The 110,201-nt window shown below is 69.6% G+C and carries 119 protein-coding genes, 2 tRNA genes, 1 other RNA gene and 1 pseudogene (1 of these 123 running past the window's edge); 62 read left to right on the forward strand and 61 right to left on the reverse strand.

What is annotated here, in order from left to right:
* A pseudogene (locus AB0C30_RS00005) lies at positions 1-371 on the reverse strand (hypothetical protein); the annotation flags it as partial.
* A 59-nt stretch (positions 372-430) separates the two neighbouring features.
* A complete protein-coding gene (locus tag AB0C30_RS00010; RefSeq protein ID WP_357937802.1) occupies positions 431-1,411 on the reverse strand; it encodes an LLM class flavin-dependent oxidoreductase in 981 nt (326 codons plus the stop codon).
* Between the two features lie 202 nt (positions 1,412-1,613).
* Between AB0C30_RS00010 and AB0C30_RS00015 the strand changes: the two genes are divergently transcribed.
* Together AB0C30_RS00015 and AB0C30_RS00020 are read left to right on the forward strand one after the other, a co-directional pair.
* Positions 1,614-2,165, forward strand: a complete 552-nt coding sequence (locus AB0C30_RS00015) for an RNA polymerase sigma factor (RefSeq protein WP_357937805.1) — start codon at positions 1,614-1,616, stop codon at positions 2,163-2,165.
* Between the two features lies 1 nt (position 2,166).
* On the forward strand, positions 2,167-3,183 hold the full coding sequence (locus AB0C30_RS00020) for a CU044_5270 family protein (RefSeq protein WP_357937808.1): 1,017 nt from the start codon (positions 2,167-2,169) through the stop codon (positions 3,181-3,183).
* Positions 3,184-3,299: 116 nt separating this feature from the next.
* On the opposite strand, the gene AB0C30_RS00025 is transcribed toward AB0C30_RS00020, so the two are convergent.
* Positions 3,300-3,971, reverse strand: a complete 672-nt coding sequence (locus AB0C30_RS00025) for a ribonuclease HII (RefSeq protein ID WP_357937811.1) — start codon at positions 3,969-3,971, stop codon at positions 3,300-3,302.
* Between the two features lie 12 nt (positions 3,972-3,983).
* Positions 3,984-4,919, reverse strand: coding sequence for a LysR family transcriptional regulator (locus AB0C30_RS00030; protein WP_357937814.1), 936 nt, complete (start codon positions 4,917-4,919; stop codon positions 3,984-3,986).
* 79 nt (positions 4,920-4,998) lie between these two features.
* On the opposite strand from AB0C30_RS00030, the gene AB0C30_RS00035 reads away from it, so the two are divergent.
* The 3 genes from AB0C30_RS00035 (at position 4,999) to AB0C30_RS00045 (ending at position 10,350) form a co-directional block, all read left to right on the forward strand.
* The gene (locus tag AB0C30_RS00035) at positions 4,999-6,285 is read left to right on the forward strand and encodes a pyridoxal phosphate-dependent aminotransferase (protein WP_357937817.1); all 1,287 of its coding nucleotides are present in this window, start codon (positions 4,999-5,001) and stop codon (positions 6,283-6,285) included.
* Between the two features lie 141 nt (positions 6,286-6,426).
* Positions 6,427-7,074 (forward strand): GNAT family protein, encoded by a 648-nt coding sequence (locus tag AB0C30_RS00040; protein ID WP_225302219.1) that lies wholly within the window; start codon positions 6,427-6,429, stop codon positions 7,072-7,074.
* Between the two features lie 252 nt (positions 7,075-7,326).
* Positions 7,327-10,350, forward strand: coding sequence for a BTAD domain-containing putative transcriptional regulator (locus AB0C30_RS00045; RefSeq protein ID WP_357937820.1), 3,024 nt, complete (start codon positions 7,327-7,329; stop codon positions 10,348-10,350).
* A 285-nt stretch (positions 10,351-10,635) separates the two neighbouring features.
* Here AB0C30_RS00045 and AB0C30_RS00050 read toward each other — a convergent pair whose 3' ends face one another.
* A complete protein-coding gene (locus AB0C30_RS00050; protein ID WP_357937823.1) occupies positions 10,636-12,045 on the reverse strand; it encodes a methyltransferase in 1,410 nt (469 codons plus the stop codon).
* A 144-nt stretch (positions 12,046-12,189) separates the two neighbouring features.
* Here AB0C30_RS00050 and AB0C30_RS00055 point away from each other — a divergent pair, with 144 nt between their 5' ends.
* On the forward strand, positions 12,190-12,534 hold the full coding sequence (locus AB0C30_RS00055) for a hypothetical protein (protein ID WP_357937826.1): 345 nt from the start codon (positions 12,190-12,192) through the stop codon (positions 12,532-12,534).
* Here the strand turns inward: AB0C30_RS00055 and AB0C30_RS00060 are convergent.
* Together AB0C30_RS00060 and AB0C30_RS00065 are read right to left on the reverse strand one after the other, a co-directional pair.
* Positions 12,488-13,078: a TetR/AcrR family transcriptional regulator gene (locus tag AB0C30_RS00060; protein ID WP_225302223.1), complete on the reverse strand. Its 591-nt coding sequence runs from the start codon at positions 13,076-13,078 to the stop codon at positions 12,488-12,490. The two genes, AB0C30_RS00055 and AB0C30_RS00060, sit on opposite strands and share 47 nt — an antisense overlap.
* A 26-nt stretch (positions 13,079-13,104) precedes the next feature.
* Complete coding sequence (locus AB0C30_RS00065) at positions 13,105-13,587, reverse strand: GNAT family N-acetyltransferase (RefSeq protein WP_357937829.1); 483 nt, start codon at positions 13,585-13,587, stop codon at positions 13,105-13,107.
* 60 nt (positions 13,588-13,647) lie between these two features.
* On the opposite strand from AB0C30_RS00065, the gene AB0C30_RS00070 reads away from it, so the two are divergent.
* Complete coding sequence (locus tag AB0C30_RS00070; RefSeq protein WP_357937832.1) at positions 13,648-14,115, forward strand: helix-turn-helix domain-containing protein; 468 nt, start codon at positions 13,648-13,650, stop codon at positions 14,113-14,115.
* Here the strand turns inward: AB0C30_RS00070 and AB0C30_RS00075 are convergent.
* Entirely contained in the window at positions 14,112-14,771 is a 660-nt protein-coding gene (locus tag AB0C30_RS00075) for a VC0807 family protein (protein ID WP_357937835.1), read from the reverse strand. The two genes, AB0C30_RS00070 and AB0C30_RS00075, sit on opposite strands and share 4 nt — an antisense overlap.
* 164 nt (positions 14,772-14,935) lie before the next feature.
* Between AB0C30_RS00075 and AB0C30_RS00080 the strand changes: the two genes are divergently transcribed.
* The 3 genes from AB0C30_RS00080 to AB0C30_RS00090 all read left to right on the forward strand — a co-directional run bounded on the left by AB0C30_RS00080 (position 14,936) and on the right by AB0C30_RS00090 (position 17,840).
* Positions 14,936-15,721 (forward strand): SURF1 family protein, encoded by a 786-nt coding sequence (locus AB0C30_RS00080; RefSeq protein WP_357937838.1) that lies wholly within the window; start codon positions 14,936-14,938, stop codon positions 15,719-15,721.
* A 10-nt stretch (positions 15,722-15,731) separates the two neighbouring features.
* A complete protein-coding gene (locus AB0C30_RS00085) occupies positions 15,732-16,481 on the forward strand; it encodes a tyrosine-protein phosphatase (RefSeq protein ID WP_357937841.1) in 750 nt (249 codons plus the stop codon).
* Positions 16,482-16,643: 162 nt separating this feature from the next.
* Complete coding sequence (locus AB0C30_RS00090; protein ID WP_357937844.1) at positions 16,644-17,840, forward strand: amidohydrolase family protein; 1,197 nt, start codon at positions 16,644-16,646, stop codon at positions 17,838-17,840.
* On the opposite strand, the gene AB0C30_RS00095 is transcribed toward AB0C30_RS00090, so the two are convergent.
* The 4 genes from AB0C30_RS00095 to AB0C30_RS00110 all read right to left on the reverse strand — a co-directional run bounded on the left by AB0C30_RS00095 (position 17,837) and on the right by AB0C30_RS00110 (position 21,583).
* Positions 17,837-18,223, reverse strand: coding sequence for a YkvA family protein (locus AB0C30_RS00095; RefSeq protein ID WP_357937847.1), 387 nt, complete (start codon positions 18,221-18,223; stop codon positions 17,837-17,839). The genes AB0C30_RS00090 and AB0C30_RS00095 overlap by 4 nt on opposite strands.
* An 80-nt stretch (positions 18,224-18,303) precedes the next feature.
* A complete protein-coding gene (locus AB0C30_RS00100; RefSeq protein ID WP_357937850.1) occupies positions 18,304-19,722 on the reverse strand; it encodes an amidase in 1,419 nt (472 codons plus the stop codon).
* Positions 19,723-19,785: 63 nt separating this feature from the next.
* On the reverse strand, positions 19,786-20,742 hold the full coding sequence (locus tag AB0C30_RS00105; protein WP_357937854.1) for an LLM class F420-dependent oxidoreductase: 957 nt from the start codon (positions 20,740-20,742) through the stop codon (positions 19,786-19,788).
* Between the two features lie 172 nt (positions 20,743-20,914).
* A complete protein-coding gene (locus tag AB0C30_RS00110; RefSeq protein WP_357937857.1) occupies positions 20,915-21,583 on the reverse strand; it encodes a TetR family transcriptional regulator in 669 nt (222 codons plus the stop codon).
* Between the two features lie 380 nt (positions 21,584-21,963).
* Here AB0C30_RS00110 and AB0C30_RS00115 point away from each other — a divergent pair, with 380 nt between their 5' ends.
* Positions 21,964-23,067, forward strand: a complete 1,104-nt coding sequence (locus AB0C30_RS00115; RefSeq protein WP_357937860.1) for a hypothetical protein — start codon at positions 21,964-21,966, stop codon at positions 23,065-23,067.
* 104 nt (positions 23,068-23,171) lie between these two features.
* Here AB0C30_RS00115 and AB0C30_RS00120 read toward each other — a convergent pair whose 3' ends face one another.
* The 5 genes from AB0C30_RS00120 to AB0C30_RS00140 all read right to left on the reverse strand — a co-directional run bounded on the left by AB0C30_RS00120 (position 23,172) and on the right by AB0C30_RS00140 (position 27,062).
* Positions 23,172-24,230, reverse strand: a complete 1,059-nt coding sequence (locus tag AB0C30_RS00120) for an aspartate-semialdehyde dehydrogenase (protein ID WP_357937863.1) — start codon at positions 24,228-24,230, stop codon at positions 23,172-23,174.
* Entirely contained in the window at positions 24,227-25,501 is a 1,275-nt protein-coding gene (locus AB0C30_RS00125) for an aspartate kinase (protein ID WP_357937866.1), read from the reverse strand. The genes AB0C30_RS00120 and AB0C30_RS00125 overlap by 4 nt, the downstream gene beginning before the upstream one ends.
* Positions 25,502-25,585: 84 nt before the next feature.
* The gene (locus AB0C30_RS00130; RefSeq protein WP_357937869.1) at positions 25,586-26,116 is read right to left on the reverse strand and encodes a DUF5063 domain-containing protein; all 531 of its coding nucleotides are present in this window, start codon (positions 26,114-26,116) and stop codon (positions 25,586-25,588) included.
* Positions 26,109-26,708 carry a recombination mediator RecR gene (recR, locus tag AB0C30_RS00135; RefSeq protein WP_225302238.1) on the reverse strand — a complete coding sequence of 200 codons (600 nt, stop codon included), beginning with the start codon at positions 26,706-26,708 and terminating at the stop codon, positions 26,109-26,111. Before recR ends, AB0C30_RS00130 begins: the two co-directional genes overlap by 8 nt.
* A 3-nt stretch (positions 26,709-26,711) precedes the next feature.
* Complete coding sequence (locus tag AB0C30_RS00140) at positions 26,712-27,062, reverse strand: YbaB/EbfC family nucleoid-associated protein (protein ID WP_225302239.1); 351 nt, start codon at positions 27,060-27,062, stop codon at positions 26,712-26,714.
* A gap of 398 nt (positions 27,063-27,460) precedes the next feature.
* Between AB0C30_RS00140 and AB0C30_RS00145 the strand changes: the two genes are divergently transcribed.
* Positions 27,461-28,759 carry a helix-turn-helix domain-containing protein gene (locus tag AB0C30_RS00145; RefSeq protein ID WP_357937872.1) on the forward strand — a complete coding sequence of 433 codons (1,299 nt, stop codon included), beginning with the start codon at positions 27,461-27,463 and terminating at the stop codon, positions 28,757-28,759.
* Positions 28,760-28,853: 94 nt separating this feature from the next.
* On the opposite strand, the gene AB0C30_RS00150 is transcribed toward AB0C30_RS00145, so the two are convergent.
* The gene (locus AB0C30_RS00150) at positions 28,854-31,448 is read right to left on the reverse strand and encodes a DNA polymerase III subunit gamma and tau (RefSeq protein ID WP_357937875.1); all 2,595 of its coding nucleotides are present in this window, start codon (positions 31,446-31,448) and stop codon (positions 28,854-28,856) included.
* 31 nt (positions 31,449-31,479) lie between these two features.
* Positions 31,480-31,575, reverse strand: an RNA gene (gene ffs, locus AB0C30_RS00155) — signal recognition particle sRNA small type.
* Between the two features lie 105 nt (positions 31,576-31,680).
* Between ffs and AB0C30_RS00160 the strand changes: the two genes are divergently transcribed.
* The 3 genes from AB0C30_RS00160 (at position 31,681) to AB0C30_RS00170 (ending at position 34,310) form a co-directional block, all read left to right on the forward strand.
* Positions 31,681-31,765: transfer RNA gene (locus tag AB0C30_RS00160), tRNA-Ser, on the forward strand.
* A gap of 692 nt (positions 31,766-32,457) precedes the next feature.
* A complete protein-coding gene (locus AB0C30_RS00165) occupies positions 32,458-32,685 on the forward strand; it encodes a hypothetical protein (RefSeq protein ID WP_357937878.1) in 228 nt (75 codons plus the stop codon).
* 554 nt (positions 32,686-33,239) lie between these two features.
* Positions 33,240-34,310: a hypothetical protein gene (locus tag AB0C30_RS00170; RefSeq protein ID WP_357937881.1), complete on the forward strand. Its 1,071-nt coding sequence runs from the start codon at positions 33,240-33,242 to the stop codon at positions 34,308-34,310.
* Between the two features lie 256 nt (positions 34,311-34,566).
* Here the strand turns inward: AB0C30_RS00170 and AB0C30_RS00175 are convergent, their stop codons facing one another.
* Positions 34,567-35,412, reverse strand: a complete 846-nt coding sequence (locus AB0C30_RS00175; protein ID WP_357937884.1) for a TIGR02452 family protein — start codon at positions 35,410-35,412, stop codon at positions 34,567-34,569.
* A gap of 513 nt (positions 35,413-35,925) precedes the next feature.
* Here AB0C30_RS00175 and AB0C30_RS00180 point away from each other — a divergent pair.
* Positions 35,926-36,696 carry a GNAT family N-acetyltransferase gene (locus tag AB0C30_RS00180; RefSeq protein WP_357937887.1) on the forward strand — a complete coding sequence of 257 codons (771 nt, stop codon included), beginning with the start codon at positions 35,926-35,928 and terminating at the stop codon, positions 36,694-36,696.
* A 137-nt stretch (positions 36,697-36,833) separates the two neighbouring features.
* Entirely contained in the window at positions 36,834-37,055 is a 222-nt protein-coding gene (gene infA, locus AB0C30_RS00185) for a translation initiation factor IF-1 (RefSeq protein ID WP_357937889.1), read from the forward strand.
* 118 nt (positions 37,056-37,173) lie between these two features.
* On the opposite strand, the gene AB0C30_RS00190 is transcribed toward infA, so the two are convergent.
* From AB0C30_RS00190 to AB0C30_RS00210, 5 genes are all read right to left on the reverse strand, one after another.
* Entirely contained in the window at positions 37,174-37,926 is a 753-nt protein-coding gene (locus tag AB0C30_RS00190) for a methyltransferase domain-containing protein (RefSeq protein WP_357937892.1), read from the reverse strand.
* Positions 37,919-38,278, reverse strand: coding sequence for a metalloregulator ArsR/SmtB family transcription factor (locus AB0C30_RS00195; protein ID WP_357937895.1), 360 nt, complete (start codon positions 38,276-38,278; stop codon positions 37,919-37,921). Before AB0C30_RS00195 ends, AB0C30_RS00190 begins: the two co-directional genes overlap by 8 nt.
* Positions 38,279-38,459: 181 nt before the next feature.
* Positions 38,460-38,888 (reverse strand): arsenate reductase ArsC, encoded by a 429-nt coding sequence (locus tag AB0C30_RS00200; protein WP_357937898.1) that lies wholly within the window; start codon positions 38,886-38,888, stop codon positions 38,460-38,462.
* Positions 38,889-38,897: 9 nt separating this feature from the next.
* The gene (locus tag AB0C30_RS00205; protein WP_357937901.1) at positions 38,898-39,620 is read right to left on the reverse strand and encodes an aquaporin; all 723 of its coding nucleotides are present in this window, start codon (positions 39,618-39,620) and stop codon (positions 38,898-38,900) included.
* On the reverse strand, positions 39,617-40,000 hold the full coding sequence (locus AB0C30_RS00210; protein WP_357937904.1) for a metalloregulator ArsR/SmtB family transcription factor: 384 nt from the start codon (positions 39,998-40,000) through the stop codon (positions 39,617-39,619). Before AB0C30_RS00210 ends, AB0C30_RS00205 begins: the two co-directional genes overlap by 4 nt.
* An 83-nt stretch (positions 40,001-40,083) precedes the next feature.
* On the opposite strand from AB0C30_RS00210, the gene AB0C30_RS00215 reads away from it, so the two are divergent.
* Entirely contained in the window at positions 40,084-40,542 is a 459-nt protein-coding gene (locus AB0C30_RS00215) for an ArsI/CadI family heavy metal resistance metalloenzyme (protein WP_357937907.1), read from the forward strand.
* Here the strand turns inward: AB0C30_RS00215 and AB0C30_RS00220 are convergent.
* Entirely contained in the window at positions 40,517-41,413 is an 897-nt protein-coding gene (locus tag AB0C30_RS00220) for a helix-turn-helix domain-containing protein (RefSeq protein ID WP_357937910.1), read from the reverse strand. The genes AB0C30_RS00215 and AB0C30_RS00220 overlap by 26 nt on opposite strands.
* 76 nt (positions 41,414-41,489) lie before the next feature.
* Between AB0C30_RS00220 and AB0C30_RS00225 the strand changes: the two genes are divergently transcribed.
* Positions 41,490-42,311: an alpha/beta hydrolase gene (locus AB0C30_RS00225; RefSeq protein WP_357937913.1), complete on the forward strand. Its 822-nt coding sequence runs from the start codon at positions 41,490-41,492 to the stop codon at positions 42,309-42,311.
* Here AB0C30_RS00225 and AB0C30_RS00230 read toward each other — a convergent pair whose 3' ends face one another.
* Entirely contained in the window at positions 42,312-43,244 is a 933-nt protein-coding gene (locus AB0C30_RS00230; protein ID WP_357937916.1) for a LysR family transcriptional regulator, read from the reverse strand. It abuts the gene before it with no gap.
* A gap of 132 nt (positions 43,245-43,376) precedes the next feature.
* On the opposite strand from AB0C30_RS00230, the gene AB0C30_RS00235 reads away from it, so the two are divergent.
* From AB0C30_RS00235 to AB0C30_RS00275, 9 genes are all read left to right on the forward strand, one after another.
* Entirely contained in the window at positions 43,377-44,633 is a 1,257-nt protein-coding gene (locus AB0C30_RS00235; protein ID WP_357937919.1) for an MFS transporter, read from the forward strand.
* Positions 44,634-44,786: 153 nt separating this feature from the next.
* Entirely contained in the window at positions 44,787-45,308 is a 522-nt protein-coding gene (locus tag AB0C30_RS00240) for a hypothetical protein (protein ID WP_357937922.1), read from the forward strand.
* A 411-nt stretch (positions 45,309-45,719) separates the two neighbouring features.
* The gene (locus tag AB0C30_RS00245; RefSeq protein WP_357937925.1) at positions 45,720-45,953 is read left to right on the forward strand and encodes a DUF6289 family protein; all 234 of its coding nucleotides are present in this window, start codon (positions 45,720-45,722) and stop codon (positions 45,951-45,953) included.
* 235 nt (positions 45,954-46,188) lie between these two features.
* Complete coding sequence (locus tag AB0C30_RS00250) at positions 46,189-46,434, forward strand: DUF6289 family protein (protein WP_357937928.1); 246 nt, start codon at positions 46,189-46,191, stop codon at positions 46,432-46,434.
* Positions 46,410-47,315 carry an SDR family oxidoreductase gene (locus tag AB0C30_RS00255; RefSeq protein ID WP_357937931.1) on the forward strand — a complete coding sequence of 302 codons (906 nt, stop codon included), beginning with the start codon at positions 46,410-46,412 and terminating at the stop codon, positions 47,313-47,315. Before AB0C30_RS00250 ends, AB0C30_RS00255 begins: the two co-directional genes overlap by 25 nt.
* 92 nt (positions 47,316-47,407) lie before the next feature.
* A complete protein-coding gene (sigJ, locus tag AB0C30_RS00260; protein WP_357937933.1) occupies positions 47,408-48,370 on the forward strand; it encodes an RNA polymerase sigma factor SigJ in 963 nt (320 codons plus the stop codon).
* A gap of 268 nt (positions 48,371-48,638) precedes the next feature.
* Positions 48,639-49,091 carry a hypothetical protein gene (locus AB0C30_RS00265; RefSeq protein ID WP_357937936.1) on the forward strand — a complete coding sequence of 151 codons (453 nt, stop codon included), beginning with the start codon at positions 48,639-48,641 and terminating at the stop codon, positions 49,089-49,091.
* Positions 49,092-49,101: 10 nt separating this feature from the next.
* Positions 49,102-49,701 carry a cell wall protein gene (locus AB0C30_RS00270; protein ID WP_357937939.1) on the forward strand — a complete coding sequence of 200 codons (600 nt, stop codon included), beginning with the start codon at positions 49,102-49,104 and terminating at the stop codon, positions 49,699-49,701.
* A gap of 9 nt (positions 49,702-49,710) precedes the next feature.
* Entirely contained in the window at positions 49,711-50,469 is a 759-nt protein-coding gene (locus AB0C30_RS00275; protein WP_357937942.1) for a MauE/DoxX family redox-associated membrane protein, read from the forward strand.
* Between the two features lie 81 nt (positions 50,470-50,550).
* Here AB0C30_RS00275 and AB0C30_RS00280 read toward each other — a convergent pair whose 3' ends face one another.
* Positions 50,551-51,192: a LysE family translocator gene (locus AB0C30_RS00280; protein ID WP_357937945.1), complete on the reverse strand. Its 642-nt coding sequence runs from the start codon at positions 51,190-51,192 to the stop codon at positions 50,551-50,553.
* Between the two features lie 142 nt (positions 51,193-51,334).
* Here AB0C30_RS00280 and AB0C30_RS00285 point away from each other — a divergent pair, with 142 nt between their 5' ends.
* From AB0C30_RS00285 to AB0C30_RS00305, 5 genes are read left to right on the forward strand one after another with little or no spacing between them, the layout of a single operon-like run.
* Positions 51,335-52,177, forward strand: coding sequence for a neutral zinc metallopeptidase (locus tag AB0C30_RS00285; RefSeq protein WP_357937948.1), 843 nt, complete (start codon positions 51,335-51,337; stop codon positions 52,175-52,177).
* A 48-nt stretch (positions 52,178-52,225) separates the two neighbouring features.
* On the forward strand, positions 52,226-52,522 hold the full coding sequence (locus AB0C30_RS00290; protein WP_357937951.1) for a type II toxin-antitoxin system VapB family antitoxin: 297 nt from the start codon (positions 52,226-52,228) through the stop codon (positions 52,520-52,522).
* A 36-nt stretch (positions 52,523-52,558) separates the two neighbouring features.
* Positions 52,559-53,008: a VOC family protein gene (locus AB0C30_RS00295; RefSeq protein WP_357937954.1), complete on the forward strand. Its 450-nt coding sequence runs from the start codon at positions 52,559-52,561 to the stop codon at positions 53,006-53,008.
* A gap of 51 nt (positions 53,009-53,059) precedes the next feature.
* On the forward strand, positions 53,060-53,473 hold the full coding sequence (locus tag AB0C30_RS00300; RefSeq protein ID WP_357937957.1) for a TIGR03668 family PPOX class F420-dependent oxidoreductase: 414 nt from the start codon (positions 53,060-53,062) through the stop codon (positions 53,471-53,473).
* Between the two features lie 8 nt (positions 53,474-53,481).
* Complete coding sequence (locus AB0C30_RS00305; protein ID WP_357937960.1) at positions 53,482-54,567, forward strand: ABC transporter substrate-binding protein; 1,086 nt, start codon at positions 53,482-53,484, stop codon at positions 54,565-54,567.
* A gap of 90 nt (positions 54,568-54,657) precedes the next feature.
* Here AB0C30_RS00305 and AB0C30_RS00310 read toward each other — a convergent pair whose 3' ends face one another.
* The 3 genes from AB0C30_RS00310 to AB0C30_RS00320 form a co-directional block, all read right to left on the reverse strand.
* A complete protein-coding gene (locus AB0C30_RS00310; RefSeq protein WP_357937963.1) occupies positions 54,658-55,755 on the reverse strand; it encodes a CU044_5270 family protein in 1,098 nt (365 codons plus the stop codon).
* Entirely contained in the window at positions 55,752-56,249 is a 498-nt protein-coding gene (locus AB0C30_RS00315; RefSeq protein ID WP_357937966.1) for a SigE family RNA polymerase sigma factor, read from the reverse strand. Before AB0C30_RS00315 ends, AB0C30_RS00310 begins: the two co-directional genes overlap by 4 nt.
* Before the next feature lie 84 nt (positions 56,250-56,333).
* Complete coding sequence (locus tag AB0C30_RS00320) at positions 56,334-57,374, reverse strand: LLM class F420-dependent oxidoreductase (RefSeq protein ID WP_357937969.1); 1,041 nt, start codon at positions 57,372-57,374, stop codon at positions 56,334-56,336.
* A gap of 239 nt (positions 57,375-57,613) precedes the next feature.
* Here AB0C30_RS00320 and AB0C30_RS00325 point away from each other — a divergent pair, with 239 nt between their 5' ends.
* From AB0C30_RS00325 to AB0C30_RS00360, 8 genes are all read left to right on the forward strand, one after another.
* The gene (locus tag AB0C30_RS00325) at positions 57,614-58,405 is read left to right on the forward strand and encodes an ABC transporter ATP-binding protein (RefSeq protein WP_357937972.1); all 792 of its coding nucleotides are present in this window, start codon (positions 57,614-57,616) and stop codon (positions 58,403-58,405) included.
* The gene (locus AB0C30_RS00330) at positions 58,402-59,250 is read left to right on the forward strand and encodes an ABC transporter ATP-binding protein (RefSeq protein ID WP_357937975.1); all 849 of its coding nucleotides are present in this window, start codon (positions 58,402-58,404) and stop codon (positions 59,248-59,250) included. The genes AB0C30_RS00325 and AB0C30_RS00330 overlap by 4 nt, the downstream gene beginning before the upstream one ends.
* Positions 59,247-60,137 (forward strand): branched-chain amino acid ABC transporter permease, encoded by an 891-nt coding sequence (locus AB0C30_RS00335; protein WP_357937978.1) that lies wholly within the window; start codon positions 59,247-59,249, stop codon positions 60,135-60,137. Before AB0C30_RS00330 ends, AB0C30_RS00335 begins: the two co-directional genes overlap by 4 nt.
* Positions 60,130-61,248: a branched-chain amino acid ABC transporter permease gene (locus AB0C30_RS00340; RefSeq protein ID WP_357937981.1), complete on the forward strand. Its 1,119-nt coding sequence runs from the start codon at positions 60,130-60,132 to the stop codon at positions 61,246-61,248. Before AB0C30_RS00335 ends, AB0C30_RS00340 begins: the two co-directional genes overlap by 8 nt.
* Positions 61,249-61,288: 40 nt before the next feature.
* On the forward strand, positions 61,289-62,530 hold the full coding sequence (locus tag AB0C30_RS00345) for an ABC transporter substrate-binding protein (RefSeq protein ID WP_357937984.1): 1,242 nt from the start codon (positions 61,289-61,291) through the stop codon (positions 62,528-62,530).
* Between the two features lie 55 nt (positions 62,531-62,585).
* On the forward strand, positions 62,586-63,245 hold the full coding sequence (locus AB0C30_RS00350) for a TetR/AcrR family transcriptional regulator (RefSeq protein WP_357937987.1): 660 nt from the start codon (positions 62,586-62,588) through the stop codon (positions 63,243-63,245).
* 92 nt (positions 63,246-63,337) lie between these two features.
* Complete coding sequence (locus tag AB0C30_RS00355; RefSeq protein ID WP_357937990.1) at positions 63,338-64,486, forward strand: acyl-CoA dehydrogenase family protein; 1,149 nt, start codon at positions 63,338-63,340, stop codon at positions 64,484-64,486.
* Positions 64,487-64,502: 16 nt separating this feature from the next.
* Positions 64,503-65,261, forward strand: a complete 759-nt coding sequence (locus tag AB0C30_RS00360) for a crotonase/enoyl-CoA hydratase family protein (RefSeq protein ID WP_357937993.1) — start codon at positions 64,503-64,505, stop codon at positions 65,259-65,261.
* 74 nt (positions 65,262-65,335) lie between these two features.
* On the opposite strand, the gene AB0C30_RS00365 is transcribed toward AB0C30_RS00360, so the two are convergent.
* From AB0C30_RS00365 to AB0C30_RS00400, 8 genes are all read right to left on the reverse strand, one after another.
* Positions 65,336-65,797 carry a MaoC family dehydratase gene (locus AB0C30_RS00365; RefSeq protein WP_357937996.1) on the reverse strand — a complete coding sequence of 154 codons (462 nt, stop codon included), beginning with the start codon at positions 65,795-65,797 and terminating at the stop codon, positions 65,336-65,338.
* Positions 65,794-67,005, reverse strand: coding sequence for an acetyl-CoA C-acetyltransferase (locus AB0C30_RS00370; RefSeq protein WP_357937999.1), 1,212 nt, complete (start codon positions 67,003-67,005; stop codon positions 65,794-65,796). Before AB0C30_RS00370 ends, AB0C30_RS00365 begins: the two co-directional genes overlap by 4 nt.
* Positions 66,998-67,888: a MaoC family dehydratase N-terminal domain-containing protein gene (locus AB0C30_RS00375; RefSeq protein ID WP_357938002.1), complete on the reverse strand. Its 891-nt coding sequence runs from the start codon at positions 67,886-67,888 to the stop codon at positions 66,998-67,000. The genes AB0C30_RS00370 and AB0C30_RS00375 overlap by 8 nt, the downstream gene beginning before the upstream one ends.
* Positions 67,885-68,625: a 3-oxoacyl-ACP reductase FabG gene (fabG, locus tag AB0C30_RS00380; RefSeq protein ID WP_357938005.1), complete on the reverse strand. Its 741-nt coding sequence runs from the start codon at positions 68,623-68,625 to the stop codon at positions 67,885-67,887. Before fabG ends, AB0C30_RS00375 begins: the two co-directional genes overlap by 4 nt.
* A 6-nt stretch (positions 68,626-68,631) precedes the next feature.
* Positions 68,632-69,786: an acyl-CoA dehydrogenase family protein gene (locus AB0C30_RS00385; protein ID WP_357938008.1), complete on the reverse strand. Its 1,155-nt coding sequence runs from the start codon at positions 69,784-69,786 to the stop codon at positions 68,632-68,634.
* Entirely contained in the window at positions 69,783-70,946 is a 1,164-nt protein-coding gene (locus tag AB0C30_RS00390) for an acyl-CoA dehydrogenase family protein (protein ID WP_357938011.1), read from the reverse strand. The genes AB0C30_RS00385 and AB0C30_RS00390 overlap by 4 nt, the downstream gene beginning before the upstream one ends.
* Positions 70,947-71,047: 101 nt before the next feature.
* Complete coding sequence (locus AB0C30_RS00395) at positions 71,048-72,190, reverse strand: CaiB/BaiF CoA-transferase family protein (protein ID WP_357938014.1); 1,143 nt, start codon at positions 72,188-72,190, stop codon at positions 71,048-71,050.
* On the reverse strand, positions 72,187-72,978 hold the full coding sequence (locus AB0C30_RS00400; protein WP_357938017.1) for a crotonase/enoyl-CoA hydratase family protein: 792 nt from the start codon (positions 72,976-72,978) through the stop codon (positions 72,187-72,189). Before AB0C30_RS00400 ends, AB0C30_RS00395 begins: the two co-directional genes overlap by 4 nt.
* A 135-nt stretch (positions 72,979-73,113) precedes the next feature.
* On the opposite strand from AB0C30_RS00400, the gene AB0C30_RS00405 reads away from it, so the two are divergent.
* A complete protein-coding gene (locus AB0C30_RS00405; RefSeq protein WP_357938021.1) occupies positions 73,114-73,995 on the forward strand; it encodes a LysR substrate-binding domain-containing protein in 882 nt (293 codons plus the stop codon).
* Between the two features lie 138 nt (positions 73,996-74,133).
* A complete protein-coding gene (locus AB0C30_RS00410; protein WP_357938024.1) occupies positions 74,134-75,750 on the forward strand; it encodes a long-chain-fatty-acid--CoA ligase in 1,617 nt (538 codons plus the stop codon).
* Here AB0C30_RS00410 and AB0C30_RS00415 read toward each other — a convergent pair.
* From AB0C30_RS00415 to AB0C30_RS00455, 9 genes are all read right to left on the reverse strand, one after another.
* The gene (locus tag AB0C30_RS00415) at positions 75,684-76,562 is read right to left on the reverse strand and encodes a LysR family transcriptional regulator (RefSeq protein WP_357938027.1); all 879 of its coding nucleotides are present in this window, start codon (positions 76,560-76,562) and stop codon (positions 75,684-75,686) included. The two genes, AB0C30_RS00410 and AB0C30_RS00415, sit on opposite strands and share 67 nt — an antisense overlap.
* 36 nt (positions 76,563-76,598) lie before the next feature.
* On the reverse strand, positions 76,599-77,363 hold the full coding sequence (locus tag AB0C30_RS00420) for an SDR family NAD(P)-dependent oxidoreductase (protein WP_357938030.1): 765 nt from the start codon (positions 77,361-77,363) through the stop codon (positions 76,599-76,601).
* A gap of 16 nt (positions 77,364-77,379) precedes the next feature.
* Positions 77,380-78,513: a thiolase family protein gene (locus tag AB0C30_RS00425; RefSeq protein WP_357938033.1), complete on the reverse strand. Its 1,134-nt coding sequence runs from the start codon at positions 78,511-78,513 to the stop codon at positions 77,380-77,382.
* Between the two features lie 136 nt (positions 78,514-78,649).
* On the reverse strand, positions 78,650-80,857 hold the full coding sequence (locus AB0C30_RS00430; protein WP_357938036.1) for a peptidase domain-containing ABC transporter: 2,208 nt from the start codon (positions 80,855-80,857) through the stop codon (positions 78,650-78,652).
* The gene (locus AB0C30_RS00435) at positions 80,854-81,036 is read right to left on the reverse strand and encodes a hypothetical protein (protein ID WP_357938039.1); all 183 of its coding nucleotides are present in this window, start codon (positions 81,034-81,036) and stop codon (positions 80,854-80,856) included. Before AB0C30_RS00435 ends, AB0C30_RS00430 begins: the two co-directional genes overlap by 4 nt.
* Entirely contained in the window at positions 81,033-81,992 is a 960-nt protein-coding gene (locus tag AB0C30_RS00440) for a TIGR04500 family putative peptide maturation system protein (protein WP_357938042.1), read from the reverse strand. The genes AB0C30_RS00435 and AB0C30_RS00440 overlap by 4 nt, the downstream gene beginning before the upstream one ends.
* Before the next feature lie 67 nt (positions 81,993-82,059).
* The gene (locus AB0C30_RS00445) at positions 82,060-82,221 is read right to left on the reverse strand and encodes a hypothetical protein (protein ID WP_357938045.1); all 162 of its coding nucleotides are present in this window, start codon (positions 82,219-82,221) and stop codon (positions 82,060-82,062) included.
* A 26-nt stretch (positions 82,222-82,247) separates the two neighbouring features.
* Positions 82,248-83,264, reverse strand: coding sequence for an MvdC/MvdD family ATP grasp protein (locus tag AB0C30_RS00450; RefSeq protein ID WP_357938048.1), 1,017 nt, complete (start codon positions 83,262-83,264; stop codon positions 82,248-82,250).
* A 61-nt stretch (positions 83,265-83,325) separates the two neighbouring features.
* On the reverse strand, positions 83,326-83,478 hold the full coding sequence (locus AB0C30_RS00455; protein WP_357938051.1) for a putative ATP-grasp target RiPP: 153 nt from the start codon (positions 83,476-83,478) through the stop codon (positions 83,326-83,328).
* A gap of 192 nt (positions 83,479-83,670) precedes the next feature.
* On the opposite strand from AB0C30_RS00455, the gene AB0C30_RS00460 reads away from it, so the two are divergent.
* Together AB0C30_RS00460 and AB0C30_RS00465 are read left to right on the forward strand one after the other, a co-directional pair.
* Positions 83,671-85,404 carry a hypothetical protein gene (locus AB0C30_RS00460; RefSeq protein ID WP_357938054.1) on the forward strand — a complete coding sequence of 578 codons (1,734 nt, stop codon included), beginning with the start codon at positions 83,671-83,673 and terminating at the stop codon, positions 85,402-85,404.
* A gap of 12 nt (positions 85,405-85,416) precedes the next feature.
* Complete coding sequence (locus AB0C30_RS00465; RefSeq protein ID WP_357938057.1) at positions 85,417-86,328, forward strand: GNAT family N-acetyltransferase; 912 nt, start codon at positions 85,417-85,419, stop codon at positions 86,326-86,328.
* Between the two features lie 9 nt (positions 86,329-86,337).
* Here the strand turns inward: AB0C30_RS00465 and AB0C30_RS00470 are convergent, their stop codons facing one another.
* Positions 86,338-87,273, reverse strand: a complete 936-nt coding sequence (locus tag AB0C30_RS00470; protein WP_357938060.1) for a pyridoxamine 5'-phosphate oxidase family protein — start codon at positions 87,271-87,273, stop codon at positions 86,338-86,340.
* 116 nt (positions 87,274-87,389) lie between these two features.
* Here AB0C30_RS00470 and AB0C30_RS00475 point away from each other — a divergent pair, with 116 nt between their 5' ends.
* Positions 87,390-88,091, forward strand: coding sequence for a hemerythrin domain-containing protein (locus AB0C30_RS00475; protein WP_357938063.1), 702 nt, complete (start codon positions 87,390-87,392; stop codon positions 88,089-88,091).
* On the opposite strand, the gene AB0C30_RS00480 is transcribed toward AB0C30_RS00475, so the two are convergent.
* The 5 genes from AB0C30_RS00480 to AB0C30_RS00500 form a co-directional block, all read right to left on the reverse strand.
* Positions 88,076-91,321 (reverse strand): BREX system ATP-binding domain-containing protein, encoded by a 3,246-nt coding sequence (locus AB0C30_RS00480; protein WP_357938066.1) that lies wholly within the window; start codon positions 91,319-91,321, stop codon positions 88,076-88,078. The genes AB0C30_RS00475 and AB0C30_RS00480 overlap by 16 nt on opposite strands.
* A gap of 173 nt (positions 91,322-91,494) precedes the next feature.
* A tRNA-Ser gene (locus tag AB0C30_RS00485) sits at positions 91,495-91,584 on the reverse strand.
* A gap of 10 nt (positions 91,585-91,594) precedes the next feature.
* Positions 91,595-92,050 (reverse strand): tRNA adenosine(34) deaminase TadA, encoded by a 456-nt coding sequence (gene tadA, locus AB0C30_RS00490; RefSeq protein ID WP_357938069.1) that lies wholly within the window; start codon positions 92,048-92,050, stop codon positions 91,595-91,597.
* On the reverse strand, positions 92,047-92,523 hold the full coding sequence (locus tag AB0C30_RS00495; protein WP_357938072.1) for a tRNA adenosine deaminase-associated protein: 477 nt from the start codon (positions 92,521-92,523) through the stop codon (positions 92,047-92,049). The genes tadA and AB0C30_RS00495 overlap by 4 nt, the downstream gene beginning before the upstream one ends.
* Before the next feature lie 16 nt (positions 92,524-92,539).
* Positions 92,540-93,049, reverse strand: a complete 510-nt coding sequence (locus AB0C30_RS00500) for a tRNA adenosine deaminase-associated protein (protein WP_357655246.1) — start codon at positions 93,047-93,049, stop codon at positions 92,540-92,542.
* A gap of 140 nt (positions 93,050-93,189) precedes the next feature.
* Here AB0C30_RS00500 and upp point away from each other — a divergent pair, with 140 nt between their 5' ends.
* The 6 genes from upp (at position 93,190) to AB0C30_RS00530 (ending at position 97,180) form a co-directional block, all read left to right on the forward strand.
* Entirely contained in the window at positions 93,190-93,828 is a 639-nt protein-coding gene (gene upp, locus AB0C30_RS00505) for a uracil phosphoribosyltransferase (RefSeq protein WP_357938075.1), read from the forward strand.
* Positions 93,829-93,956: 128 nt separating this feature from the next.
* Positions 93,957-94,181: a hypothetical protein gene (locus tag AB0C30_RS00510; protein WP_357655252.1), complete on the forward strand. Its 225-nt coding sequence runs from the start codon at positions 93,957-93,959 to the stop codon at positions 94,179-94,181.
* A gap of 97 nt (positions 94,182-94,278) precedes the next feature.
* A complete protein-coding gene (locus tag AB0C30_RS00515; protein WP_225300975.1) occupies positions 94,279-94,437 on the forward strand; it encodes a hypothetical protein in 159 nt (52 codons plus the stop codon).
* On the forward strand, positions 94,434-94,964 hold the full coding sequence (locus AB0C30_RS00520; protein ID WP_225300974.1) for a PH domain-containing protein: 531 nt from the start codon (positions 94,434-94,436) through the stop codon (positions 94,962-94,964). Before AB0C30_RS00515 ends, AB0C30_RS00520 begins: the two co-directional genes overlap by 4 nt.
* Before the next feature lie 96 nt (positions 94,965-95,060).
* Complete coding sequence (locus AB0C30_RS00525) at positions 95,061-96,404, forward strand: helix-turn-helix transcriptional regulator (RefSeq protein WP_357938077.1); 1,344 nt, start codon at positions 95,061-95,063, stop codon at positions 96,402-96,404.
* 98 nt (positions 96,405-96,502) lie between these two features.
* Positions 96,503-97,180 carry a FadR/GntR family transcriptional regulator gene (locus AB0C30_RS00530; protein ID WP_357938079.1) on the forward strand — a complete coding sequence of 226 codons (678 nt, stop codon included), beginning with the start codon at positions 96,503-96,505 and terminating at the stop codon, positions 97,178-97,180.
* A 10-nt stretch (positions 97,181-97,190) separates the two neighbouring features.
* On the opposite strand, the gene dnaN is transcribed toward AB0C30_RS00530, so the two are convergent.
* The 3 genes from dnaN to AB0C30_RS00545 all read right to left on the reverse strand — a co-directional run bounded on the left by dnaN (position 97,191) and on the right by AB0C30_RS00545 (position 100,431).
* Positions 97,191-98,288: a DNA polymerase III subunit beta gene (dnaN, locus tag AB0C30_RS00535; protein WP_357938081.1), complete on the reverse strand. Its 1,098-nt coding sequence runs from the start codon at positions 98,286-98,288 to the stop codon at positions 97,191-97,193.
* Positions 98,289-98,350: 62 nt separating this feature from the next.
* Positions 98,351-99,001 (reverse strand): response regulator transcription factor, encoded by a 651-nt coding sequence (locus AB0C30_RS00540; protein WP_225300970.1) that lies wholly within the window; start codon positions 98,999-99,001, stop codon positions 98,351-98,353.
* A complete protein-coding gene (locus tag AB0C30_RS00545) occupies positions 98,998-100,431 on the reverse strand; it encodes a histidine kinase (protein ID WP_357938083.1) in 1,434 nt (477 codons plus the stop codon). Before AB0C30_RS00545 ends, AB0C30_RS00540 begins: the two co-directional genes overlap by 4 nt.
* A gap of 109 nt (positions 100,432-100,540) precedes the next feature.
* On the opposite strand from AB0C30_RS00545, the gene AB0C30_RS00550 reads away from it, so the two are divergent.
* Together AB0C30_RS00550 and AB0C30_RS00555 are read left to right on the forward strand one after the other, a co-directional pair.
* Positions 100,541-101,446 (forward strand): ABC transporter ATP-binding protein, encoded by a 906-nt coding sequence (locus AB0C30_RS00550; protein WP_357938085.1) that lies wholly within the window; start codon positions 100,541-100,543, stop codon positions 101,444-101,446.
* Complete coding sequence (locus AB0C30_RS00555; protein WP_357938087.1) at positions 101,443-102,177, forward strand: ABC transporter permease; 735 nt, start codon at positions 101,443-101,445, stop codon at positions 102,175-102,177. Before AB0C30_RS00550 ends, AB0C30_RS00555 begins: the two co-directional genes overlap by 4 nt.
* Before the next feature lie 32 nt (positions 102,178-102,209).
* On the opposite strand, the gene AB0C30_RS00560 is transcribed toward AB0C30_RS00555, so the two are convergent.
* A complete protein-coding gene (locus AB0C30_RS00560) occupies positions 102,210-103,088 on the reverse strand; it encodes an SMP-30/gluconolactonase/LRE family protein (protein WP_357938089.1) in 879 nt (292 codons plus the stop codon).
* A gap of 70 nt (positions 103,089-103,158) precedes the next feature.
* On the opposite strand from AB0C30_RS00560, the gene AB0C30_RS00565 reads away from it, so the two are divergent.
* The 3 genes from AB0C30_RS00565 to soxR are packed head-to-tail and all read left to right on the forward strand — an operon-like array spanning position 103,159 to position 104,836.
* Entirely contained in the window at positions 103,159-103,596 is a 438-nt protein-coding gene (locus tag AB0C30_RS00565) for an Lrp/AsnC family transcriptional regulator (protein ID WP_357938091.1), read from the forward strand.
* Between the two features lie 9 nt (positions 103,597-103,605).
* A complete protein-coding gene (locus AB0C30_RS00570; protein ID WP_357938093.1) occupies positions 103,606-104,331 on the forward strand; it encodes a metallophosphoesterase in 726 nt (241 codons plus the stop codon).
* 4 nt (positions 104,332-104,335) lie between these two features.
* Positions 104,336-104,836 (forward strand): redox-sensitive transcriptional activator SoxR, encoded by a 501-nt coding sequence (gene soxR / locus AB0C30_RS00575; RefSeq protein WP_357938095.1) that lies wholly within the window; start codon positions 104,336-104,338, stop codon positions 104,834-104,836.
* 139 nt (positions 104,837-104,975) lie between these two features.
* Here the strand turns inward: soxR and AB0C30_RS00580 are convergent, their stop codons facing one another.
* Positions 104,976-105,422 carry a universal stress protein gene (locus tag AB0C30_RS00580; protein WP_357938097.1) on the reverse strand — a complete coding sequence of 149 codons (447 nt, stop codon included), beginning with the start codon at positions 105,420-105,422 and terminating at the stop codon, positions 104,976-104,978.
* A 136-nt stretch (positions 105,423-105,558) separates the two neighbouring features.
* Here AB0C30_RS00580 and AB0C30_RS00585 point away from each other — a divergent pair, with 136 nt between their 5' ends.
* The 3 genes from AB0C30_RS00585 (at position 105,559) to AB0C30_RS00595 (ending at position 107,705) form a co-directional block, all read left to right on the forward strand.
* Positions 105,559-106,362, forward strand: a complete 804-nt coding sequence (locus AB0C30_RS00585; RefSeq protein ID WP_357938099.1) for a phosphotransferase — start codon at positions 105,559-105,561, stop codon at positions 106,360-106,362.
* A gap of 132 nt (positions 106,363-106,494) precedes the next feature.
* Positions 106,495-107,040, forward strand: coding sequence for an RNA polymerase sigma factor (locus AB0C30_RS00590; protein WP_357938101.1), 546 nt, complete (start codon positions 106,495-106,497; stop codon positions 107,038-107,040).
* Positions 107,037-107,705, forward strand: a complete 669-nt coding sequence (locus tag AB0C30_RS00595) for a hypothetical protein (RefSeq protein WP_357938103.1) — start codon at positions 107,037-107,039, stop codon at positions 107,703-107,705. Before AB0C30_RS00590 ends, AB0C30_RS00595 begins: the two co-directional genes overlap by 4 nt.
* Before the next feature lie 106 nt (positions 107,706-107,811).
* Here the strand turns inward: AB0C30_RS00595 and AB0C30_RS00600 are convergent, their stop codons facing one another.
* Positions 107,812-108,522: a TetR/AcrR family transcriptional regulator gene (locus AB0C30_RS00600; RefSeq protein WP_357938105.1), complete on the reverse strand. Its 711-nt coding sequence runs from the start codon at positions 108,520-108,522 to the stop codon at positions 107,812-107,814.
* Positions 108,523-108,637: 115 nt separating this feature from the next.
* Between AB0C30_RS00600 and AB0C30_RS00605 the strand changes: the two genes are divergently transcribed.
* Together AB0C30_RS00605 and AB0C30_RS00610 are read left to right on the forward strand one after the other, a co-directional pair.
* Entirely contained in the window at positions 108,638-109,339 is a 702-nt protein-coding gene (locus AB0C30_RS00605; protein WP_357938107.1) for an NAD(P)H-binding protein, read from the forward strand.
* Between the two features lie 382 nt (positions 109,340-109,721).
* A complete protein-coding gene (locus AB0C30_RS00610) occupies positions 109,722-110,174 on the forward strand; it encodes a GtrA family protein (protein ID WP_357939714.1) in 453 nt (150 codons plus the stop codon).
* Positions 110,175-110,194: 20 nt separating this feature from the next.
* On the opposite strand, the gene AB0C30_RS00615 is transcribed toward AB0C30_RS00610, so the two are convergent.
* Positions 110,195-110,201, reverse strand: the 3' portion of a protein-coding gene (locus AB0C30_RS00615) for a replicative DNA helicase (RefSeq protein ID WP_357938109.1). 2,627 nt of this gene lie beyond the right edge of the window; only the last 7 of its 2,634 coding nucleotides appear in the window; the start codon falls outside the window, past its right edge — the gene reads right to left on this strand; its stop codon occupies positions 110,195-110,197.

The following is a 110,201-nucleotide window of genomic DNA, read 5'->3' on the forward strand; positions in this document are numbered from 1 at the left end:
AGCCCGGACTCGATCGGCTGCGCGTAGTGCTCGGCGACTTTGCGGTCGGGGCAGATGACCAGGACCGAGACGTCACAGCCCAGCATGAGCCACAGGGCGGCGGCGTAGTGGGCGAGCTGCCGGGGATCCTTGGACTTGTCCTGCTGGATCTCCACGATGATGGCGTGGACGGGCGTTTGTGGTGGGCCCAGCACGAGGACCAGGTCGGCCTCGATGTCGTCGGAAGGGCGGGTGTTGAAGGTGCTCGTCTCCCGCCGGATCAGCGGAGTGGCGGGCAGGTCCGCCCCCAGGAAGTCACGCAGGATCTCCACCGCCAGTTGAGGGCGATCGGCGAACAGCTTGATGAGAGTGTCATGTCGGGGGGACGGCATGACACTCATTGTTACATCACGAGCACGTAAAGTGACGATCATTCGCCTCCTTTCGGCCCTCAGCCGGTGACCTGAGGTAGCACCTCTTCCCCGAGGCGACGGATGTTCTCCAGAGTGCGCTGATGGTCGCCGATTCCCTCGACCATGAGGATGAGGTGCTGGATTCCGGTGGCTTCCGAGGTGCGCAGGATCGACTCCACGCAGTGGGCCGGTGAGCCGACCGGGTGGACGCGGGTCAGGAAGTCTGCGTATGCCGAAATATCCCGTGATGGTGGTTCTCTGTGGTCCACCGGTACATAGCCGGCCAGGCCGGGCGTCAGCCAGCGCGGCAGGGACTCCTTCAGCTCGTTTCGGGCTTCGGCGGTGGAGTTCGCCACGTGGGCGACGGCAGCTGCCACGTGGGCTTGAGGCGTTCCCCCGTGAGAGGCGTACATGGCGATCATCGCGCTCTTCTGCCGATCGTCGATGTGCATGCCGAGCAGCATCGGGAGGCCGCGCTTCGCGGCCAGTGCCACGGTCGGCGGCGAGGTGCAGGCCAGGACCGGGCGCAGCCTGGCCGGCGGGACCAGCGGCACTTCACGGAAGCTGAAGAACTCCCCCGCCGCCGACACCCGCTCCCCGGAGAGCGCGGCGAGCAGTACGTCCAGCGACTCCTCGAAGCCCTGCTCGAAGCGCTCCAGCCCGGTGCCGAACACCTCCAGGTCCACCCACGGGCCGCCCCTCCCGACGCCCAGCGTGAAGCGGCCGTCCGACAGGTGGTGCAGCATGGCCGCCTGTTCGGCCAGGGCGATCGGATGCTGGGTGGACAGGACGCTCACGGCGGTGCCGAGGCCGATGCGGCTGGTCCTGCCGATCGCCACAGCCGCCAGGGTGGTGGCGGAGGGGCAGACGCCGTAGGACATGAAATGGTGCTCGGCGATCCAGGCATCGGCGAACCCGGCCTCCTCGGCCGCCACGATGAGGTCGAGGGCGTTCGCCAGCACCTGCTCTGATTTCTGGTCCGGAAATCGGGCCACGATCAGAAAAATCCCGATTCTCATCCCATCGATGATGGTTGATTCTTCGGGGTCGGAACACTGTTCAGGGCGACGAGTAGCTGCCATCGGTCTTCCAGGCCCCGGCCGGGCAGCCGGGTTCGTTGTGGCTGTGGTGGGGCTCGGGTACGGGCTGGAGCCGGATGGAAAGTGAATCGCGTCAGCGGGTGATATCCCATGACCGCCATCCGCTGACGAAAGGCTCCAGATGACAGCGGCACGAGTCGAAGGTTCGCCGGAGGAGTCGCTCGGCGACTTCCCTGGCATCTTCGACACCTACTTCGAGGAGATCTTCAGGTATGTCGCCCAACGCCTCGGCCCGGCCCAAGCCGAGGACGTGGTAGCGGAGACATTCCTGGCGGCGTTCCGTAAACGGGAGCGCTATGACTCCACCAGGGCCAGCGTCCGGACCTGGCTGTACGGCATCGCCACCAATCTCGTCGGCAAACAACGCCGATCCGAGGTCAGAGCGTTACGTGCCAGACAGCGGCACGGCCCCGGAGCCGACTTTCCCGGACCTGAGGAGCGTGTGACGGACCAGGTCAGCGCCCAAAGCCTGCGACCGGCTCTCGCCTCGGCCATCGCCTCACTCGGACAGGGTGAGCGGGACGTGCTGCTGCTCATGGCTTTGGCCGGATTGTCCCACCAGGAGATCGCCGTCGCGCTCGGCATCTCGTACGGCACGGTCGGATCTCGGTTGAGCCGTGCCAGGACCAAGCTTCGCGCCGCTCTGGGTGGCGCCAACCCCATGGAGGCATAGCGTGGACGAACTGACCCCGCAGGAGCTGACCTCGGTTCGCAGCCTGTACGACGATCTCCCCGCGGACCCGTTCGCCAAGGCCAGGGTCGAAACGAGGATGCGGGCACGTACCAGACGTCGGCTGCCGTGGAAGGCCGGCGTGGTGGGACTCACCGCCGCCGCCGCGCTGGCCGCCGCCATCGTGGTCGGCCCCGCCCTACGCACTGATGAGCAGCCCACGCGAACCGCGCTTTCCGGCCATTCGATCCTGCTGGCCGCCGCGACCAAGGCCAAGTCGGCTCCGACCGGCGAGTACTGGCACGTCAAGCGGCTGTACACGATCCGTCCTGACAAGCTGCACGGCAAGAACGGCAACACGTACCGACTGGAGAGTTCGCGGCTGGTCGAGCAGTGGGTTTCGGACGACGGGCGGGCCTGGACGGGCCTCAAGGAACTGCCCGCGCGCCCGCTTGACCAAGCAGCCTGGCGCCGTGACGGCGCTCCCACCGAGTGGAAGGTCGAGGACGGTCGCTTCTCCACATCGGAGGGCGAGAGCCGGCTCACGCCCGTAAAGGAGGGGGGACGGTTCCGGCTCGCCGGTGAGGACCTCACCCTTGAGCAGGTGAAGGCACTGCCCGCCGCCCCCGCTGCTTTGAAGGAGCGGGTGCTTCAGGCGATCAGGGCCGGTGTCGACGAAAAGAGCTTCGTCGACGACGGTCTGCCGATCACGTTGGCTTCGCTGCTGTACGAGTTGCCGGTTTCGCCGGACGTACGGGCGGCGGCCTATCGGGCGCTGGCCGACTTGCCGACGGTCACCGTCGAGGAGGGCGCCAAGGATCCGCGGGGCAGGGCGGGTGTCGCGGTCACGTTCCCGATCCAGCACGACAAGCCGACCCGGGGCCGGCTGATCGTCGATCCGAGCACGTCGATGGTGCTGTCCTACGAGGTCACGCACGCCTCGGGTATGGGGTCCAAGGCTGAGGTGGTGCTGGCCGCGGGCTGGACGGACGCGGAGCCGTCGCCTCCCACCGCCGAGTAAGCCGAGTAAGCCGAGTAGGGAGTCACCTGTCACGCGAGGGTCACTGGTTTCGCGAGTCGATGCGCGGGGGCGACCGACTCGCCGGACCGTCTGTGATTCCCACCCGCTGCACGCTACTAACCGAAGAGGCTCGCCTGCCCCTCACCCACCGCCGGGTCCCGGTGCCTCTTGAGGTGGCGCCAGCGGGGCAGATCGTCCAGGTACGACCACGACAGCCGATGATGCTCTGTAGGCCCCAGCCGGGCCAGCGCCTCCTGGTGCACCGGTGACGGATAACCGGCGTTGTCCGCGAACCCGTACTCCTCGCACCCGATCGTCCCCATGTACGCGTCACGCCGCACCTTGGCCAGAACCGAGGCCGCCGCCACCGAGATGCTGGCCGAGTCGCCCTTGACCTCCAGGCGTACCGGCCACGGAGCCCCGATGTAGTCGTGCGAGCCGTCGAGGATCAGCGCGTCGGGCCGCACGGGGAGGGCGGCCAGGGCGCGGCGGGCGGCGCGGCGCAGGGCCTCCGTCATGCCGAGCTCGTCGACCTCGGCGTGGGAGGCGTCACCGAAGCCGATGCCCACAGCCCAGGACTCCAGAGAAGCGGCCACGGTTCCGCGCTTGGCGGCGGACAGCTGCTTGGAGTCCGTCAGCCCGGCGGGCGGGTCCGACAAGTCGGTGATGACGGCGCACACCGTCACGGGACCGGCCCACGCGCCCCGGCCCACCTCGTCGAGGCCCGCGACCGTGGTCGTGCTGCGCTGGGAGAGCAGCAGGTGCTCAATGTCATAGGTGGGCGCCATGGGCACCAGACGTTATCGCTCCGCGAGCGATACCGGATCCAGATCGGCGGCGAGATAGCGCGCGGCGACGTGGATGGCCCGCAGCGTCACCGACACCGACGGCCGGTGGACGCTGGAGCCGCGCGCGACGGCCCGTACCTCGCGGCCCACCGGATTGCCGGGGAACTGGCGTACGGCGATGCCGCGCACGCCGGCGGCCAGCGCGAGCGCGGGCACGGCGGCGATCCCGATGCCCTTGGCGACCAGCGACAGGATCGTGCCCAGCCCTTCGAACTCCCACGGCGTCGGCCGGGTACCGCCCACGTCCACGAAGAGCCGGTCGACGGCGAGGCGCGACGGCTCCCCGTCCGGCGTGGCCATCCACGGCTCGTCACGCAGCTCGCGCAGGTCCAGGGGCACCTCGGGGTCGGCCAGCCGGTGCTTGCGCGGCACCACCAGCACCAGCGGGTCGTTCAGCAGCGGGAACGTCCGGAGGCTGTCGCTGTCGCCGACCCGGCCGTACCAGTCGTCGACGAGCGCGATGTCCACCTCGCCCGCCTGCACCTCCCGCATGCCCCGCCCCGACCGGCTCTGGCCGAGCCTGAGCGTCAGCTCGGTGTAGCGGCGCAGCGAGCGGGCCAGCGCGGGCGCGAACGCGACCGCCGCCGTGGGGAAGGCGGTCACCACCACTCGGCCGGACGGCGTGCCCGCGTGGGCCGAAAGGTCGGATTCGGCCTCTTCGACCATGGACAGAATGCGTTCGCCGTGGATCACCAGGCGGCGGCCCGCGTCGGTCAGCTCGGCGCTGCGCGCGGTCCGGTCGATCAGCGCGGTTCCGGTCTCACGTTCGAGGGCCGCCAGCTGCTGGGACACGGCGGAGGGACTGTACCCCAACGACTCGGCGGTCGCCGAGATGCTGCCCCGACGGGCAAATTCGCAGATCAGCACCAAGCGCCGCAATTCGAGCATCGGACTTCCTTCCGCCCACCCACAAAAAGCCTCGCTTGTGGTGATGCCTTCATCCAACCACGCTGGGAACGTGACAAACATGACGGTTACCCTCTCCGCCACTCTGGCGACCAACGAAGACATCGAGCGAAGACGGCGCGCCGGGGAACGGGTGCTGCACCTCGCGTTCGGTGAGGCCGGCCTGCCCGTCCACCCGGCGCTGCGCGACAAGCTGGTCGCCGCATCCGAGCGCAACGGCTACGGGCCGGTCGCGGGGGCGGCCGACCTACGGGACGCGGCGGCGGGCTACTGGACACGACGGGGGCTCCCCACCGACCCCGAACTGGTCGTCTGCGGCCCCGGCAGCAAGTCACTGCTGTACGGCGTGCTGCTGGCCATCGGCGGCGACATCGTCCTGCCCATGCCCAGCTGGGTCAGCTACGCGGCGCAGGCCGACCTCGTCGGCGCCCGTCCGATCATGGTCGCACCCCCGCAGGGACAGGGCGGCGTACCGGATCCGGAGCGGGTGACCTCGGCCGTGCTGCACGCTCGCGCCCAGGGCCGGACCGTCCGCTCGGTGCTCGTGACGCTGCCCGACAACCCCACCGGACGCCTCGCGCCGCCGCAGACCATCCAACGCCTGGTGGAGGTCGCCCGCGAGCTCGACCTGTACATCATCTCGGACGAGATCTACCGGGACCTGCTGCACGACCCCCTGCTTCCGTTCACCTCGCCCGCGGACCTGGCGCCCGAGCGCACGGTCGTCACCACCGGGCTCAGCAAGAGCCTGGCGCTGGGCGGCTGGCGGATCGGCGTGGCCAGGCTGCCCGACGAGGCGTACGACCTGCGCGCCAGACTGCTCGCGGTGGCGAGCGAGATCTGGTCCGCCCCGGCCGCTCCCGTGCAGGAAGCCGCCGCCTACGCCTTCACCGACCCGCCCGAGCTGGTCGAGCGCATCCTGCGCAGCCAGCGGCTGCACGGGACTCTCGCCCGCGCGGTACGCGACAGGTTCACGGAGATCGGCGCGTCGGTGCCCACTCCCCAGGGGGGGTTCTACCTCTACCCGGACCTGAGCCACCTGCGGCTCGGCGGCTCGGCGGAGATCACCCGGCTGCTGCTCGAGGAGCACGGCATCGGTGTGCTGCCCGGCCACGCGTTCGGCGACGATCCCACCGCCGCGCGGGTACGTGTCGCGGTGAGCCTGCTCTACGGGGACACCACGGAGGAGCGGCTGGCCGCGCTGACCAGCCCCGATCCGCTCCAGCTGCCGTGGATCGCGGCCAATCTGGACCAGCTGTCGATGGGCTTGACAGAGCTCTCGCTGGCGCGGCTGAGCCCGGTGCGTGAACGGCACCCGGCGCTCGTGCCGACGCCATGTCACAGTTAGGCGAAACTTTGTCCACGGGCCGGTGCGGAGACCCCGCAATCGGCCCGTTGACCTGCATGAATACCCAGGTTGCAACAAGCTGCAAAGAATGGTGGGCGAGTGCTGTTCTCTCCCATACCGAGCAGCCTCCATCATGTGCTCATGCCCGCTCTTGTCACCTTGTCCGGGCGCCTCGTGCGCCTGGAACCTCTCAGCCTCGCGGTGATCGACGACCTCGTCGCCGCGGCGAGTGAAGACCGCTCCACGTATGCCTTCACCCGTGTCCCGGCCGGCCGGGACGAGATGGTCTCCTATGTGGAGGCCGCACTGGCTGAGCAGGCGGAGGGCCGCACGCTGCCCTTCGCCGTCCGGTGGCTGAACACCGACCGTGTGGTCGGTGCCACCCGTCTCATGCACCTGGAGTACTGGCAGGGCCCCATGCCCTGGCCGCCGGGTACGCGGGGCGCGGTGGGCGAGGTCCCGTCCGTGGCCGACATCGGTTACACCTGGCTGGGCGCCTCCGCCCAGGGCACGGGTGCGAACCGGGAGAGCAAGTACCTGATGCTCTCGCACGCCTTCGAGACGTGGAACGTCCACCGCATCACGCTCAAGTCAGACGTACGCAACAACAGGTCCCTGGCCGCGATAGCCGCCTTGGGCGCGCATTTCGACGGGATACGCCGGGCGGAATGCAGGGGCGCGGATGACACTGTCCGAGATACGGCGTACTACTCGATCCTGAACTCGGAATGGCCCGGGATTCGAGAACGCCTGGCCCAGAGGCTTGTCCTCGCGGCCGAGGCAGCATAAGGAAGCATCCGTGAAGGCCCCGCCATACGGCGGGGCCTGTGTCTTGCTTGTCCTATTTATGCCAGTGTCATGGCCGCCCCCGCGTTATCGGGGCCATGCCGCTGTTGACCCTCAGCATCCGCCGCGTGGCTCAACACCCGATTAAAGGCCGATCAACGCTTCGGTTAACGAATGGGCGGATGCCTATCTGTTGCGCAAGGATGGACCTATCATTTGGTAACAAATCTTTCCATTGCGTTGGAGACAGGCGACATGACTGGTCAGAGCGGCGAAGGCGGGCTGAGGTTCGCCGTGCTCGGCCCCGTCCGCGCGTGGCGCGATGGCCAGGAACTCGACCTGGGCACCCCGCTGCAGCGCTCCATTCTCGCCATGCTGCTCCTGCGGGAAGGCCGTGCGGTTACCCCGACCGAGATGATCGACGCGGTGTGGGGCGAGGACGCGCCGCCGCGAGCCCTCGGTGCGCTGCGCACGTACGTCTCCAGGTTGCGCACGGTCCTGGAGCCCGGCCGGGCGGCCCGTTCGCGGCCCGAGCTGCTGACCTCCGTCGGCCGGGGGTATGCGCTGCGGCTGCCCGACGATTCGCTGGACCTGACCCGGTTCGAGCGCGGCATCCATGAGGCCGAGGCCGCGCGCCGGGCCGGCAGGCCGCGGGAGGCCGCCGATGGTCTGCGGGCCGCGTTGTCGCTGTTCGAGGGCGAGCCGCTGGCCGGGGCCGTCGGGCCGTACACCGAGCATCAGCGTGACCGGCTGGTCGAGCGCCGGATCAGTGTGGTCGAGACGCTCATGGACCTGGACCTGGAGCTGGGTGAGCACGCCGCGGTCGTGTCCGAGCTGATCGCGCTGACGGGCGAGCATCCGCTGCGTGAGCGGCTGCGCGCCCAGCTGATGCTGGCCTACTACCGGTGCGGCCGGCAGGGTGACGCGCTGGCCGTCTTCACCGAGACGCGCGATGCGCTGATCGAGGAGCTGGGCATCGAGCCCGGCCCCGAGCTGACCGCGCTGCACCAGCGCATCCTGAGCGCCGACCCCACGCTGGCCGTGACCGAGGTGGCCGAGGAGGAAGCGCCGGAGGAACGGGCGCCGACGCTCGAACTGCCCCGCCCCGCCCAACTGCCCGCCGCCGTGAGCGACTTCACCGGGCGCATGGACATCGCCGGGCGGCTGCGCACGCTGCTGTCGTCGAAGCCGGCCGAGGGCGTGCCGGTGGCCGCGATCTGCGGGATCGGCGGGGTGGGCAAGACCACCCTGGCCGTGCACGTGGCGCACGCGGCCGACGACCTGTTCCCCGACGGTCAGCTGTACGCCGACCTGCGCGGCTACACCGACGAGGCGACCGGGCCCGAGTCGGCGCTGGGCGCGTTCCTGCGCGCGCTGGGCGTGCCCTCCGACGTCATCCCGGAGCGGCTGGCCGAGCGGTCCGCGCTCTACCGGTCGCTGCTGGCCGAACGGCGCATCCTCGTACTGCTCGACAACGCCCACAATGCCGAGCAGGTCGTCCCGTTGCTGCCCGGTTCGTCGGGCTGCGCGGCCATCGTCACCAGCCGCCACAAGCTGGCCGATCTGCCTTCGGCCCGGCTGTTCGACCTGGACGTGATGGACCCGGACGAGGCCCTGACGCTGTTCGCCTCGGTGGCCGGGACCGAGCGGGTGGCGGCCGAGCACGGCGCCGCCATGGACGTGGTCGCCGCATGCGGGTTCCTGCCGCTGGCCGTACGGATCGTGGCGGCCCGGCTGGCCGCGCGTCCCTCGTGGACGGTCGCCTCCCTGGTGCCCAGGCTGACCGACGAGCAGCGCCGCCTGGACGAGATGCGGGTGGGCAACCTGGCGGTCGAGGCGACGTTCGCGCTGGGCTACGGGCAGCTGGACACCGCCCAGGCCCGCGCGTTCCGGCTGCTGTCGCTGCCCAACGGGCCCGACTTCTCGGTCGGAGCGGCGGCCGCCGTACTGTCGATGAGCGCGTTCGCCAGCGAGGACCTGCTGGAGTCGCTGGTCGACGCCAGCCTGCTGGAGGCGCCCGCGCCGGGCCGTTACCGCTTCCACGACCTGCTCAAGCTGTTCGCCCGGCGGACGCTGGAGAAGTCCGAACGGCCGCAGGCCCGCACGATGGCGCTGCGGCGGCTGCTCGGGTTCTACCTGGCCTCCGCCCAGTCGGCGCACCGGCTGGCCTATGAGGGCAGCATGATCGCCGACAACCTCCAGGTGGACGGCAGCGGGCTCTCCTTCAACAGCGTCAACGAGGCCGTCGCCTGGCTGGTCGCCGAGGGCGACTCGCTGTTCGCCGCGATCAACCAGGCCGCCGCCACCGCCCGCGCCCCCGAGCCGCTGCTGCCCGCCGGTGACCTGCTGGTGGCCATGGAGCCGCTGCTGGAGTCGGGCACCCACACCCGTGAGTTCGACCAGGGCACGCGGGCCGTGCTGGGCACCGCCACGCGCATCGGCGACGCCGGGAGCGAGCTGCGAGCCCGCTACGTGCTCGGCCGGGTGCTGTTCGCGAGCAACAAGCTCACGCAGGCCGAGGAGCAGTTCAGGATCGTGCACGAGCTCTCGGTCGCGCGCGCGGAGAAGGTCGTCACCGGCGAGGTGATGAACGCGCTGGCCGTCGTCGTGGGCCGGCAACGCCGCCATGCCGAGGCGCTGACCTGGTTCGAGTCGGCCATGCGCTGGTATCGCGAGAACGGCGTACCGGCCGGCGAGGCCCTCGTGCTCAGCTACTCGGCCCGCGACCATCTCGGCCTCGGCCGCCCCGAGGACGCGATCGCCGCGGCGGAGAAGGGCCTGGCCATCTTCACCGAGATCGGCAGCGGCGCCGGCACCGCCCGCGCCCGCTACCACCTGGGCATCGTCCTGTCGCGGGTCGGCCGCATCACCGAGGCCGTCCACCACCACGCCGAGTGCCTGGCCTTCTTCCGGGCCAGCAAGCAGCGCGTGTGGGAGCAGCGGGTCTGCTCCCGGCTCGCCGAGACGTTCATCGCCGCCAAGCGCTACCCCGATGCCGTACGGCACGCGGAGGAGGCGCTGGTGGTGTCGAGAGAGATCGGCCATCCCTATGGCGAGGCGCTCTCGCTGATGGTGCTCGGCGAGGCGCTCGAAGGTCTGGGCAGTGCCACGAGGAGTCACGACTGCCTACGGCAGGCCTTCGAGATCTTCTCGCTGCTCGGCGCTCCCGAGGCGGACGACCTCAAGGTCCGTCTCGACAAGGCCACGATCGTTGGTTCCAACATCGAGCCGGTCGTCACTCCTGTCGTCGATACGGTCGCCGGTCCCGTCGAGCCCTGAGTACAGCTCGTCGTCCAGACGTGTCATCCACACATGGTTGATCAAGGCTGTCCCTTTGGGAGTCACGGATCCCCCGTGATGCGTGCCTGTGGCGCGGATTGCTAGCCCGGCCGGCCATCTGACCGTCACGCGTCGCTAGGGGGCCCGGTTATCCGGATGCTCCGCGTAACGGCTAGCCGCCTCACATCGACGACCGGCCGGACCCGACACGAGCCTCGAACCCCCCGGGCTCGTGTCTTGGTGAGAAGCCTCCACCCGAGGGGTCAACATCCGATCAACGGCCGATCAAAGCAGGAAATAACCCTCGGCGATGAGCGGCCGGATGGCGTCGGGGTGCAGGATCTCCCCATCGCCGACCAGCTCGGCGATGACGTTGAGCAGCGGGCCGAGGGCGAGGTCGCCGTCGCAGACGCCCGCCAGGGCCGCCTCGACGGTGCCGACCTCCCTGCTGCGGCGTAGGCCGTCCGTCTGGCGCAGCACGATGCGTATGGGGTCTTCCGCGCCCGGCAGGCCGATGCGCTCGTCCAGCAGGCCCGCCACGGTCCGCAGGTGGGCCGAGTCGAGGAACTGCACCCGGTGGGCGGTCGCGATCGAGTCGAGCACGCCGTCGACGTAGTCGCCGACGGGCAGCGTGACCTGGTGGGTGAGCTGCTCCACGCGGACCACCGGGTCGAGCGTGCCCGCGTTGCGCATGGTGATCCAGCCGAAGCCGATGCCCCGCACCTTGTGCTCGTCGAACCAGGCCAGCCAGCGGTCGTAGTGCTCGGTGTAGCCGGGGGTGCCCTGTACGGCGGCGTCCCGCAGCCACAGCTCCACATATTCGGCCGGGTCCTGCACGTCCCGCTGGACCACCCAGGCGTCGCAGCCGGTCTCGCCGAGCCAGCCGCCGACCCGGTCGCGCCAGTCCTCGTCCGCCACGTGCAGCCAATTGGCCAGGAAATGGGCCTGGCCGCCCGGATTGAGGAAGCGGGGGGTCTGTCGTACGAGATCGCGGCAGAACGCGTCTCCGTCGGCGCCCGTCTCGCGATAGGTCAGCTCGCCGCCGGGCGAGATGACGAACGGCGGGTTGGAGACGACGAGGTCGAACAGCTCCCCCTCGACCGGCTCGAACAGGGAGCCGGCGCGGGCGTCCACCCAGTCGATCCCGGACAGCCGCCAGCTCAGCCGGGCCAGCTCCAGCGCGCGGGGGTTGAGGTCGGTGGCCACGATCTCGTCGACGCGGTCCGCCAGGTGCAGCACCTGTACGCCGCAGCCCGTGCCGAGGTCGAGGGCCCGGTGGACCGGGCGGCGGGTGACGAGCTGGGCCAGGTTGGCCGAGGCGCCGCCCGCGCCCACGACGTGGTCGGGGCGCAGCGCCGGGTCGCCGGGCCGTACCTTGCGATCGGAGACGACGTAGCCGCCGGTCTCCCAGGGCTGGAGGTGCACGGTGGCGCGTACGTGCTCGCCCTCGGCGGCGACCAGGCCCGACGCGAGGGCCTCGTCGAGAACCTCGCCCGGGAACCGCGCGGCCGGAACGGCGGCGCCGAGCCACCAGAGCCGGATCAGCGCGGCCAGCGGGTCGTCGCCGGCCGTGGCGCGCAGCGCCGGGACCAGCTCCTCACGGGACAGGGCCGAGGCCGCCATGACGCCCAGCCGATCGCGGACGCCGTCGATCGAGTAGCCGGTCTCGAGGAGGTGCTCGCGCAGTCGTTCCACGAGACCATCCTTTCACCGCAGAATCCCGCGCATGATCCGATACCCACAGTAATCATACTGTTACCGAAACGTCCAAGCGTTTTGCAAGTGGGCCACGATATCTCTATGAAGACCCACGCTCGGTGTTAGAAGAGGAGCGGATCAATGCAGATCCCTTGCCTGGCCTGCGAGTCCCGTTTCTGGCCCGACGACTACTTCCGCGCCTGCTCCGACTACAACCGCGGGCTGGACCTGGTCTCATGGACCTGCCCCAGCTGCGGCAACCGCGACGACCTGCGAGTGCTGCCGGGAGAGCTGGGATTCGGCTACCCCTGCCGGGGCCGGTTCGACGTGCACGCGCGGGTGCGCGTGCCAGGGCTGCGCAGGCAGCGTGGCGATCTGCGCCTGGACATCTCGCTCGACGCGGCCTGCTGGCGCGTGCCATCGCGGATCAGGCCGCTCTCTAGCGCTGCCGCAGGCTCTGCCAGGCGGCCTCACCGAGCCCTTTGATCTCCTCCTCCGTCGGCGTGTGGGCGCCGGCGAACCACAGACGGCACATCTCCTGCGCCGGTCCGAGCCACAGCACGTAACACATGGTCGGGTGTACGACCTGGAGCCGGCCGTTCTTCATGTGCGGCCGCCACCAGTCGGACACCTGGCGGAAGAAGGCGCGCCTGGCCTCCGCCACCTCGGCGCCACCCGGCTCGTTCTTGCGCGGCGGGCGCTCGCTGACCAGGAGTCTCGCGCGCTCCGGGTGCTCACCGGCCCACCGCATGTGCAGCGCCACGACGGCCTCGATGCCGTCGCGGGCCTCCTCGTGGCTGACCAGCTCGGCGAGGAAGGCCGCCTGATAGGCGGTGAGGATCTCCGCGTAGAGGACGCCGAAGACGTGTTCCTTGCTGGCGAAGTGGTGGTAGAAGCTGCCGACGCTTACGCCGCTCTCCTCACGGAGGCTGGCCAGCGTGGTGGCCGACACCCCGTCCTGGCTGAATCGGCGCAGGGCACCGTCAATGATGCGGGTGCGTCCGTCGCGTCCGTTCTTGGCACTCTTCACACTGTCAATGGTGGAGCAACAGAACCTTATTCCGCAAATACCTCCGCCCGTTGGATCGTAGCGGTCACCTCGACCGATCCGGAAGTCACCTTCATCTGAGCGTCCGGCCAGAGCCTGCGGATCATCCGGAGCACCCGCCTGTTCTCCCCCAGTACGTCCATGCCGACCGTCTTCGCGCCCCGCACCGCGGCCCTGAACAGCAGCACGTCGATCAAGTACGGCCCGAGCCCTTTGCCCTGCCACTCGTCGGCGACCACGACGGCGATCTCGACGTCGGCCGCGCCGCCCCGGTAGCTCATGGCGTGGCCGATGATCTCGCCGTCCAGGGTGGCGACCAGGGCGTCTCTGTGGTCGTCCAACGCGATGAGCACCCGCACCATGCTGGCGGCCGGGGTGCCGATGCCGGTGAAGAAGCGCAGGGTCTGCGTGTGCAGGGACAGCCGGGCGAGGAAGCGCCGGAGCCGTTCGGCGTCGTCGGGCCGGGCGGGCCGGATCTGAGTTCCGAGCATGAACTCAGCTTCCCCTGATTTTCCTGGGTCTGTCAATTGAACTCAGGTATGATATGGCGCATGAACGTGGCATTCCAGGTGAACAACTGCTCCATCGAGCGCACCTTGGACATCGTTGGGGAGAAGTGGACCTTCCTGGTGCTGCGCGAGGCGTTCCGCGGCGTCCGGCGGTTCGCCGACATGCAGGCGATCACCGGGGCGCCCCGGCAGGTGCTCAGCGCGCGACTGGCGCGGCTGGTAGACGAGGGCCTGCTGCGCAAGGAGCCCTATCGCGAGCCCGGCCAGCGCCAGCGTGACGAATACCGCCTGACCGACAAAGGGCGCGACCTCTATCCCCTGCTCGTGGCGCTCATGCACTGGGGCGACAAATACCTGGCCGGCAACGAGGGGCCACCCGTGCTGCTGACCCACCGCGACTGCGGGGCGCCCATCGAGCAGCACTTCCGCTGCGCCGAGGGTCACGAGGTCGCGGGCCCCCGCGAGGTGACGGCGCTCCCCGGCTCAGGCGCCGAGCTGAAGTCCGCCTAAATCCCAGCGGCAGTGTCGCGCTGGAGGGCGCGCAGGCACCAGCGGAAGTCGATCAGCGTCAGCAGCGCCGCCCCCGACAGCAGCACCGCGACGGCCGCGGTGCGCACGATGAGGTACGTCTGGATCGTCTGGCTGAGCAGCAGCCAGAGGCTGAGCGAGGCGTTGCCGAACTGCGCGCATCCCCACACCAGCGACTGCCTGGCGAAGAAGCGCCGCATCACCGGCCGCTCGATCACGTGCTCCGGCAGCGGCACCAGATCCTCCGCCACCCGCTGCGCCAGCGGCCGGCGCAGCCGGGCGGTCGCCAGGAACCCGGCGCTCGCGCAGAAGACGCCCAGGGTCGGCTGCAGGAAGAAGATCACCGCACTGCCGGACAGCAGCGCCAGCACCGCCCTGACGGTGACCGTGCCCGCGGCCAGCAGCACCGCCCCCGGCACCGCCCTGCGCCTGGCCAGCCGCCAGACCACACCCCCGTACACCCAGGCCACGGCCACCACGATCCCGCCGGTGATCCCGGAGAGGATCATCCCGACGTAGAAGACGGCGACGGGCAGGATCATGCCCTCGAACACACGGGGCACGGCGTGGCGCACCAGACGGCCGAACCGGGGCAGCTCGAACGCGGGCGCCTCGGACGGCGCGGCAAGCACGGTCATATGGCTTTGGAGGCGCTCTCTGAAGGGGGAGCTGATCGGACGAATCCCGACCGTACGCGATGAAGCGCCGTTCGGTAAGTGTTTCGACCAGATTGCGATTCGGTCACGCTCCGGCAGACCGAGCCAGGTGAAGGAGCACCGGCCCCGGTGCCTACCCTTGAGGGGTGTACCGGTTCCTTCTCACGCCCCGCTGGATCTCGCTCCACATCGTGGTGCTGCTGGTGATCCCGGCCTTCGTGTTCCTGGGCCGGTGGCAGTTCGGGCGCTTCGAGGAGCGGTCGGCCAACAGCACGCAGGTCACCGCGAACCTGGCGGCCGGTCCCGTGCCCGTAGAGACCCTGATGGGCAAAGGGGCGCGGGAGGCCGACCGGTTCAGGACGGTCACGGCTTCGGGGAGCTACGACACCAGCCACGCGCTGGTGGTGCGCAGGCGGCCGCAGGAGGGACAGCTGGGCTTCTACGTGCTGACCCCGCTGGTCACCGGTCCGGGTCAGGCCGTGCTCGTCAACCGCGGATGGGTGAAGGCCGGGGCGAGCGCCGACGCGCCTCCTGAGGTGCCGCCGCCACCGACGGGTCAGGTAACTGTCACCGGGAGGCTACGTCTCAGCGAGACCGAGGCGACGGCCGGAGTCAAGGAGCGCGCCGGTCTGCCACCCGGTCAGGTGTTGCTCATCGACACCGGGAAGATCGGCAAGGCGCTGCCGTACCAGCTCATGGGCGGTTATGTGGAGCTGACCAAGCAGCAGCCGGCGGCGGCCGCCGCGCCCGCCCCGGTGCCCGCGCCCGACGTGGGCGCCGGGGGCGGCCTCAACCTCGCCTACGGCGTGCAGTGGTGGCTGTTCATCGGCGTGGCCATCGGTGGCTGGATCCTGCTCATCCGGCGCGAGGTGGCAGACAGGAAGGCCGGGGCGAACGCGCCGGCCCAGGAAGTCGGGGCGCCCAGCAATTAAGCTGGATAGGGTGATCCGCCACATAGAGTTCGCAAGTATCTACAACTTTCGTGACGTAGGTGGATATGCCGCAAAGGACGGGCAAACCGTCCGGTGGCAACGGCTCTATCGTGCCGACTCACTCGGCTGGCTGGCGGGAGACGATCTCATCACGTTCCAGGCCCTCAAGGTGCGGACCGTCATCGACCTGCGCCATCCCTTCGAGGTGGAGCGGACCGGGCGGGTTCCCGACTCCGACGGGCTCGACTACCGCAACCTGCCCATCGAGGGCCGCCGCTGGGACATCAACACCTACGACGACCGGCTGGGCGTCGGGAGATACCTCGCCGACCGCTACCTCGAGGTGACCGAGGACGGGATCGACAATCTCCGGTCGGCCATCGAGACGATCTCCCAGTCCGGCAGCGCGCCCGTGGTCGTGCACTGCGCGGCGGGCAAGGACCGCACCGGGCTGCTCACCGCGCTCATCCTGAGCCTCGTCGGCGTGGCGGACGAGGACATCATCGACGATTACGCGTTAACGGGCCTGGCCACCGAGCGCTTCATCGCGAGCTGGCAGCGCCGGCATCCGAACGCCACCCGATGGCCCGGTTTCGGGGTGGCTCCGGCCGAGGCGATGCGGTTGTTCCTCGCCGATCTGACCGCCCGGCACGGCTCGGTCGCGAAGTACTGTACGGACGTCTTGCAGGTCGACGCGGGGATCATCGAAGAGCTGCAGAAGAGTCTTCTGTCGCGGACTGAACCGATCTCCGGTGGGTAGGCGGCACCGGGGTTCGCAGAGCAGCAACCTCACAAAGCGGACCTCATGGCCCGGGGTCGCCACATCCCCCTCCCAGCGATCCCGGGTCCTCGGGCATAGTGGATACCCAACGGAGACGTCGCAGCTTGTTCGACGTTATGCGGCCGTCGTACGGTTACCTGCGTGACTACGCCGCTGCTCCCCGATCCGGATCCGAGGCGGCGCGACTATGTGATCATCTCCGCCGACGATCACCTGATCGAGCCGCCAGACCTTTTCGAAGGCCGGCTCGCGGAGAAATACGCCGAGGTCGCGCCAAAGGTCGTGGAGACGGAGGGCGGTCACCAAGTCTGGCGCTACGGCGGCGCCACATACCCGTGTGCCGGGCTCGACGTGGGCGCCGGTCTGCCCCGCGAGCAGTGGACGCTCGACCCGGTCAGGTTCGAGCACATGCGCCCCGGCTGCCACGACATCGAGGCCCGCATCGAGGACATGGACCTGGCCGGCATCTGGGCGGCGCTCTGCTTCCCCGGCATGCTGGCCGGCCAGTCGGGCATGCCGTTCGCCAGGACCCGCGACCAGGAGCTCGGCCTCGCCCTGGTCAAGGCGTGGAACGACTGGCACATCGACGTCTGGGCGGGCACCTACCCCGAGCGCATCATCGGCCTGCAGCTGCCCTGGCTGCCCGACCCCGACCTCGCCGCCAAGGAGATCAGGGCCAACGCGGCGCGCGGCTTCAAGGCCGTGGTCTTCCCCGAGTTCCCGACCCGGCTGCGGCTGCCGTCGATCCACAGCGGCCACTGGGATCCGTTCTTCGCCGCCTGCGAGGAGACCGGCACCGTCGTCTGCCTGCACACCGGTGGCTCCAGCTGGTCGCCGGTGCCCTCGCCCGACACGCCCATCGAGGCGATCACCACGCTGATGCCGACCAGCGCGATGTTCGCCTGCGCCGACTGGCTCTGGTCCGGGCTCCCGCTGCGCTACCCCAACCTGCGCATCCTCATCGTGGAGGGCGGCGTGGGCTGGCTGCCGATGCTGGCCGCGCGGGCCGACTACGCGCTGGATCACCCCGTCGCGGGCGAGGCGCAGTGGGACGGCGGCCTCAAGCCCAGCGAGGTGCTGCGCCGCAACTTCTACTTCGGCACCCTCGACGACCACTCCCTGTCGGGGGTGCGCCTGGCGGTCGGCCTCGACCATGTGCTGCAGGAGAGCGGCTACCCGCACTCCGACTCGACCTGGCCCGACACCCAGCAGGCGGTGGCCCAGAACCTCGGCACGCTTCCGCCCGCCGACATCGCCAGGGTCGCCTACGGCAACGCCGCCCGGTTGTTCGGCCACCCGCTGCCGTCACGAGCCTGGCTGCGGATGGAGGAGTTCTAGCGGCGGCGCGGTCGCTTGGGACCAAGCCCGTCGTCGAGCTTGCCCTGGACGCTTCCCTGGATGGTCGCGCGCTCCCAGTCCACGTAGCGTCCGCTCTCGCCGAGCAACGAGGCGATCAGCCAGAGGAAGACCCCGAAGTCGTCCACGACACCGATGAGCACGAGAAAGTCCGGCACCAGGTCGATCGGCGAGATCATGTAGATCACGCCGAACCCCATCAGCGCCAGCTTGCTCTTGCCCATGCCGTCGTACTCCCCGCGCATCACGGCGCCGATCATGCGCGGGATCGCTCGTAACCTGGCCATCAAGCCCGGCGTGCCGGGCTTGCTCACTTCACGGTATGTACGCCAGGCCGCCGCAGCCCGTCCTGCCTTCGCCATCATGTCGCTCCTCATACCCGGGCCTCTCACGACATAACGCGTCACGGCCGGAACCGAGTTCCCGAGGCTCGGCCCTCTGATGGTCAGCGCAGTGCGGCGTGCTCGAACGGCCGGGCGGCCTCGATCTGTGCCGCGACCCTGACCAGCAGGTCCTCCCGCCCGGCCGCGGCCACCAGCTGGACGCCCACGGGCAGGCCCGCCGCGTTCCGGTGCAGCGGCAGCGAGATCGAGGGCTGGCCTGTCGCGTTGACCGGCGCGGTGTAGGACACGGCGTGCGCGGTCCTGCCGAACGCGGTGCTCAGGTCGTCCGGCGGGATCCACCCGAGCGGGAACGGCGCGACGCCGAGAGACGGCATCAGCAGCAGGTCGTACCCCGACGCCCACCACGCGGCCATCCGCCTGCGGAACCCGTCGATCCACTGGGTGGCCAGGATGTGGGCGGCCGCGCTGTGCCCGCGCCCGGCGCCGACCATGGCGGCGTTGCGCGGCTCCAGCTCCTCCAGCTCGACCGGCTTGCCGCGCCAGACGCCGACGTTCTCGATCTCCGCGGCCAGGTTGTTCGCCACGATGGCGCCGAAGTGAGCGGGGAAGTCCGGGTCGCCGAGCGCGTCGGGGCAGCCGGGAGCCACGTCGTGGCCGAGCGCCGCCAGCAGGGCGGCGGCCACCTCGACCGCCTCGGTCAGCTCGGCGACCGCCGGCACGTCGTCTCTCGGGTGCGTGGCGACGAAGCCGACGCGCAGCCGTCCCGGGTCCGCGCCGACCTCCTCGGCGAGCGGTCGCGGCAGGCGTGGGGCGTCGTAGGGATCGCCCGGCACGTAGCCTGACACGAGGTCGAGCGCCGCCGCGGTGTCGCGCACGCTCCTGCTGACGAATCCCGGGCACGAGAAGCCGCTCCAGCCCTCGCCGGCCGACGGTCCCGCGCTGGAGCGCCCCCGGGTCGGTTTGAGCCCCACCAGCCCGCACAGGGCCGCCGGGATGCGGATCGAGCCGCCGCCGTCGCTGGCCGTGGCCAGCGCCACCATCCCGGCCGCGACCGCGGCCGCCGACCCGCCGCTCGACCCACCCGCGGAGTAGGCCGGGTCGTAGGGGTTGCGCGTGGGTCCGTACGCCACGGGCTCGGTGGTGATCGTGCTGCCGAACTCGGGAGTGTTGGTACGGCCCAGCACGACGAACCCAGCGGCCCGCAGCCGGGCCGTACCGTATCCGTCCTCCTTGACCACGACGCCGTCGAGCGTCCGTGAACCCGCGCCGTACGGCTCACCCGACTGCGGCCAGCCCAGGTCCTTCAACAGGATCGGCACACCACGGAAGGGCGCGTCGGCGGGGATGGCGTCGAGCTCGGCCAGCGCCCGCTCGAACCGCCGGTGGATCACCGCGTTCAGCTCGCCGTCGTACGCCTCGATCCGGGCGATCGCCGCCTCGACCAGCTCGCGCGGCGACACCCGCCCGTCGCGGACGGCCGCGGCCTGCTCGATCGCGTCAGACCTCAGTACGTCGTCCATCGCATCCTCCCGGCCTGCTCGGTCGCGTCACGCCCCAGTGCGTCGGCCATCGCTTCCTCCCGGTCAGGCCGTGGGGGCCAGGTCGCGGACGGCCTGCGTGATGGTCACCTCGCCACCCGGAATGGGCGCGAGGACAGGGGTGTCGAGGCCGTTGTCGACGTACTCCTGGATCCTGGCCCGGCAGGTCGCGGCGTCGCCGTGCACGACCAGCGCGTCGACCACCTCGTCCGGGATCGCCTTGAGCGCGGCCTGCCGGTCGCCGGCCGCCCACGCCTCGTGCATCGGCCGCAGCACCTCGCCCCGGCCGAGCCAGTCGTGGAAGGCGGCGTAGGCCGGCACGGTGAGGTAGGCGGCCAGCATCCAGCGGGCCAGCGCGCGTACCTTGTCGGTGTCCTCGCTCACGCAGACGAACAGGCGGGCGATGAGCTCGGTGTCACCGATCTCGGCCCGCACCTTCCGTACGTCCTCGGGCGAGAGCCAGTTGGTGATCGCGCCGTCCGCCTCCTCGGCGGCCAGACGCAGCATCCGGGGCCGCAGCGCCGCCAGCACGACCTTCGGCGGGATCTTCGGCGCCCGGTCCAGCTTGAACCCCTTGATCTCGAACGTCTCGTACCGCTGCGACACCTTCTCCCCCGTCAGCGCCTCTTTGAGGAAGCGCAGGGTGTCGCGGGTCCGCGCGTACGGCTTGGCGAACTCGACCGCGTTCCAGCGCTCCACGATCGCCGGGGAGGAGGAGCCGATGCCGAGCAGGAACCGGCCGGGCGCCAGGTCGGCCAGCGTGGCGGCCTGCATCGCGAGCAGCGCCGGACCGCGCGTGAACACCGGCACGATCGCGCTGCCGAGCCGGATCCCCGGCGCCCACTGCGCGGCCATGGCCAGCGGCACGAACCCGTCGACACCGTTGACCTCGGCCGACCACGCGTCGGTGTAGCCGAGGGCGGGCAGTTCCGCGATCAGCTCCTGCGAGTCCGCCAGTGAACGGTCGGTGAACGGAATCGTCATGCCCCAGTTCTGAGTCATCGCGGCCTCCAGCTTGCCCCTCGCGGGGGATCGGGCGTCAATGCCAGGTAGGCCGACCATACCAACCGACCGGTATGTAGTCGCCGCCCTGACCCCTCTGACCCGCCCCGCACTCAGCCGTCTTGCCGGGCGTCGCCTTGCCGGGCGTCGCCTTGCCGGGCGTTTTGTCGGGTCAGGCGCGCAGCTCGTGGACCGCCGCGATGAAGTCCTTCGTGATCCCCCGCAGCCCCGGCAGGTGCGACAGGCCGACGAGCCGGTCCACCAGCGGGACCGTCACGTCGATCAGGCGATGCGTACGGTCGCAACCTGGCGAGGTGTCGTGCACCCAGAACAGCACCATGCCCATCGACAGCAGCCACAGCAGCTCCGGCAGCTCTTCGCGCAGCTCGGAGTTCATGCGGTCGCGCGCTCCCTCGACCACCTGCCGGTAGATGTCGATCGACGCCTCACGGGCCGGCGAGGACTGGGCGCTGAACGGGCTCAGCGGGTTCGTGGGCTCGGCGGCATGCTTGAAGAACTTCACCGCGAACTCGTGATAGGGCTCCGAGACCCGTACCCACTCGCGCAGCACCCCGCTCAGCCGGGCGGCGAACGACGACTCCGTGGCCAGCAGCTCACGGCAGGCCGCCTCGTGCTCGGCCTGGGCGCGGTCGTAGTACGCCTGGATCAACGCCTCCTTGCTTTCGAAGTAGTAGTAGGCGTTACCGACGGATACACCGGCCTCGGCCGCGATGGCCCGCATCGTCGTCGCATCGAAGCCGCGTTCCCGGAACAGCCGCAAAGCCGTCTCGACAATGACTTCCCGGGTGCTCTCCGGTCCTCGGTTTCGGGCTTCGGACACGTTCGTCACTTTACGTGGTAGTCGTGCGTTAGGTCAGGAAAGATCACGGTGATCGCCACCACAGGGCAAAAATCCCGGTGAGATAGGGGTTAGCTCCTGCGAAGGATGGGATTGATGTTTCTGGCGGAAGGGCTATTCCGCGAAAAGGCATCGACATGTGGATACGTGGAACAGTACGGCTGGTAGCGGTCGTATTCCTCAACATTGAGATCTCCATAATCGCGCTGGCGTCGGCCGCTTCCGCCGCTTCCCAAGCACCCGGCAGGGCGCCGCGGCAGACACCATCACCGATCACTCGGTCCTACCACATCGGGGGGACGATCGAGGCGCGCCGCTGGCACCCTTCGGTGGATCCGGCCGACTTCGGCCGGGAGTCCGCCTTGAACCGCGGGGGCCCCTCCGCCCACGGCCAGAAGTCGATCGGGCGCGATCCTGACACGTTCGCGGGCGCGCCGGAGTCATCGGTCCCAGAACCGATCACCTTCGGCCCGCTCGCGAACGAGAGCGGCCCGGCCGCGCTCCTGCGGGACCCGGGAACGGCGACCGGCGGCGTGGAGACGGTGGCGGCGGTCGTACGTCGTCCGGACGTGGTCATACGTCGTCCGGACGTGGTCATACATCGCTCGGACGCGGTCATACGTCGCCCGGACGCGGTCGTACGGGACAGGGATGCGCTTGTGCGGGGCCGGGATGTGCTCATGGGGGAGGGGGATGCGCTCGTGCGGGACCCGGAGAGGGACGCGAGCGGGCCAGAGACGCCCGTAAACGGCCTGGAAAGGGCCGTACGCGACCGGGACGTGGCCAACCCGCCGACGATGTCACAGGACGCCGTACCAGTCGCTCTGCGAGCCGACGCGCCGGTCTCACCGGCCGAGGTGTCCACTACCGCGGTGCGCCCTCTGTCGTCCGTGCCTCACCCGGCCGCCGTGACCATGCGGAAGCTCGAGGCCGACACCATGCGAAAACCCGGCACCGCCACCCCGCGGAAGCCGGGCGACGCCACCACACGGAACGCCGCCAAACTCCAGAAGGCCGGCAGGTCCCAGAAGGCCGACGTGGACCTGGCCCGCGTCAAACCCAGGTACGCGACCGTGCGCATGTCCCACGCGCTGGCCGCCGACTGGCTGCGTGATGAGGGCCTGCGTACGCATTCGTCGGGCCACTGCACGAACAAGCAGGTGTACCGCTGCACGTCCCTGGAGGACATCCGCACCTCGACCATCTCGCGGGTGATCGGCATCAAGCGCCAGAGCGGCTGCCCCGTCATGGTCACCGGCGGCACCGAAGCAGGCCACGCCCCGGGCCCGTACAGCCACGGAAACGGCTACAAGCTGGACATCACCCACAACCCATGTATCGACCGATACATCACCAAAAATCACGAGAAGTCCGGTACCCGGGGCGACGGGGCCGCCCTCTACCGATCACCCTCGGGCACGGTCTTCGCCGACGAGGTGGACCACTGGGACATCCTGTTCCGGTGACAGGGCCTGGTGACGCGGCCTGGTGACAGGGCCGACGACCCAGACGGCGGCGCGCCGTGCGAACCCGCACGACGCGCCGCCTACTGAGACATCTGGAGGGCCGACTACAGCTCGCTCGCCACCAGCTCGGCGATCTCAGCGGCGTTGAGCGCCGCCCCCTTGCGCAGGTTGTCACCACACACGAACAGATCCAGCGTGTTGGGGAAGTCCACCGCCTGCCGGATCCGCCCGACATAGGTCGGGTCGGTGCCCACGACGTCGATCGGCGTCGGGTAGACCCCGTTGGCCGGGTCGTCCATCAGCACCACCGTCGGCGCCGCCTCAAGCACCCGGTGCGCGTCCGCCACCGTGATGTCACGCTCGAACCGCGCGTGCACCGCCAGCGAATGCGTGGTGATCACGGGCACCCGGACGCAGGTCGCGGAGACCTTCAGGTCGGGGATGCCGAGGATCTTGCGCGACTCGTTGCGCAGCTTGAGCTCCTCGGAGGCCCAGCCACCCTCCTTGTACGAGCCCGCCCACGGCACCACGTTGAACGCGATCGGCGCCGGGAACGGCGACTCCTCGGGCAGCTTGTTGCCCAGCACCTTGCGTACGTCGCCCGCCACCTGGCCGATCGACCGGTCACCGGCGAGCGCCTCGACCTCGTCGTACAGCCGCGCGGAACCGGCCACGCCCGCGCCGGAAACCGCCTGGTAGGAGGCGACGACGAGCTCCTTGAGCACGTATTCGGCGTGCAGCGCGCCCATGGCCGCCATCATCGACAGCGTGGTGCAGTTGGGGGTCGAGATGATGTTGCGCGGCCGCAGCCGGGCGTCGAGCGGGTTGACCTCCGGCACGACCAGCGGGACGTCGGGCTCCATGCGGAACGTGCCGGACTTGTCGATCGCGATGGCGCCACGCTCGGCCGCGATCGGCACCCACACGGCCGACACTTCGTCGGGCACGTCGAAGATGGCAATGTCGATGCCGTCGAACACCTCGGGCGCCAGGGCCTGCACGACGACGTCCTCGCCGCGCACCCTGAGCAGCTTGCCGGCCGAACGCGCCGAGGCGACGAGGCGTACCTCGCCCCAGATGTCGGCACGGGTGGAGACGAGGTCGCGCATGACGGTGCCCACAGCCCCGGTCGCGCCGATCAACGCCAGATTGGGCCTGCTCATCGTCCTGAACCTCCGTACACCACTGCTGAGACCTGGTCCGCGTCGAGATCGAAGGCCCGGTGCGCGGCCGCCACGGCCGTGTCCACACCGTCCTGCCCGACGATCACCGAGATGCGGATCTCCGAGGTGGAGATCATCTCGATGTTGACCCCCGCGTCGGCGAGAGCCGCGAAGAACGTCGCCGTGACGCCCGGATGCGAGCGCATGCCCGCCCCGATCAGCGACACCTTCCCGATCTGGTCGTCGAAGAGCAGCGACTCGTAGGCGATGTCACCCTGGATCTTCTTCAACGCCGTCAGCGCCGTCGAGCTGTCGGTCGTGGGCAGCGTGAAGGAGATGTCGGTGCGGCCCGTGGCCGCGGCCGAGACGTTCTGCACGATCATGTCAATGTTGATCCCGGCGTCCGCCAGAGTTTTGAAGATCGCGGCAGCCTCGCCGACCTTGTCGGGAACCCCGACAACGGTGATCTTGGCCTCGCTCCGGTCGTGCGCGACGCCGGAGATGATCGGCTGCTCCATCTCGGTTCCTTCGCTATAAGGATCAGAAACGACCCAGGTGCCTTCTTTGGTGCTGAACGAACTGCGTACGTGGATCGGCACATGGAAGCGCCGAGCGTACTCGACGCAGCGCAGGTGCAGGATCTTCGCACCGCAGGCAGCCATCTCCATCATCTCGTCATAGGAGATCTTGGGGATCTGCTGTGCCGCGCCCACGATGCGGGGGTCGGCGGTGAAGATGCCGTCGACGTCGGTGTAGATCTCGCAGACATCCGCGCTCAGCGCGGCGGCCAGCGCCACGGCGGTCGTGTCGGAGCCGCCGCGGCCCAGCGTGGTGATGTCCTTGGTGTCCTGCGAGACGCCCTGGAACCCGGCCACGATCGCGATGTGGCCCCGGTCGAGCGCCTCGCGGATGCGGCTCGGCGTCACGTCGATGATGCGCGCCTTGCCGTGCGTGGAGTCGGTGATCACACCCGCCTGCGAGCCGGTGAACGAGCGGGCCTCGTGCCCCAGGTTGGCGATCGCCATCGCCAGCAGGGCCATCGAGATGCGCTCGCCGGAGGTCAGCAGCATGTCGAGCTCGCGGCCCGGAGGCAGCGGCGACACCTGCTCGGCCAGGTCGAGCAGCTCGTCCGTCGTGTCACCCATCGCGGAGACGATCACGACCACGTCGTTGCCGGCTTTTTTCGTCGCAACGATCCGCTGCGCGACCCGCTTGATGCAGGACGCGTCGGCGACGGACGAACCACCGTACTTTTGCACAACGAGCGCCACGAGAGTCTCCCGGTTCGGACTGTGAGCTGCCAGTCTACTGGGGGCTTCTCATGCGCCTGATGGTTCATACCACTATGTGGATGATCACACCGCCGTGGTTTCCTCCGCCACGTCAAGCCGTGAGTGGGCGGCGAGTGCCTGAAGTGCCCGCATGGCCGCGCCCGCGTGGTTGCCCCACGTATTGAAATAGGAGTATTGCCACCACCACAGCGCCTCGTGCGGCCGTCCGGCCTGAAAATGCCGCAGCCCGTGGATGAGGTCGGCGGCGACCGCCGTCAGGTCGTCGGAGAGCCGGTATGGGGTGACACCCGTGTCTTTGTACGGGTCGAACACCTCGGCATAGTCGTCGACCGCCTCCAGCAACTCCGACATCGCGGTGCGTACGCCGTCGATGTCGGGATCCTCACTCAGTGGCGGCTCGTAGTTGCCCGAGAGGATCACATCCTCGTTGGCGCCGAGCTTGGCGCCCGCGAGACTTACCTGCGCCACTTCGACCAGCAGTAGCGACCAGATGGCGTCGCCGCCCTCGCCGCCGGCGACCCTGGTCAGGCCGTCCACATAGTTCTGCGCGTGAGCGGCGATCTCCTCCGCCAGCGCGCTCCACTGGTCAGACATCCAGCAGCCTCCGTCCTTCGAACGCGCGGCCCAAGGTCACCTCGTCGGCGTACTCGAGGTCACCGCCCACAGGCAGACCGCTGGCCAGTCGTGTCACTTTCAGACCCATCGGCTTGACCAGACGGGCAAGGTAGGTAGCCGTCGCCTCCCCCTCGAGATTGGGGTCCGTGGCGAGGATGAGCTCCGTGACCCGGCCATCGGCCAGGCGCGTCATGAGCTCCCGGATGCGCAGATCGTCAGGGCCGACGCCGTCGATCGGGCTGATCGCGCCGCCGAGCACGTGATAGGTCCCGCGGAACTCGCGCGTCTTCTCGATCGCGACGACGTCCTTGGACTCCTCGACCACACAGATCACATGAGTGTCGCGCCGCTGGTCGCGGCAGATACGGCACTCCTCCTCGGCGGCCACGTTGCCGCAGACCCGGCAGAACCTGACCTTCTCCTTGACCTCCAGCAGGGCGTGGGCCAGCCGCTTCACGTCGGCCGGGTCGGCCGCCAGCAGGTGGAACGCGATCCGCTGCGCGCTCTTGGGACCGACGCCGGGCAGCATGCCGAGCTCGTCGATCAGGTTCTGGACGACCCCCTCGTACATGGCCTAGAACCCTGGCAACTGTCCGAGACCGCCGCCGCCGAGTCCCTGGGCCAGCGGGCCCAGTTTCTCCTGCTGCAGGTCGGCCGCCGCGCGAACGGCGTCGCGTACGGCGGCGATCACCAGGTCGGCGATCGTGTCGGCCGTGTCCTGCGGGTCGTCGGCGTCTATGACGCTCGGGTTGATCTTCAGCTCGAGCAGCTCTCCCGAGCCGTTGACCACGGCTGTGACCATGCCGCCACCGGCCGAGCCCTCGATCTGCGCGTCGTTGAGCTCCTGCTGGGCGCTCACAAGCTGCTGCTGCATGAGCTGTGCCTGCTCCAGCAGCTGCTGCAGGTTGACATCCCCTGGGTTCACCGTCGTGCGCTCCTCGTGGCTCCGCGTTCTTGACTGCCACGAGCCTACGGTGTTTGGGCGTCGTCATGTACTGCGGCATCCCCAACGTTTCGCCTTGGCCGGATCCCGGCCCCCCTCCAGTGTCCGAGACCCGGCCAACACGTCGGCCGGAGCGGCCGCACCACGCCGACGCGTTGCCGCACGCTAGCCCCGGCAACGTTGCACACACGTTGCGATCGTTCAATCACCCCTTGCAATCCCCCCGAACCGGTTGCGGCCACCAACCGCGAAGCGGATGCTCACCGTAAGGGGTTGACTACTTGGAGTGGCCCATGTGTCACACACATCCGGAAGCGCACTCTCGCGGAGCGCGCGCGGCGGCGGTTACGGAGGAGGCGGCGTCGGAGGGACCGTACGGGATGGTCACCACAGGGCTGCGCACCGACCCGCAGGACACGAGCCTCGACCGGGAGAACACGCACGAGATCGGGAACGCCCACGACCTCCGCGAAGTGCACCCGTTGCAGTCACTGCTCCCCTTACTCGCCCAGTCGCTCGCCCACATAGCCGACGAATCAGCCCACATGATGGTCGTGACGGACGCCGACGGCAGGGTTCTGTGGCGAGACGGCAACCCTGGCGTCCTGCGCGACGACAACCCTGGCGTCCTGCGCGACGGCAACTCTGGCGTCCTGCGCGTCGCCACCGAACCCGACCGAACCGAGCCCTGCACCGACAGACCTCTCATGCGCGTGCTGCACGTACAGTCACGCAGCGCCGCCCCGATCATCGACCCCGACACCGACCGAGTGCTCGGCTGCGTCGACATCAGCGGTACCGCGCGCTCCCCGCACCCGGCCACGGTCGCGCTGGTCTGCGCCACGGCCAAGCTCGCCGAGACCCAGCTCGCCCTGCGCATGCACGAACGTGACGAGCGCCTGCGCCGCCGCTACGAGGCCCTGGGCGGCCACCCGGGCATCCTGCTCTCCCCGACCGGACGCGTACTCTCCGGAGACCCGCTGGGCACACTCGGCGAACGGCTCCCGCTGCCCGCCCCCGGCGAGCGCATGATCCTCCGGGACGGCCGTTTCGTCCTCCTCGAACCCTTCTCCGACGGCTACCTCCTACGCGCCGCACCCCTCACATCCGCCCCCACCCACCTCCGCCTGCGCGGCTTCCTCGGCGAAGGCTCGCCAACGGCCCTGGTGGGCGAGCACCGCCTGCCGCTCTCCCTCCGGCACGCCGAGATCCTCGCCCTCCTGGCCCTGCACCCCGGCGGCCTCAGCGCCGAACAGCTCTCTTTCCATCTGTACGGCGACGACGGCAATCCGGTGACGATCCGGGTCGAGATCCACCGCCTCCGCGCCGAGCTCGGCGACACGATCGGCGCCCGGCCGTACCGGCTGACCTCACCCATAGAGGCCGACTTCCTGGAGCTCCGGGGCCTGCTGGCGAGCCCGGACCCCGCCTCTCTGGCCCGCGTCTACGCCGGCCCCCTGCTGCCGCGCTCGGAGTCGCCCGAGATCCGCCGCGAACGGGACGAGTTCGAGGTCCAGGTACGTACGTGCCTGCTGCTGCGCGGCTCACCCGATGATTTGTGGGCGTACGCGCAGACCTCCGGCGGACGGGAGGACTTCGAGATCCTGCAGCGCCTCGCGACCACCCTCCCCGCGACTGACCACCGCGCCGCCGCCGCCCAAGCCCGCCTACGCGCCTGAAGCCGCCGCCGCCCGACCCCGCTTGAGACCGCCGACGCCCGAGTTCGCCTACGCGCCTGAGACCGCCGGTTCACCGCGTACCCGAGGCGAGGTCTCAGAGTTCGCCGATCACCTGGGCGCCGAGCTCGCTCTGGAGGAGGGCCATGCCGGAGCGCGCGTCCACGTCCGCGTCGGCGTCGTTCAGCGGGTCGACCTCGTCGGTCTCCGGGCCCTTCCGGCGGTTGGGGACAGCTTCGGGCCAGGCGGCAGAGCTTGCCTGCTGCCTGGAGGCGGGGGCCCTGGGACCCGCCTGAGCGGCTGCCTTCGCGGCCGACCTCGCGGCGGCCAGTCCCGTCCCGGACGAGCCATTGCCCGCCCCCACGCTCACGGCTTGTCCCGAACCCTGGGGCCGGACACCGGTAGTCGAGTCGGTGGGGTCCGGGGTGGGTGGAGAGCCGGGACCCGGATCGTCAGGTGCGTCCGGCCAGGACTCGTCCGTCGTCGGGCGGCCACCGTTCTGGGAGGCGTGGTCGGCTGGTCCGGGTGGTTGGCCCGCCTCCTGAGAACCGGAGTCGTCGTCCGACGAGCCATGCGAATGAGCACGGCTGTGCCCCGACTGAGCACCGCTCTGCGGGACTGTCGCAGACCCCGGCTGGTCGTACCGGGAAACGCCCGACTGCGACGGATCCGTCTGCGGAGCCGGGTGCGAGCCTTGGTGCGGTCCTGTGTGCGAGCCCGGCTGCGGACCCGCGTGGGAGCCCGTGTGCGGACCGGACTGAGGCCCCGGCCGTGAGCCCCCAGAGCCCTGGGGGGCCGGGGAGCCGCCCACGACCGCCTCAACCCGCCAGGTGCCGCCGAGCACATCGGCCAGCGCGCTGGCCACCACGGCGTCCTTGCCGCCACCCGTGAAGTTCTTCATCGCGCCGACCTGACCGAAGCCGAGCGTGACCAGGTTGCCCTCGATGCCCACCACTTGGGCGTTGGTGCTCACATTGGCCCAGACGACGATGCTGCGCCGCTTGAGCGCGGCCAACACGGCGGGCCACTGCTGCTGGACCGCCCCAGCACCACCAACACCAACTGGAGCCGCACCCTGATGGGACGACGCCCCCTGCCCTTGGGACGCCTGCCCATGAGGCGCTTGCCCGTGGGACGCCTGGCCTTGGGCCGACGGGCCCTGAGGCGCGGCTGCGTGCGACGTCGGCCCGTGGGACCCGGCGCCGGGCGTCGACGCTGCCTGGGATCCGGCTGGTGACTGCGCGGGCCGCCCGGGGCGAGCCGGCTCCGGCCAGTCATCGGCACTGCCCCCCTGGGACCCCGGGCTCGCGGACACGCCACCGGCAGACATCGCCGAACTGTCGGCCGGCGCGCCCCCACCAGCATGACCGCCGTCCCCAGCCTGCGGAACACCGCCGGCATACCCAGCACCACCCGCAGGGGCGGGCCCACCACTCTGTGCGGGACCACTCGCGTACGCAGCACCACCATGCACCGGCCCACCACCGACAGGCGTGGCCTGGGCAGGCATGGCCCGGGCGGCCATCTGGGCGACGGCGCCGCCGCGTTCGAGGCGTTCGAGGCGGGCGAGCAGGGCGTCCTCGCCCTGCGACGCGCCGGGCAGCAGAACGCGAGCGCACATCAACTCAAGCAGGAGCCGCGGGGAGGTCGCGCCGCGCATCTCGGTGAGGCCGGCGTTGAAGATCTCGGCGGCCCGCGTGAGCTCGGCCGGCCCCATGGAGCTCGCCTGCTGGACGAGGCGCTCCAGCTCGTCGGCCGGACGATCGAGCAGGCCACTGCTGGCGGCCTCGGGGACGTTCGCCAGGATCACCAGGTCGCGGAAACGTTCGAGCAGGTCGGAGGCGAACCGGCGCGGATCGTGGCCGCCCTCGATCACCCGGTTGACGGCGTGGAAGACCTGCGCCCCGTCACGGGAGGCGAACGCCTGGACGACCTCGTCGAGCAGGTCGCCATCGGTGTAGCCGAGCAGCGAGACGGCCTTGGCGTAGGTGATGCCGTCGTCCTCGGCCCCGGCGAGCAGCTGGTCGAGGATGGACAGCGAGTCACGCGCGGACCCGGCTCCCGCGCGTACGACGAGCGGCAGGGCGGTCGGCTCGAACGGCACATTCTCCGCGACCAGAATCTCTTCGAGCAGCGCGCGCAGCGTCGCCGGCGGCATCAGCCGGAAGGGATAGTGGTGGGTCCGCGACTTGATGGTCCCGATGACCTTTTCCGGCTCGGTAGTCGCGAAAATGAACTTCAGGTGCGGCGGAGGCTCCTCGACGAGCTTGAGCAGCGCGTTGAAACCCTCGCGGGTCACCATGTGCGCCTCGTCGATGATGTAGATCTTGTAGCGCGCGGAGACGGGCGCGAAGAAGGCCCGCTCGCGCAGGTCACGCGCGTCGTCCACGCCACCGTGGGAGGCGGCGTCGATCTCGATGACGTCGAGGTGGCCCGGACCGGTGGGGGCGAGCGCGACACACGACTCGCAGACACCGCACGGGTCGGGGGTGGGGCCCTTCTCACAGTTGAGCGAACGCGCCAGGATGCGGGCGCTGGAGGTCTTGCCGCAGCCGCGCGGCCCGCTGAAGAGGTAGGCATGGTTGATACGGCCCGTGCGCAGCGCCTGTCGGAGCGGATCTGTGACGTGCTCCTGACCCTTGACCTCGGCGAAGGTCCCAGGTCGGTACCTGCGATAAAGCGCAAGGCTCATGCGACCATCCCGCCTGCGAGGGGGCTCTCAACGAAGAGACCCCCCGCACACCCGCCAGAGCCCGCTTATCCTTGCTGCCTTCCGGCCCTGGGGAGGTTCACAGGATGACGCCGCGCGAGGGGTCCTTGGACAGTCTAGCCACATCCAGCAGTGCTCGCTGCAGCCAAATCGTGGTCTCGCCGGACGTAAATCATGGTCTTGTCACGTACGGGAGTCCGGTAAGCTACTCGGCGGAGGATTCGCCTAGTGGCCGAGGGCGCACGCTTGGAAAGCGTGTATAGGGCAACCTATCAGGGGTTCAAATCCCCTATCCTCCGCGCCTGGTTGAGGCAGTAAACGCGAAGGGGCCGACCCCATCCAAGTCGGCCCCTTTCGCTATTCGGGTCTCAGTTGGCCTTTCCAGAGCCCCTGTCTGCCTCCCAGATGAGACCCCCGACTTGCTTGGCCACGGTCTGCCGGATGCCGTCTGTCGTGCTGATACCGCACCGCCATACCTGAGCCGGACCACCCCATGCTGCCGAGCCTCTTCGCGGTCCCTGTCCTGCTCTGCCTTGTGCTTCCTGAGCAGGGTCACCAGCTCATCCGGCAGGCCGATCACGCGCCGTCCAGCCTTTGACTTGGTGTCTGACGTGGCCTCTTCGCCAGCGTCGCCGGGTTCTTCGTGATGTGGCCACGCCGTACGGCCTCGTTGAGCGCGGAGCGGATGGTCCGGTGAACATGGTGAGCCGTGCCAGCGGATCGGCCGGAGCGCTGGATCTTGGCGTAGAGCTTTTCGAGGTGTTCGGGCTCCAGCTTGTCGGGACGGTGAGCACCGATTCCGGGGTCAGATAGGTCACCACGTCCACCTTGTAGCCGGAATGCGTGCTTTCGCGGATGGCAGGTGGGACGGCGATGTTCTCGATCCAGTGAGTCAGCCACTTCGCGACCGTCCACCGCTGGCGTGGGTGGAACGCCACACTCCGCGCGAGCACATCGCCGAGATCATCGCCCGCTTCACCGAGGAGCAGCGATGATCATCCAGCCTGGCATGGCTCGCGAGGCGCCTCCTCCCGCGCAGGAGAGCGTGTGCGACTTCTGCGACGCGCAGATCGTCAAGGTGCCATACCGGGGCATGTTCCCCACCGAGCATTGGGATGCAGTGCAGCCTCAGCCCGGCGTGCTGTTTTCGATGAACTGCCCGAGCAGGCCGCGGCCGGGCATGGGTTCTGGCTCGTTCGACAAGCACGTGCCCCGATGAAGCAACCCCGGGATGCCGCTGCCCCACCCGGCTGACCGGGGCGGATGGCCCCGCACGAAGCCCTACACACCCGTGCGGGGCCACCATCCACACGCTCCCCTCTGGACTGCGAGGGCCGGACCCGAAGACCCCGCGTGTGCGCCAAGGCGGCCTCACACCGCGCGGGGGGCGAAGCCGTGACCGGAGGCAAGCCCGCGTGCGGCGTGCCGTGGTGCCGCGTGGAGCACCGGCCCGGCGTCATAACCAACCGCGTGGCTCGGCACCTGGCGAACCGGCCCGGCCACGATCATCGTCACCATCGGCCAGATCGACCACGATGCGGGCAGAGAGGTGTCCCGGCTGTCCCTAGTGTCACAGTGCCCGCCCTGACCAGCGCAAAACGGACGGCAGCAAGGGACATTCACCGGCCATAGGTGTCCCTGCTGTCTCTGAGCCTGTGAAGCGAAGGGCTGAATGGCGCTTCGCCCGCCCCTCCTGGGCGCTACACGCCAAACCTGCTGTAACACCAGAGGGCTGGTGTTACAGCAGGTTTGTCCCTCTAGGACACGTTTCGCGTGCCCCTCGTCTGGTCTAAGGTGATCGTCGTCAATTGGGGGGTCACCATGGACAGGTTCGGCCGACGAGGCCTTGTGTTCGTATCCCTCTTGATGGCCGCGCTGGTTTCGCACCCGGTCGACAGCGCCGCAGCCTATCGAGAGGCTTCCATAGCGCATTTCGAGGTATCAACGAGAACCACGAAGCCGCCTGTCCGGCCTCTCCAGAAAAAGCTCTCGGAGCCGATCCGGTATGCCTACTCGCCCTGTGACGGCTTCACGAAGTCGTGTGACGTGTGGCATGTGGTCACCACCACCGGGAAGGAGTGGGCAGTCCGCGATGCACTGCCGGATGAGGACATGGGCGATATCGCTGTGTCACCAGATGGTGTCTTGCTCGCCTACCTGCACGCCAAGAGTGAACGCCTTATGATCCGCGACCTTGAGCGGGGAACGGTCCGTATCGTTCCCACCCCGAAGAGCTGGAAAGGATGGGAGATGTCCTTCGGGTTCTCCCGCAACAGCCGGTGGTTGGCGGTCGACTCGATAGACCACCCCAAGTCGCGCGCCATCCGGTATGACGTGAAAACCGCCAAGGTTCTCACTCTCCCGCGGGCGTGTTGTGTCATCGGCATCGCCGATGCGGGCACGACCTTCGTGGCTGTTCACAAGGACTCCGCCAAAACAACGGAGGCGAGCGCCGTACGTCCGGGAAGGACGGTGAAGGTGCAGTTTCCCATCCTCCCCTACCTGATGCTGTCGAAGACCCACGTCTCTCCCGACGGCCGCCTGCTGGCATTCGACGGCGAGGAGTATGGCGCGCCATCCCGAACCGTCGGCACCTTGGATGCGAAGTCCGGCCAGATCGTCAGCCGCGTCACTCCCGACATTGACGGGCTGCGGGAGATCGAAAGCTTCGTCTACTGGTACGACGCCAGCAGGGTGCTCATTGATGTCGAGACACAGGATTATGGACGCCGTCTCTACCTGGTCAACGTTCGTACCGGCCAGGCGAAGCGAGTGCTGTTGCCGAAGGAGGCGTTCGAACTCCACTCCGTGACCGTGAGCTCACATGTCGAGATCGCGAAGTGAAGTTCCAAATGCAAAAGCAGCAGCACGTTGGGTCTCAATCTGGGTCTCAGTCCATGTCCGTCCGAGTACGTTCAGCACTGGACGGCGTACCGCTTAAGGCCAGTTCAGAGGACCCCTCGAACACTCCCGAACAGAGATCAGCAGACTTGGAAAGCGTGTAAAGGGCAACCTTTCGGGGGTTCAAATCCCCCATCCTCCGCCAGCTCGGAAGGGGTGTGCCGCGATCGCGGCACACCCCTTCCGGCGTTCCAGATCGTCACGGCGCCGCCGTGGAGAGCATTGAGGCGAAGCAGTCGGTGAACGCGCCCCGGGTCGTGGACTCGTCCGAACGGTCGAGCACGGCGAAGACCACCCGATCGAACACCGACGAGAACGCGCCCGAATCAGCCAGATGGACACGGAAGGCGCCGGCCACATCCCGCGGGTCGTTGCGGAACACGCCGCAACCCCAGGCGCCGAGCACCAGCTCGCGCGCGCCATGGCGGGCGGCGACGGCCAGGAGGCGCCCCGCACGCCGGTGCAGCGTGAGCCGGATCCGCTCTCCAGCGTCTGGGTCGCGGCGCAGCACCTGGCCTGCGTTGGGCGCGGGACAGGTCAGGAACGACACCTGGTACAGCTCCGGCGACAACCGCCCCTGGTCGTCGCGGTGGACGGGCACGCCGGGCGACCAGATGACGCGGTCGCTGTAGAGCAGATCGGCCGAGGAACGGTGGGCGGCGTAGTAGCCGGGGGCCGCCAGCAGGCATGGATACAGCAGAGCGTTGCGGCACAGATCCTCTTCCTGAGCCTTCGCCCCATTGAGATAGCCGCCGCCGGGGTTGCGGGCCGAAGCGAAGTCGAGCACGGCGATGTGCTCCGCCCCTTCCAGGTGCAGCCGCCGCGCCGCTCGCAGGCTGTCCTCTCCGGTCACCTCGAACACTGTGTGACGACCGGCGGGGGCGGGCAGGTCGATGGGCTCGTCGGGCGCGTGGTCGACCGTGCCGGAGATCGCCGCGGCTAACACTGGGCCGATGGTTACGGAGGTGCCGTCATGGGCCACGTACCCGCCCTCGGCGACGATCTGGGCATTGTCGTTGGCAATGCCGCGCAACCGTCTGCTCATGATCGGCATGCTAGGGCCCGCCCGAGCGACGCGGCGAACGCTTTTGAACCCGGCACCGAACTGGCGCAGTTGCTCGCGGTCGATGCCATCGACGAGGCCGACGAGACGCTCGGCGCGCCGGTCAACGTGGCGCTTCGCACCCCTTCTGAGGACACCCTGCGCCACCGTACGGCTGTAACGCTGTGGTGGACGCCCAGCGTTGGCGATCCTCAAAGATCAACGACGCGACGCACGGGCGCCTGGACCTTGGGAGAGCCGTGCGACTCGCGGCTGATGAGCGCATTGGCGGCCCGCCGAGCTGATCGCCGGAAAAATGGTTGTACGGGATCGCGTTCGGGTTGATAGCGTGCGGGAACCGTGACAGGCCGCAAGGAGGTGAGACCCATGAACGCTGTATCGATGTGGGTGCTCCCCCTCGTCATCACGGTCGGGCGATTGACATAGGTGTCGCCGGGAGTGCCTCGACAAGGCAAGCCCGAAAGGCAACAACCTATGAACAGTTTCACTTCAGACATGGGCGAGCATCCCGTAGTGATCGCGCGGGTCGCGGAGCGGCAATGGCACGCTCTGGCGGACGACCGGGTGGTCGGCCGCGGCGACACTTCGCGCAGGCCCGACGGACGGATCTTCGTCAGCATCGACGCGTGGCACGGCGCGGTCTTCGACCAACTCGCCGAAGCCATGCTGGCGGACCTGCCGAAGCCGCTGTACACGCTGGTCGACGAAACCGACCTCGACTTGACGTCCCACTGGGAACGAGCCGGCTTCACGACCAGACGCCGCGAGTGGGAGTACCTCGTACCCACCGACCCGCAGGTCACAGGACTCGGCTCAGCGCCACCACCGTCGGACGTGACGATCGTGGGCGTCGGCGAGGCGCAGGAGGGCCCTCTGCGCGAGCTGGACCGCGTGATCCGCGACGAGGTCGAAGCCACCGTCGGATGGCAGGAGATGCCGGCTGAGGTATTGCCCCTCCCGGACGGCGTTACCGTGCTGGACCCGTCGAAGTACGCGGTGGCCGCACAATCGGATGGATATGTGGGGCTGCTCCGGGTGGCGCCGGTCATCCGGCAGCCACGGATCGGGCTGATCGCGGTCCGGTCCGACCAGCACCGCCGCGGTATCGCCCGGGCGCTGCTCGCCCATGTGCTGGGTTCGCTGCACCGCCGCGGGATCGAAACGGCATCGGCCGAGGTGAACGAATCCAACGGGGCGGCCATAGCACTCTTCGAGCGCGTCGGCGCCCGGCGTGCGAGCAGCAACCTGGAGCTGGTACTCCGCTGACGCCCCACCCATCGCCGGGCGAGACGGTCGGGCCACGGCCGCCGTCCGCGACAACCGCGCCTGCCGAGGCGCCCCGATCACGGTTGCGGCAACAGGATCCGTTTCCGCACCGACCTCACAGCCACTCCGGAGAAATCATGGCAAGAAAAGCAGGCGGCATCGAAGTGGAGGGCACCGTCGTCGAGTGCCTACGCAACGCCACCTTCAAGGTAGAGCTCGAGAACGGCCACAAGGTGCTGGCGCACATCAGCGGGAAGATACGGAAGAACTACATCAAGATCTTGCCGTACGACCGGGTGCTCGTGGAGCTCAGCCCCTACGACCTCGCCCGCGGCCGAATCCTCTACCGATACAGGTAACGGCGGGCCCCAGTGTTACAGCCAGATCTTGCGCTGCGGTTCGCCGCGCGCTGAGCGCGGAAGACCGGCTGTGACACTCCGGGGCAGCGTCCCCGGTATCGCAAAGCACCCGCTCGTGTCAGCCGTCGTTCGGCTTGAGGGCCTGGACGATGGCGGAGTGGAGTCCGCCGCCGGTGTCGTCGGTGAGCGTGACGCGGACGCTGGTGAAGCCCACGTCTCGTAGTAGTCGCTCGTACTCGCGGGCGGTGAGGGTGCCGTTGGCACAACCGATGCGCTGTTCGGCGGCGATGCGCTGGTCGCGGTTCAAGTCGTCGTCGGCGATCACGTCACTGATGCCCAGGCGGCCCCCGGGTACCAGGACGCGGAAGGCTTCGGCCAGCACTGCGGGCTTGTCGGTGGAGAGGTTGACGACGCAGTTGGAGATGACGACGTCCACAGCGGCCGCGGGCAGCGGGATGTCCTCGATGTGACCGTGCAGGAACTCGACGTTCTTCGCTTCGGCCTGTTCGGCGTTGGTGCGGGCCAGGGCGAGCATGTCGGGGCTGGCGTCCAGGCCGTAGGCGCGGCCGGTGGGGCCGACGCGGCGGGCGGACAGCAGTACGTCCAGGCCGCCGCCGGAGCCGAGGTCCAGCACCGTTTCGCCAGGGCGAAGGTCGGCGACGGCGAGCGGGTTGCCACAGCCGAGGCTGGCGCGCAGGGCTGCCTCTGGCATCTCAGGTGCGTCGCCGTCGGCGTAGGCGGCGGAGCCGAAACAACCGTCGGTGAAGGCGCCGGCCTCGCAGTCCAGCGGTGTGCCGCCGGACACGGCCAGCTGGGCCAGCCCGGAGTAGCGCTGGACGGTGGCCTCACGCCTGTCAGTGGGTTCACTCATCGGTATCTCCTGACGCGGGCGTACAGGTGGGCGGCTTGGGAGCGGGACGGCCCATGACGAGATCGGCTGCGCTGGGAAAGCACTCCACGCACACGGTGTTGATCCGGTAGAAGGCCGCGGTGCCGACACGTTCGACCAGCACGAACCGGACCTCGGACAGAATCCTGAGGTGCGCCGAGACGGTGGACTGGCCCACATCGACGGCCTCGACGATCTCGCCCACGCTCATCGGCGCGCCACTCCGGGCCAGCAGCGAGACGATCTGCACGCGGGTGGCGTCCGCCAGGGCCTTGAACCAGGAGGCGTACTCGGCGGCGGTAGGCCGATCGAGCGGCCTCTTCTCTCCATTCATCGTTAATCGACGATAGACGATGAAGACTGGTCGCGGAAGCCGCAGATGGCGACATTCCATGCAGGTATGAGAGCGGCCGGACTTACCGAGAGAGTTCAGGTGACGATGTGACTGCGACGCTCGATCAGTACGATGTCTCGCTATATGCCGATGATTGGCCCGTCCAGATTCGCGGCGACGCTCACCTGGTCGCCGTGTCCGCGGGAGTGGAGGTCAGGTCGGCGATCAGCGCGCGTACGCGGGCCTCGATCGCGTCCCGGATCGGACGTACGGCTTCGACGCCCTGCCCTGCCGGGTCGTCCAGCACCCAGTCCTCGTACCGTTTGCCGGGAAAGATCGGGCAGGCGTCGCCGCAACCCATGGTGATCACGACGTCGCTGGCTTGGACGGCATCGACCGTGAGCACCTTGGGGATCTCGGCGGAGATGTCGATGCCACGCTCTGCCATCGCCTCCACCACGGCCGGGTTCACCTCATCGGCGGGCGCGGAACCAGCCGAACGCACGCGTACCCGGCCGCCGGCCAGGTGGGTCAGGAAGGCGGCGGCCATCTGGGAGCGGCCGGCGTTGTGCACGCACACGAACAACACCTGCGGCAGCACGTCGGGCACGGGTTTCTCCTATCGGGGCTGATCGGCGGCTTGGTAATTGGAACCGGAGACGTGTTGCGGGCTGTTCGGGTAGAGCAGGACCAGCAGCAGGCCGCCCAGCGCGGCACCGGCCAGCTGGGCGGCGATGAAACCGGGCACGGAAGCGGGGGCGATCCCGGCGAAGGTGTCGGTGAACGCTCGCCCCAGGGTGACGGCGGGGTTGGCGAAGCTCGTACTGCTGGTGAACCAGTAGGCGGCGCCGATGTAGCCACCGACCGCGACCGGTGCCAGCGCGGCGCGGCCTTGCCGGGTCAGGGCGAAGATGACCACGATGAGCCCGGCGGTGGCCACCACCTCACCCAGCAGCAGATGAGGCGCCGACCGGTCACGAGCCGAGATCTGAACGGCCGGGAGCGCGAACATGGCGTTCGCCAGGACGGCCCCCGCGATCGCTCCGGCGATCTGGGCGGGAACGTAGGCCGCCACCTCCCGGCCACGCACCGCCGGGTCAGCGTCGCGGCGGGTGAGTACCCAGGCCGCGACGGAGACGACCGGATTGAAGTGCGCGCCGGACACGGGTCCGAGGATCACGATGAGCACGGCCAGGCCCGCTGCTGTGGCCAGACTGTTGGCCAGCAGTTGTACGCCGACGTCACGCGACAGATCAGCCGCCATGATGCCGGAGCCGACCACTATCGCCACCAGGGCCGCGGTGCCGGCGAACTCGGCCAGGGCCCGGCGCGCCAGGTTCACCGCGCGTCCGCGGCAAGCGTCTCGGGCAGGGCCAGTACGCCGGTCAGACGCTTGAGCGTGGCCGGGACGATCCAGTAGTACACCCAGGTGCCGCGCCGCTCGCTGTCGATCAGACCGGCCTCGCGCAGCACTTTGAGATGGTGCGAGATCGTCGGCGCGGTGACCGTGAAAGCCTCGGTCAGCTCGCACACGCACACCCCGTTGCCGACCTGGCGGCCACTTTCGTGGGCACCGATCAGGGACAGCAGCCGCAACCGGATCGGGTCGCCCAGTGCCTTGAACACGCGGGCCGTCTCGGCGGCCTCGTCTTCGGTGATCGGCTCCGCAATCAGCGGCGTGCAGCATCCGGAGGCGACCACCGGTAGCTCCTGTTTCGACATATCTCTAATTTGACAGACTTCTAATCAGAAGCGCAAACTCGAGGCTGCTTAGACATCCGTCGAAACAACGATCGGAGATCGTCATGTCTCGCGTCCAGCTCGCCCTCCGCGTCGCCGACCTGGAGAGCTCGATCACCTTCTACTCCAAGCTGTTCGGCACCGAACCGGCCAAGCTCCGTCCCGGCTACGCCAACTTCGCCATCGCCGAGCCGCCGCTCAAGCTGGTGCTGATCGAAGGCGAGGAGGGAGAGGCGACCCGCATGGACCACCTCGGCGTCGAGGTCGAGGACACCGCCCAGGTCGACGCCGCCACCCGGCGGCTCAAGGACGCCGGCCTGGCCACCTTCGAGGAGAACGACACTTCCTGCTGCTACGCCCTCCAGGACAAGGTGTGGGTGCACGGCCCGGGAGCCGAGCCATGGGAGGTGTACGTGGTCAAGGGCGACGCCGACACCCTGGCCAAGGAGACCGACTCAGCCTGCTGTACCCCAGCCGCCGCATCGGGCGACGAACCGGTCACCGCCTCGGAGAACTGCTGCTGAGCGCGATCGATCTCGCTGTGGTCTGTGGGTTGGCGAGTGAGTGGCTGGGCCAGGCGATGTCGTCAACCGCCAGAAACGGCTCGTCCGCCACGGTCGCGGGGGTTACTCCCGTGAACGCCACAACATCCCGATGCAGGTGGGACTGGTCCGTGTAGCCGGCGTCGGCCGCGACTCGGGCCGCACCTTCACCCGCGACCAGGCGGTGGGCGGCATGGTCGAACCGGACCAGCTTCACGGCGCGCTTGGGCGGCAGGCCGAGCTGCGACCGGAACCGGGACCAAAGGCGCTTACGGCTCCATCCGACCTCGGCCGCCAGTCCGTCGACCCGGACCAGGCCGTGGCCGCCGACGATCCGGTCCCAGGCCCAGGCCACCTCCGGGTCCACCGGCGGCGACCCCGCCTCGTACCGGTGGGCGAGCAACGCGTCCGTCAGCGCGAAGCGATCTTCCCACGACGAGACTTCGCCCAGTCGCTCACGGATCCGTGACGCCTCCCGGCCCCACAGGTCGTCGAGGGCCACCACGGCGCCGTCGAGCTCGGCGGGGGAAGCGCCCAGAATCGCGCGGGCGATCACCGGGGACAGGCGCACCTGTACGCACTCGACGTTCTCCCCCCGCGCCCACACCGCGCCCCCGGACCCGATCCCGGGCCCGGCGACGACGCTTCCCAGCTGCTGCCGCCCGGCGGCGTCGTTCAGGATGGGCGAACCGGCGCCGAAGTCCAGCAGCAGCGTCACGGCCGGGTGCGGGACCATCCGGAGCGCGTCCAGGTCACCGACCCGGAACCCGGCCATGGTGACACCGGCCACCCGGCTGGGCCGCTGCGGGGATGCGACCTCCCACACAGCCGCACCGTGGACGAATGTCCGCACCGTCCCATGCTACGCACGCCAAGGAGAGGAACATTCGTCCAATCCGCCGGCGCGTACCAGCGGCGACAGTGGTTTCATGACCATTTCTGACGGCGTGAAAGGCCACGCCGAGACCCTGTCTCTGGACGACGACGACATCTACGTGTGCCAGGACGGCCCCGACGACGCCCCCGTGATCCTGCTCATCCACGGGTCCGCGTCCTCGACCCGCTCATGGGACACGCTGGTTCCGCTGCTGACCACGTCCCATCGCGTCATCCGGATCGACCTGCTGGGCCACGGCCGGTCAGCCAAACCGGCCGACCGCAGCTACGCGACCCCGGAGCAGGGACGCCGGGTGGGCGCGGCACTGGACCGGCTCGGCGTCGAGCACGCCATCGTCGTCGGCCATTCCAGCGGCGGCGCGGTCGCCACCGCCCTCGCCGAACAGCGGCCCGACCTGGTGACCGCGCTCGCGCTCATCAACACCGGGCCCAGCCTGGCCGCCTTCATCGCCTCGGAGTCCGCCGCGATCGCGCCCTCGCAGTGGCCGCCGACCGACAAGCAGCTCCGCCAGTTCGCGAGCACCGGTTTCAGCCGCGCGGGCTACCAGATCCCCCAAGAGCTCCTGAACGAGGTACGCGCGATGACGTACCACACGCTCACCGCGACTATGCAGGGCATCCGCGAGTATCTGGAGCAGCGGGCGCTCCCGGAGCGGCTGACGTCCCTCGGCAAGCCGCTGCTGGTGATCTTCGGCGAGGACGATCGGAGATGGCGATCCTCATCCGCCGCCGACTACCGCGTCGTTCCGGGCGCGACGGTCGAGTTGCTGCCCGGCCTCGGACACTCACCCATGCTCGAGGATCCGCCGCGGACCGCCGCACCCCTCCTGGCGTTCACCGCGCGAGCGAGCTGATCATTGTCCCCATGTGGGCAACCAGACCTCGGTGTCGGATACGTCCTCTCGCCTGGAGTCGAGATAGTCGCGGAGTTCGACGAGCGCGGGATGCGGATTGTCGTCGCGCCAGATCAGTGACATCGGGTAGAGCGGCGCCGGGTCACGTACCGGTATGCGCCGCAGGTCGTAGCTGTCCGGCCACAGATACCGCGAGCCTTCGCCGACAAGGGTCGCCAGTTCGGAGGAGTCCGCGATCTCGGCCAGCAGCGCCTCGATTCCGAAGCTGGGCCCGACCATGTCGATCGTGAGACCGAACGCGGCGGCGAGTTCGTCGTAGTAGCCGGCCCATTCGGTTTCTGGGGCCATGCCGGGCATCCAGATTCGGTGCCCGGCAAGTTGCGCGGGCGTGACTGCGTGAGCTTTGGCGAGCGCATGGCGGGGTCCGACGAGTAGTTGGTGCGGCTCGTCGATCACTCGGGCAGTCCTGATCGGGTCTGGCAGATGCCGCGCGGAAACCGTGACGGCGTGGAACGTGGCGTCGATCGTCCCGGCCTCGACAGCGGCGATCGCGGCCTCGACGTCGCCCTTCAGGGTCACGACATCAAGCTCGATCTCGGGATGCGTACGGTAGAAGTCCTGCAGCAGCACCCCAGCCGCGACCCGCCGGTTGACGACGTCGACACGTAGCGCACGCCGACCAGGACGTACGGACGCGTCCGCCCGCTCTTCCACCCGGAGGAGTTCACGGGCGTGGGGCAGGAACGCCTGGCCGTCGATAGTGAGCTGGGCTCCGCGCGCCGTACGGGTGAACAGGCGCACACCGAGGTCTTTCTCCAGCGTGGCGACGCGCTTGGAGACGGCCTGCTGGGTGATCGACAGCTCGGCGGCGGCTTCCTGGAACTGGCCTGCGTCCGCGACGGCGACGAATGTGCGTACGGCGTTGAGATCCACACACCACACGCTACTCCCACAACTAATGGTTGTGGCTTGCCGCCAACCGCGTTGTTTGATCCGCCTTCTCGGCCTTGCTTGGATCGGAGCGGTCAGCGGCAAGTTGTTCGGAGCGGGGAGATGTGGAGCTTCGTGGCTAGACGATCCTTGGGCCGGCGGTTCGGCTGGCTGTGGGCGGCGTACGCGGTCAGCGCCTACGGCTCCGGCTTGGGATTCGGGGCATTGCCCCTGATAGCCGTGCTGGTGTTGCATGCCGGCCCCGCCCAGGTGTCCGCGCTGTCCGCCGTGGGGCCGGCGGTGGGCGCGCTGATCGCGTTGCCGCTCGGGCCGTGGGTGGAGTTTCGGCGCAAGCGGCCGATCATGATCGCGATGGACCTGGCTCGGTTCGCGGCCATGATGACGATCCCGCTCGCCTACGCTTTCAACCAGCTCAGTTTCGTACAGCTACTGGTTGTCTCGACGGTGACAGCCGCGGCCAAGATCGCCTTCAACGCGGCCAGCGGCGCCCACCTCAGGACCCTCGTACGGCCGGATGATCTGCTCGTGGCCAACGCGCGGTTCGAGTCGACGACGTGGAGTTCGATCGCGGTCGGGCCGCCGCTGGGCGGGGCGGCGATCGGCCTGTTCGGGCCGGTGACCACTGTGGTGGCCGATGCGCTCAGCTACCTGTTGTCCGCGTTGGGGATCAGCGCCATTCGCGGCCGCGAAGAACCCCCGCGACGCACCGACAAGAGCCGGGCCCGGGCCGGCGAGCTGCTCGACGGCTTTCGGCACATCCTGACCCATCCCGGCCTGCGGGCGCTCTATCTCAACAACCTGCTCGTCAGCGGACTGATCATGGCCACCGAGCCGCTACTGGGCGTGCTCCTGCTCCGCGAGCTCGGGTTCTCCCCCTGGGAGTACGGCCTCGCCTTCGCTGTCCCCTGCGTCGGCGGACTCATCGGCTCACGCCTCGCCCGCCGCGTCGTGGCGCGGTACGGCCAACCCCGGATCCTCCGTACGGTCGGCACGCTGCGCGCGGTCTGGCTGATCGGCCTCGCCTTCGTCCGTCCCGGTGTCGCCGGCCTCGCGATCGTGATGGCTGTCGAGTTCGCGATCATCATCAGCATGAGCCTGTACAACCCGGTACTCGCCACCTACCGACTCGAACACACTCCCTCAGACCGCACCGCCCGCACCCTGTCGGCCTGGTCGATCAGCAGCAGCGCCGCCATCGCCATCTTGAGCGCGCTCGGCGGCCTGCTCGCCGACGCCACCAGCCCACGCACGGCCATCACGATCGCGGGAGTGCTGATCCTCGCCAGCCCGCTGTTGCTGCCCCGTCGCCCGAGCCCAAGTCACGGCGAAGCAGGCGCCGGTCTCCCGGCGCCCACGAAGCTGTCGGCGTAATACACCACCAGGAAAAATGTAGATGAGAGCGAGAAACATCATCGGACGCGCTTCCCTTCCATCTTGAGAAGCGACGGAAGAGGGCGGTAATCCCCTACGCTATGATCCAATTACCACTTTACGATCGGGCTGGAGTGGTGAAGGATATGTCGGGTGATCATCCCACCCCGTTCTTCTGCCGGCGCCGTCGCGCTCTTATCCGTGGCCCTTTTTCTCAACGGATCAGCGGTGAACGCAGACACGTCTGAAGCGACATCTCCCCCCGCGAAGACCACGGCCGTCCGGGTCCCCGTCGCGGTCAAAGAACCTCACATCTCGCTGACGGGCGGGATGGGCGGAGGCAGTGGCAAAGGCGGCTTCGAAATCTCCATACAGTTCGGCAACGCCGGCAAGGAGTCCGTGACCATCGTCGGGATTGGGCGCAGCGGGCCAGGAATGCGGCTGCTCAACCCCCAACGACGAGGGCCGTATGTGATTCTCCCTGGCGAGAGCATTGCTCTCCAACTCAAATATCGCGTGACAAACTGCAAGATCGTCCCCCGTGGGACGTGGCCGATACCACTCCGCGTACTCCGACCGAAGGGCGAGGAAACCATTTATCCCGATCCCTCCCTCGCGGGCGAGGAGGATCAGTGGTACCAGGAATTCGTTAAGAGCATCTGCGGTTCGAAATAGTCCGGCGCCTCGCTGATCGACGCCGGTTCGGCCGACTCGAACGCCTGGCGCATCCGCCCCTTCACGTCAGCCTGCTCTCCAGCCTCGCAGAGCAGGCCAGACCACAGCCGGCGACCTTACTCCATCCGTAAATCAAAAAACCAGTGTCCGAATTATCGGGCCAGCGCAGACGCGGCGGCATGAACAGCGGACATGACACCAGGTGAGCGCGTCGATACGCATCATCCATGCGTCCGATAACAGCAACACGTCATGGCGCGGGACGCGAATGCACCTGTCGTTCTACAGATCGTCATCCATGTCTGTAAGTGTTGCGTTTCCTTCGGACGGGACGGATCATTTCGATCATGGGTTGTGTCGCCGCCCAGGGGGGTGAGTCCCACACCGTTTCGTGCTCAGGAAGGACGATTCATGATCCGTCGCGCACTGGTCGCAGCAGCCCTGGCCACCACTGCCCTCATCGCCCTCCCCACCGGCCCCGCGCAGGCCTCAGCCTGCCCGGAAAACTACCTCTGCATCACCACCTACTACTCCGACGCCGCCCACACCACCGAGATCGGACTGAGAGAGGAACTCTGCGACGGCACCGTGTACGTCTGGGGTGTGCGCAGCAACTACTCGGACTACTATCGAGGCCCCTGCTGAGCGGAACGTGAAACGCCGGGCAGTTCGTTTCCAGCGATCCCGCCGAGACTCCGCCTTCGTGCTGACGAAGAACCATTCATGATCTGTCGCGCCTCATCGCCTTAGCCTGGCCACCACCGCCCTCGTCGCCCTCCCGACCGGCCCCGTGCAGGCCAGGGCGTCGCGGACCTATGAGCCGTTTCCCGGCGACTCCGCCGGGTCCCATCCGCTTTCCCGCAATCAGGAAGGACGATTCATGATCCGTCGCGTACTCGGCATTGCGACCTTGGCCGCCGCCGCCCTCGCTGTCATACCGACCACCGCACAAGCCGGCACGCTGGGTTTCCGCTGCCCGGCCGGCTATGAGTGCAACACGGCGTACTACTCCGACTCCGCGCACAACAACGTGGTCGGAGCCAAGACGGAATTCTGCGACGGTGAGGTCTCGACCTGGGGCACCATCAGCCGCTACAGCGAATGGACCTCGAGCCCCTGCAACTGAGCGAAGACCTCCGGCGGGGTCGCGCACCGGCGGCCCCGCCGGATTTCCGTCCCGGCGAAGAGACACCGGCACCAGTCCGCGTTGTGAGCTCGCTCACAACGCGTCACAGCCGAGCAGGGCATTCCGTCATAGAGGCCATGACAAACTCGGAACAGACCTCGGTATTGATCACTGGCGCCAACAAGGGACTCGGCCTCGAGGCGGCCCGGCGGCTCGGCGAGCAGGGTTGGACGATCTTTCTCGGCTCGCGTGATGAAGGCCGCGGACAGGCAGCCGCCGACAAGCTCACCGACGGTGGCGCGAACGTCGTCATGGTCCCCCTGGACGTGACCTCGGACGAATCGGTCACCGCCGCCGTACGGCTCGTCCGGGAGCACACCGATCGGCTGGATGTGCTGATCAACAACGCCGGCGCGCCAGGAAAGGCCATCGCGCCGGCCGACGCGACAGTCGACGAGATTCACTCCGTCTACGACACCAACGTGTACGGACCGATCAGGGTCACGCAGGCCTTCCTGCCCTTGCTGCGGGCGGCCGATCATCCGCGGGTGGTGATGGTGTCCAGCGCCGTTGGTTCCTTCGCGGTCGTGACCGATCCGGAGCAGCCCGCCTCGAAAATGCACGAGCTCGCCTACAGCTCGTCGAAAGCGGCGCTGAACATGATCACCGTCCGGTACGCCCAGGCGCTCCCGGAGATCAAGTTCAACATCGCCACTCCCGGAGAAGTCGTCAATCACAAATTCGCGGCCACCGACATGAACCATCACACCGGGCAGCTGACGGTCACCGAGGGCACCGACTCGATCGTGAGGCTCGCGACGATCGACGCCGACGGGCCGACCGGGATCTTCATCGATCGCCTCGGCCCCATCGCCTGGTGACCGCCGCGCAACCATGATCGAAGGCCCCCGGGTAACCTGCTGGACGTCGTGCGGAGGTGTCCACGTAGGAGAAGGCCAAGGAAATGAGCCGAGTGCCTGGATCAGCGGATGAGACGGGCGCGGTCGCGTACCGGCCGCTCCTGTTCTCCATCGCCTACGGGATGACCGGGTCGGTGGGCGACGCCGAGGACATCGTGCAGGACGCGTTCCTCGGCCTGACCCGGGCGCGCCAGGCCGGAACCACGATCGCCGACCTGAAGGCGTACCTGACGACGACGGTGACGCGGCTGGGCATCGACTACCTGCGGTCGGCGCGGGTGCGGCGGGAGACGTACGTCGGGGACTGGCTGCCTGAGCCGGTCGTCGTGACCGCCGATGGGCCGGGGCCGGTCGAGCACGTCGAGCTGGCCGACTCGCTGTCGATGGCGTTCCTCGTGCTGTTGGAGTCCCTTTCGCCGGTGGAGCGGGCGGTGTTCATGCTGCGCGAGGTGTTCGGGTACGGCTACCCGGACGTGGCCAAGATGACCGGCAAGACCGAGGTGAACTGCCGGCAGATCTTCACGCGCGCCCGGCAGCGCATCGCCGCCGGGAGGCGGGGGCGCGACAGCATGCCGTCCCCGGCGTCGCGCGGCAGCGTGCCGCCTCCGGCGCGGCGGGCGGAAGGCGAGAAGCTCGCCCGCAGGTTCTTCGAGGCCGCCGCCGGCGGCGACATGGACGCGCTGCTCAGCATGCTCGCGCCCGACGTCGTGCTCATCGGGGACGGCGGCGGCAAGGCCCAGGCGATCGCGAAGCCGGCGGCCGAGCCCCGGCGCGTCGCGCAGCTGCTCGTCGGCGGGTTCCGCCGGATCCGGATGCTCGGCGTCTCCTTCCGGCCGGCCTGGGTCAACGACCGGCCGGGCGCGGTGATGTACGACGCCGAAGGGCGCGTGGCCAGCGTGGTCGAACTCGACATCGCCGACGGTGTGGTCCAGGCGATCCACTCGGTGGCCAATCCCGACAAGCTCGGCCATCTCGGACCGGTATCTGATGTGGCGCGACTGCCGGAGAAGAACTGATCTCGTGTCCAAGCGAGTGGCGAGCGCCGTAGATCCCGGCAAGCGCCGTAGATCCCGGCAAGCGCCGTAGATCCCGGCAAGCGCCGTAGATCCCGACAAGCGCCGTAGGTCCGGGCGAGTCGCAAGCGCGGTGGAACGAGGCGGGCTGGGCGCGTCTGGACAAATTGGGCATTGACGAAAAATTCTTACATGTTTTGATGGATCAAGTCGGAAAGTTTCACCACCTCATCGGGGGACCCCTGCAGAGCCCACCCCAAGGAGGACGCGCATGGTGCGCCGCCAGCCCACTGACCCCCCACCCATCGACTTATACGCCTCCGTCCAAGGAGAGGTCTCCTGGTTCTGCTGCGGCACAGCCTGGGGACCGTGCAGCACCACCGGCAAGGGAGCCTGCGGCACCTGCAACTCGGGCAGCCTCCAGCACGCCTGGCCCAACACCTCCGACGCCTGCTTGGCCATCACCCACCCCGACACCTGCGGCGTCAGCCTCTCCCGGCGGACCTGCGGGTTCCAGCACAAGATCACGGCGCTGTGCAGCGGTACCAGCGTCGTCACCGCCATCGCCGACTGCGGCCCCCAGACGGACCTGTTCTGCGGTGAGAAGAGCTGCTGCGGCGCGACCTGCGCCAGCAACCGCCTGATCGACCTCACCCCGGCCGCCTACAGCAAGATCGCCAGCCTCTCCGCCGGCCTGAGGCCCTGCGAGATCTCGACCCCCTAGGGAGCTGACGATGACCAGTAGACGGCAAATGCTCAAGTCCGCCCTGCTCGGGGGCGGGGCCAGCGTGGTCGCCGCGACCGCGCTGGGCTCGCTCGGCCCCGAGGCGGCGTTCGCCACGGCCAGGGCGCCCGAAGTGGAGCCCGGCTCCGTGGACCCCAACTTCGCCGAGGGCCGGATCCGCTCCATCAAGGACAACACGCTCCTCGTCCTGGGCTCGAACATGGTCTTCCACAACATCCGGGTCGTGGACGGCACGAGCCTCTGGAAGCTGGGGCCCGTCCCCTTCGACCAGGCCAAGCCGGGTGACGGCCTGTACGCCCGAGGTGTGCGGATGCCCGACGGGGTGCTCGCCGCCGAATCGGTGTGGCTCAACATCGTCAACATCAAGGGCCACATCAAGAACATCACCAGCGACAAGATCCACCTCGACCACAACGGCCAAGAGGTCCTCTGCCACGTCGTGTCGGGCAAGTCGGTCGCCGTCCACTCCGAGTCACCGCCGTCCGCGGACCTGTCGATGCTGCGGGTGAGCCAGCACGTGCAGATCCTCGGCGCGTGGCGACCGGACACCAACGAGGTCGACATCGCCACCGTCTTCTCCCCCCACTAGGAGCGACACATGCAAGGGATCGCCGCGCTTCAGCCGTACGTGATCGCCCTCTTCCTCGTCTGGGCGGCCCTGATGAAACTGTTCAGCCGTCGAATGCGGGCGGAAGCCGGACGGACCGCACTGGCCCGGCTGGTCGGCTCGGCGCGCGCGGTCCCCACGCTCCGCCTCGTCGGGGTGGTGGAGCTCGCGGTGGCGGCCGCGCTGCTGCTGCCGCCCGCCACCCCTGAGGAGGGCGCGGCCGCCGCCGTGCTCTCGGCGGGGTTCCTCGCCTACCTCGCCTATGCGTACGCGGCCGCGCCCACGTCGTCGTGCGGCTGCCTGGGCGCGCACTCCCATCCCGTGGACTTGCGCGCCTTCGCCCGTGCGGGGCTGCTGTGTGTCGCGGGCGTCGCGGCGATCTGGGCAGGGCCGTACGCGCTGGATCCCCCGCTCGTCGCGCTGGGCCTGGTGGAGGTCGTCGCCCTGCTGGGCCTCTCAGCGGAGCTGGACCGTTTCTGGCTGAGCCCACTGCGCCAGCTCCTCGTACGGCTCCGCCGGCCACTGGCCGTACGCTCACCGGGTGAGATCCCGCTGGAGGTCTCGCTGCACCTGCTCTACCTCAGCCCCGCGTACTGTTCGGCGTCCGCGCAGCTCACCTCGGACGTCCAGGACGTATGGGACGAGGACGGCCTGCGGTTCGTGGTGTACGGGGCGCGCGAGCGGACGGCCGTCTTCTCCATCCCTCTTGCCGGAGCCGACCCCTCGGCCGTCCGCGTCGCGCTCACCTGATCAGGGCGTCTGACCGGGCTGATCGACGATGCCACCAGGAGGCCACGCGGTTCCCGAAATATCGCCTGAAGCGCTGCGCGCCTATGCCGGTGCGAGGGCCTTGGAACGATCGGCGATGAGGTGGACGGCGATGCCGGCGAGCACGGTGCCCATGAGGTACCGCTGGATCCGCAGCCAGAGCGGGCGGCCGGCCAGGAAGGCCGCCAGCGTGCCCGCCGACACCGCGATCAGCGCGTTGACCAATGTGCCGATGAGGATCTGGACCGAGCCGAGCGCGAGGCTCTGCAGCAGCACGTGCCCCATGGCCGGATCGATGAACTGCGGCAGCAGCGAGAGGTACAGGATCGCGATCTTCGGGTTCAGCAGGCAGGTGAGCAGGCCCATGGCGAAGAGCTTGCGCGGCGGCTCGATCGCCAGCTCGCGCGGCTCGAAGGCGGAGGTGCCGCCGGGCTTGACGGCGTTCCAGGCCAGCCAGAGCAGGTAGGCGGCGCCGGCGAGCTTGAGGGCGGTGTAGGCGGCGGGTACGTACGCGAAGATCGCCGTCAGGCCCAGGCAGGTGGCCGTCAGATAGACGGTGAACCCGAGCGCCACCCCGATGAGGGAGATCAACCCGGCCCGGCGGCCCTGGGTGATGGAGCGCGACACCAGATAGATCATGTTCGGCCCGGGGGTGAGAACCATGCCCAGCGACACCAACGCGATTCCCAGCAGACCACCAGTCATATGGGCAGATTAGCGGACATTGCGCCCGGCCACCGGTGAATACTCTGCGTAAGCGCGCGGGTATGAGAGGTTCACCGTTGGCATCTATACGCCCCTTTCGGGAAGCTGTCATCCGAGCAGCACCCGAGAAGGGACCTCAGCGATGGACTTCAGGGACGACGCCAACCTCGATTCCTCACAGGTGGAGGACGTCGGCGGTAGTGGAGGGGGCGGGGGCGGTGGCGGGTTCCCCGGCGGCATGGTCATCGGCGGCGGCGGAATCGTCAGCCTGATCGTGCTCGTCATAGTCTTCGTCCTGAACAACCTGAGCGGCGGAACCGACCAGCCGGCACAACAGCGGCAGCCGTCCTCGAACCTGTCGCAGCAGTGCCGTACTGGCAAGGACGCCGATCAGTCGGAGAAATGCCGGGTTGTCGGCGTGGTCAACAGCATCCAGGACTACTGGAAGACCCAGATTTCCGACTATCGCCCGGCGAAGACCGTCCTGTACTCCGGCAGCCTGCGCACCGCCTGCGGCGCGGCCAGTTCGGCGGTCGGCCCCTTCTACTGCCCCGGCGACCAGCGCGTCTACCTGGACCTGAGCTTCTTCGACCAGTTGCAAAGCCAATTTGGCGCAAAAGGCGGCCCATTCGCACAGGCGTATGTAATTGCCCACGAGTACGGACACCACGCCCAGGACCTCCTAGGCGAGCTCTCCCAGGGCAACTCGGTGGCGACGGAGTTGCAGGCCGACTGCTACGCGGGTGTGTGGGCCAAGCACGCCGTCGAGACCGGCTTCTACGAAAAGCCGTTCACCACCGCGGAGATGGCCGAGGCGCTCGACGCGGCGGCGGCCGTCGGCGATGACCGGATCCAGCAGCGTACGCAGGGCAGGATCGACCCAGAGTCGTTCACGCACGGCAGCTCCGAGCAACGCGTCAACGCCCTGAATCGCGGTTACAAGATCGGCGATCCGGCCAAATGCGCACAGGCCGATCTTGTATAACGGCGGCGTAGAACACGAGTAATCGGATTCTCTCCTAAAATCGTTGGGGTGATCTTTAAGCTTGTCGGTGACGGACGTCCTTATCCCGACCATGGTCTGACGCCCAGAGAGTGGGCGCAGATCCCCCCACGGCAGGTCCGGCTCGACTCGTTGATCACCACGAAGGCCATGCTGGACCTGCACTCCCTGCTCGCCGCCGACTCCACGTTCTACGGCGACCTCTTCCCGCACGTGGTGCAGTGGGAGGGCGAGCTCTACCTGGAGGACGGGTTGCACCGGGCGCTCCGGGCGGCCCTGCACCAGCGCTCGATCCTGCACGCCCGAGTCCTGGAGATGCCCCGCTGACAAAGATTTGTCGGACCCCTTCGGCAGGATGCCTCCATGGTCTCTTTTCAGCTGGTGATCGACTGCGCCGACCCCGGACGGCTGGCGCGCTTCTGGGCCGACGGCTTGCGTTATGAGCTGGAGGAGCCGCCGGGCCACTTCGACACCTGGCGAGACTACTGGCAGAGCATCGGCGTGCCGGATGAGGAGCTCGGCGACGGAGACTGCTCCGACAGCATCGTCGATCCGGAGGGCGGAGGCCCGCGGATCTGGTTCCAGCAGGTGCCTGAGGGCAAGGTGGTTAAAAACCGCTTCCACCTCGACATCAAGGTGGGCGGCAAGCGGGAGGAGGTCCCGCTGGCGATCCGCAGAGAGCGCGTCGACGCCGAGGTGACGCGGCTGGTCCGGGCGGGCGCCTCCGTCGTACGCGTGCTCGCCGAGCCCGGGATGGACCACTACGCGGTGGCGATGACGGACCCGGAGGGCAACGAGTTCGACGTGGTCTGAGAGGTCGCCTAAGAGGCCGTCCGGCTCAGAGGCCGGCTGAGAGTTGGTGCGATGGACGAGGCCGTGGCGCGAGCGAAGTTCCTGGCAGCACGCAGCGCCAGGCTGGCCACCGTGGACGAGCAAGGGGCGCCGCACCTGGTGCCCATCGTCTTCGCGGTGGCGGGCGACATGATCGCCTTCGCCGTGGACGACAAACCGAAGCGGACGACAGACCTCCGCAGGCTTCGGAACATCGCGAGCGACAACCGGGTGTGCGTCCTGGTCGACCACTACGCCGACGACTGGCGGCGCCTGTGGTGGGCCCGAGCCGACGGCACGGCCGCGCTCGTCGACGACGACACCACACGCGGCCAGTGGCTCGACCGGCTGGCCGCACGCTACGACCAATACGTGGAGCGACGCCCCGCCGGCCCGGTGATCGCGATCACCGTCGAGCGGTGGAGCGGCTGGGCCTACGACGAGTAGGAGGGACGATGTCCGACAGCCGCCTTCGGCTCGGCGCCTGCCTGTCCCTGTCGGGCAAGTACGCGAGATTCGGCAGGCAGGCCGGACTCGCCCTGGACATCTGGCGGTCCACAACCGGCGCGGCAGACCTGCTCATCGAGGACGACGGCAGCGATCCCGAACGGCTGGCCGCCCTCCTCCCCAGGTTGTCGGCGGAGTGCGACCTCCTGCTCGGCCCCTACTCGACCATCCTCATGCGAAGAGCGGGAACCGTCGCCGCGACCCTGGATCGCCTGATCTGGAACCACGGCGGATCAGGCGACGACGTGGAGACCGCCCACCCCGGCCACGTCGTGTCCGTGCCGACGCCGGCCAGCCGCTACGCGGAGCCCTTCGTCCGGCACCTCGCCGCCCGCGAGGATCCCCGCCCGCTCCTGATCGTCACCGGCAAGGGCCGTTTCGGCCGTCAGGTCGCCGATGGCGCTGAGCGCCTGGCGCGCGCCCTCGGGATAGACACCATCCACCGCCGCCCGAGCACACCGGAGGGCTACACCGGCTCGCTCGAAGAGAACTGGGACATCTTCCGCTCGGGCTCATTCGAGGAGGGCTGGGATCTCTTCTGCGCCGGCTCGTTCGAGGAAGACGTGGAAACGGTCATCTCGGCCAGATCACTGCCGACGCCTCCGCAGAACGTCTGCGCCGTGGCCGCGGGCGTTCGCGAGTTCGGCCAGGCCGTCGAGGGGCCCTTGGGCATCTACGGTGTCGGGCAGTGGTTCCCGGGGAGCGGCGGTCATGTCGAGTTGTCCATGAGCGAGGACGACTTCCTGAGCGCCTACCGGAAACGCTCCGGGTCACTCCCCGACTATCCAGCAGCCCAGGCCGCGGCCGCTGCCGCGATCGCGACACACTGCGCCGGGCAGGCGGCCGGCGCCACACGTGAGGCGCTGTGGGATACGGCCGTAGCGCTGGAGACAACCACCATGTTCGGCGCCTTCAAGGTGGATCCCCGCACGGGTGCCCAGATCGGGCACCAGACGGCACTCACCAGATGGGGCGCCGAAGGCCCCGCCATTGTGACATCAAGGCCCCGCGGCCCGGCCACCCCGCCGTTGTGACATCAAGGCCCCGCCATCGTGACGACAATCTCCCGCCACCCCAAGGTCCGCCGTGGCAAAGTCCTCGCTCGGCCTGGCCTCAGCCGGAAGTCAGCTTTGCGGGCGCTCACCTAAGGCCTCGGCCCAGCCCATGTCCTCATAGCTGACCTGCAGTGTCGGCGACGATTGCCCTTGTTCGCGGAACTCGTAGGAGAGCAACTCCGCTGTCTCGTCGTCCACGATCAGTCGAGCCTCGCCCGCAGAGTCCCCATTCCCTGCTGTGGCCCGCGCCAGGGCGACCCCGGTGCGCCCCAGCGAATCGGTGACCTCTCCCAGCGACTTGATCGCAGGCTGTTCGGCAAGCAGCCGGTAGAGGGCGGAGCGGGTCCCGGGGCTGATCGGACCGGCCAGCAGGTCCTGCGCCGCCGACCACACGTATTCGGTGAACTCCGGTTTGGCGGGCCACCAGTCGCTTGCGCGCTCCTCGTCGAACAGCCGCCGCAACTGGCTCTCCAGCCTGTCCTTGCTGGTCGGCAGCTTGAGCAGTTGCCGGACCGTGAAGTTGTGGTTGCCGATCTGAAAGTGGAGTTCCATGTCGTAGTCGTTGGTCGACGGCTTCTCTCCGGCCAGGGCGGGCGAGCCCAGCTGCTTCCACTTCGCCTCGTCCGCCGGGGAAGCGAAGGCGACCTTAGGGTCCTGACCCGTCACGGTTCGGCTGGGCTCGCCCTTCTCGCTCGCGTACCAGCTGTCCTGGGTACTCGCCACGGTCGCCGAGAAGGGGATCTTCTGCCGTTGCGGCTTTTTGAGTTTCTTCCCGTAGTAATGGGCCGGCTGGGAGATGCGTTGACGGGTGTACCAGTAGGGGCCCGACGTGGCCGGCTCGCGGGCGGCGGTCTCGGCTGCGGCCAGCAGGACGGACCGGGCGTCCAGAGATTGCGTACGGGAGGAATGCGAGGACCGTGAACCGTCTCCGGCGAGCGGCGCACTGGCAATCGGTGGCGGGCCGGCCGGGACAATTCCGCCACTGCCCAGAACCACGACGACGGCTGCCGAGGCAATGACCGTTCCGGCGATGGCCCCCACCACGGCACGGGTCCGCTTGGCCCGGCGTCCCCGGCGTACCAGAGCCGACACCGGCGCGGGCGTGACCGGTTCACGCTGAGCGAGAGTCCGCAAGGCCTGTGCGAACTCTTCATGGTCGTCGTTCATCGCGCTGCCTCCTGGTTATCCCGCAGAGCCGTGCGCAGCCGCGCCATCGCTCTGGAGTGCTGACTCTTGACTGTGCCGACCGTGCAGCCGAGTGCCGCCGCGACCGCTTTCTCCGTCAGATCCTCGTAGTGCCGGAGGACGACGATGGCGCGCTGCTTGCGCGGCAGGGCGAGCAGCGCGCGGCGTAAATCCTCGTGCGGCTCGTACGGCCCGGACCGAGGATCAGCGTGATCAGGCAGGTCGGCAGTGGGCAGTTCCCGTTGACGTCGCCGCCACCAGCTGACGTTCCCATTGACCAGCATGCGGCGCAGATAGGCATGCGGGTCGGTGGGACCTACGCGTCGCCACCGAACGTACAGCCGCACCAGGCAGTCCTGGAGCAGTTCCTCGGCCCGGTGCCGATCGCCGGTGAGCAGGATGGCGACGGCCATGTGCCTGTTCCAGGCCGCCTCGGCGAAGGCGGCGTACGCGGCGTCTTCCGTTGGATCACTCACATGGCCTCAACGCGGAGGTGCCGGAAAAAGGTTGGCAGAAGGGCGGAACTGTTTCCGCGCCCTCGCGCCGGACGCCCGTGACGGTCAGGGCATGAGGTCCCGCAGGAGCTCGATAGCGGCGACCCGACCGGCCTGGCTGTCCGCCAAGGGCTTGACGCTGACCGTCGTGATGCCGCACGCGGCGAGTTCCGCGAGCCGGTCGGCCACGTACTCCTTCGGCCCGACCAGGGACGTGGCGCGCAGCAGGTCCTCGGGGACCGCGGCCTCCGCCTCCCGCTTGCGTCCCGACAGGTAGAGGTCCTGGATGAGCTCGGCCTCCCGCTCGTAGCCGTAACGGCGGGCGAGGTCGTTGTAGAAGTTCTTGCCCCGGGCGCCCATGCCGCCGATGTAGAGCGCGAGCTGCGGGCGGGCACGGTCGAGCAGGTGGCCGACGTCGTCGCCGATGGCCAGGGGCATGGTGACCACGATGTCCAGCGGGCCCAGGGCCGGGTCGCGGTGGGCCTGGCCGGCGTCGAGCGACGGGCCCCAGACCTCGCGCAGCCGGCCGGGATGTACGAAGATCGGCAGCCAGCCCTCGGCGATCTCGGCGGCGAGTCTGACGTTCTTGGGACCGATGGCGGCCAGCATGACCGGAATGCGGTCGCGTACCGGATGGTTGATGAGCTTCAGCGGCTTGCCCAGGCCCGTCCCGCGCCCGGCCGGCAGCGGGAGTTCGTAGTGCTCGCCCTCGTACACGACCTCCTCGCGGCTCCACACCCGGCGGCAGATCTCCACGATCTCGCGGGTACGGCCGATCGGCGCGTCGTAGGGAACGCCGTGGAACCCCTCGACCACTTGCGGCCCTGACGCGCCCAGGCCGAGCGTGAACCGGCCGTCCGACACGTAGTCCAAGCCGGCCGCGGTCATCGCGAGCAGCGACGGCGTCCGGGTGTAGATCGGCAGGATCGCCGAGGCGAGGTGCATCCGGTCCGTGGCCGACGCGAGATAACCGAGCTGGCTCACGGCGTCGAAGGAGTATGCCTCCGCCACGAAGGCGATCTCCACCCCCGCCTTCTCCAGGTCACGCAGGCCCGCGGCCACCTGCTTGAAACCGCCGCTGTAGGCCAGGGTCGTGCCGATCCGCATGGCGAACCTCCAGGGTGGGATGGGCGGCAAACCCGCTCCGACTGCGCCCGACAAGGTGTTGACGTGTGTCTTCGAGAGACCTACATTACGCGTACTTAACGAACGATCGATAGTGCCAACTTAACGAACGATTGATCTATACCTCGGGAGCGGAGCGACCAGAGCGGGGGAAGGCGGCGGCATGGGCGACCGAGCCCGCCTCACGGAGTGAGGCCGCGAGAACAGCAAGGAGAAGCCGGATGCTCGAGATCGAAGGGCTCGTCGTTCGCTATGGCGCACGTGAGCCCGTACTTCACGGAGTGAGCCTCGCGGTCGCCGAGGCAGGCGTGGTCGCGCTGCTCGGCGCGAACGGCGCGGGAAAGACCTCCCTCATGCGGGCCGTCTCGGGGACGGTGCCGTTGCACGGCGGATCGGTCGCCGCGGGATCGATCAGGTTCCTGGGCCAGCAGATCGCCGGCGCGAACCCGGCGGCTGTGGTGACCGGCGGGCTCGTCCAGGTCCCGGAGGGCCGACACGTGTTCGGGCCGCTCACCGTTGACGAGAACCTCGACGCGGGCGCCGTCACCGTCCGGTCCCGCGAGGCGCGGGCACGCTGTCGCCGCCAGGTGTTCGAGATGTTCCCCCGGCTGGCCGAGCGGCACCGTCAGCGCGCCGGCACGCTGTCAGGCGGCGAACAGCAAATGCTCGCCATCGCCCGCGCGCTGATGGCCCAGCCGAAGCTGCTGTTGCTGGACGAGCCGTCGCTGGGCCTGGCGCCGCGACTGGTCAAGCAGATCGGCGAGATCGTGCGTGAGATCGCCCGCGACGGCGTCCCCGTGCTGCTGGTGGAGCAGAACGCGGCCATGGCGTTGTCCGTCGCCCAGTCGGCGTACGTCCTTGAGCTCGGACGGGTCGTCTTGAGCGGACCGGCCGACGAACTGTCGCACAGCGACGAGGTCCGCCGGCTCTACCTCGGCGAAGACCTGGAAACCGACCACGACGACCCGCGCGACGGCCGTGCCGTGCCCCAGCTGGCCCGGTGGACGGCGTGAGCCCGCCCCGCCTCGTGGTGGACGGGGTGAGCGTGGCCTTCAGCGGTCTGCTGGCGCTGGACGAGGTGTCGTTCACCGTCGAGCCGGGGACCGTGCACGCGGTCATCGGCCCCAACGGGGCGGGCAAGTCGTCGCTGCTCAACGCGCTGTGCGGCATCTACCCGGTGGCCGACGGACGCATCCTGCTCGACGACCACGAGGTGACCCGGCAGCGCCCCGACCGGGTCGCGGCGCTCGGGGTCGGCAGGACCTTCCAGAACATCGTGGTCTCGCCGCGGGAGTCGGTGCTGGACAACCTGATGGTGGGGCGGCACCGGCTGACCCGCGCCGGCCTGCTCAGGACCGCCCTGTGGCTCGGCCGCGGCGAACAGCGCCGCCACGAGGCGCGGGTACGGGAGATCGCCGAGTTCGCCGGCCTCTCGGCGCTGCTGGAGGCCACCGCCGGGCGGCTGGCGTACGGCGACCTCAAGCGCCTGGAGTTCGCCAGGGCGCTGTGCCTGGAGCCGCGCCTGCTCATCCTCGACGAGCCGGTCGCCGGCATGAACACCGCGGAGAGCCGGGAGCTGGGGCGGCTGGTCCTCGCGGCGCGCGACGCCCTCGGCCTCACCGTGGTGTTCGTGGAGCACGACATGGGCGTGGTCATGTCGATCGCCGACCGCATCACGGTGCTGGACTTCGGCAAGGTCGTCGCCGAGGGAACGCCGGCCGAGGTGCGCCGGGATCCGACCGTGGTCAGCGCCTATCTCGGCGTGCCGGACGAGGACGCTCCGGACGAGGACGCTCCGGACGCGCACGCTCGGGACGAACCCGTGATCGAGCAAGAGGCCGAGAGGACGCCGCGATGATCCGCCTGCTGGAACTGCTCGTCAACGGCGTGTCCCTGGGCCTGCTGTACGCACTCATCACGCTCGGCTTCGTCATCGTCTTCAAGGCCACCCGCGTGGTCAACTTCGCTCACGCGTCATTCCTGCTCCTGGGCGTGTACGTGGTCGCCGCCACCCAGTCGCGGATCGGGTTCGCCGCGGCGGCGCTGCTCGGCCTCGCCGTCGCCGGCCTGCTCGCGCTGGCGACCGAGCGGCTCCTGCTGGCCCGCATCGACCCGCACAACCACCACTCGATGGCGATCCTCACGATCGGGCTGAACGTCGTGCTGACCGCCGAGCTGACCCGCCGCCTCGGGGAGCAGGTGCTTCCGCTGGGGGCGCCGTGGGACGGCGAGGTGGTCAACCTGGGGCCGCTGACGCTGCCGCTCACGATCGTCATCATCGTGGTCGCCGTACCGCTGCTGATCGGCGGTCTCACCGCGCTGCTCACGCTGACCGGCTGGGGGCTGGCGATGCGCGCGTCCATCGCCGACGCCGAGGGCGCGGCGCTGGTGGGGATCCGGCTGCGCCGGGTCTCGGCCGGCGCCTGGGTGGTGGCCGGGCTGCTGGCCACTGCGGCCGGGATCGGCCTGGCCTCGTTCCCCAGCCCCGGCGTCAGCCTGAGCATCGAATCGGTCGCGATCGCCGCCTTCCCCGCCGCCATCATCGGCGGATTCGACTCGCTCGGCGGGGCCATCGCCGGCGGCCTCATCGTCGGGGTCGTCCAGGTGCTCGTGGCCGGTCACCAGGACTCGCTCGCGTTCCTGGGACTAGGAGTGGGCGACGTCGTGGCCTATCTCGTGATGATCGTCGTGCTGCTGTGGCGGCCGTCCGGACTGTTCGGGTCGAAGGAGTTCAGCCGTGTCTGAGGACACCATCGCACCTGTCCGTCCCGTCCCCGCCGATTCGCGGGCCCGGACGCTGCCGCGCCGCCTGCCAGCAGTCGCCGCCGTGGTCGCCGCGATCGTGGTGGCGCTGGCCCTGCCGCTGTACGTGGACGCGTTCTGGCTGCGCATCGGCTTGTTCGCGATGGCCTCGGCGGTCGGGGCGCTCGGCCTGACCATCCTGTTCGGCGCGGCCGGGCAGCTGTCGCTCGGGCACGCGTTCTTCGTCGCGGTCGGCACGTACGGCTACGCGTTCCTCTCCGGCGGCGAGGGCGGCCATCTGACGGGCCTGGGACTGCCCCCGCTCGTGGCGGCGGTGCTCGCGACCCTGCTCGCCGGGCTGTGCGGCCTGCTGTTCAGCCCGATCGCCAGCCGGTTGCGCGGCATCTATCTCGGCATCGCCTCGCTCGGCCTGGTCTTCCTCGGCCACCACCTGCTGCTCAACCTGCGGCCGGTGACCGGCGGCTACGACGGGCGCTCGGTCACGCCGTTCGCGCTCGGCGGGTTCGTCTTCTCCGACGCCGGCGGCCTCGTCGTGTTCGGGGTGCCGTTCGGGGCCGTCGAGAACCTCTGGTATCTCTTCCTGGTCGTCACCGTCGTGGCCATGCTGGTGGCCCGCAACGTGCTGCGGGGCCGGCCGGGCCGGGCGTTCCGCCTCATACGTGACAGCGAGGTGGGCGCCGCCGCGATGGGCGTGCGGGTGCAGCGCACCAAAGCGGCCGCGTTCGTCCTGTCCTCGATGTACGCAGGCGCCGCCGGCGTGCTGACGGCGCTGGCGTTCCAGCGTGCCGTCCCCGACTATTTCGACCTCCATCTCTCCATCGACTTCCTCGCGATGATCATCCTTGGCGGGCTCGGCTCGACGTCCGGCGCCATCATCGGGGCGACGTTCGTGGTCGCGCTGCCGATCGTGCTGTCCCGCTACGCCGACGTGCTGCCGCTCGTCGTCGGCCCCGGCCAGGACGGGCTGGAAGCGTCCATCGCCGCGCAGTTCGTGTACGGCGCGCTCGTCGTGGTCGTCATGCTGACCCAGCCCGGCGGGGTGCGCGCGATGGTGCACGCCCTCCGGGACCGGCGCAGGCCGGCCGCCCCCTGACCCCTTCTCGACACCCCCCAGAGAACTACCAGGAGAACCCATGAACCGGTCCCGTCCGCGCGTCTTCGCCGCGGCCGCCCTCGTGGCCGCCCTGTCCGTCACCGCTTGCTCCACCAAGGCCACCTCGTCCGGGAGCGGCGCCGCCCCCGGTGTCAGTGACTCCACCATCAAACTGGGCATGCTGCTGGACCTGTCCGGCGCGTTCGCCACATCAGGGAAGACCAGCAACACCGCCAGCCAGTTCGCCGTCGACGAGATCAACGCGGCGGGCGGGGTGTGCGGGCGGAAGATCGAGCTCGTCATCCGGGACCACGGGTACGACGTGCAGAAGGCGGTCACGGCCTACGACGAGGTCGCGCCGCAGGTCCTCGGGTTGCTCAACGTCTACGGTTCGGCGATCACCTCGGCGCTGCGGGACAAGATCACCTCGAACGACATGCTGGTCGGCCTGACGGCGTTCGCGCCCACGCTGCTCGGCGATCCGCATCTCCTCGTGGTCGGCGCCACGTACGACGTCCAGGCGATCAACAGCGTCGACTGGATGGTGCGGGAGGGCATGTTGAAGAAGGGCGACACCCTCGGGCACATCTACCTGCAGGGCGAGATCGGCGAGAACAGCCTGAAGGGAAGCACGTTCGCAGCCGGGAAACTCGGTCTGAAACTGTCCGGCCAGCAGATCAAGCCGACCGACGCCGACCTCACCAGCCAGGTCAACGCGATGAAGGCGGCCGGTGCCAAGGCGATCCTGTTGGACTCGACGGCGAAGCAGACCGCGGCGGTGGCCAGCGCCGCCCAGGCCGCCGGACTCGACGTGCCGATCATGGGGAACGTGGCGACGTTCGCCACGAGCCTGCTGTCCACGGCGGCCGCGCCCGCGCTGATCAAGCGGTACTACCGGGTGTCGGGCATCGGGCTGCTCAGCGCGGACACCCCCGCGGTCAAGGCGCTCGCGGACAAGTGGAAGGCCAAGTTCGGCGCTCAGCAGCCGGAGTCGGGCGGCGCGGTGGTGCTCGCATACCTGTCAACCCACCTGTGGGCGAAGATCATCAGTGGTACGTGCAACGACCTGACCCGCAAGAGCCTGCTCGCCGCCCGCACCAAGGTGACCAGCTTCAGCATCGACGGGCTCGGGCCGGCGCTGGACCTGTCCGAGCCGGCGCAGCCGACCTCGCGGGCCAGCCAGATCCACCGCCCCGACCAGGGCGTCTACGCCGGCATGAAGCTCATCGAGGACTTCAAGGTGTCCGACCTCGCCAAGGAGTATCAGGTCAAGGCGGGCTAGCCCCGGCCGGGGCTGATGATCTCAACATCGGACACGCTTGGAATAGGATGTGGTGATGGCGACACGCGGCACGGCAGCGGCGGCGGATCGGCCGCCGGGGGCGGTGACCAGGGGAAACGGGCTTGCCGCGATCATGCGGTCGGCACGCGACATCTTCGCCGAGCGCGGCTACCACGGCGCCTCGATCAGGGACATCGCGAAGGGCGCGGGGCTGAGCCTCTCGGTTCTCTACTACTACCACGCAGGTAAGCAGGAGCTCCTCCACGCGCTGCTGGAAGACGCGCTCGACGACTGCCGGCGCGGCTGCGAGACGGCACTGACCGCCGCCGGGGACGACCCGGCGGCGCGGCTGAGCGCCTTCGTCCGGTCCACGGTCGAATACCGGGTGCGGCGCCAGGTCGACAGCCTGCTCGCGCTGCGGGAGCTGCGCAACCTGGAGCCGGAGCGGCTGGAGCGGTTCGTGGAGCGGCGCGACGCGCTGCCGAAACTGCTGCGTGAGATCATCGACGACGGCGCGGCGCGCGGCGTCTTCGCCACTCCCCATCCCGACGAGGCGCAGCGGGCGATCCTGGCGATGTGCAACGCGATCGCCCAGTGGTACCAACCCGACGGCGACCTGAGCGTCACCGACCTGGTGGAGCGCTACGTCCATCTGGCGCTCACGGTGGTGGAGCACCGCCCGCCGGCCCGAAGGTCGCGCGCCAAGACCCGCTGACCCGCCGATCCGGACCCTGACATCGCCGGTCCGCGACCTACACTTAACGATCGTTCGACAAGATCCTGGTCTTGCCGGCAGAGAGAGGAACGATGCGACGCACCGTCTTCGACGACGACCATGAGGCGTTCCGGGCCACCGTCCGTGACTTCCTCGCCCGGGAGGTCGTCCCGATCTTCCCCGCGTGGGAGAAGGCGGGCGCGGCGCCCCGCGACTTCTACCGGCGGCTCGGCAAGCTGGGCGTGCTCGGCCTGCAGGTCCCCGAGGAGTACGGCGGCGGCGGCCAGCGCGGCTTCAGGTTCAACGTCGTGGTGAACGAGGAACTGGCGCGGGCGAAGCTGGGCCTCGGCCCGGTACGGGTGCACACCGACATCGTGCTGCCGTACCTGCTGCGCTACGCCTCCGAGGAGCAGAAGCGGCGCTGGCTGCCAGGGGTGGCCAACGGCGAGCTGATGACCGCGATCGCGATGACCGAGCCGGGAACCGGGTCGGACCTCGCCGGCATCGCTACGACCGCGGTGCTCGACGGGGACCATTATGTGCTCAACGGGGCCAAGACCTTCATCACCGGCGCTGTCAACGCCGACCTCGTACTCGTCGTCGCCCGTACGTCCCCGCCCACGGGCGACCGGCGGGCGGGGCTGAGCATCCTGGTCGTCGAGGCGGGCTCGCCCGGCTTCTCGGTGGGCCGCAATCTGGACAAGCTCGGGCTCAAGGCGCAGGACACCGCCGAGCTGGCCTTCGAGGACGTCGCCGTGCCGGCGGCGAACCTGCTGGGCGAGGAGGGCCGCGCGTTCGAGTTCCTCCGCCACAACCTCGCGCAGGAGCGACTGTCCATCGCCGTGAACGCGCAGGCGGCAGCGGCGACGGCGCTGGAGGTCACCCTCGCCTACGTGAACGAGCGGAACGTCTTCGGCCGGCCGCTGTCCGGCTTCCAGAACACCAAGTTCGTGCTCGCCGAGTGCGCGACCGACGTGGAGGCGGGCCAGGCGCTGGTCGACCGCGCGCTGGAGGAGCACGACGCCGGCGAGCTGAGCGCGGCCGATGCGGCCAAGGTGAAGCTCTTCTGCACCGAGCTGCAGTCCCGCGTCGTCGACAAGTGCCTGCAACTGCACGGCGGCTACGGGTACGTGCTGGAATACCCGATCGCCCGCATGTACGCCGACGCGCGCGTCACCCGCATCTACGGTGGCACCAGCGAGGTCATGAAGAGCATCATCGCCAAGTCCATCGGCCTCTGACCAAGGGAGCACCTCGATGAGCACAGTGCTGACCGAATTCGCGGACGGCATCGCGGTCATCACCATCAACCGGCCCGCGGCACGCAACGCGGTGGACCTGGAGACGACGAAGGCGCTCGCGGCGGCGATCGACGAGCTCGAGTCCAGGCCCGACCTGAAGGTGGGGATCCTCACCGGAGCCGGCGGCACGTTCTGCTCCGGCATGGATCTGAAGGCGTTCACGCGGGGCGAGAAGCCTGCCCTGCCGGGGCGCGGCTTCGCCGGCATCACCGAGCGGCTTCCGGAGAAACCGCTGATCGCGGCGGTTGAGGGGTGGGCGGCCGCGGGTGGCTGCGAGCTGGCGCTGGCGGCCGATCTGGTGGTGGCGTCCCGAACTGCCCAGTTCAGCCTGCCCGAGGTCAAGCGGGGGCTGATCGCGGTCGGAGGCGGATTGTTGCGGGTGGCGAAGGCGTTGCCACACCACCTCGCCATGCAGCTGGTGCTCACCGGTGATCCGTTGCCGGCGGTGCGGGCGCACGCGTACGGGCTGGTCAACGAGCTCACCGAGCCGGGTGTGGCGCTGGAGGGGGCGCGGGCGCTGGCCGCCAGGATCGCCGCCAACGCGCCGTTCGCGGTGCGGATGTCCAAGCGGATCCTGTCGTCGTCGGTGAACTACACCGACGAGGCCGCGTTCGCGGCGCAGCTGAAGGTGTGGGCCGAGGTGGTGGCCTCCGCCGACGCGCAGGAGGGCGCCCGCGCCTTCGCCGAGAAGCGGACGCCGATCTGGGACCGTTGACCTGCCTTCCCTCGGGCAGCGACCGCTGACCTGACTTCCTTCGGGCGGCGACCGCCGACTTGCCCCGGGGATCCTCAGGCGTCGAGAAGGAGCGTGATGGTCTCGGCGACGCAGGCGGGTTTTCGTTCGCCGTCGAGCTCGATGGTGTAGCGCGTCGTGAGTGCGGCGCCCGTCGCGGTCTCCCGCAGGCCGGCGAAGGCGGCCACCGCCCGCAGGCGCGAGCCCTCAGGCACGGGCGAGGGGAAGCGGACCTTGTTCACGCCGTAGTTGACGCGGGCCCCGCCCAGGTCGAGGCGGAAGAGCCGGGGCCCGAAGTGCGGGATCAGCGACAGCGTCAGGTATCCGTGCGCGATGGTGCGGCCGAACGGACCGGACGCGGCCCGTTCTGGGTCGACATGGATCCACTGGTGGTCGCCGGTGGCGTCGGCGAAGGCGTCGATGCGCTCCTGATCCACGACGAGCCAGTCGCTGGGGCCGATGGGCTCGTCGAGGGCGCTCTTCACCTCCTCCAGGGAGGTGAAGACGCGGGCGGTCATGACGTCACCCGTTCGAAGACGGCGGCCAGGCCCTGGCCGCCGCCGATGCACATGGTCTCCAGGCCGTACCTGGCCTCGCGCCGGCAGAGCTCGCGGGACAGCGTCGCCAGCATCCGCACACCGGTGGCGCCGACCGGGTGGCCGAGCGAGATGCCGGAGCCGTGGACGTTCGTACGCTCCAGGTCCTCCTCGCCGAACTTCCACTCCCTCATGACCGCCAGCGCCTGGGCCGCGAACGCCTCGTTGAGCTCGATGAGTTCCATGTCGTGCAGCGAGAGGCCGGCCCGGTCCAGGGCGGCCGCGGTGGCGGGTACCGGGCCGATGCCCATGGTCTCCGGCGCGACCCCGGCCACGGCCCACGACACGAGGCGGACCAGCGGTCGCAGGCCGAGCCGGTCGGCGCGCTCGGGGGTGGTGACGAGGCACATGGCGGCGGCGTCGTTCTGCCCGCTCGCGTTGCCCGCCGTGACGGTCGCCTCCGGGTCGGAGCCGGCCAGGAGTGGTTTGAGCCTGGACAGGGACTCCAAGGATGTGTCGGCGCGGGGGTGCTCGTCGGTGTCGATCACGACCTCGCCGTTCCTGGTGGATACCGGGGTCGGGATGATCTCCTCGGCCAGGATGCCGTCGGCTTGGGCCCTGACCGCGCGCTGGTGGGACAGCAGGGCCAGCTCGTCCTGTTCCCGGCGCGAGATCGCGTACGCGCGGCGCAGGTTCTCGGCGGTCTCGATCATGCCGCCGGGAATCGGGTGGCTCCGGCCGCCCGCGGTCTGCCGGGCGCGTACAAGGCTGTCGTGCACCGCTACGCCGTTCCTCGCGCCCCAGCGCATGTCCGTGGAGTAGAACGTGGCGTTGCTCATGCTCTCCGTGCCGCCCGCGACGACGACCTCATGAACCCCGGTCTGCACCTGCATGGCGGCGTGGATGACGGCCTGCAGGCCCGAGCCGCACCGGCGGTCGAGGTGGAGGCCGGGGACGTGGGCGGGCAGACCGGCGTCGAGCGCGACGACGCGGCCGATCGCGGGCGCCTCGCTGCTGGCGTTGCAGTGGCCCAGGACGACGTCCTCGATCTCGTCCGGCACGAGGCCGGTGCGCTCGATCAGGCCCTTGAGCGCGATGACGCCGAGGTCGGCCGCCGTCAGGCTCCTGAACATCCCGCCGTAACGGCCTATCGGGGTGCGGACGGGCTCACAGATGACCGCCTCACGCATGGCCGGCCCCTTCCTGCTCGATCGTCAAGGTACTGCGGGGCTCGTCATCCGCGCCGAACACGCCCAGCGTCAGCGATCCGGTGTCCTCGACCCGCCGGAGCTCCGCCCGCTGGCCGCAGAACAGCGGCTTGCGGTTGCGGTGCCGCAGACGGACGACCTCGCCCCGGTGCCCTTCGAGGCGGAGGATCTCCGCAAGGGCGAGCGTCATCAGGGGGCCGTGCACGACCAGGCCGGGATAGCCCTCGACACGGGTGGTGTACGGCCAGTCGTAGTGGATGCGGTGGGGATTCGCGCTCGCCGCGCTGAAGCGCATCAGCAGCGTCGGATCCGTGGCGAAATCCCAGGCCCACTCCCCTGTCCGGGTGAACGGAGCGCGGGCGGGGGCCGCGTCGGGCGGCTGCGCGGCCGAGGGCGCGGCGGGCCCGGCGTCCCGGTAGATCAGGTCCTGGCGCTCCTCGATCGCGAGTTTGTCATGCTCGTCGTACAGGGCGGTGACGACGGTCACCACGACGAGGCGGCCGGTGCGGCCGGACTTCTCGGTGACCGACTCCACGCGCGCCTCACGGCGGACCGTGCCACCGACCGTGAGCGGGGCATGGAGGACGACCTCGCCGCCGGCGAACATCCGGCGCGGCAGTTCCACCGGGGGCAGGAACGACCCGCGCGCCGGATGGCCGTCGGCGCCGAGCGCGGACGAGCGGGGCCAGCGGGCCAGGGCGAGCCAGTGCCACAGCGGCGGAAGGACGTCCCCCGGGCCGATCGCGGGCGTGCCGTCGTCGAACAACGCCGACAGCGCCGCCACCGGATGGGGGTCGACCGTCTCGGTCGTGACGACGGTGTGCGGTGCCCAGCTCGCATCAACCGCCCGCCGGTGACTGCTCACATCAACCGCCCGCCGGTGACTTCGAGCACGGTGCCGGTCATGTACGACGACAGATCCGAGGCCAGGAACAACGCCACCGAGGCGACCTCGTGCGCCTCGCCCGCCCGTCCCATCGGGATCTCGGCCAGCTTCTGGTCCCACGCCTTCTGCGGCATCGCCTCGGTCATGGCCGAGCGGATCAGGCCCGGCTGGATGGCGTTGACCCGGACGCCGTGGTGGGCCAACTCCTTGGCGGCGGCCTTGGACAGGCCGACGACACCGGCCTTGGCGGCGGAGTAGTTGGTCTGGCCGACCATGCCGACCTTCCCCGACAGCGAGGAGATGTTCACGATCGCGCCGCTCTTCTGCTCGCGCATGACGGCGGCGGCCTTGCGGGTGCCGTTCCAGGTGCCCTTGAGGTGGACGTCGATGACCTGGTCGAACTGCTCCTCGGTCATCGTGCGCATCGTCGCGTCGCGGGTGATCCCGGCGTTGTTGACCATGACGTCCAGCGAGCCGAACGCCTCCAGCGCCGTCCGGATCAGGGCGTCCACATCCGCGGCGCGGGTGACGTCGCACCGCGCCGCCCGGGCCACGCCTGGCCCGCCGAGCTCCTTGGCCGCCGCCTCGGCCGCCTCCAGGTTGAGATCGCCGATCACGACCCGCGCGCCTTCCCTGACGAAGACCTCCGCGATGGCGAGGCCGATGCCCTGGGCGGCGCCGGTGACGACCGCGGTCTTGCCGTTGAGCAGCATCATGTTTCCTCAGCTGATGGGGTTGCGGGCGATCAGTTGGGCGGCGATGACGTTGCGCTGGATCTCGTTGGTGCCCTCGCCGAGGATCATCAGCGGGGCGTCCCGGAAGTAGCGCTCGACGTCGAACTCCTTGGAGTAGCCGTACCCGCCGTGCACGCGCATCGCGTCCAGCGTCACCTGCATCGCAGCCTCGGAGGCGAAGAGCTTGGCCATACCGGCCTCCATGTCGGCGCGGCCGCCCGCGTCGAGCCGGCGGGCGGCGTCCTCGGTGAGCAGCCGTGCCGCCTGGACCTTGGTCGCCATGTCGGCCAGCAGGTTGCCCACCGACTGGTGTTTCCAGATCGGCTTGCCGAACGACTCGCGTTCTTGCGCGTACCGCACCGCGTCGTCGAGCGCGGCCTGGGCGACGCCGACCGCGCGGGCGGCGACCTGGATCCTGCCGATCTCCAGGCCACGCATCATCTGCGCCCAGCCCTGGTTCGGCTCGTCGCCGAGCACGGCGGACGCGGGGACCCGCATGTCGTCGAAGACGAGCTCACAGGACTCGACGCCGCGATAGCCGAGCTTCGGCAGGTTCTTGGACACGGTCATGCCGTCGCCGGGCTCGACGAGGAGCACACTCATGCCCCGGTGCGCCGGCTTCGCGTCCGGGTCGGTCACGCAGAGTAGGCCGATGAGGCCGGCGTGGCGGGCGTTGGTGATCCAGGTCTTCGACCCGGTGATCAACAGGTCGCCGCCGTCCTCGCGGGCGTGCGTGCGCATCGCCTGCAGGTCGCTGCCGCCGCCGGGCTCGGTGAGCGCCATCGCCGCCCGGATCGTGCCGTCGGCCATCCGGGGCAGGTAACGTTCGCGCTGGTCAGGGGTGCCGAACGTGCGGATCATGTAGGTGATGACCGAGTGCCCGCCGATGGCGCCGGCCAGGCTCATCCAGCCGCGGGCCAGCTCCTCCGTGACCCGGGCGAAGCACTCCGTACTCACCTCCACGCCGCCGTGCTCGGCGGGCGCGAGCAGGCCGAAGAAGCCCAGCTTCTTCATCTCCTCGATGAACTCGGCGGGGTAGGCGTCCACCGACTCGTAGTCCCGTACTCGCGGCCGCACCCGCTCGTCGACGAATTCGCCGGCCAGGGCGACGATCTCCCTTTCGTCCTCGGTCAGTGCGCTCATGATCGCTCTCCGCTTCGTTCCGCGCCCTTGAGCAGTTGCTTGGCGATGATGACCTTTTGCACCTCGCTCGTGCCCTCGTACAGCCGGAACAGGCGGGCGTCGCGGTAGAACCGCTCGACCGGGACCGACCGCATATATCCCAGGCCGCCGTGAATCTGTACGGCGCGGTCGGCCACCCGGCCGACCATCTCCGAGCAGAAGAGCTTCGCGCACGAGGGGGCCATGCGCCGGTCGCTGCCGTCGTCGTAGGCCCGCGCCGCGTCCAGCACCATCGCCCGCCCGGCCATGAGCTCGGTCTGCGAGTCCGCGAGCATCGCCTGCACCTGCTGGAACTCCGCGATGGGCCGCCCGCCCTGCCGGGTGGCGGCGGCATGGGTGACGCTCTCCTCGACGAGCCGCTGGGCCAGCCCGACGCAGATCGCCGCGATGTGCAGCCGGCCGCGCGCCAGCGAGCGCATGGCGGCCGCGAACCCCTCGCCCTCGACTCCGCCGATCAGCGCGGAGTCGGGCACGAAGACGTCGTCGAGGAAGACCTCGGCGGTGTGTGCTCCGCGCTGTCCCATCTTCTCGTCCTTGGGGCCGACCGTGAGCCCCTCGGCGCCGGACTCCACCACGAAGACGGAGATGGCCTTGGTGCCCTCGGTGTCGGCGTTCGTCCTGGCGAAGACCATGAACAGGTCGGCCCGGTCGGCGTTCGTGATGAACCGCTTCTGGCCGGTGAGCCGGTAGCCGCCCTCGGCCCGGACCGCCCGGGTCCGCAGCCCGCTGGGATCGGAGCCGGCCTCGGGCTCTGTCAGCGCGAACGCGGCGATCTGGTCACCGGCCGCCAGCGCGGGGAGGTGCCGCCGCTTCTGCTCGTCGGTGCCGAAGTTCACCAGCACCTGGCCGGCGATGCCGTTGTTGGTGCCGAGCATCGAGCGGAAGGCCGGCGCGGTGTGGCCGAGCTCCATCGCCAGCTGAACATCCTCGATCATGGTGAACCCGAGCCCGCCGTGCTCCTCCGGCAGCGCGTAGCCGAACAACCCCATGTCAGCCGCCTTCGCACGGATGGCCTCGGGGATCTCGTCGGTCTGCTCGATGACGTCTTCGGCGGGCACGACCTCCTTGCGTACGAAGGTGCGCACGGCGGCCAGCACCTCCTGGAACGCTTCGATGTCCACTGTTCAGCTCCTGATGGTGGTGGGCGACGGCTCGGGCTTGAGGATCTTTCCGGCGGGCAAGGTGGGCAGCGCGTCGACCATGCCCTCCGGCCAGTACGCGTTCACCGCACCGCCCCCACTGCCAGCAGGTTTTCGATCTCCTCGGAGGTATGGCCAAGTTCGGCGAGGATCGCACGGGTGTCCTGGCCAGGGACGGGCGCGGGTGCCGGCCTGTCGCTAGGGGTGCCGGCGAACCGGGGCGCGGGCGCGGGCTGGATGGCGCCCTCGGCGTCGGTGTAGAAGCTGTCCCGGGCGGCGTTGTGGGGATGCGCGACGACCTCGTCCATGGTCAGCACCGGTGTGACGCAGGCGTCGACGCCGGCGAAGCGCGCCACCCATTCCTCGCGGGAGGCGTTCTTGAACGCCTTGGCGAAGGTCTCCCGCATCGCGGGCCAGGTGGCCGGGTCGCGCTGGGCGGCGAGGTCGACCGCGTGAGCGACGCCGAGGACGTCCACGAGCTTGGCGAAGAAGGCGCCTTCGATGGCGCCCACGGCCACGTGCCGCCCGTCGGCGCACTCGTAGGTGTCGTAGAAGGGGGCGCCGCCGTCGAGCAGGTTCGCGCCACGCTCGGTGGCCCAGGCGCCGTGCGCGTACCGGCCGTAGATCATCGACATCAGCAGGCCGGAGCCCTCGACCATCGCCGCGTCCACCACCTGGCCGCGTCCCGACGTGCGCGCGTTCAGCACCGCGGCCAGCACGCCGAGCGCCAGCAGCATGCCGCCGCCGCCGAAGTCGCCGACCAGGTTGAGCGGCGGCGTGGGCGGGTGATCGGGGCGGCCGATCGCGGCCAGCGCGCCGGAGAGCGCGATGTAGTTGATGTCGTGGCCGGCCCGCATGGCCAGTGGCCCGTCCTGGCCGAAGCCGGTCATCCGGCCGAACACCAGGCGCGGATTGCTCTCGGCCAGCGTCCCGGGATCGAACCCCAGCCGCTCGGCCACGCCGGGACGGAAGCCCTCCAGGACCGCGTCCGCCGTGTCGATCAGGGCCCGGACGACGGCGGCGCCACGGGGGTTCTTCAGATCGGCGACCAGCGAGCGGCGCCCGCGGTCGAGCACCGGGTTCGGGCGCGCGTCCCGATCGGCGGGGCGGTGGACGCGGATCACCTCCGCCCCCAGATCGGCCAGCATCATGGCGGCGAACGGAACGGGGCCGATGCCGCCCAGCTCGACGACCCGCACTCCGGTGAGAGGACCGTTCACGGTCATCGGCCCTGCCAGTTCGGCCGGCGCTTCTCGGCGAAGGCGCGGGCGCCTTCCTTGGCGTCCTCCGAGGCGAAGACCGGCTCGATGATCAGCCGCTGGCGGACGAACCGCTCCTCCTCCGGCCACTGCTCGTGCTCTTTGATCACTCGCTTGGTGGCGAGCGTGGCGAGCGGGCCGTTCTCCGCGATGCGGGCGGCGAGCGTCAGTGCGGCGTCCAGTGCCTCGCCCTCCTCGGTGAGCCGGTTGACCAGGCCTATCTCGTACGCCCGCGCGGCCGTGATCAGGTCCCCGGTCAGCGCGAGCTCCATCGCGATCTGCGGGGGGACACGGTGCGGCAGGCGCAGCAGCCCACCGGCGGCGGCCACCAGGCCCCGTTTGACCTCCGGGATGCCGAACTTCGCCGTCCGCGCCGCCACGACGAGGTCGCAGGCGAGGACGATCTCGCAGCCGCCGGCCAGCGCGTAGCCCTCGACCGCGGCGATCAGCGGCTTCTTCGGCGGCGCCTCGGTCACGCCGGCGAATCCCCGGCCCTCGAGGCTCGGCCGCTCGCCGCGCAGAAATGCCTTCAGGTCCATGCCCGCGCAAAAGCAGTCTCCGGCCCCGGTAAGGACGGCGGCGGAGAGGTCGTCGCGCCGATCGAGCTCGTCGAGCGCGGCGGCGATGCCCTCGGACACGGCGCGGGTGACAGCGTTCTTGGCGTGCGGGCGGTTGATGGTGATCACCGCGATGCGCGACTCGTGACGCACCAGCACGTCGTCACCGACGGCGGTCGTGCCGCTCTCCGTTGTCATCGTGCTCCTGGGTCATCGAACAGGTCAGCCGGTGGCGTCCCGGCGTATCCCGACTGCATCATCACCGCACCGGTACGCGCAAAGACCAGGGTGCGTATGGATCTATCGGCGCTGCCTATGAGTAAAGTTCAGGGCATGGATTTGCGGCTCGTCACGTACTTCGTAGCGGTCGTCGACCATGGCGGCGTCACCAAGGCCGCGAAGGCGCTCTACATCGCGCAGCCGTCGCTGTCCCAGGCGATCCGCAGCCTTGAACGCCAGCTGGGCACACAGCTGTTCGACCGGTCCGGCCGCTGGCTCACCCTGACCGCCGACGGGCGGGCGTTCGTCGACCCGGCCCGGCAGATCCTGGCCGACGTCGAGGCCGCCAAGCGGCGCGTGCACGCCGTCAGAGACCTGCTGACCGGGCGTCTGGAGATCGCGGTGCTGTCCGCGCTGTCCGCCGATCCGCTGCCGGAGCTGACCAGCGCGCTGCACCGGGCGCATCCTGGGATCCTGGTCACCGTACGCGATCCCGGCAGCTCATCGGGGGTCCTGAGCCAGGTGCGCCAGGGCGATGCCGAGCTGGGGCTGACGGACGCACCGGTGAGGAGCGACCTGTTGCGGACCCAGGAGCTCTGGGAGCATGAGATCACTCTCGTCCTCCCCCCGCACCTGGCCGCCGCGCTGCCCGACCCGGTCCCGCTGGCCGCGATCGGCGACATCCCCCTGGTCCTGGAATCCTCGGAGGCGGGCGGCCGGGCCGCACTCGACGACGTGCTGGGGCAGGCCGTTGGCTTCGTGGCCGTCGAGTGCGCGCACCGGCAGGCGATCTGGGAGCTGGTCATGCACGGCGCGGGCGCCACGTTCCTCCCCCGGCGGATCGCCGAGACCGAGCTGCGCAACGTGGTGGTGCGATCAACGTCGCCGCAGGTGCGGCGGACGGTGCGCCTGGTGTTCCGGCCTGGGCCGCTGTCCCCCGCCGCCACGGCCTTTCTGAACGTGGCGGCGGACATGAGCCGGCGACGGCTCTCATAGGTTCGGCCTATCGGACGATGCGGCGTTCGCTCTTTGCGCGACGCCCGAGGGGATGGTCGACTCTCAGCAGCGCGCGATGCCCGAGGGGATGGTCGACTCTCGGCAGCGCACGCCGGCCGGATGCGAAGGAGAACCGACGTGAACACACCGTCCGCCTACTCGGGAATGACAATCAGTGACCAGCTCGCCCGGCACGCCCGATCCATCCCCGACGCGGTGGCGCTGCGCATGGACGGGGTCGACCGGACGTACGGCCAGCTAAACGTAAGGGTCGACCGGCTGGTCCACGTCCTCGGGGCGCGCGGCGTCGGTCCGGGTGACCGGGTCGTGGTGATGATGTACAACGGGCTCGAACCGGTGGAGGTCTTCTTCGCCTGCGCCCGCATGGGGGCGGTCTGCGTACCGGTGAACTTCCGGCTGCACGCCGACGAGGTGGCCTACCAGCTGGCCGACAGCGGAGCCGTGGTCGCCGTCGTCGAGGACGGCCTGGCCGCCACCTTCGCGCGGGCGTGGAAGAACGTGCCGACCGTGCGGCACTGCCTCGTGGCGGGAGCGGCCGGCGAGCTGGGCGCGGACCTGGAGTCGTACGAGGACGCGCTGCGCGAGGCGCCCAAGAGCGGCGCCCGCGTGGCGGTCGACCCCCACGCGCCCGCGTTCATCATGTACACCTCCGGCACGACCGGCCGGCCCAAGGGTGCCGTGCTCACGCACTACAACCTGGCCGTCCAGACCATGAGCAGGTTCGCCCACATCGGCGTGCCGAGCGACTGCCGGGCGTGGCTGATCAGCACCCCGCTCTTCCACATCGGCGGCCTGGCCGCCCTGCTGTCCAGCGTCATGGTCGGCGGGCGGACAGTGATCGCCAGGTCCGGCCGGTTCGACCCGGTGGGGACCTTGGACCTGCTCGAACGCGAGCGCATCGGCTACGTCTTCCTCGTCCCCGCCCAGTGGCAGGCGGTCTGCGACGTTCCGGGCATCGCGGAGCGGGATCTGTCGGCGCTGCGGCTCATCTCGTGGGGCGCCGCTCCCGCGACCAAGGCGTTGCTGCTCCGGATGATCGAGACCTTCCCCGGCGCGAGGCTGCTGAGCGTGTTCGGCCAGACGGAGACCAGCGCGGTGTCGACCGTGCTCCTCGGCGAGGAAGCCCTCCGCAAGATCGGGTCAGTGGGGACCCCGCTGGTCAACGTCGAGGTCCGCATCGTGGACGAGCAGATGAACGACGTGCCGCGAGGCGAGATCGGCGAGATCGTCTACCGCGGACCGACGATCATGACGGCCTACTGGAACAAGCCGGCCGAGACGGCGGCGGCCTTCGCCGGAGGCTGGTTCCACTCGGGCGATCTCGTCCGCCAGGACGAGGACGGCTACATCTATGTCGTCGACCGCCTCAAAGACATGATCATCTCTGGTGGGGAGAACATCTACTCCGCCGAGGTGGAGGAGGCCATCGCCACCCACCCGGGGGTGGCGGAGGTCGCCGTGGTGGGCGTGCCGGACGAGCGATGGGGCGAGACGCCGCTGGCCGTCGTGGTGCCCGCCAGCGAGGGGGGCCTGCCTACGGCCGAGGACATCAGGGAGTGGTGCCGGACGCGGCTGGCGGCCTACAAAGTGCCACGGCGCGTCACCGTGATCGCCGAGCTGCCGCGCAACGCGAGCGGGAAGGTGCGCAAGCACGAGCTGCGGCAGGCCTACGGGCCGGCCGCGACCATACCGACGAACGCGCGACCCGGCGGGGACAGCGCCGCGGGGTCGTAGACCAGTCCATACGCCCGGCTGATCGGTGGTTCCAGACGGCGCACGACGGCCCCCCGGGCCGCGGCGGCCTCAGCCATCGACCGCTCCAGGAACGTGGCGCCCACGCCGGCGAGTACGAAGGGCAGGCGGGCCTCACGGTGCTCCACCACGACGGACGGCCCGATGGCGCGTCCCGCCGCCGCGACCGCCTGCTCGATCCCGCCGACGACCTGGGAGCTGCCGCGCGGTACGGTCACCTGCGGGATGTCCGGCAGTTCGGCGAGCGGCAGCGGATCGGACGGCGGCGCCGAGCCGGGCGGGAGGACGAGCCAGTATTCCTGCACCCCGAGTTCGCGCACCTCCAGTCCGGCGCAGTCCGTGGCGGGCAGATGGCAGGCCACGATCTCGCAGTGCCCTTCCCTGATCAGGGACGCCGCCATGGTCTCGTCGCGCAGATCGCCGATGCGGATGGAGACCTTCGGGAACTCCCTGCGGAAGGCGCCGACCAGGCGGGCCACCGGGTCCGCGGACAGGGCGGCCATGGCGAAGACGTCCAACCGCCCCCGCGGCCGGCCGGCCGCGTCGACGAACGAGCTCTCCGCGGCGACGACGTCGCGCAGGATGCGGCGCGCGGGCCCCACCAGGCTGTGGCCGGCCGAGGTGAGCACCATGCCGCGGCCGATGCGGTGGAACAGCGGGACGCCGAGCTCGCGCTCCAGCCCCTGGATGGCCTGCGAGACGGTGGGCTGGGCGACGTCGAGCGCGGTCGCCGCGGCGTTGATGCCGTTGTGGTCGACGACCGCGAGGAAATACTTGATCTGGTGCAGGTCCACGCCCTGACTGTATCCAGCAGCGCCCATGCGGCCGCCTCAGCGCGGCGCCATGCGGATGGCGCCGTCGAGCCGGATGGTCTCGCCGTTGAGGTAGCCGTTCTCCAGGATCTGGCCCGCCATCCGCGCGAACTCGTCCGGGCGGCCGAGCCGGGCCGGGTTGGGCACGCCGGCCTCCAGGGAGGCCCGGACGTCCTCCCGCAGGCGGGCCAGCAGGGGCGTGTCCATGATCCCGGGCGCGATCGTGCACACCCGGATCGACCGGCTCGCCAGGTCACGAGCCGCCGTCAGCGTCATGCCGACGATGCCCGCCTTCGCCGCGGTGTACGGGATCTGGCCGATCTGGCCTTCGTACGCGGCAACCGACGCGGTCAGCACGATGGCGCCACGTTCGCCGTCGATCTCGTCCTGGCGGGCGATGCGGGCGGCGGCGAGGCGCAGGGCGTTGAACGAGCCGACCAGGTTGAGCTTGATCACCCATTCGAAGTCCTCCAGGGAGCCGGGCTCGCCCTCCTTGTCCAGCAGCCTCAGCCGGCGGCCGGCGCCCGCGCAGTGCACGAGCCCCCGCAGGCCGCCGAACTCGTCGGCCACGTCGAGTGCCGCCGCGAACCCCTCGGCGTCGGTGACGTCCGCGGCGGCGAACCGCGCCGCCGCACCGAGCTCCTTGACGACGGTTTCGCCGGCGGAGCCGGGCAGGTCGACGACGACCACCTTGCCGCCCGCCTCGACAAGCCGCCGGGCCGTCGCCAGCCCGAGGCCGGACGCGCCTCCGGTGACGGCGGTGCACAATCCTTCCAAACGCATGGGTGAGGCCCTCTCGTCAGAGCAGTTCGAGGATGGTCGCGTTGGCCATGCCGCCCGCTTCGCACATGGTCTGCAGCCCGAAGCGGAGGCCCTGGTCCTTCATGTGGTGGACGAGGCGCGTCATCAGGACGGCGCCCGAGCCGCCCAGCGGATGGCCCACGGCGATCGCCCCGCCCAGGGGGTTGAGCCGGTCGCCGGAGACGCCGGTCTCGGCCTGCCAGGCCAGCGGGACCGGGGCGAATGCCTCGTTCACCTCGAAGGCTCCGATGTCGTCGATTCGCAGGCCGGACTTCTTGAGCGCCTTGGCCGTGGCCTCGATGGGCGCGGTCAGCATGATGACCGGGTCGTCGGCCGCCAGTGCGGCGGTGTGCACACGGGCGAGCGGCCGCCATCCACGCGCCCGGGCGGTCTCGCCGGAGGTGAGGAGCAGGGCGCCCGCGCCGTCGGAGATCTGCGAGGCGTTGCCGGCGGTGATCACGCCGTCGTCGCGGAACGCGGTCTTCAGCCCTGCCAGCGTCTCCACCGACGAGCCGCGGCGGATGCCCTCGTCGGCCCGCAGGGCTCCCTCGACGGGCGCGAGCTGCCCGTCGAGCGCGCCGGAGTCGACGGCCGCCGCCGCCCGGGTATGTGACCGGGCGGAGTACTCGTCAAGCTGCCGCCGGGACAGACCCCACCGCTCGGCCATCATCTCCGCCCCGGTGCCCTGGCTGAAGCCGGACACGCCATAACGTTCGAGCACCTCGTCCGGGTACGGGCGACCGTCCCGCGCGGCCGAGCCCATGGGCACGCGGCTCATCGACTCGACGCCACCGGCGATCACGATGTCGTGGTGTCCGGCGATGATCCCGGCGGCCGCGAAGTGGACCGCCTGCTGGCTGGAGCCGCACCGGCGGTCGACCGTGGTGCCGGGGACCGATTCCGGCCAGCCCGCCGCGAGCACGGCGACCCGGCCGATGTTGCCGGACTGGTCTCCGGCCTGACTGACGCATCCCCAGATGACGTCGTCGATCTCCGCCGGCTCCACTCCGGTACGCCCGGCGAGCGCCTTGAGCACGTGTGCCGAGAGGGTCGCGGGGTGAATGCCAGACAGCGCTCCGTTGCGTTTTCCGATGGGGGTACGAACCGCATCGACGATGACCGCGTCCCTCACGCGCTTCTCCTCGGGGTGCTGGTGCCATGAACTGGGATTCGCCGCTCGGAACAGGCCTGCCGGAGCCGTTTCGAATCAACCACACGCTCAGGACCCGGCACAAAGCCCGGATTGCGATCGGGGATATCGCCTATACCTATGTGACGCGGCGTGTGGGCTTCGGCGAGGACTGGGGGCGCTGTTCGACATTTCGCGGTTCGTCGCACACCGTTTGCGCTCCGGTCTGGGCGCGGATCAGCCGGGCGTAGCGGCCCTGGAGAGTGAGCAGTTCGGCGTGGGTACCTCGCTCGGCGATCCGGCCGTCCTCCACGACAAGGATGAGGTCGGCGTCGCGTACGGTGCTGAGCCGGTGGGCGATGACCATCCTGGTCTGGGTCAGCCAGGCGAGGTTGTCCTCGATCGCGGCCTCCGTCGCGCTGTCGAGATGGCTGGTGGCCTCGTCGAGCAGCAGGATCTTCGGGCGGGACAGCAGCGCGCGGGCGAGGGCGAGCCGCTGCTGCTGGCCGCCGGACAGGCCGCCGCCCTCCACGAGCATGGTGTCGTACGACATGGGCATGGCGGCGATCTCGTCGTGAACGCAGGCGAGCTGGGCCGCGTGGGCGACCCGGTCGAGCGACGCGTCGGGGTCGTTGAGCGCGATGTTCTCCCGGATCGTGCCGGTGAACAGCGACGGCTCCTGGGTGACCACGCCGAACTGCCGGCGCAGGGAGCGCAGGTTGAGCTCGGCGGCAGGGACGCCGTCGTAGCGGATCTCGCCGGACGTGGGCGTGTGGAGGGCGAGCAGCAACCTGGCGAGTGTGCTCTTACCCGAGCCCGAGGGCCCGACCAGGGCGACCTTCTGGCCCGGCCGTATCGAAAGCGATATGTCGTGGAGCGTCCAGGGCCCGCGCGGATCGTGGCGGAAGCGCACCTCGCGCAGCTCCACGGCGCCGCGCAGCCGCAGCACCTCGATGCCCTCGGCCGGTTCGGGGTCGGCGGCCAGGATGTCGGCCAGCCGGTCGAAGTGCGCGCCGGCCTGCTGGAGGTTCTGCAGGGCGGTCATCAGCGAGCCGAGCGGAGTGAGCGCGGCGGCGGCGAGCGAGTTGAGCGCGAGCAGCATGCCCAGCGAGAGCGAGCCGTCCAGGACCCGCCATGCGCCGGCCCACAGCAGCCCGAGCGGCGCCAGGTAGCGGATCGCGCCGAGCGCCGCGTCGACCAGTCCTCTGACGAGGCCGCCACGCAGGTCGGCGTCAAGCTGGACGTCGAACTGCTCCGACCACCGCTTCATCGCGCGCGGCTCGGCGCCGGAGGCCTTGAGCGTCTCGACGCCGCGTACGGCCTCCATCAGCCGGGTCTGCGTGCCGGCCAGAGCGGACAGCTCGCGCCGGGTCAGGTCGCCGACCCGGCGCGACGTGCCGAGCAGCAAGCCGGCCTGAGCCATGGCGAGCAGCACGAGAAATCCGCCCAGAACGGGGTCGGCCACAAAGACGAGGACGAGGTAGACCAGGGCGAGGGGCCCGTCCAGCAGCGTCGACAGGATCTGCCCGGTGAGCGTCTCGCGCAGGGAGGTGACGCTGTTGGCCCGGCTCATCAGGTCACCCGTGCCGCGGGTGGCGAAGTAGCGGTACGGCAGCGCGACGAGGTGGGCGACCAGGTTCCGGGTCACCTCACCATCGGTGCGCGCACGCAGGGCCACCAGCAGCACCGAACGCAGGTATCCCACCGCGAACTGCGTCACCGCGGCGGCCAGCACGGCCCCACCGGCCAGCGCGAGCAGATGCTCGTCGCCGAGCGGCAGGACCCGATCGACGACGACCTGGAACGCGGCCGCCATGCCGAGGCCGAGGAGCTGCAGCAGCGCTGAGGCCGCCAGCACCTGGGCCAGCAGCCCCTTGCGCTTGGCCAGCAGCGTGCGCAGGAATTCGCGACGCCACTCCCGGCCGGCTCCGGAACGGCCCCTGCGGAAGCCCGGCGCGGGCTCGAACGCGAGCAGCACGCCGGTGAAGCCCCCGTCGAACTCCTCCGGTGTCAGCCGCCTGCGCCCCAGACCGGGGTCCACGACATCCACGTAGGAGGACGTCCATCGCCGCACCACGACGAAGTGCTGGAATTCCCAGTGGACGATGGCGGGCATCGGCACCCGGGCCAGGTCGGCGGGCTCCAGCGAGAACGCCTTGGCCCGCAGCCCGTACTCCCGGGCGGCCTCCACGATCGCGAGCGCGCTCAGCCCGTCCCTGCCGACCTGCAGCCGGTCCGAGAGCTCCCGGACAGTGGTGTGGCGGCCGTGGAAGGACAGCACCATGGCCAGGCATGCGGCCCCGCACTCGGTGGCCGCGTTCTGCAGGATGACCGGAATCCGTCTCATCCTCCGCCCCAACCGGTGCTCAGCACGGGCCCCGCCAGCAGGGACAGCACCGCTACCAGCACCATGACCGCGGCCCACAGCAGCGCGAACGTGGTCGCACGCAGCTCGAGGGACCGACGTCGCGCCGAAGGCTCCACATGGCGGCGCAGCGCCTCCGCCCGGAAGATCCGCCCGTTCACAGCGTGCTCGTACGGCTCGTGGTGCCCCAGAACCATTCGATCTTCGCGCTCCGGCGGCGCTCCTCGATCCACTCCTCGAAGATCCGCCGTTCGACACGACGACGCGTCTCGGCGTCCAAAACGGCGTCGCCGACCGAGATCACTCTGACCAGCTGGTCGCCGGGCGCCGGCTTCCGCAGGTCGGCGAGCGGCACGGTCTCAATCACCAGCCCGGCGTCCCCGGACTCGGCCAGGGCGTAGAAGCCGTCTAGCGCCTCGGCGGAACCGTCCAGCTTGCCGGCCGCGCGGCCGGCCGCTTCGACGTCGGGGAAGGTCAGGCGGGCGATCCTGGCCATGGCGAACTCCTCGCGGTGTTCGGCGAAGTACGGCTCGACGCGCCCGGCCGTAACCCTCTCCCGCACCCGCGCGGCGGCCAGCTCCCCGGCCACCAGCTCCCGCAGGTCCACCTCCGTGAGGCAGCGCCGGTCCATCCACGCGCGCGTCTGCTCGGCGGTCAGCAGCCCACGGGCCCGGCGGAAGGCGTCCACCGCCTCCTGCAGCTCGCCGTCGGCGAGCTCGACCGGCGACCCAGCCAGCTCCACCTGGAGTAAGGCGGCGGTGACGATCCGGTCGGTCAACCGGGCCTCGTCCCACAGGAAGTCGAGCCAGGCCACGGCATCGGCCACCTTCACGCCCGCTCCGTCGATCCGCAGCAGGAGGAACTCGCTGGACCGGTGCACGCCCCGCAGCGGCCACGGCAGCGCCCGGTCCGGGCACCACGACAGCGAGATCGTTCCCTCTCCCTCCTGCTTGATCAGGAGGTCGTAGTGCAGGGCGTCGTCGTACTCCTCCCGCTGCCACAACAGCCGTAAGCGCGACTCGGGGTGGCGTTCGCGCAGCTCGCGCAGGCGTTCCTGAGCTTGCGGAGGCTCCAGGGCGGCCAGGTCGCGCAGCGTGTCGAGCGCATCGGACAGCATCGCCGCATCTCCTCTCTCACAGGGCGCCGCGCGGGGCCCGTACGACGCCCCGCGCGGTCGTGGTCGGTCAGTTGCCGCAGATGTCCGGGTCCATGGAGCAGGTGCCTACCTCCAGGTCTAGGACAGCGGTGCACAGCTCCGGCTTCTGCGCGCCGTTGACGAGGCGGAGGTCGCCTTCGTGCAGCTCTGCCCCTGCGGGCGCGATGTCGTCGATCGTGATCTTGGACATGGTGTTTCCTTTCTCCTTGTTGTGTTTCACGCGGATCTGACGGTCTGCCCGATCTCGTCTTTCACCTCGCCGTACAGCAGTAGGTCGCAGAGCGCCTCGCCGATCGGCAGGCCGGTGGCCCGCTCGATCCACAGCCACTGTCCGGTCGGGTTGATCTCGAGGAAGACGTAACGCCCGTCGGGGGTCAGGATCAGGTCGAGCGCCCCGTAGCGCAGGCCGAGGCGTTCGACGATCTCGACGCAGCGCCCGGCCACCTCGTCGGGGAGCCGGTGCACCTCGTGGCGGGTGCTGCCCAGGTCGTAGCGCCGCCAGTCGAACCGGGTGTGGTTGCTCTCCTGGGAATGGATCTCCGCGGCGAAGACCGCCCGGCCGACCACGGTCACCCGCAGCTCGACCTGTTTGCGTACGTACTCCTGAATGATGACGGGACCGAACCTGATCGCATCGGCATAGGCCACGTCGCGGGTGGACACCGGCTCCGACAGCCGGCCGACACCCTCCCCGTCCGGGCGGGCCAGTATGGCCGAGCCCAGGGTCTTGGTGATGATCCGGCCCTCGTGCCGGCGGTAAAAATCCAGGAACTCGTCCGGATCGTTGGTGATCAACGTGTCCGGCAGCTCGAACCCGAGCCGGCCGGCCAGCGCCAGCTGGGACGACTTGCGCTGGGCGAGCTTGACCCGCGTCCTGGGCGCCGGGACCATGCGGCAGTCGAGCTGCTCCCACAGATCGCCGGCGAACTCCGCGCACTCCTTCTCGATGTGGCCGCGCGCACCCTCGTCCGCGATCTCGGCGTGCGCGACCGGGGACTGGGGGCGGCGAAACCACAGGGCCGTCAGGCCGTCGAGATCGACGTCGGCGGTCGTGGTGCGCAACCGCCGGCGTACGCGGCCGTCGCGGCCGTAGGCCGCGTCCAGCACCGCGCGGACCGGATAGTCGGCCGGGTCGAAGACGACCGCTCGCGCGCCACGCTCGGCCAGCAGACCGGCGACGTGCTCCGCGTGCGGGTCGGCGTCGATGGTGAGGATGAGTACCTCGCCCGCCATCTTTCGTTCTCCTCACGTGAAGATGCGGGGCGCGCGGTGGCGCCCCGCATCGCTCCAACGATCAGAAGTCGGCGTCGCTCCAGGTCCTGCCGCTCTCCCAATCCATCACCCAGCTGGACGTCTCCCGCTTCAGGCCGCCGTTGACCAGGCGAAGGTCCCCCTCGTTCAGCTCCGGTCCGATGGCCGCGATGTCGTCGATGTCAATCTTGGGCACAGTGATTCCTTTCGAAGGTGATCACCCCGTTGGGCAACCGAGTGAGACGCTAGGGACCACCCCTTGGCGCGAACTTCTTGACGTCTTGAGTGCGACTCCCGTGTCCGGCCCAAGCGGCCCAAGTCCCGCTCAAGTCGCCTGCACGACACTCCCCGGGATCAGTCCGATCTTGCGGAGCTTGAGGAGTTCGAGGTGCGAAGGACATGGACGGCGCTGGCCGCTGCCCTTGCGCTGGTCGGTGGCCTGGCCACCGCACCCGCGCAGGCGGCGGCCGTTTCAGTGAAGGTCGGCAGGGTGACGGTCTCGCCCGCCCGGTACGCGGGCGCGTGCCCGGCCACCACGACGTTCTCGGCCAGGGTGGCGGTACGCGGCGCGAGCAGGGTGACCTACCGCTGGCTGCGCGGCGACGGCCACAAGGGGGCGGTCGTCACCGCCACGGTCAAGGCCGGGGCGGTGGTCGTACGCGATCGGCAGTCGTTCGCGAAGAGCACATCGGGCTGGCAGGCCCTGCAGGTGCTCAGCCCGCGCAAGACGACCTCGGCCAAGGCCCGGTTCACAGTGTCCTGCGCGGATGCCTCGCCCGTGGTGGTGACGGTGCACACGCCGGAGCCGCCGCGCGTGACCGCCTCGGTGACCACGCCCGCGCCGTACTCGGGGAGCTGCGGGCTGCCGGGCCACCGGGTGACGTTCGACGGGCGGATCAAGGCGTCCCGGACGCCGGCGTCGGTGGCCTACCGGTGGGTGGACAGCGACGGCGGTCCCGAGCCGGTCGAACGACTCTGGCTCACCTCTGCGGGCAAGGCGGTCAGCTCGTCGCGCACGTTCTTGACCAGTCACTCCGGCTACCACTGGCTGGAGATCCTGGACGACAAGGGCCACGTGACCGGCCGCTCGGACAAGTCCGCCTACCGCGTGACCTGCACCCGCCCCGAGCAGCGGCCGCTGGCGTCCGTCACCGACGCGCGTGTGACGCCCGTCCAGTACGAGGGCCCGTGCAACAAACCGCTGGACTTCGTCTTCCGCGCCGACCTCGCGGTCACCCAGCCGACCGAGGTCACCTACCAGTGGGAACGCAGCGACGGCACGAAGATCCCGGGCCAGGTCGTCCTGTCCAGGGACCTGACCACGACGCTGGAGCACACCTGGAAGGTGACGGACCTGGTCAACATCAGCCAAGGCTCGGCCCGGCTCCGCGTGCTCACCCCGAACGCGGTCGCCACAGACTCCGTCCCCTTCAGGATCATCTGCCGGATCTACGAGGCGGTGACCATCACCGGAACCGAGATCACTCCGGACAGCAACCCGACCCCCTGCCCGAGCCAGTCCAAACCGTTCACGATCCGCTCGCAAGTCGCCCCCAAACCGGCCACCAAGCTGCCGCTCACGATCAGCTACCGGTGGCGCTGGGCCGACGGCAGCATGACCTCGCCGTACACCTACACCTTCGCCCAGGCGGCGCCCGTGACCCTGGAACGGTGGTGGGACGAGTGGATCAGCAAGTCGGGCAGCGTCCGGCTGGAGGTCACCGCCAACGACAGGGTGTATGTCAGCCCGTCGGTGGCCTACGAGGTCATCTGCGACGGCAAGCCGCCCACGGGCACCTACCCGCGCGTGGTGTCGATCACCGAAGCGTCCATCACCCCGGCGGACTACCGCGGCAAGTGCCCGGTCACGCTGAAGGCTCAGGGCAAGGTCACGGTGTCCGCCCCGATGGACGCGCTCTTCACGCAATGGGTCTTCGACGGGAAGACGCAGCCCTTCCTCGGCAGCACCGACTTCCCCGCGAACGGGCCCCTGGCCAAGGTCGTCGAGCGCGAGTTCACGGTGGAGGAGTCGACGGGAAAGCCCGTCACGGCGTATATGGAGAGCAGGGTGCCCAACGTCATGTCCTCCGACAAGATGACATACACCGTCACCTGCACCTGAGAGGAGCCGACGGTGGCCCTTGAGTGGACCGCGCTGTCCCCCGCCGACATGCCGGCCATCGCCGATCTCGCGCGGCGGTGCGTGGCGCACGACGGCGGACTCCAGGCGACCGCGTCCCTGTCCTTCCTGGAGCGCAGGTACGCAGCGGGGACGGCGGTGGGCGCGTTCGCCGACGGCCGCCTGGTGGCCTGCGGGGCCGTGCGCCCCGTGGGCGACGCGTCGGCGGCGACCGGTCTGGTCGACCCGGGGCATCGGGGGCAGGGGCTGGGATCGGGCCTGCTGGACCGGCTGATCAAGGAGGCACGGCCGGACCGGCTGATCAAGGAGGCACGGCCGGTCCGGCTGATCGGGGAGCCGGGGCCGGTCCGGCTGGAGACCGAGTCGGTGACCCCGGAGGCCCACGCGCTGTTTCTCTCGCACGGGCTCCGGCAGACGTTCGCCGAGGACGTCTACCGCCGCGACCTGAGCCGACCGCTGCCGCCGGAGCCGGAGCTGGAGCTGGAGCTGGAGCTGGAGGTCCAGGAATGGTCGCGGGACACAGAAGGGGCCTTCTACGAGGCCTACTCCGCGTCCTTCGCCGACCGTCCCGGCTTCCCCGGCTGGTCGCGGGAGGAGTGGGTGGACTGGCTGGTCGACGACGAGTTCCTGCCCGAGTGCTCGCTGGTGGCGCGCGGACCTGGCGGAGCCGCCGGCTTCGTGGCGTGCGCGGAAGGGTTCTTGATCCAGGTCGGCGCCGTGCCCGCGTGGCGGCGGCGCGGGCTCGCGCGGGCGCTGGCGCTCGCCGCGCTCGGCCGCATGCGCGCACGCGGCATGACGGAGGTCTTCCTGGACGTCAACGTCAACAACCCAGCCTCGGCCGCTCTCTTCCGCGGCCTCGGATTCGAGGTGATCGCCCGCCGGGCCCGCTACGAACCGGTGGACTGACCCCGCGCGTCAGCGGACCTTCGGGACCGGCTGGGCGCGGCGGGCGGCCTCGGTCTGGAGCCGGCGCCTCAGCTGTTTGCCGTGGCGGAGAAAGGAACGGGTCCGCAGGCGGCGGTCCTCGGGCAGGCTCCAGTCGGGCAGCGCGCGCTCGATCGCGACGGTGAGCCGGTCGTCGCTCTGGGCGGTGGCGGTGCCGAGCAGCACGACGTTCTCCTGCCATCGCATGCCGGGATCGTGCCGGTGGAAGGTCAGGCAGACCGGCCCCGGCACGGCGGCCACACCAGCCGGCAGGTCCAGCTCGTACCCGATCGAGGTGGGCGAGAAGGCACGCGCGGGCACGGACACGGGCCGGCCGTCCGCCACCGTCGACACGATCGGCCGGCCGAGGTCGCGGGCCCGGCGGGCGTACGGGCGCCAGTCGGCGGGCGGCGCGGAGCGGCCGGGCAGGCGGGGGCCCGACGGCGCGGGGTCGGAGGCGGGGATCGTGGTGCCGGGCGGGCAGGTCCAGGTCAGCGGGTCGCGGGTCAGGTCGCCGCCGGGCCACCAGGTGATCCGCTCGGGGGTCACCTCGATGTAGATCCGCGCGAAGTACCAGGTCAAGCGCTTGATCAGGAACCACGGCAGCCCCGCGAAGGCGTCCGGGATCTTGACCTGGGAGTCGCGGACGTACCGCTCGGTGTTGGCCTGCAGGTCGGCGTCGCGGACCGTGGCGCGGCCCTGCACCAGCACCACCGGATCGCCCTCGAACAGCAGGGCGACGCGCGGATCGCGGCGCGCCCGCTCGGCTTTGTCGGGATAGGTCAGGCCGGTGCTGACGTCGATCGTGCCGCGGGGCCCGGTGTACGGAGTGACGGGCCAGGTGATGGGCCGCCCGTCGCGGGTGAGCGAGGTGTAGGCGCACACCACAGAACTCTGGAACGTCGTGGCGGGAATCGTGATCGTCATGACCGCACACGCTAATGAGGAGGTCTTGGGCGCCACTTGAGGCCGATCTTCCAGACTCCCCCAAGAGCGAGAAGCCACGATGCCGGCATCCCTCCAGAATGAGAAGGAGTACGACCATGCGCACCGCCGCACACCCGAACCTGCCGCAGATCACGCTGCCCGGCCAGGCCGCCGCCGCGCCGGGGCCGCTCGACATGACCAACATGTACCTGGCGCACTACGGCTTCCGCCGCGACCTCGGCCACCTGATCACCGCGATCGGCCGGGTCCGTCTCGGCGACCGGCGGCGCGTCACCGCCCTGCGCGAGCACCACGGGTGGGTGCTGTTCGTGCTGCACCACCACCACACCGCCGAGGACGAGACGGTCTGGCCGCGGCTGCGGGAGCGGGCGCCGGAGGCGATCGGCACGATCGACGCGTTGGAGGCCGAGCACGAGGCCTGCGATCACTGGCTCCGCGAGAGCACCGAGGCGTTCCAGGCGTTCGACGCCGGCCCGTCTGAGCAGGGGCGCGAACGGCTCATGGTCGCCCTGCGCGCGCTGGCCGACACCCTCGGGGCGCACCTGGCGCACGAGGAGACCGATGGGATCCCGCTGATGATGGCCCACATCACGCCGGAGGAGGACGCGGAAATGCACAAGACGCTCACGAAGCAGTACGGGCTCCGCAAGCTGATCATGCTGCTCGGCTGGATCACCTCCGACCTGCCGGCCGACGTCGAGGCCCACCTGCGCAAGACCTCGCCCAGGCCGCTGCTGCTGCTCAGCACCCTGGCCGGGGGCCGATACCGGCGGCGCATGTCCTACCTGTGGGGGTGAGCCAGCTCCCGCTCCACGCTCTCGGCGTGCTCGGCGTGCCGCCGCGCCGCCTCGGCGTCGCCCAGAGCCTCGGCCAGCTGCGCCAGCGACCGGCCGACCGGCCACATCAGCATGCTCAGTCCGGAGATCCCCATGCGGTCGGCGTACGGGGACGCCTCCTCGTACAGGTCGGCGCAGGCCTGCCGGTCGCCCAGCGCCGCCCAGATCTCGCAGCGGACGACCAGCCAGAACAAGTAGACGAACGTCCGTGGGATCGGCGATTGCCGCTCCCACGGCCCGAGCGCCTTACGCGCCTCCTCCAACCGGCCGCCGGCCACCAGGTAGTGGGCGTACCCGTCCAGGTTGAACTGGTCGAGCTGCTGGTGCGAGATGTCCAGCGGCGGCAGCGCCGTGTCCGCTGTCCCGCGGCGCAGGCGCATGAGCGCGATCTGGTACGTGGCGCCGGCCGTGGTCGACTCCGCACCCCACATCGAGGTCGCTCGCTGCTCGGCGTCGGTGGCCGCGAGCAGCGACTCGGCCGCCTCCAGGTCGCCGCGTTGGATGATGACGCCGAGCCGCAGCCAGTTCAGCATGATGCGCAGGTACGGCATGTGCGTACGTCCGATCAGCCGCTCCGCCTCGGCCAGCACGTCCAGAGCCTCCCGCACCCGGCACAGCTCCAGCAGCGTGCCGCCCTGGCAGGTGAGCCCGATCGTGCGCAGTTCGTCGTCGCCCGCCGCCAACCCGGCGCGGGCCATCTCCTCGCCCGCCTCCAGCCGCTGGTGCACCGAGTCCGGGTCGAGCAGCGCGTAGTAGCGGGCGAACAGCACCCGGCCGAGCAGCGTCGCGTCGTTCTCCTGGCGGGCCAGCCGCGCCGCCTCGGCGCTCCACCGGTCCCGCTCCACGGGATCCCGTCCCGGCTGGTAGTACGCCTGGAGCGCCAGGCAGGCCAGCACCCGGGCCCGGGCCGACGGCTCCAGCCCTTCGTCGGCGGCCAGCTCCATCAGGTCGGCCAGCAGATCGGCGTCGTAGTCGCCGTAGACCTTCCAGGGCTGCAGGACGCGGCCGCCGTACCCGGTCGCGGCCTCGATCCAGCGCCGCCGGTCGCCCTCCTGCTTGGCCAGGCGGCGGATCCGCGTCAGCTCGGCCTCCTGCCCCGCCGAGTCGCCCGCCCCGAACCTGGCCTCGGCCAGCGCGAACAGCAGATCCATCCGCTCGGCCGGGCCCAGCCCGGGGTCGTCCTCGGCCACGTGGTCGGCCCGCTCCAGCAGCTCGACGGCCACGTCGTACGCGCGCAGCCGTTTGGCCTCCTCGGCCGCCCGCCACGCCGCCCGCCAGGCACGCGCGGTGTGGCCGGCCGGAATCGCCTGGAACCAGTGGTGCGCGGCGGCAGCCAACCGGTCGGAGGCCGAGCCGCCGGTACGTGACTCGATCGCGGCGGCCACGGCGGCGTGCAGCCGGGCCCGCCGCAGCACCGGCACCACCTCGGTGAGCGCCTCCTGCACCAGCGCGTGCACGAACCGGAACCGGCCGGGCCGCCCCTCTCCGACCAGGGCGGCGGCCATGGCCGGCTCCAGCCGGTCCAGCGCCGCGTCCAGGTCGAGCCCGGCGGCCTCGGCCACGATCGTCACGTCGAACTCCCGCCCGGCCACCGCCGCCACCCGCAACAACTCGGCGGACGGCCCTGGCAGCCGGTTCACCCGGCCGAGCACGACGTCCCGCACGCCCAGCGGCAGCGTGCCGCGGCCCGGCGACCCGGCTTCCAGGTAACGCGTCAGCTCCGTGACGAAGAACGGATTGCCGTTCGTGCGGTCTCTGAGCGCCCGGACGTCAGTGCCCGCTGGGGTCAGCTCGCCCAGCTCGGAAGCCGAAAGGCCGGACAGCGGCAGCCGCACCGCCTGCCGGCGCGACAGCGCCTCGAACGCCTCGGCCAGCGCGCCCTCCGGCGGCGGCCAGTCGCGTGCCGTACCCACCACGACCAGCTTGCCGTCCAGCACGTACCCGGCCAGGTAGCTCAGCAGCCGCAGCGAGGACCGGTCCGCCCAGTGCAGGTCGTCCAGCACCACCAGCACCGGCCGCAGGCCCGCGGTCAGCGCCCGTGCCGCCGCCTCATAGGTACGAAACCTCGCGCCCTCGGGGTCGGTCCCGGTCGCGGAGCCCACTCCGGGCAGGTTCGCGCGCACGTCGGCGGGCAGCGGCGGCAACGCGTCGGCCAAGCGCTCCAGCACCGTCACCCATGGCCAGAACGCCGGCGCGCCCTCCGTCGCCGCACACCGCCCCACCGCAACCGTGAAACCCCGGGCACGGGCCCGGCTGACCAACGCCTCGGCCAGCCGCGTCTTGCCGATCCCCGGCTCCCCGGTGATCAGCGAGAACCCGGTGCGGCCCGCCGCCGCCGCTTCCAGCAGCCCGTCCAGCGCGGACAGCTCCTCCTCCCGGCCCGTGATCCCCCGCTCGACCACCCGCGGCTCGGGCGGGCGCGGCGGCCGGTGGGGGAACAGCGCGGGGGATTGGTGGAGAATGTCGCGTTCCAGCGCGCGCAACTCCTCGCCCGGGTCGATGCCGAGCTCCTCGGCCAGAATCCGGCGGACCGTGCGCAGCGTCTCCAGAGCCTCCCCTTGGCGGCCGCTCCGGTAGAGCGCCAGCGCGCGCAACGCCCACAGCCGTTCGCGCAGGGGGTGCTCGTGGGTCAGGGCCTCCAGCTCACCCAGCAACTCGCCGTGGCGGTCCTGCTGGATGACCGCGCTCACCCGCAGCTCGCGGGCCCGCTCCCGGGCCTCGGTGAGCCGCGCCCTGACAGCGGTCACATACTCCTGACCGTCCAGATCCTGGTACGGCTCACCGCGCCACAGCGCCAGCGCCTCGCCCGCCAACCGCTCCGCCTCGGCCGGCTCGGCCGCCTGCTCGGCCTGCCCGACCAGACGCAGGAACCGCGTCGAATCCACCTGCTCCGGCTCGATCGCCAGCGTGTAGCCCACCGGCCCGAACATCAGCAACCGGCTCTGCGCCCTGGCCCGGCGTCCGGGCTCCAGCAGGCGGCGCAGGTTGGACACGTACGAGTGCAGCGACGCCATCGCCTCGGCCGGCGCCTCCTCGCCCCACAGCCGGTCGATCAGCGCCGCCGGAGCCACCGGCCGGCCTTCCGCCAGCACCAGCACGCTCACCAGCGCCCGCAACTTCAGCGAGGTGATCTGACACGACCGCCCGTCGTCACCGACGACCTCCAGCGGGCCCAGCACACGGATGTCCACAGCGCTACCACCCTCATGAAATCGCCTGATCTTACGACAAGAGATAAGGTGAGCAGTCAGCCTGGTAAATGCGTGTCGCCTGGTCTTGGGGTAGCCGTCTCGTCCACGTCCCCTGGCGTCCTCGCACAGCAAAAGGCCCCTGACCCGGTCAGACAGGTCAGAGGCCCAATAGGTGGCGGTGGTGGTGGGATTTGAACCCACGGATGAGTTGCCCCATCACACGCTTTCGAGGCGTGCGCCCTCGGCCACTAGGCGACACCACCGTCGACGAGCTTACCGGATCCGCCGAGTGCCGAAGAACTCCTTTAGTACCGCAGCGCACTCCTCGCCCAGCACACCCATGACGACCTCGGGGCGGTGGTTGAGCCTGCGGTCGCGGACCACGTCCCACAGTGACCCCACGGCCCCGGCCTTCTCGTCGACGGCCCCGTACACGATGCGGTCGACCCTGGCCAGCACCGCGGCCCCCGCGCACATCGTGCACGGCTCCAGCGTGACCACGAGCGTGCAGCCGCTCAGCCGCCACCCCCCGAGCGACCGGGCGGCCTGCTGGAGCGCCAGAACCTCCGCGTGCGCGGTCGGATCGGCGGAAGACTCACGGGAGTTGCCGGCGGACGCGAGCACCTCGCCCCCCGGGCCGAGCACGACCGCGCCGACGGGGACCTCGCCCCGGGCGCCGGCCGCGGCGGCCTCGGACAGGGCCAGGCGCATCGCGTCGGCGTGGTTCACCGCAACCGGTCGAGCTCGTCGGCGAAGGACAGCCGCTCGGCGATCACCGAGAGGATGTCGGCCGGCAGCACGCCTTCTTCCATGGACAGCTCCAGCAGCTCTTCCGAGCCCACGCCCAGGTCGCTGAGCAGGTCGAAGTCGCCGGACGGCTTGACGCCCAGCCCGTTGCCGTCCTTGTCGGGCGCCACCCCGGCGAACTCCGCGAACAGCTCGCCGAGTCTGTCCGACATGATGGCGTGCGCGTCGGAGAGGAACACCCGCGGCTCGTCATCACCGCGGTAGCGGACGATGGCGAACCACTCGTCCTCCACCTCGACGCAGAGCAGGGCGAGTTCGTCGCCGGACAGGCCGAGGGCCTCGGTCACCGCGTCGCCGAAGTCGTCGACGATCTCGGCGTCACCGAGATCGACCTCGGCGCCGCTCCAACCGCCGGAGATCTTGACGAAGGCCGCAGAGAAGGTGTTGGACGCCATGTCCGTGCTCCAGGGGTCAGCCGAAGACCGATTCGATGGCCCGCTCGAACGGCTCGGAGAAGCCGAGTCGCGCGGCGATGCTGGAGAGTACGTCTTCCGGGAGGAGTTCGATGTCGCCGGAGAGTATGCCCAGCTCCATCTCGTCGAGTCCCAGGTCCGCGAAGATGGACAGATCGCCGGCCGGAAGCACCGTGTCCTCGTCCTGGAGGATCTCGTCGAGCTCCTCTTCGTCGGGGATCGGCACGTCGAGGTAGTCGAGGACCTGCTCGGCCAGCGGGAAGTCCCAGGAGGCGGCGATGTCGGACAGGAAGACATCGACGCGATCACCCAGGACGCGCAGCGCCACGAAGAACTCGTCGCCCACGGCGACCAGGCCGATCGTGCCGCTCTCGCTCGGCTGCTGGCGCAGCGCCTTGATCAGCCCATGCAGATCGGACGTCAGCGCGACCGGCAGCAGGCCGGCGTCCCAGCACTCGTCCTCGCGATAGACCACGATGGCGAAGTCGAGCGCATCTTCTTCTGTCATCGTCCACCCCACGACGTGGTCACTACGGGATCCAATCGTTCCAGACCCGGCCACCCCCCGTGGGCTGCTCCGACCAAATTGTGATCAAAACCCATGACGCGACGTGCCGGTTCGTTGCACACAAGATAGCGTTGTCCCTTATGGAAACCCTCGTCGTCGACCATCCTCTCGTAGCGCACAAGCTCACCACGCTGCGCGATGTCCGGACGGACTCGCCGACGTTCCGCCGGCTCGCGGACGAGCTGGTGACGCTGCTGGCGTACGAGGCGACGCGCGATGTGCGGGTCGTGGACGTGAGCGTGCAGACGCCGGTCGCCGAGGCCCATGGGGTGCGGCTGGCCAAGCCCTATCCGCTGGTCGTGCCGATCCTGCGGGCGGGTCTCGGCATGCTCGACGGCATGACCAGGCTGCTGCCCACGGCCGAGGTCGGTTTCCTGGGCATGATCCGCAATGAGTCGACGCTGCAGGCCGAGACCTACGCCACCCGGCTGCCCGATGACCTGTCCGGGCGCCAGTGCTACGTGGTCGACCCCATGCTGGCCACCGGCGGCACGCTGGCCGCGGCCGTGCGGTTCCTGTTCGACCGCGGGGCGGTGGACGTCACGGCGATCTGCCTGCTCGCGGCGCCCGAAGGGCTGGCGTACATGGACAAGGTGTTCGCCAACTCCGGCAAGCCGATCCGCGTCGTGACCGCCGCCCTCGACGAGCGGCTGAACGAGAACGGTTACATCGTTCCAGGTCTGGGTGACGCCGGAGATCGTTTGTACGGGGTGGTCTGACTCGTCACGCTGCGCACTCACTTCGTTACATACTGTTGTCTCGTGGGTATGAGGTGAGAGGAAGGCAACTTCCGCATGCGCGTGGGGGGAGCAGCGATGAGCGTTTTTCCGGCTACCGAGGTGTTGTCGTGAGCGACCACACCGAGGCGGAGCCAAGTCCGTACGCGGACGTGGAGACGGCACTCCGCGAGGAGTTCGCCGGCATCCACTCCGCGATCACCGTAACGCGCTGCGTCGAAGCGGCGCACTACGGCGCGCTGGAGGTCACGGGCTACGCCCATCCGAGTCTCGTCGAGCGGATCGCGCGCAAGCACCTTCACGTCCTGGCTCTCGTGGCCAGCGAACGCGGCTAAGCAAGATCAAAACTATCCCGTCAAGTTACCTTTACCCCGGCATTGGGGTGGGTAATGTAGAGAGCGGGTGGAGTAGGTAAGTGGTACGGAGGCGACAGTGCAGGTCAAAAAGGTCCTCACATACGGTGGTATGGCTTTTGTGGCGTACTACCTGTTCGCGCGACCAACCGATGCCGCGGACGCGGTCAGAGGAGTGTTCGACAACGTGATCAACGCGGCCGACTCACTGGCCCAATTTGTGAACAACCTCGCATGAGACTTGTGACCCACGGGGACTCTGCTCCGGCGTCGGTCAACCGCTACCTTCTCCCCCACGAACAACAGGTCATCATGGTACGGCGTCACCCAGCCGTGCTGCTTCGCCCGGTCGCCGAAGTCTTCGGCGGCCTCATCATCGCCGGGTTGCTCAGCAAGATTTTCGGCGGCGAGGGGAGCAGCACGGCCCTCGTCGTCGTCTGGTGGCTCTGGCTTCTGCTCTTGATCCGCTTTGTTTGGAAAGTCGCGGAGTGGTCGGTCGACTACTTTGTGGTTACCTCAAAGCGGATGTTGCTCACCACAGGCCTCATCACGCGCAAAGTCGCGATGATGCCATTGGGCAAGGTCACCGACATGAGCTTCCAAAGATCTCTCCTTGGGCGCATGCTCGGTTACGGTGAGTTCATCCTTGAATCCGCTGGTCAGGATCAGGCACTGTCAACAGTCGAGTACATTCCGTATCCGGAGACTCTGTACCTCGAAGTGTGCCAGATGCTTTTCCCCAGCAAGGACGACAGCGACGATTAATCCTGCCGTGGGGAATTCTTCACGTGGGGATACCCGATTGCGCCACTTCATGCAATCATTGCGGAGTGTTGACCCTTCCCCGCCTTGAGAGATGAGATGCCGAGTCAGGGAACCATCGGTGACCGCGTCCGAGGACTGCGGCTAAACAGGCGGATGTCACAGGCCCAACTGGCCGGACCCGACCTGTCTGACAGTTATGTCTCGCTCATCGAGTCGGGCAAGCGGACTCCGACTCCGGTTGTAGCAAGACTCCTGGCCGAGCGCCTGGGGTGCACCACCGAGTTCCTCCTGCATGGGATCGAGCCTCGGCAGCGCATCGATACCGAGCTCGGTCTGCGCCACGCTGAGCTGGAGCTACAGCATGGCGACCCCGTCCTCGCGGCCGACCGCTTCACGGAGATCGTGAAGGCGGCCGACGAGGAGAACGCACTGCTGACCGCGCACGCCCGCCTCGGCAGGGCCCGTGCCCTCGAAGCGCAAGGACGGCTCGGCCAGGCGGTCGAGGCGTTCGAGCGGCTGCGCAGGGAGGCGGCGGCCCATCCTGAGCGGCTGGCCGACCTGCCGCTCACCGTCGCGCTGAGCCGCTGCTACCAGCGGGCGGGCGACCGCCTGAGGGCCCGCGACCTGGCCGCGCACGCGCTGGAGCAGGCGGAGCGGCTGGCCGTCACGCAAGGCGAGATCGCCATCGACCTGGCCGCCGCGCTGGTAGAGGTGCGCAGCGGACGCGAGGGCGACTCTCCCGAGCTCGGATTCGTGCGGCGGGTGCTCGACGCCAGCGGCGTGCCTGAGATTGTGGACCGTTCCGCTGAGATCCACGCCCTCTGGCAGGCCAGTGTGGCCGCGGCCGGTGGCGAGGACTCCGCACTGGCCGTACGCCTGGCCGACGACGCGATCATGGCGGGCCGGCCGACCAGGCTCACGCTGCAGCTGGCCCGCGTGGCCATGCACTGGGCCAGGCTCGACTCCGCGCCGATCGCCGAAGCCGACCGGTGGGCCGAAGCGGCGACTCGCGTGTTCGCGAGCACCGCGGGCAGCACGCAGGAGCACGGCGAGAGCCTCATCGCGCACGCCAGGGTCAAGCTGCGGGCGCGCGACGCCGTGCGAGCGGGCGAGCTGGCCACCTCGGCGCTCGACCTGGTGCACGACGCCCCGGGCACGGCACCGGCCGAGGCCCACCTCGTGCTCGCCACCGTCGCGCTCGCCCTGGACGCCGACGCGTCGAGGTCTCTCGGCGAGGCTCGGCAGCTGCTCGAGACGCTCAACCGTCCGGTGTTCGGCTCCGACAGGCAGGCCGCACGCTGCTGGCGAGAGCTGGGCGACCTCTACGGCAGCTCCGGGGACAAGGCCCAGCAGACCAGCGCCTATCGCAGGGCGTTGGAGGCCGCCGGAGTCCATTCCGCACTGGCAGGGGTGAAGATCGACGTTTCAGTGAACCGCTAGCCCTCCGGGAGCTCCAGATTTGGTTTTTGAGTCTGGAATAATTAGGGTCTACCAGTCATTGACTCATGGGATGACTGGCACCCCGGAGGAGGCGGACTGTGAGTCTGCGTACGGCTCAGCGAGCTTCGCTCGTCGACCAGGTGATCGATCAGCTCAAGGAGCAGATCACCTCAGGGTTGTGGCAGATGAACGGCAAGATCCCAACTGAGACGGTGCTCGCGGAGCAGCTCGGAGTGGGACGCAACACCGTTCGCGAGGCCGTACGCGCGCTTACACACGCCGGGCTGCTGGAGTGCCGCCAGGGTGACGGGACCTATGTCCGCGCCACCAGCGAGCTCTCCGGCGCCATGCTGAGGCGTCTGCGCCAGGCAGAGCAGCTGGAGATCCTCGAGGTGCGCCGCGCACTGGAGGTCGAATCTGCTCGCCTGGCCGCCACCAGGCGCACCGACGAGGACATCCTGCGCATCGAGGCCGCCCTGGCCGAGCGCGACCGCGCCTGGGAGCTGGACGATCCGGACGCCTTCGTCGAGGCCGACCTGGCCTTCCACATGTCCGTGGCGCATGCCACGCACAACCTCGTGCTGATCGACCTCTATGAGGACTTCTCGGCGGCGCTACGGGCCAGCATCACGGCCGCGGGCACGTCGCTGAACAAGAGCTACATCCCGCACGACGCCATCGCGCGCGCCATCTCCTCGGGCGACGCCACCGCCGCCGAGCGCGCCGGGCATGCCTGCATGGAGCACATTCTCATCGCGCTCACCGAGGGCGCATGACCCGCAAGGGTCACCCGAGGCGCAGCGACATCACCAAGTAGCGGAAGCTGGGCTGCCCGTCGCCAGGAACATCCTGGATCAGGGCGGCCCTCGTCGGTGACTCCATGTTGAGACGGGCCAGGTCGGTCTCTATGCCGGTCAGGCCGTCGAGGAGGAACTGCGACTGGAAGGCGATCTGGATGTCGTCGCCGCGCAGCTCGCACTCGACCACCTCGGAGCCGCGGCCGATGTCGCCGCCGCCGGCCTGGATGCGTACGTGGCCCTGGCTGAACGACAGCCGGATCGCGGTGTTGCGCTCGGCCACCAGCGCCACCCGCTTGATGGCGTTGACGAACGCCGTCACCGGCACGTCGGCCCTGATCGACCAGTCGGCGGTCAGCCTGGCGCGGTAGTCGATGAACTGCTCGTCGAGCAGGCGGACCGTGGTGCTGCGGCCGACGCTCTCGAAGCCCGCCACACCGTCGCCCAGCGCCACCGCCACCTCACCGCCGCGCAGCGTCTTGGCCACGTCGACCAGCACACGCGCGGGCACCATGGCCGACACCGCGACGTCGGGCGTGGCCGGGCGCCAGGTGAGGTCGCGGGCCGCGATGCGGTAGCGGTCGGTGGCCGCCATCGTGACCGACTCGCCCTCGATGTCGACCCTGATGCCGGTGAGCATCGGCAGCGTGTCGTCGCGGCTGGAGGCGGGCGCGACCTGGCCCACGGCCGAGGCGAAGACGCCGCCGCCGATGGCGCCGATGCTCGGCGGCATCGTGGGCATGGTCGGGAAGTCTTCGACAGGCATCGTGATCAGGCCGAACTCGGCGCTGCCACAGGTCAGGACCGCCTCCTGGCCCTCGGTGACGATCTCGACATCGTCGGCGGGCAGGCTGCGGCTGATCTCCGCGAGCAGGCGGCCGGGGATGAGCACCTGGCCCTGCTCGGCCACGTCGGCGTCGATCCTGGCCTGGGCCGAGACGTCGTAGTCGAACGCGGACAGGCTCAGCTCCTCGTCGGCGCCCAGCAGCAGGCCCGAGAGCACGGGCACCACAGGGCGGCTGGGCAGCACCCTGGCGGCCCACGCCACCGCGTCTGCCAGAACATCGCGGTTTACCCGGATTTTCACCTGACCCACCCTTTCGTGTTGCTGCCTCCTATGAAAGGTAGCCGGTGCCACCGACAATGCGACTATCTGCTGTTGAGGTAGGCGAGCACCGCCAGGACCCGGCGATTGTCGTCGTCAGAAGGCGCCAGACCCAGCTTGGCGAAGATGCCGGCCGTGTGCTTGGCCACCGCGCTCTCGCTGAGGTAGAGCCGCTGAGAGATGGCGGCGTTGGAGCGCCCTTCGGCCATCGCCTCCAGCACCTCCCGCTCACGTGGCGTGAGGGCGGCCAGCGGCTCGTTCCTGGCGTTGCTGGCCAGCAGCTTGGCGATCACGTCGGGGTCCATCGCGGTGCCGCCCTGGGCGACCCGGCGTACGGCGTCGATGAACTGCTCGGCGTTGAACACCCGGTCCTTGAGCAGGTAGCCGATCGCGCCGGACCCGTCGGCGAGCAGCTCACGCGCGTACAGCTGCTCGACGTGCTGCGACAGCACCAGGATCGGCAGGCCGGGCACCTGCTGACGGGCTGCCAGCGCGGCCTGCAGGCCCTCGTCGGTGAAGGTGGGCGGCAGCCGTACGTCCACGATCGAGACGTCGGGGCGCAGCTCGATCAGCCCCTTGAGCAGCTCGGGCCCGCTCTCCACGGCGGCCACGACCGTGAAGCCGTGCGCCTGGAGCAGGTGGACCAGGCCGTCTCTGAGCAGGTAGAGGTCTTCGGCGACGAGAACACGGTTCATCTGCTGAACCATAGACGGCGCGGCGTCGCCTCCGCCCACCAGCGATCCCTGTTGTGGCAGGCCGGGAGCAGAGTGGCCGTCAGGTACATGGCGCAGCCGAGCGCGATCATGAACAGGATGACCGGCCACTGCCACGGCTCTGGCATGTACAACGCGAGGAACCAGGCCTTCTCCGGGATGCCGAAGACCTTGAAGATGCCCGCCACGATGCCCTGGGGGAACAGCGGGCACCAGGAGGTCAGCCAGAGCGTGACCACCAGGGCGGCCTTCCAGCGCGGCAGCTTGGGCAGGCTGCCCGCCCAGTGATTCGGCAGGACCTTGGGCATGCTCATGGTCACCGTGGTCGGTCCCCCGGGCGGGCTGTGCACCGCGAGCACCCCGTCGAAGGCCGCCAGCCGCCGCTCTATGCCCATGAGGCCGCTGCCCTTGCCGGGGTCGGCGCCGCCCATGCCGTCGTCGATCACGGAGATCCGCAGGTCGGAGCCGTTGCCGCTGACGTCGACGGTGGCCGTGGCGGCCCCGCCGTGCCTGGCGGCGTTGGACAGCAGCTCGCTGACCGCGAAGTAGGCGGCGGCCTCCACCGGCGGCTCCGGGCGGTGCGGCAGATCGACGTCCACGTTCACCCGGAGCGGGCTGTCGATGGCCAGGGCGCGCACGGCGTCGGCGAGCCCGCGCTCGGCCAGCACCGGCGGGTGGATGCCGCGGATGACCGTACGCAGCTCGGTAAGCGTCTCCGAGGACGCCTCCTTGGCCTTGGACAGCAGCGCCTTGGCCGCGGCCGGGTCGGTGTCGACGAGCTGCTCGACCGCGCCGAGCGTCATGCCGATCGCCACCAGCCGCGCCTGCGTGCCGTCATGCAGGTCGCGCTCGATCCTGCGCATCTCCGCGGACTGGGTGTCGGCCGCCAGGTTGCGTACCCGCTGGAGGTGGTTGACCTGCCCCGCCAGGCGGCTGGCCGCCGTCGCGGACAGCACCAGCTCGCACCACATGCCGTAGACGCGCAGCCCGCGGTCGGGCAGCAGTAGGAGCAGGGGCAGCAGGCCCAGCTTGACCACCGGGTCCAGGACCAGCCAGACGCAGTCACGCCAGGTCGCCGGGTCGGAGACCAGCCACTTCCACCTGTCGTTCCAGGCCGGCACCCGCGGCGACTTGTACAGCGTGCGGTGCGAGCGGTACATCCCGTCGGCCTGCCGCTGCGGGGGCGGCGGCTTGGGCAGGTACGGCGAGTCGATCCGGACTCCCAACCACTCCCCGACCAGCCGTCTCCTGCGCTCCGCCACCTGCCTGGCCAGCCGCACCTGCAGCGGGAAGAGGGGGACCACGCCGAGGCCGAAGGTCAGGACGAGCAGGCAGAAGGAGACGACGGCGGTGGGCACCTCGACGAGGATCAGCGCCAGCAACGCCGCGACCTGGACGTACCTTCTCAGCATGCTCCCAGTGTGCGCGATCCACGGCATCGCGCATATTGCAGCTAGATACACCTTCGCCGGGTACCCAGCCCGATTCTCCGCGAGAGCCGGAATTCCTAGCGTCTAAGGCATGAAAGTCATCGAGGTCAGGAACCTCCACAAGCGGTACCCGAACCACGTGGCGGTGGATGACGTGTCGTTCGAGGTGTCGGATGGCGAGATCTTCGGCATCCTCGGCCCGAACGGCGCCGGCAAGACCACGACCGTCGAGTGCGTCGCGGGGTTGCGCACTCCCGATCGTGGCACCGTACGCGTGACCGGGATCGACCCTCAGCAGGACAGGGACGCGTTGCGGCGCGTCCTCGGCGCGCAGCTGCAGAGTGCCGCGCTGCCCGACAAGCTCAAGGTGTGGGAGGCGCTGGATCTCTACGCCTCCTTCTATCCGGACCCGGCCGACTGGTCCGAGCTGATCGAGCGCGTCGGGCTCGGCGGCAAGCGGGAAGAGCGCTTCGGCGAGCTCTCCGGTGGCCAGCGGCAGCGCCTGTCCATCGCGCTGGCGTTGGTGGGCCGGCCACGGGTCGCGGTGCTCGACGAGCTCACCACCGGCCTCGACCCGCAGGCCCGCAGGGACACCTGGCAGCTGGTCGAGCAGGTACGCGACTCCGGCGTGACGGTCGTGCTCGTCACCCACTTCATGGAGGAGGCCGAGCGGCTCTGCGACCGCGTCGCGCTCATCGACGAGGGCCGGGTCGTCGCCACCGACACACCCGCGGGGTTGATCGCCCAGGTGGGCGGGGCGCAGCGGCTGCGGTTCCGGCCGACCGCGCCCTTCTCCGACGACCTCCTGCTGGCCCTGCCCGAGGTGAGCGAGGTCGCCAGGAGCGGCGAGCAGGTCGTGGTGACGGGCACCGGCGACCTCGCCACCTCCGTCATGCTGACGCTCGCCCGGCATGAGGTCGTCCCCGCCGACCTGCGCATCGAGCAGGCCACGCTCGACGACGCGTTCCTCGCACTGACCGGAAGGAAACTGTCATGAAGAAGATCCTCCTCGTCGAGACCAAGCTGCATCTGCGGCAGTGGCCCACGATGGTCTTCACCATCGGCCTGCCGCTCGCCCTGCTGCTGGCGCTCGGCAGCATTCCCGACCTGTCCGCGCCCGATCCGGCGATGGGCGGCCAGCGGTTCATCGACACCCAACTGCCGGCCCAGATGACCTTGCTCGCGGTGCTGACGCTCGCCTGCACGGTGCTGCCGGCCGTCCTGGTCACCTATCGCGAGCAGGGGGTGCTCAGGCGGATGTCGACGACGCCCGTTCCGCCGGGGCGGCTCCTGGCCGCCCAGCTCATCATCAACCTGGCCATCGGCACCGTGTCCGTCGTCCTCCTGGTGGTGGTCGGGAACCTGGTGCGCGGCGTCGCGATACCCAAGCAGCTCCCCGGTTTCACGCTGGTGTTCCTGCTCGGCTCGGCCGCGCTGCTGGCTCTGGGGCTGGTGATCGCCTCGGTCGCGCCGTCGGGGAAGTCGGCGCCGGGGATCGGGTCGGTGGTGATGTTCCCGCTGATGTTCGTGGCGGGCATGTGGATTCCGCGTGAGGTCATGCCGGACGCGCTGCGGGTGGTGAGCGACTATTCGGTGGCGGGGCCGTTCGCCCAGGCGTTGCGCGACACCTGGGCGGGCCACGCGCCGCAGCCGCTGCACCTCGTCGTCATGGCGGCCGGGCTGCTGGTCTTCGGCGGGATCGCGATCCGGTTGTTCCGCTGGGAGTAGCGCTGATCCGGTTGCTTTCGCCGGGAGTGGCGCTAGGACCAGACGGGGCGGGCGCCCGTGACGTTCAGCATCACCGAGTAGAGCGAGGACGAGGACGCGATGAAGAGCCTGTTGCGCTTGAGGCCGCCGAACACCAGGTTGGCGACATCGTCGGGCAGGCGGAGCCGGCCGATCAGCGTCCCGTCGGGGTCGTGGCAGAGCACCGCCTTGCCCGCCGCCGCCCACACCCGGCCCGTATCGTCCAGCCGCATCCCGTCGAAGCGGTCGTCGTCGCCTCCCTGCGCGAAGACCTTGCCGCCCGAGAGCGTGCCGTTGTCGTGCACGTCGAGCACGCGTATGTGCCTGCGGCGGGTGTCGGCGATGTACAGACGGGACTCGTCCAGCGAGAAGGCCAGCCCGTTGGGCCGGTCGAAGTCGTCGGCCACCCGGGTCACCTCGCCCGTCACCGGATCGACGCGGTAGACATGGCAACCGTCGATCTCCGGCTCGGCCCGAAAGCCCTCGTAGTCGCTGTCGATGCCATAGGCGGGGTCGGTGAACCAGATGGAGCCGTCAGAGCGGACCACCGCGTCGTTCGGGCTGTTGAGCCGCTTGCCCTGCCACCGGTCGGCGATCACGGTGATGGAGCCGTCGGCCTCGGTGCGGGTGACCCGCCGCTGACCCTGCTCGCACGAGATCAGGCGGCCCTGGCGGTCGAGCGTGTTGCCGTTGACGTAGCCGGCGGGCTGCCGGAACGGGCCCACGGCGCCGGTCATCTCGTCCCAGCGCAGCATCCGGTCGTTGGGGATGTCGCTCCAGACCAGGAACCGGCCCGCCGGGAAATAGACGGGCCCCTCGGCCCAGCGGGTGCCGAAGTAGATCCGCTCGACCAGGTCGTCACCACCGACCACGGCGAAGCGCTCATCCAGCACTTCGAGCTCCGTGGGGATGTGGCCATATGGTGTTTGGTGGAATGGCTGCATAGTCGAATAGCATACTGTCATGGACGAGATCGACAAGATGCTGATCGGCCTGCTTCAAGAAGACGCCACGCGGTCGTACGCGGTTCTCGGCAAGGCGGTCGGCCTGTCGAGTGGGGCGGCGCACGAGCGGGTGCGCAAGCTGCGCGAACGTGGGGTGATCAAGCGCACCACGATCGAGGTGGATCCGGCCGCGCTCGGGCGCGAGGTCGTGGCGTATGTGCTGGTCGACGGCGGCGCCTGGATGGGGGACTCCGCCGCGCGGCTGGCGGCCATCGCACCGGTCGAGGAGGCCCACGTCATCGCCGGTCCCGCCTCGGTGCTGCTCAAGGTCCGTACGGCCGACACGAGGGAGTTACAGCAGGTGCTGCGGCAGGTGTTCGATGTGGACGGCGTGACCGGGACCCAGACGGTCGTCGTGCTGGAGACGTTCTTCGAGCGGCCCGTACACGTGGAATAGGGTGCTCGGGTGGCGATTTTTGCGCAGATCAGTGATACCCACATCGGTGGCTCCGACGAGAGCGTCGAGCGCACGCGGCAGGTCATGGAGCATCTGCGTACCCTGCGCCTCGACGCCGTCCTGGTCACGGGTGACATCGCCGACCACGCGTTGCCGGAGGAATACACGATCGCGAAGGAGCTGCTCCGCGACGAGCGGCCGTTGGCCATCTGTCCGGGCAACCATGACGCGGTGCCGGAGTTCGAGAAGCTGCTCGGCCCGGCCAACCAGGCGCTCAGGCTCGACGACCTGACCATCGCCCTGGCCGATTCGAGCGTGCCCGGCCACGACCACGGCTACCTGGCCGACGAGACGCTGGCCTGGCTCGACGAGGTGCTGTCGGAGCGGCCCGACGTCCCGGCGTTCGTGGGGATGCACCATCCGCCGATTGAGCTGGGCATCCCGTACGTCGACCAGATCCGGCTGCGCGAGCCGGAACGGCTGGCGGACCTGCTGTCACGGCACCCGCACGTGGCCGGGGTGCTGACCGGCCACGCGCACACCGCCGTGTCGGCCCGGTTCGCCGGACTGCCGCTCGTCGTCGCACCCGGCGTCATCTCCACCTGCCTGACCAGTGTGGAGACCGAGGCCGAGATCCCGGTCACGTACGACCTGCCGCCCGCGTACGCGCTGCACATCTTCGACGGCCGCCAGCTGGTCACCCACTTCCGGCCGGTATTCCTCAAGTATTCTTGAGGTTATGACCAAGGTGGCGTGGAACTCCAAGGAGCTGACGGTCGGCCAGCTCGCCGAGCGCAGCGGCGTGGCCGTGTCGGCGCTGCACTTCTACGAGGCCAAGGGGCTCATCGGAAGCCGCCGTACCGCGGGCAACCAGCGGCGCTACACCCGTGACACGCTGCGCCGGGTCGCGTTCGTCCGGCTGTCGCAGCGGCTGGGCATCCCGCTGCGGACCATCAAGGACGCCCTGAGCGAACTGCCCGAGGAGCGCACGCCCACCCGTGACGACTGGGCGCGGCTGTCGGCGGCCTGGCGCAGCGAGCTCGACGACCGGATCGAGCAGTTGCAGCGGCTCCGCGATGACCTCACGGAGTGCATCGGGTGCGGGTGCCTGTCGCTCGACCGGTGCGCGCTGGCCAACCCGCACGACCGGCTGGGCAACGAAGGGCCCGGGGCGAGGCGCATCGACACCCGGCTCACCCCGTCCAAGGACGGCTGCTCGGCCCCACAGGCCGCGTGCTAGGCGATCTTTCACGGCGGTCCGTCACGCGGCCGTCTCGGTCCCTGTGACAGTCCGTCGTGGTTGGGGTCCTTTTGACGGGATAGCCCCTTCGGGGAGGAAGAAGACGGTCCGTCGCGCCCAGAAAACGGTCGTGGACCGATCAGTGCTTGGTCGGTGGGACGATCAGGGTCGGCCGGTGGGCGTGGTGCAGCACGTGGTTGGAGACGCTGCCCAGGAGCACGGAGCGTACGCCGGCAAGTCCTCGCGACCCCGTGACCACCAGCGACGCGTCGACCTCGTCCGCGACGTCGACGATCGTCCGCCAGATCGACTCGTTGTCGGCCACCGCCCGATACGTCACATCCGCGAGCCCGGCCGCGATCGCCAGCTCGGCCCCCTCCTTGGCGTACTGCTCAGCCTGGACCCGCCATTCCTCACTGGAGTCGGCGAGGACCGCGGCACCGGCCAGCGGATACCTCTTGAGCTGCACGAGCAGCGGCTCCCACACGGTCACGATGAGCGTGGGCTCGGCGGCCAGGTGCTTGGCCGCGAACTCGATGGCGGCGCGCGAGTCGGCTGAGCCGTCGTAGGCGACGAGAATGGTCATGGCGTGCTTCCCTTCAGTTGAAGCTCACTCTCTCGTTGCAGCACTGGGACGATCAGCCGGGATTCCGGGAGCCGCTGTCTGTTGTGTCACACCGGAAGTTGTGTCGCAGCTGAAGGACCGGCGAGGATCGGTCTTCGTGACACTCCCCCGCGTGCCCCGCCTCGACATCGACGGCGTTCTGCGCGAGCTCGACGTACCGCTCGTCTATGAAGGCCCGTGCCCCGGCGGCCAGGTCGGCGCCGCGTACGTGCGCTGGCCCGACGGCCGCCGGTCGGTGCTCAGCCGCGGACCCGATGTCGGCGCGCTGCTGGAGGTGGCCCGCGCGGGGGGCGTCCCTGCGCCGCGCTACGAGCTGGTGCGCCCGCCGGTTGTGGTGCAGGAGCTGCTGCCGGGCTCTCCCCCGCTCGAGCCCTCCCGGGTCACGATCGAGTCGATGCTCGACGTCAACCGGCGCTGCCGCGGCCTGCTGGCCGGCCGTACGGACCTGCCCGGATTCTCGCTCTTCCTGCGCGCCGACGGGCCGGGCTTCTGCCTGCACGAGCCGCTGCGGACGTACGACAGCCGCACGCGGCGGCTGCTCGACCAGGTCGAGGAGATCGGCGCCGCCCTCCCAGAGCGGCTGGACGGCCCCGACCTCGTCCACACCGACTTCCATCCCGAGAACGTGCTGGTCGACGCCTCGGGCACGGTCACCGGAGTGATCGACTGGGACGGCGCCACACGGGGTGACGCGGACTTCGATCTCTTCACACTGCGCTTCGACCTCACGCACCGGGCCCCGGAGCTCGCTCGGCTGCTCGACGGGATGGTGTCCGAGGAGGCGGCGCCGGCCTGCTGGGCGCACATGAGCCTGCGCATGGTCGACTGGGCGATCCGGCACTTCACCGCCACCGAGGTCACCGTCTGGCTCGACATCGCCGAACGACTCCGGCCGCTCTGATCTCCGCCCGACGCACGTCAACGGCGCCCGCCAGGACGACATGTCGGTCAGCAGTGCCGTCCTGACCGGAAACGCTTCGGGTCGCTCGGTCCAAGTAGAGGTGTAGGGCGAGCGACGAAGGGAGCGAGGCCTGTGCGCCTCAACGAGGACCCCGAGGCCTTTGAGGCCTTTTATCGCCGCCATGTCGATGGCGTCATGCGGTTCGTCGTACGCCGGGTGAGCGATGCTCACCTGGCCGCCGACCTGACTGCCGACATCTTCCTGGCGGTCTTGGACTCCGGGCACACCTACCGCCCCGGCCGAGGCAGCGAGACCGGTTGGTTGTACGGCGTGGCGCGCAACGTCGTGTCCGCCCAGTATCGACGCACGGCCCGCGAGGCGAAAGCGACCAGCCGCGTCGCGGGCCGGCGACTGATGGACGACCACGACCTCGACCGCATGGAGGAGCGGATCGACGCCGAGCGCCAGACGCGGCGCGCGCTGGCGGCCATGCGCGACCTGCCCGAGGGCGAGCGGGCCGTGCTTGAGCTCGTGGCGATCGATCAGCTCACCGTCAAGGAGGCCGCCGTGGCCTTGGGCATCAACGGGGTGACCGCCCGAGTCCGCCTGCACCGGGCCAGACGCGCCCTGGAAGACGTCGCTTCGCCGTCGGCTGTGTACGTGGAGGGACAGGCATGAACAACTTCGAGGAGCGTCTGCTCACCGCACTCAAGGACGACATCGCCGGCAGGAGGGCGGACCCGGTCGTCCAGCCACCGGCGCGACGCCGAAGGACCGGGCGTGTCGTAGGACTGGCCACCGCGGTGGCGGGGGTCACGGCGGCCACCGTGGTGGCCATGAACGTGTACGGCGGAGCCGCCACCCCGGCCTTCGCCGTGACCAGGAACGCGGACGGATCAGTCGAGGTGCGGATCAGCGAGTTTCGTGACCCCGGTGAGCTGACGGCCAAGCTGGCCGCGGCGGGGGTGACGGCGGTGGTCGACTACCTGCCGGCGGACCAGACCTGCAAGAAGCCCCGAGGCGGGCACGGGGCCGGCGACGGGCGGGCCAAGAACAGCTTCCTGATCAGGACGGTCGGCACGGGGATGGCGTTCCTGATCGGCAAGGGGCAGGCGGGCTCCGGCCAGACGCTGGTCCTGGCGGTCTCGGTCGACCAGGCGGACAAGCCGCCTACCGCGATCTCATTGGAGGTGGTCAAGGGGGCGGTGGCCCCCTGCGAGGCGACCGCGCTGAACCTTCCGCCGACCACTGACTCGACCGGCGACGGCCCGTCCACCAGTGAGAAGACGGACGACTCCCCCGGCACTACTGAGAAGAAGGACAGCACCGTCAGCGGAGGCTGATAACCGCCCGGGGCGTCAGCCTCCGCAGAAGGCGGCTGCGGGCCGCCGTCGAGCTACGGCGGCGGCCCGCAGCGCGCGGACCACATCGCCGACCCACTGCGGGCCGTCACGCCTCGGATTCGATGCCCAGTGACCGGACGAGCTGGGCCAGTTCTTCTTGGAAGAGCTTGTCGGGACTGATCGTCTGGGTACGCAGGTGTCCATAGATCTCCAGTGACACCAGGCCGTGCAGGTGGCCCCAGATGCGCAGCGCGAGTGCCACGCCGGCCGGCGGCAAGGTGGGGAATGCCGGGCGGACCTTGCCGAGAAGCCCGCCGTCGAAGTCGGACCATTGGAAGTCACTGTGCGCGTAAAGGTGTTGGGCGTGCGGCCAGGCGGCGTCCGCCAGGGCGGCGATGCCCGTACAGACCCGGTGCGCGGCGTCCGGTGCGGCGCCGCCCTCGGGAGCTTGATAGCCGGGCACGGGGTCGCCATAGATGAGGCGAAATCCCTCGGGATTGGCCAGAGCCCAGTCCCGAAAGGCGCGCGCCCATGTCTGGATCCGAGTGGCCGGACGCGCGGCCGGGGCCTTGGCCCATGCGGCGTCCACGGCGTCGGCCAGCGCGGTGTAGACCTCGTTGATCAGCTTCGTGACCAGATCGTCGCGGGTTGCGAAGTAGCCGTAGATCGCATTGGCGGTCATGCCCATCTCACGGGCGATGGCCCGCAGTGTGATCGCGTCGGGTCCGCCCGAGGCCATCAGCCTGAGCGCGACCTGCTGAATCTCCGCCGTCGTCTCGACCCGCAGCCGTTCGCGGCGTCCTCCCGTACTTCCCACAGCGGCCACTCTACAGCGTCACCAGACTGCTTGCCGTATAAAAACTTCACGCCGTATAGTCTCGTCACGTCTGACAGCGAAGCACGCGTCTGACAGCGAACACATAGGGAGACCCATGCACATCGGCATCATCGGAGCCACGGGCGGCATCGGAAGCCGCGTCGTCACCGAAGCCCTCCACCGGGGGCATCACGTCACAGCGTTCAGCCGCGACGCCACCCGGATCAGCGAAGAGCGCGAGAACATCGTCTGGAAGAGCGTCGACGTCCTCGATGCCGGAAGCGTCGCCGCGGTCCTGCCCGGGCTGGACGTCCTGATCAGCGGATTCCAGCCTGGCAACGCCGCCGACGACTTCGCCGACACCGTGTCGCGGTCGATCGCCGATCCCACGGTCTACGCCACCGCCGCCCGAGCGCTGCTCAAGGCGCTGGAGAGTCACCCCCGGACCCGGCTGATCGTGATCGGCGGCGCCGGCAGCCTGGAGATCGAGCCTGGCCTCGTACGAGCCGACTCCGACGAACTCCTGCACGAGAGCCTCGATCAGATTGGGCTGCCGAGGGAGTACGCCGCCGCCGTACGCGGGCATCGGGACGCCCTGAACGTCCTGCGCACGTCCAACCGGCTCTGGACCTACTTCAGCCCGGCCGAGGACATCGCCCCCGGCCAGCGCACCGGCCGCTTCCGGATCGGTGGCGACCAACCGATCCTCGACGCCGACGGACGCAGCCGAATCTCCTCGGAGGACGCCGCCGTCGCCCTCGTCGACGAGGCGGAACTGCCGCGCTTCGTCCAGCGACGCTTCACCATCGGCTATTGAACCGGCCAGCCCCACCTTTCATGCTCACGGAATCGCGGAACCTCGGTTCCTCAGATGGTTCGTCACACAACCGTCTCAATCCCTATGACGGTCCGTGGCGGTCCCCATCGAATTAGAGGGATACCCCCTCCGGGGGTGAGGAAGAAGCAGGCCCGTGGTGGCCGGAGTCCCTACGGAGGGACCGCCTCCGGGGGTGAGGCAGGAGCCGACCTGTCGTGGCCGGGAATCCCTTTGGATACCCCTTCGGAAGACAACGCTCTGCGGTGCCGGACCGGTGAGAAGATCGAGGGTGCTCCGAATAGCAAACGCAGTACTCGAAAGATTACCGGGCCCGCTGCACGCCCTTGCGCTGAAGCACCGTGAGCTGCTGAAGTTCGCGGTGGTGGGTGGGACAGCGTTCTTAGTGGACAACACGATGTTCTATGGGCTGAAGCTCACCATTTTGGAACCGAAGCCGGTGACCGCGAAGATCATCGCGGTGCTCGTGGCGACGATCGTGTCCTACGTGTTGAACCGCGAATGGTCGTTCCGGACCAGGGGCGGCCGCGAGCGCCGTCACGAGGCGGCGCTGTTCTTCCTGGTCAGCGGCGTCGGTCTCGTGCTCAGCTCCGCGCCGCTTTGGATCTCCCGGTACGTGTTTCACCTGGAGACCCCGGATGTGAGCCTGGTGACCCAGGAGATCGCCGACTTCATGAGCGCGCAGATCATCGGCACGCTGATCGCCATGGTCTTCCGCTTCTGGGCGTTCCGGAAGTGGGTCTTCCCCGACGAGAAGGCCCAGTCCGGCAGCATGCGACTGGCTCCCACCCCCGATCCCACGGACGAGGCGGCATGACCGCCCTGCAAAGCCCGAGGCTAGTGC

The sequence above is a fragment of the Nonomuraea sp. NPDC048901 genome, from assembly GCF_040649695.1.
Lineage (GTDB): Bacteria > Actinomycetota > Actinomycetes > Streptosporangiales > Streptosporangiaceae > Nonomuraea.

Excerpts from the sequence above, each read along its gene's own strand:
- AB0C30_RS00010 (WP_357937802.1), bottom strand. The coding sequence starts at position 1,411 with ATGAGAATCGGGATTTTTCTGATCGTGGCCCGATTTCCGGACCAGAAA.
- AB0C30_RS00015 (WP_357937805.1), top strand. The coding sequence starts at position 1,614 with ATGACAGCGGCACGAGTCGAAGGTTCGCCGGAGGAGTCGCTCGGCGAC.
- AB0C30_RS00025 (WP_357937811.1), bottom strand. The coding sequence starts at position 3,971 with ATGGCGCCCACCTATGACATTGAGCACCTGCTGCTCTCCCAGCGCAGC.
- AB0C30_RS00030 (WP_357937814.1), bottom strand. The coding sequence starts at position 4,919 with ATGCTCGAATTGCGGCGCTTGGTGCTGATCTGCGAATTTGCCCGTCGG.
- AB0C30_RS00035 (WP_357937817.1), top strand. The coding sequence starts at position 4,999 with ATGACGGTTACCCTCTCCGCCACTCTGGCGACCAACGAAGACATCGAG.
- AB0C30_RS00040 (WP_225302219.1), top strand. The coding sequence starts at position 6,427 with ATGCCCGCTCTTGTCACCTTGTCCGGGCGCCTCGTGCGCCTGGAACCT.
- AB0C30_RS00045 (WP_357937820.1), top strand. The coding sequence starts at position 7,327 with ATGACTGGTCAGAGCGGCGAAGGCGGGCTGAGGTTCGCCGTGCTCGGC.
- AB0C30_RS00055 (WP_357937826.1), top strand. The coding sequence starts at position 12,190 with ATGCAGATCCCTTGCCTGGCCTGCGAGTCCCGTTTCTGGCCCGACGAC.
- AB0C30_RS00065 (WP_357937829.1), bottom strand. The coding sequence starts at position 13,587 with ATGCTCGGAACTCAGATCCGGCCCGCCCGGCCCGACGACGCCGAACGG.
- AB0C30_RS00070 (WP_357937832.1), top strand. The coding sequence starts at position 13,648 with ATGAACGTGGCATTCCAGGTGAACAACTGCTCCATCGAGCGCACCTTG.
- AB0C30_RS00075 (WP_357937835.1), bottom strand. The coding sequence starts at position 14,771 with ATGACCGTGCTTGCCGCGCCGTCCGAGGCGCCCGCGTTCGAGCTGCCC.
- AB0C30_RS00095 (WP_357937847.1), bottom strand. The coding sequence starts at position 18,223 with ATGATGGCGAAGGCAGGACGGGCTGCGGCGGCCTGGCGTACATACCGT.
- AB0C30_RS00100 (WP_357937850.1), bottom strand. The coding sequence starts at position 19,722 with ATGGACGACGTACTGAGGTCTGACGCGATCGAGCAGGCCGCGGCCGTC.
- AB0C30_RS00105 (WP_357937854.1), bottom strand. The coding sequence starts at position 20,742 with ATGACTCAGAACTGGGGCATGACGATTCCGTTCACCGACCGTTCACTG.
- AB0C30_RS00120 (WP_357937863.1), bottom strand. The coding sequence starts at position 24,230 with ATGAGCAGGCCCAATCTGGCGTTGATCGGCGCGACCGGGGCTGTGGGC.
- AB0C30_RS00130 (WP_357937869.1), bottom strand. The coding sequence starts at position 26,116 with ATGTCTGACCAGTGGAGCGCGCTGGCGGAGGAGATCGCCGCTCACGCG.
- recR (WP_225302238.1), bottom strand. The coding sequence starts at position 26,708 with ATGTACGAGGGGGTCGTCCAGAACCTGATCGACGAGCTCGGCATGCTG.
- AB0C30_RS00145 (WP_357937872.1), top strand. The coding sequence starts at position 27,461 with ATGGTCACCACAGGGCTGCGCACCGACCCGCAGGACACGAGCCTCGAC.
- AB0C30_RS00150 (WP_357937875.1), bottom strand. The coding sequence starts at position 31,448 with ATGAGCCTTGCGCTTTATCGCAGGTACCGACCTGGGACCTTCGCCGAG.
- AB0C30_RS00165 (WP_357937878.1), top strand. The coding sequence starts at position 32,458 with ATGATCATCCAGCCTGGCATGGCTCGCGAGGCGCCTCCTCCCGCGCAG.
- AB0C30_RS00175 (WP_357937884.1), bottom strand. The coding sequence starts at position 35,412 with ATGAGCAGACGGTTGCGCGGCATTGCCAACGACAATGCCCAGATCGTC.
- AB0C30_RS00180 (WP_357937887.1), top strand. The coding sequence starts at position 35,926 with ATGGGCGAGCATCCCGTAGTGATCGCGCGGGTCGCGGAGCGGCAATGG.
- infA (WP_357937889.1), top strand. The coding sequence starts at position 36,834 with ATGGCAAGAAAAGCAGGCGGCATCGAAGTGGAGGGCACCGTCGTCGAG.
- AB0C30_RS00190 (WP_357937892.1), bottom strand. The coding sequence starts at position 37,926 with ATGAGTGAACCCACTGACAGGCGTGAGGCCACCGTCCAGCGCTACTCC.
- AB0C30_RS00195 (WP_357937895.1), bottom strand. The coding sequence starts at position 38,278 with ATGAATGGAGAGAAGAGGCCGCTCGATCGGCCTACCGCCGCCGAGTAC.
- AB0C30_RS00210 (WP_357937904.1), bottom strand. The coding sequence starts at position 40,000 with ATGTCGAAACAGGAGCTACCGGTGGTCGCCTCCGGATGCTGCACGCCG.
- AB0C30_RS00215 (WP_357937907.1), top strand. The coding sequence starts at position 40,084 with ATGTCTCGCGTCCAGCTCGCCCTCCGCGTCGCCGACCTGGAGAGCTCG.
- AB0C30_RS00225 (WP_357937913.1), top strand. The coding sequence starts at position 41,490 with ATGACCATTTCTGACGGCGTGAAAGGCCACGCCGAGACCCTGTCTCTG.
- AB0C30_RS00245 (WP_357937925.1), top strand. The coding sequence starts at position 45,720 with ATGATCCGTCGCGCACTGGTCGCAGCAGCCCTGGCCACCACTGCCCTC.
- AB0C30_RS00250 (WP_357937928.1), top strand. The coding sequence starts at position 46,189 with ATGATCCGTCGCGTACTCGGCATTGCGACCTTGGCCGCCGCCGCCCTC.
- AB0C30_RS00255 (WP_357937931.1), top strand. The coding sequence starts at position 46,410 with ATGGACCTCGAGCCCCTGCAACTGAGCGAAGACCTCCGGCGGGGTCGC.
- AB0C30_RS00265 (WP_357937936.1), top strand. The coding sequence starts at position 48,639 with ATGGTGCGCCGCCAGCCCACTGACCCCCCACCCATCGACTTATACGCC.
- AB0C30_RS00270 (WP_357937939.1), top strand. The coding sequence starts at position 49,102 with ATGACCAGTAGACGGCAAATGCTCAAGTCCGCCCTGCTCGGGGGCGGG.
- AB0C30_RS00275 (WP_357937942.1), top strand. The coding sequence starts at position 49,711 with ATGCAAGGGATCGCCGCGCTTCAGCCGTACGTGATCGCCCTCTTCCTC.
- AB0C30_RS00280 (WP_357937945.1), bottom strand. The coding sequence starts at position 51,192 with ATGACTGGTGGTCTGCTGGGAATCGCGTTGGTGTCGCTGGGCATGGTT.
- AB0C30_RS00285 (WP_357937948.1), top strand. The coding sequence starts at position 51,335 with ATGGACTTCAGGGACGACGCCAACCTCGATTCCTCACAGGTGGAGGAC.
- AB0C30_RS00295 (WP_357937954.1), top strand. The coding sequence starts at position 52,559 with ATGGTCTCTTTTCAGCTGGTGATCGACTGCGCCGACCCCGGACGGCTG.
- AB0C30_RS00300 (WP_357937957.1), top strand. The coding sequence starts at position 53,060 with ATGGACGAGGCCGTGGCGCGAGCGAAGTTCCTGGCAGCACGCAGCGCC.
- AB0C30_RS00305 (WP_357937960.1), top strand. The coding sequence starts at position 53,482 with ATGTCCGACAGCCGCCTTCGGCTCGGCGCCTGCCTGTCCCTGTCGGGC.
- AB0C30_RS00310 (WP_357937963.1), bottom strand. The coding sequence starts at position 55,755 with ATGAACGACGACCATGAAGAGTTCGCACAGGCCTTGCGGACTCTCGCT.
- AB0C30_RS00320 (WP_357937969.1), bottom strand. The coding sequence starts at position 57,374 with ATGCGGATCGGCACGACCCTGGCCTACAGCGGCGGTTTCAAGCAGGTG.
- AB0C30_RS00325 (WP_357937972.1), top strand. The coding sequence starts at position 57,614 with ATGCTCGAGATCGAAGGGCTCGTCGTTCGCTATGGCGCACGTGAGCCC.
- AB0C30_RS00335 (WP_357937978.1), top strand. The coding sequence starts at position 59,247 with ATGATCCGCCTGCTGGAACTGCTCGTCAACGGCGTGTCCCTGGGCCTG.
- AB0C30_RS00345 (WP_357937984.1), top strand. The coding sequence starts at position 61,289 with ATGAACCGGTCCCGTCCGCGCGTCTTCGCCGCGGCCGCCCTCGTGGCC.
- AB0C30_RS00350 (WP_357937987.1), top strand. The coding sequence starts at position 62,586 with ATGGCGACACGCGGCACGGCAGCGGCGGCGGATCGGCCGCCGGGGGCG.
- AB0C30_RS00355 (WP_357937990.1), top strand. The coding sequence starts at position 63,338 with ATGCGACGCACCGTCTTCGACGACGACCATGAGGCGTTCCGGGCCACC.
- AB0C30_RS00360 (WP_357937993.1), top strand. The coding sequence starts at position 64,503 with ATGAGCACAGTGCTGACCGAATTCGCGGACGGCATCGCGGTCATCACC.
- AB0C30_RS00365 (WP_357937996.1), bottom strand. The coding sequence starts at position 65,797 with ATGACCGCCCGCGTCTTCACCTCCCTGGAGGAGGTGAAGAGCGCCCTC.
- AB0C30_RS00370 (WP_357937999.1), bottom strand. The coding sequence starts at position 67,005 with ATGCGTGAGGCGGTCATCTGTGAGCCCGTCCGCACCCCGATAGGCCGT.
- fabG (WP_357938005.1), bottom strand. The coding sequence starts at position 68,625 with ATGATGCTGCTCAACGGCAAGACCGCGGTCGTCACCGGCGCCGCCCAG.
- AB0C30_RS00385 (WP_357938008.1), bottom strand. The coding sequence starts at position 69,786 with ATGAGCGCACTGACCGAGGACGAAAGGGAGATCGTCGCCCTGGCCGGC.
- AB0C30_RS00395 (WP_357938014.1), bottom strand. The coding sequence starts at position 72,190 with ATGACCGTGAACGGTCCTCTCACCGGAGTGCGGGTCGTCGAGCTGGGC.
- AB0C30_RS00400 (WP_357938017.1), bottom strand. The coding sequence starts at position 72,978 with ATGACAACGGAGAGCGGCACGACCGCCGTCGGTGACGACGTGCTGGTG.
- AB0C30_RS00405 (WP_357938021.1), top strand. The coding sequence starts at position 73,114 with ATGGATTTGCGGCTCGTCACGTACTTCGTAGCGGTCGTCGACCATGGC.
- AB0C30_RS00420 (WP_357938030.1), bottom strand. The coding sequence starts at position 77,363 with ATGCGTTTGGAAGGATTGTGCACCGCCGTCACCGGAGGCGCGTCCGGC.
- AB0C30_RS00430 (WP_357938036.1), bottom strand. The coding sequence starts at position 80,857 with ATGAGACGGATTCCGGTCATCCTGCAGAACGCGGCCACCGAGTGCGGG.
- AB0C30_RS00440 (WP_357938042.1), bottom strand. The coding sequence starts at position 81,992 with ATGCTGTCCGATGCGCTCGACACGCTGCGCGACCTGGCCGCCCTGGAG.
- AB0C30_RS00445 (WP_357938045.1), bottom strand. The coding sequence starts at position 82,221 with ATGTCCAAGATCACGATCGACGACATCGCGCCCGCAGGGGCAGAGCTG.
- AB0C30_RS00450 (WP_357938048.1), bottom strand. The coding sequence starts at position 83,264 with ATGGCGGGCGAGGTACTCATCCTCACCATCGACGCCGACCCGCACGCG.
- AB0C30_RS00470 (WP_357938060.1), bottom strand. The coding sequence starts at position 87,273 with ATGACGATCACGATTCCCGCCACGACGTTCCAGAGTTCTGTGGTGTGC.
- AB0C30_RS00475 (WP_357938063.1), top strand. The coding sequence starts at position 87,390 with ATGCGCACCGCCGCACACCCGAACCTGCCGCAGATCACGCTGCCCGGC.
- AB0C30_RS00495 (WP_357938072.1), bottom strand. The coding sequence starts at position 92,523 with ATGGCGTCCAACACCTTCTCTGCGGCCTTCGTCAAGATCTCCGGCGGT.
- AB0C30_RS00500 (WP_357655246.1), bottom strand. The coding sequence starts at position 93,049 with ATGACAGAAGAAGATGCGCTCGACTTCGCCATCGTGGTCTATCGCGAG.
- upp (WP_357938075.1), top strand. The coding sequence starts at position 93,190 with ATGGAAACCCTCGTCGTCGACCATCCTCTCGTAGCGCACAAGCTCACC.
- AB0C30_RS00520 (WP_225300974.1), top strand. The coding sequence starts at position 94,434 with ATGAGACTTGTGACCCACGGGGACTCTGCTCCGGCGTCGGTCAACCGC.
- AB0C30_RS00525 (WP_357938077.1), top strand. The coding sequence starts at position 95,061 with ATGCCGAGTCAGGGAACCATCGGTGACCGCGTCCGAGGACTGCGGCTA.
- AB0C30_RS00540 (WP_225300970.1), bottom strand. The coding sequence starts at position 99,001 with ATGAACCGTGTTCTCGTCGCCGAAGACCTCTACCTGCTCAGAGACGGC.
- AB0C30_RS00545 (WP_357938083.1), bottom strand. The coding sequence starts at position 100,431 with ATGCTGAGAAGGTACGTCCAGGTCGCGGCGTTGCTGGCGCTGATCCTC.
- AB0C30_RS00550 (WP_357938085.1), top strand. The coding sequence starts at position 100,541 with ATGAAAGTCATCGAGGTCAGGAACCTCCACAAGCGGTACCCGAACCAC.
- AB0C30_RS00555 (WP_357938087.1), top strand. The coding sequence starts at position 101,443 with ATGAAGAAGATCCTCCTCGTCGAGACCAAGCTGCATCTGCGGCAGTGG.
- AB0C30_RS00565 (WP_357938091.1), top strand. The coding sequence starts at position 103,159 with ATGGACGAGATCGACAAGATGCTGATCGGCCTGCTTCAAGAAGACGCC.
- soxR (WP_357938095.1), top strand. The coding sequence starts at position 104,336 with ATGACCAAGGTGGCGTGGAACTCCAAGGAGCTGACGGTCGGCCAGCTC.
- AB0C30_RS00580 (WP_357938097.1), bottom strand. The coding sequence starts at position 105,422 with ATGACCATTCTCGTCGCCTACGACGGCTCAGCCGACTCGCGCGCCGCC.
- AB0C30_RS00595 (WP_357938103.1), top strand. The coding sequence starts at position 107,037 with ATGAACAACTTCGAGGAGCGTCTGCTCACCGCACTCAAGGACGACATC.
- AB0C30_RS00605 (WP_357938107.1), top strand. The coding sequence starts at position 108,638 with ATGCACATCGGCATCATCGGAGCCACGGGCGGCATCGGAAGCCGCGTC.